The 112524-nt window shown below is 66.3% G+C and carries 118 protein-coding genes, 1 tRNA gene, 2 pseudogenes and 1 riboswitch (2 of these 122 only partly in view); of the genes and pseudogenes, 81 read left to right on the top strand and 40 right to left on the bottom strand.

The window, feature by feature from the left end:
* Nucleotides 1-16: the final stretch of a type I methionyl aminopeptidase gene (map, locus tag ASF79_RS13480; protein WP_055778076.1), read on the top strand. The gene continues 815 nt to the left of window position 1, outside the view; the window shows 16 of its 831 coding nt (coding positions 816-831); its start codon lies off the left edge, out of view; its stop codon occupies nt 14-16.
* A gap of 6 nt (nt 17-22) precedes the next feature.
* Here map and ASF79_RS13485 read toward each other — a convergent pair whose 3' ends face one another.
* On the bottom strand, nt 23-1933 hold the full coding sequence (locus tag ASF79_RS13485) for a BglG family transcription antiterminator (RefSeq protein ID WP_055855592.1): 1911 nt from the start codon (nt 1931-1933) through the stop codon (nt 23-25).
* A gap of 159 nt (nt 1934-2092) precedes the next feature.
* On the opposite strand from ASF79_RS13485, the gene ASF79_RS13490 reads away from it, so the two are divergent.
* The 6 genes from ASF79_RS13490 to ASF79_RS13515 all read left to right on the top strand — a co-directional run bounded on the left by ASF79_RS13490 (nt 2093) and on the right by ASF79_RS13515 (nt 7697).
* Complete coding sequence (locus ASF79_RS13490) at nt 2093-2416, top strand: PTS sugar transporter subunit IIB (RefSeq protein ID WP_055855595.1); 324 nt, start codon at nt 2093-2095, stop codon at nt 2414-2416.
* Nucleotides 2417-2451: 35 nt separating this feature from the next.
* Nucleotides 2452-2718 carry an HPr family phosphocarrier protein gene (locus ASF79_RS13495; RefSeq protein ID WP_055855598.1) on the top strand — a complete coding sequence of 89 codons (267 nt, stop codon included), beginning with the start codon at nt 2452-2454 and terminating at the stop codon, nt 2716-2718.
* Between the two features lie 5 nt (nt 2719-2723).
* Complete coding sequence (gene ptsP, locus ASF79_RS13500) at nt 2724-4376, top strand: phosphoenolpyruvate--protein phosphotransferase (protein WP_055856167.1); 1653 nt, start codon at nt 2724-2726, stop codon at nt 4374-4376.
* Between the two features lie 65 nt (nt 4377-4441).
* Entirely contained in the window at nt 4442-6010 is a 1569-nt protein-coding gene (locus ASF79_RS13505) for a PTS mannitol transporter subunit IICB (RefSeq protein WP_055855601.1), read from the top strand.
* A 104-nt stretch (nt 6011-6114) separates the two neighbouring features.
* Complete coding sequence (locus ASF79_RS13510; protein WP_055855604.1) at nt 6115-6552, top strand: PTS sugar transporter subunit IIA; 438 nt, start codon at nt 6115-6117, stop codon at nt 6550-6552.
* Nucleotides 6549-7697, top strand: a complete 1149-nt coding sequence (locus ASF79_RS13515; protein ID WP_055855607.1) for a mannitol-1-phosphate 5-dehydrogenase — start codon at nt 6549-6551, stop codon at nt 7695-7697. The genes ASF79_RS13510 and ASF79_RS13515 overlap by 4 nt, the downstream gene beginning before the upstream one ends.
* Before the next feature lie 5 nt (nt 7698-7702).
* On the opposite strand, the gene ASF79_RS13520 is transcribed toward ASF79_RS13515, so the two are convergent.
* On the bottom strand, nt 7703-8149 hold the full coding sequence (locus ASF79_RS13520; RefSeq protein ID WP_055778057.1) for an SRPBCC family protein: 447 nt from the start codon (nt 8147-8149) through the stop codon (nt 7703-7705).
* A gap of 24 nt (nt 8150-8173) precedes the next feature.
* Nucleotides 8174-8662 (bottom strand): hypothetical protein, encoded by a 489-nt coding sequence (locus ASF79_RS13525; RefSeq protein ID WP_055855610.1) that lies wholly within the window; start codon nt 8660-8662, stop codon nt 8174-8176.
* 12 nt (nt 8663-8674) lie between these two features.
* On the opposite strand from ASF79_RS13525, the gene ASF79_RS13530 reads away from it, so the two are divergent.
* The 5 genes from ASF79_RS13530 to ASF79_RS13550 are packed head-to-tail and all read left to right on the top strand — an operon-like array spanning nt 8675 to nt 13643.
* The gene (locus tag ASF79_RS13530) at nt 8675-9514 is read left to right on the top strand and encodes a hypothetical protein (RefSeq protein ID WP_156366259.1); all 840 of its coding nucleotides are present in this window, start codon (nt 8675-8677) and stop codon (nt 9512-9514) included.
* Entirely contained in the window at nt 9511-11943 is a 2433-nt protein-coding gene (locus ASF79_RS13535) for a PEP/pyruvate-binding domain-containing protein (protein WP_055855616.1), read from the top strand. Before ASF79_RS13530 ends, ASF79_RS13535 begins: the two co-directional genes overlap by 4 nt.
* Nucleotides 11930-12544, top strand: a complete 615-nt coding sequence (locus tag ASF79_RS13540) for a CDP-alcohol phosphatidyltransferase family protein (RefSeq protein WP_055855618.1) — start codon at nt 11930-11932, stop codon at nt 12542-12544. The genes ASF79_RS13535 and ASF79_RS13540 overlap by 14 nt, the downstream gene beginning before the upstream one ends.
* On the top strand, nt 12532-13038 hold the full coding sequence (locus ASF79_RS13545; protein ID WP_055855621.1) for a hypothetical protein: 507 nt from the start codon (nt 12532-12534) through the stop codon (nt 13036-13038). Before ASF79_RS13540 ends, ASF79_RS13545 begins: the two co-directional genes overlap by 13 nt.
* Nucleotides 13035-13643, top strand: a complete 609-nt coding sequence (locus ASF79_RS13550; RefSeq protein ID WP_055855624.1) for a hypothetical protein — start codon at nt 13035-13037, stop codon at nt 13641-13643. Before ASF79_RS13545 ends, ASF79_RS13550 begins: the two co-directional genes overlap by 4 nt.
* 29 nt (nt 13644-13672) lie before the next feature.
* On the opposite strand, the gene ASF79_RS13555 is transcribed toward ASF79_RS13550, so the two are convergent.
* A complete protein-coding gene (locus ASF79_RS13555; protein ID WP_055855627.1) occupies nt 13673-14236 on the bottom strand; it encodes a CDP-archaeol synthase in 564 nt (187 codons plus the stop codon).
* A 165-nt stretch (nt 14237-14401) separates the two neighbouring features.
* On the opposite strand from ASF79_RS13555, the gene infA reads away from it, so the two are divergent.
* From infA to ASF79_RS13610, 11 genes are all read left to right on the top strand, one after another.
* Nucleotides 14402-14623: a translation initiation factor IF-1 gene (gene infA / locus ASF79_RS13560; RefSeq protein ID WP_022883252.1), complete on the top strand. Its 222-nt coding sequence runs from the start codon at nt 14402-14404 to the stop codon at nt 14621-14623.
* Nucleotides 14624-14708: 85 nt separating this feature from the next.
* A complete protein-coding gene (gene rpmJ, locus ASF79_RS13565) occupies nt 14709-14825 on the top strand; it encodes a 50S ribosomal protein L36 (protein WP_044440044.1) in 117 nt (38 codons plus the stop codon).
* Between the two features lie 145 nt (nt 14826-14970).
* Entirely contained in the window at nt 14971-15345 is a 375-nt protein-coding gene (gene rpsM, locus ASF79_RS13570; protein WP_055778034.1) for a 30S ribosomal protein S13, read from the top strand.
* A gap of 51 nt (nt 15346-15396) precedes the next feature.
* Complete coding sequence (gene rpsK, locus ASF79_RS13575; RefSeq protein ID WP_044440047.1) at nt 15397-15795, top strand: 30S ribosomal protein S11; 399 nt, start codon at nt 15397-15399, stop codon at nt 15793-15795.
* A gap of 154 nt (nt 15796-15949) precedes the next feature.
* Nucleotides 15950-16939 (top strand): DNA-directed RNA polymerase subunit alpha, encoded by a 990-nt coding sequence (locus tag ASF79_RS13580; protein ID WP_044440049.1) that lies wholly within the window; start codon nt 15950-15952, stop codon nt 16937-16939.
* 57 nt (nt 16940-16996) lie between these two features.
* Nucleotides 16997-17545, top strand: a complete 549-nt coding sequence (gene rplQ, locus ASF79_RS13585) for a 50S ribosomal protein L17 (RefSeq protein ID WP_055855630.1) — start codon at nt 16997-16999, stop codon at nt 17543-17545.
* 92 nt (nt 17546-17637) lie between these two features.
* Nucleotides 17638-18483: a tRNA pseudouridine(38-40) synthase TruA gene (gene truA / locus ASF79_RS13590; RefSeq protein WP_055855633.1), complete on the top strand. Its 846-nt coding sequence runs from the start codon at nt 17638-17640 to the stop codon at nt 18481-18483.
* Nucleotides 18484-18690: 207 nt separating this feature from the next.
* Entirely contained in the window at nt 18691-19137 is a 447-nt protein-coding gene (gene rplM, locus ASF79_RS13595) for a 50S ribosomal protein L13 (protein WP_044440054.1), read from the top strand.
* Nucleotides 19138-19187: 50 nt separating this feature from the next.
* Nucleotides 19188-19688, top strand: a complete 501-nt coding sequence (rpsI, locus tag ASF79_RS13600) for a 30S ribosomal protein S9 (protein ID WP_044440056.1) — start codon at nt 19188-19190, stop codon at nt 19686-19688.
* Nucleotides 19689-19729: 41 nt separating this feature from the next.
* On the top strand, nt 19730-21094 hold the full coding sequence (gene glmM, locus ASF79_RS13605; protein WP_055778026.1) for a phosphoglucosamine mutase: 1365 nt from the start codon (nt 19730-19732) through the stop codon (nt 21092-21094).
* 26 nt (nt 21095-21120) lie between these two features.
* Entirely contained in the window at nt 21121-21987 is an 867-nt protein-coding gene (locus ASF79_RS13610; RefSeq protein ID WP_055855634.1) for an SDR family oxidoreductase, read from the top strand.
* A 12-nt stretch (nt 21988-21999) separates the two neighbouring features.
* On the opposite strand, the gene coaA is transcribed toward ASF79_RS13610, so the two are convergent.
* Nucleotides 22000-22956, bottom strand: coding sequence for a type I pantothenate kinase (gene coaA, locus ASF79_RS13615; protein WP_055855637.1), 957 nt, complete (start codon nt 22954-22956; stop codon nt 22000-22002).
* Between the two features lie 48 nt (nt 22957-23004).
* Between coaA and glmS the strand changes: the two genes are divergently transcribed.
* The 10 genes from glmS (at nt 23005) to ASF79_RS13665 (ending at nt 30825) form a co-directional block, all read left to right on the top strand.
* The gene (glmS, locus tag ASF79_RS13620) at nt 23005-24855 is read left to right on the top strand and encodes a glutamine--fructose-6-phosphate transaminase (isomerizing) (RefSeq protein ID WP_055778017.1); all 1851 of its coding nucleotides are present in this window, start codon (nt 23005-23007) and stop codon (nt 24853-24855) included.
* Between the two features lie 9 nt (nt 24856-24864).
* Entirely contained in the window at nt 24865-25242 is a 378-nt protein-coding gene (locus ASF79_RS13625; protein ID WP_055855640.1) for a holo-ACP synthase, read from the top strand.
* Nucleotides 25239-26351, top strand: coding sequence for an alanine racemase (gene alr / locus ASF79_RS13630; RefSeq protein ID WP_055855643.1), 1113 nt, complete (start codon nt 25239-25241; stop codon nt 26349-26351). The genes ASF79_RS13625 and alr overlap by 4 nt, the downstream gene beginning before the upstream one ends.
* Nucleotides 26348-27124, top strand: coding sequence for an alanine racemase C-terminal domain-containing protein (locus ASF79_RS13635; RefSeq protein ID WP_055855646.1), 777 nt, complete (start codon nt 26348-26350; stop codon nt 27122-27124). The genes alr and ASF79_RS13635 overlap by 4 nt, the downstream gene beginning before the upstream one ends.
* A complete protein-coding gene (gene tsaE / locus ASF79_RS13640; RefSeq protein ID WP_055855649.1) occupies nt 27121-27615 on the top strand; it encodes a tRNA (adenosine(37)-N6)-threonylcarbamoyltransferase complex ATPase subunit type 1 TsaE in 495 nt (164 codons plus the stop codon). The genes ASF79_RS13635 and tsaE overlap by 4 nt, the downstream gene beginning before the upstream one ends.
* Nucleotides 27616-27659: 44 nt before the next feature.
* Nucleotides 27660-28277 (top strand): tRNA (adenosine(37)-N6)-threonylcarbamoyltransferase complex dimerization subunit type 1 TsaB, encoded by a 618-nt coding sequence (tsaB, locus tag ASF79_RS13645; RefSeq protein WP_055778003.1) that lies wholly within the window; start codon nt 27660-27662, stop codon nt 28275-28277.
* Nucleotides 28274-28795, top strand: coding sequence for a ribosomal protein S18-alanine N-acetyltransferase (gene rimI / locus ASF79_RS13650; protein WP_055855654.1), 522 nt, complete (start codon nt 28274-28276; stop codon nt 28793-28795). Before tsaB ends, rimI begins: the two co-directional genes overlap by 4 nt.
* Complete coding sequence (gene tsaD / locus ASF79_RS13655; protein ID WP_055855658.1) at nt 28792-29883, top strand: tRNA (adenosine(37)-N6)-threonylcarbamoyltransferase complex transferase subunit TsaD; 1092 nt, start codon at nt 28792-28794, stop codon at nt 29881-29883. Before rimI ends, tsaD begins: the two co-directional genes overlap by 4 nt.
* Before the next feature lie 9 nt (nt 29884-29892).
* On the top strand, nt 29893-30222 hold the full coding sequence (locus tag ASF79_RS13660; protein WP_055855661.1) for a DUF4190 domain-containing protein: 330 nt from the start codon (nt 29893-29895) through the stop codon (nt 30220-30222).
* A 75-nt stretch (nt 30223-30297) separates the two neighbouring features.
* Nucleotides 30298-30825 (top strand): DUF4190 domain-containing protein, encoded by a 528-nt coding sequence (locus ASF79_RS13665; protein WP_055777993.1) that lies wholly within the window; start codon nt 30298-30300, stop codon nt 30823-30825.
* Nucleotides 30826-30882: 57 nt separating this feature from the next.
* Here the strand turns inward: ASF79_RS13665 and ASF79_RS13670 are convergent, their stop codons facing one another.
* A complete protein-coding gene (locus tag ASF79_RS13670; RefSeq protein ID WP_055856168.1) occupies nt 30883-32070 on the bottom strand; it encodes a THUMP-like domain-containing protein in 1188 nt (395 codons plus the stop codon).
* Nucleotides 32071-32235: 165 nt separating this feature from the next.
* On the opposite strand from ASF79_RS13670, the gene groES reads away from it, so the two are divergent.
* The 3 genes from groES to ASF79_RS13685 all read left to right on the top strand — a co-directional run bounded on the left by groES (nt 32236) and on the right by ASF79_RS13685 (nt 35000).
* The gene (gene groES, locus ASF79_RS13675; RefSeq protein WP_044440065.1) at nt 32236-32532 is read left to right on the top strand and encodes a co-chaperone GroES; all 297 of its coding nucleotides are present in this window, start codon (nt 32236-32238) and stop codon (nt 32530-32532) included.
* 99 nt (nt 32533-32631) lie between these two features.
* Nucleotides 32632-33588 carry an EamA family transporter RarD gene (gene rarD / locus ASF79_RS13680; protein ID WP_055855663.1) on the top strand — a complete coding sequence of 319 codons (957 nt, stop codon included), beginning with the start codon at nt 32632-32634 and terminating at the stop codon, nt 33586-33588.
* A gap of 140 nt (nt 33589-33728) precedes the next feature.
* The gene (locus ASF79_RS13685; RefSeq protein WP_055855664.1) at nt 33729-35000 is read left to right on the top strand and encodes an ABC transporter substrate-binding protein; all 1272 of its coding nucleotides are present in this window, start codon (nt 33729-33731) and stop codon (nt 34998-35000) included.
* A gap of 110 nt (nt 35001-35110) precedes the next feature.
* On the opposite strand, the gene ASF79_RS17405 is transcribed toward ASF79_RS13685, so the two are convergent.
* From ASF79_RS17405 to ASF79_RS13710, 6 genes are read right to left on the bottom strand one after another with little or no spacing between them, the layout of a single operon-like run.
* Complete coding sequence (locus tag ASF79_RS17405) at nt 35111-35248, bottom strand: hypothetical protein (RefSeq protein WP_156366260.1); 138 nt, start codon at nt 35246-35248, stop codon at nt 35111-35113.
* Nucleotides 35236-35844, bottom strand: coding sequence for a hypothetical protein (locus ASF79_RS13690; RefSeq protein WP_055855667.1), 609 nt, complete (start codon nt 35842-35844; stop codon nt 35236-35238). The genes ASF79_RS17405 and ASF79_RS13690 overlap by 13 nt, the downstream gene beginning before the upstream one ends.
* A gap of 11 nt (nt 35845-35855) precedes the next feature.
* On the bottom strand, nt 35856-36626 hold the full coding sequence (locus tag ASF79_RS13695; RefSeq protein WP_055777984.1) for an ABC transporter ATP-binding protein: 771 nt from the start codon (nt 36624-36626) through the stop codon (nt 35856-35858).
* A complete protein-coding gene (locus ASF79_RS13700; RefSeq protein ID WP_082495904.1) occupies nt 36623-37624 on the bottom strand; it encodes an ABC transporter ATP-binding protein in 1002 nt (333 codons plus the stop codon). The genes ASF79_RS13695 and ASF79_RS13700 overlap by 4 nt, the downstream gene beginning before the upstream one ends.
* Nucleotides 37617-38594 (bottom strand): branched-chain amino acid ABC transporter permease, encoded by a 978-nt coding sequence (locus ASF79_RS13705; RefSeq protein ID WP_055855670.1) that lies wholly within the window; start codon nt 38592-38594, stop codon nt 37617-37619. The genes ASF79_RS13700 and ASF79_RS13705 overlap by 8 nt, the downstream gene beginning before the upstream one ends.
* Nucleotides 38595-38605: 11 nt before the next feature.
* Nucleotides 38606-39982 (bottom strand): branched-chain amino acid ABC transporter permease, encoded by a 1377-nt coding sequence (locus ASF79_RS13710; RefSeq protein ID WP_082465970.1) that lies wholly within the window; start codon nt 39980-39982, stop codon nt 38606-38608.
* A 255-nt stretch (nt 39983-40237) separates the two neighbouring features.
* Between ASF79_RS13710 and guaB the strand changes: the two genes are divergently transcribed.
* From guaB to guaA, 8 genes are all read left to right on the top strand, one after another.
* Nucleotides 40238-41740, top strand: a complete 1503-nt coding sequence (guaB, locus tag ASF79_RS13715; RefSeq protein WP_055855674.1) for an IMP dehydrogenase — start codon at nt 40238-40240, stop codon at nt 41738-41740.
* A 34-nt stretch (nt 41741-41774) separates the two neighbouring features.
* Complete coding sequence (locus ASF79_RS13720) at nt 41775-42893, top strand: GuaB3 family IMP dehydrogenase-related protein (RefSeq protein WP_055855679.1); 1119 nt, start codon at nt 41775-41777, stop codon at nt 42891-42893.
* Nucleotides 42894-42949: 56 nt separating this feature from the next.
* The gene (locus ASF79_RS13725; protein WP_055777967.1) at nt 42950-44680 is read left to right on the top strand and encodes a glycerol-3-phosphate dehydrogenase/oxidase; all 1731 of its coding nucleotides are present in this window, start codon (nt 42950-42952) and stop codon (nt 44678-44680) included.
* 95 nt (nt 44681-44775) lie between these two features.
* The gene (locus tag ASF79_RS13730; protein ID WP_055855682.1) at nt 44776-45309 is read left to right on the top strand and encodes a cation:proton antiporter regulatory subunit; all 534 of its coding nucleotides are present in this window, start codon (nt 44776-44778) and stop codon (nt 45307-45309) included.
* Between the two features lie 3 nt (nt 45310-45312).
* Nucleotides 45313-46758 carry a cation:proton antiporter gene (locus ASF79_RS13735; protein WP_055855685.1) on the top strand — a complete coding sequence of 482 codons (1446 nt, stop codon included), beginning with the start codon at nt 45313-45315 and terminating at the stop codon, nt 46756-46758.
* Nucleotides 46755-47582 (top strand): SURF1 family cytochrome oxidase biogenesis protein, encoded by an 828-nt coding sequence (locus ASF79_RS13740; RefSeq protein ID WP_156366261.1) that lies wholly within the window; start codon nt 46755-46757, stop codon nt 47580-47582. Before ASF79_RS13735 ends, ASF79_RS13740 begins: the two co-directional genes overlap by 4 nt.
* A 4-nt stretch (nt 47583-47586) precedes the next feature.
* Nucleotides 47587-48039, top strand: a complete 453-nt coding sequence (locus tag ASF79_RS13745) for a DUF3817 domain-containing protein (RefSeq protein WP_055777955.1) — start codon at nt 47587-47589, stop codon at nt 48037-48039.
* Nucleotides 48035-49624 (top strand): glutamine-hydrolyzing GMP synthase, encoded by a 1590-nt coding sequence (gene guaA / locus ASF79_RS13750; protein WP_055777952.1) that lies wholly within the window; start codon nt 48035-48037, stop codon nt 49622-49624. Before ASF79_RS13745 ends, guaA begins: the two co-directional genes overlap by 5 nt.
* Here guaA and ASF79_RS13755 read toward each other — a convergent pair.
* Together ASF79_RS13755 and ASF79_RS13760 are read right to left on the bottom strand one after the other, a co-directional pair.
* Nucleotides 49608-50747, bottom strand: a complete 1140-nt coding sequence (locus ASF79_RS13755; RefSeq protein ID WP_055855691.1) for a DUF418 domain-containing protein — start codon at nt 50745-50747, stop codon at nt 49608-49610. The two genes, guaA and ASF79_RS13755, sit on opposite strands and share 17 nt — an antisense overlap.
* Before the next feature lie 13 nt (nt 50748-50760).
* The gene (locus ASF79_RS13760; RefSeq protein WP_055777946.1) at nt 50761-51546 is read right to left on the bottom strand and encodes a Bax inhibitor-1/YccA family protein; all 786 of its coding nucleotides are present in this window, start codon (nt 51544-51546) and stop codon (nt 50761-50763) included.
* A gap of 127 nt (nt 51547-51673) precedes the next feature.
* On the opposite strand from ASF79_RS13760, the gene ASF79_RS13765 reads away from it, so the two are divergent.
* From ASF79_RS13765 to ASF79_RS13775, 3 genes are all read left to right on the top strand, one after another.
* A complete protein-coding gene (locus tag ASF79_RS13765) occupies nt 51674-52732 on the top strand; it encodes a glycerophosphodiester phosphodiesterase family protein (RefSeq protein WP_055855696.1) in 1059 nt (352 codons plus the stop codon).
* Between the two features lie 12 nt (nt 52733-52744).
* Nucleotides 52745-55159 carry an ATP-dependent helicase gene (locus ASF79_RS13770; RefSeq protein WP_055855698.1) on the top strand — a complete coding sequence of 805 codons (2415 nt, stop codon included), beginning with the start codon at nt 52745-52747 and terminating at the stop codon, nt 55157-55159.
* A 144-nt stretch (nt 55160-55303) separates the two neighbouring features.
* On the top strand, nt 55304-56551 hold the full coding sequence (locus ASF79_RS13775; RefSeq protein ID WP_055855701.1) for a GDSL-type esterase/lipase family protein: 1248 nt from the start codon (nt 55304-55306) through the stop codon (nt 56549-56551).
* Here the strand turns inward: ASF79_RS13775 and ASF79_RS13780 are convergent.
* The gene (locus ASF79_RS13780) at nt 56517-57353 is read right to left on the bottom strand and encodes an oxygenase MpaB family protein (RefSeq protein WP_235500762.1); all 837 of its coding nucleotides are present in this window, start codon (nt 57351-57353) and stop codon (nt 56517-56519) included. The two genes, ASF79_RS13775 and ASF79_RS13780, sit on opposite strands and share 35 nt — an antisense overlap.
* A gap of 60 nt (nt 57354-57413) precedes the next feature.
* On the bottom strand, nt 57414-58970 hold the full coding sequence (locus tag ASF79_RS13785) for a hypothetical protein (RefSeq protein ID WP_156366262.1): 1557 nt from the start codon (nt 58968-58970) through the stop codon (nt 57414-57416).
* A gap of 257 nt (nt 58971-59227) precedes the next feature.
* Between ASF79_RS13785 and sucC the strand changes: the two genes are divergently transcribed.
* The 9 genes from sucC to ASF79_RS13830 all read left to right on the top strand — a co-directional run bounded on the left by sucC (nt 59228) and on the right by ASF79_RS13830 (nt 70449).
* On the top strand, nt 59228-60391 hold the full coding sequence (gene sucC / locus ASF79_RS13790) for an ADP-forming succinate--CoA ligase subunit beta (protein WP_055855709.1): 1164 nt from the start codon (nt 59228-59230) through the stop codon (nt 60389-60391).
* Nucleotides 60392-60425: 34 nt separating this feature from the next.
* Entirely contained in the window at nt 60426-61313 is an 888-nt protein-coding gene (gene sucD / locus ASF79_RS13795) for a succinate--CoA ligase subunit alpha (RefSeq protein WP_055855712.1), read from the top strand.
* 162 nt (nt 61314-61475) lie between these two features.
* Nucleotides 61476-61892 carry a hypothetical protein gene (locus ASF79_RS13800; protein ID WP_055855716.1) on the top strand — a complete coding sequence of 139 codons (417 nt, stop codon included), beginning with the start codon at nt 61476-61478 and terminating at the stop codon, nt 61890-61892.
* Nucleotides 61893-61944: 52 nt separating this feature from the next.
* Nucleotides 61945-63294, top strand: coding sequence for a cell division protein PerM (locus ASF79_RS13805; protein WP_055855720.1), 1350 nt, complete (start codon nt 61945-61947; stop codon nt 63292-63294).
* Between the two features lie 2 nt (nt 63295-63296).
* Nucleotides 63297-63890: a phosphoribosylglycinamide formyltransferase gene (gene purN, locus ASF79_RS13810; RefSeq protein ID WP_055779700.1), complete on the top strand. Its 594-nt coding sequence runs from the start codon at nt 63297-63299 to the stop codon at nt 63888-63890.
* Nucleotides 63887-65494, top strand: a complete 1608-nt coding sequence (gene purH / locus ASF79_RS13815; RefSeq protein ID WP_055855723.1) for a bifunctional phosphoribosylaminoimidazolecarboxamide formyltransferase/IMP cyclohydrolase — start codon at nt 63887-63889, stop codon at nt 65492-65494. Before purN ends, purH begins: the two co-directional genes overlap by 4 nt.
* Before the next feature lie 44 nt (nt 65495-65538).
* The gene (ddaH, locus tag ASF79_RS17840) at nt 65539-66747 is read left to right on the top strand and encodes a dimethylargininase (protein ID WP_055855727.1); all 1209 of its coding nucleotides are present in this window, start codon (nt 65539-65541) and stop codon (nt 66745-66747) included.
* Between the two features lie 166 nt (nt 66748-66913).
* Nucleotides 66914-68638: an ABC transporter ATP-binding protein gene (locus tag ASF79_RS13825; protein WP_082495906.1), complete on the top strand. Its 1725-nt coding sequence runs from the start codon at nt 66914-66916 to the stop codon at nt 68636-68638.
* Nucleotides 68635-70449, top strand: coding sequence for an ABC transporter ATP-binding protein (locus ASF79_RS13830; RefSeq protein WP_055777905.1), 1815 nt, complete (start codon nt 68635-68637; stop codon nt 70447-70449). Before ASF79_RS13825 ends, ASF79_RS13830 begins: the two co-directional genes overlap by 4 nt.
* A gap of 7 nt (nt 70450-70456) precedes the next feature.
* Here the strand turns inward: ASF79_RS13830 and ASF79_RS13835 are convergent, their stop codons facing one another.
* From ASF79_RS13835 to ASF79_RS13845, 3 genes are read right to left on the bottom strand one after another with little or no spacing between them, the layout of a single operon-like run.
* Nucleotides 70457-70861 (bottom strand): hypothetical protein, encoded by a 405-nt coding sequence (locus tag ASF79_RS13835; RefSeq protein WP_055777903.1) that lies wholly within the window; start codon nt 70859-70861, stop codon nt 70457-70459.
* Nucleotides 70858-71229: an MGMT family protein gene (locus ASF79_RS13840; protein WP_055855733.1), complete on the bottom strand. Its 372-nt coding sequence runs from the start codon at nt 71227-71229 to the stop codon at nt 70858-70860. The genes ASF79_RS13835 and ASF79_RS13840 overlap by 4 nt, the downstream gene beginning before the upstream one ends.
* 9 nt (nt 71230-71238) lie before the next feature.
* The gene (locus tag ASF79_RS13845) at nt 71239-71691 is read right to left on the bottom strand and encodes a GNAT family N-acetyltransferase (RefSeq protein ID WP_055777897.1); all 453 of its coding nucleotides are present in this window, start codon (nt 71689-71691) and stop codon (nt 71239-71241) included.
* A 132-nt stretch (nt 71692-71823) separates the two neighbouring features.
* Between ASF79_RS13845 and ASF79_RS13850 the strand changes: the two genes are divergently transcribed.
* On the top strand, nt 71824-73038 hold the full coding sequence (locus tag ASF79_RS13850) for an NADP-dependent isocitrate dehydrogenase (RefSeq protein WP_055777894.1): 1215 nt from the start codon (nt 71824-71826) through the stop codon (nt 73036-73038).
* 97 nt (nt 73039-73135) lie between these two features.
* On the opposite strand, the gene nagA is transcribed toward ASF79_RS13850, so the two are convergent.
* The 3 genes from nagA to purU are packed head-to-tail and all read right to left on the bottom strand — an operon-like array spanning nt 73136 to nt 75537.
* Complete coding sequence (gene nagA, locus ASF79_RS13855) at nt 73136-74284, bottom strand: N-acetylglucosamine-6-phosphate deacetylase (protein ID WP_055855737.1); 1149 nt, start codon at nt 74282-74284, stop codon at nt 73136-73138.
* Nucleotides 74284-74646, bottom strand: coding sequence for a YrdB family protein (locus ASF79_RS13860; protein ID WP_055855740.1), 363 nt, complete (start codon nt 74644-74646; stop codon nt 74284-74286). Before ASF79_RS13860 ends, nagA begins: the two co-directional genes overlap by 1 nt.
* A gap of 21 nt (nt 74647-74667) precedes the next feature.
* Entirely contained in the window at nt 74668-75537 is an 870-nt protein-coding gene (gene purU, locus ASF79_RS13865) for a formyltetrahydrofolate deformylase (protein WP_055777886.1), read from the bottom strand.
* A gap of 198 nt (nt 75538-75735) precedes the next feature.
* On the opposite strand from purU, the gene ASF79_RS13870 reads away from it, so the two are divergent.
* A complete protein-coding gene (locus tag ASF79_RS13870) occupies nt 75736-76980 on the top strand; it encodes an MFS transporter (RefSeq protein ID WP_235500763.1) in 1245 nt (414 codons plus the stop codon).
* On the opposite strand, the gene ASF79_RS13875 is transcribed toward ASF79_RS13870, so the two are convergent.
* Nucleotides 76973-78721: a sigma-70 family RNA polymerase sigma factor gene (locus tag ASF79_RS13875; protein ID WP_082495907.1), complete on the bottom strand. Its 1749-nt coding sequence runs from the start codon at nt 78719-78721 to the stop codon at nt 76973-76975. The two genes, ASF79_RS13870 and ASF79_RS13875, sit on opposite strands and share 8 nt — an antisense overlap.
* Before the next feature lie 141 nt (nt 78722-78862).
* Nucleotides 78863-78944, top strand: a riboswitch (ZMP/ZTP riboswitch).
* A 67-nt stretch (nt 78945-79011) separates the two neighbouring features.
* Between ASF79_RS13875 and glyA the strand changes: the two genes are divergently transcribed.
* The 6 genes from glyA (at nt 79012) to ASF79_RS13900 (ending at nt 83162) form a co-directional block, all read left to right on the top strand.
* Nucleotides 79012-80295, top strand: coding sequence for a serine hydroxymethyltransferase (glyA, locus tag ASF79_RS13880; RefSeq protein ID WP_055855747.1), 1284 nt, complete (start codon nt 79012-79014; stop codon nt 80293-80295).
* Nucleotides 80292-81176, top strand: a complete 885-nt coding sequence (locus ASF79_RS13885; protein ID WP_055855751.1) for a bifunctional methylenetetrahydrofolate dehydrogenase/methenyltetrahydrofolate cyclohydrolase — start codon at nt 80292-80294, stop codon at nt 81174-81176. Before glyA ends, ASF79_RS13885 begins: the two co-directional genes overlap by 4 nt.
* Before the next feature lie 42 nt (nt 81177-81218).
* Entirely contained in the window at nt 81219-81356 is a 138-nt protein-coding gene (locus tag ASF79_RS17415; RefSeq protein WP_156351685.1) for a hypothetical protein, read from the top strand.
* Nucleotides 81357-81420: 64 nt separating this feature from the next.
* On the top strand, nt 81421-82338 hold the full coding sequence (locus ASF79_RS13890) for an aldose 1-epimerase family protein (protein ID WP_055855755.1): 918 nt from the start codon (nt 81421-81423) through the stop codon (nt 82336-82338).
* A 103-nt stretch (nt 82339-82441) separates the two neighbouring features.
* Entirely contained in the window at nt 82442-82696 is a 255-nt protein-coding gene (locus ASF79_RS13895) for a hypothetical protein (RefSeq protein ID WP_055855757.1), read from the top strand.
* A 142-nt stretch (nt 82697-82838) separates the two neighbouring features.
* Nucleotides 82839-83162: a DUF7882 family protein gene (locus tag ASF79_RS13900; protein WP_055777872.1), complete on the top strand. Its 324-nt coding sequence runs from the start codon at nt 82839-82841 to the stop codon at nt 83160-83162.
* Here the strand turns inward: ASF79_RS13900 and ASF79_RS13905 are convergent.
* Nucleotides 83157-83945, bottom strand: a complete 789-nt coding sequence (locus ASF79_RS13905; protein WP_055855759.1) for an EI24 domain-containing protein — start codon at nt 83943-83945, stop codon at nt 83157-83159. The genes ASF79_RS13900 and ASF79_RS13905 overlap by 6 nt on opposite strands.
* Before the next feature lie 117 nt (nt 83946-84062).
* Here ASF79_RS13905 and ASF79_RS13910 point away from each other — a divergent pair, with 117 nt between their 5' ends.
* Complete coding sequence (locus ASF79_RS13910) at nt 84063-84392, top strand: hypothetical protein (RefSeq protein ID WP_156351684.1); 330 nt, start codon at nt 84063-84065, stop codon at nt 84390-84392.
* An 18-nt stretch (nt 84393-84410) separates the two neighbouring features.
* Here ASF79_RS13910 and ASF79_RS13915 read toward each other — a convergent pair whose 3' ends face one another.
* The 4 genes from ASF79_RS13915 to ASF79_RS13930 form a co-directional block, all read right to left on the bottom strand.
* Nucleotides 84411-85577 carry a MarP family serine protease gene (locus ASF79_RS13915; protein ID WP_055855762.1) on the bottom strand — a complete coding sequence of 389 codons (1167 nt, stop codon included), beginning with the start codon at nt 85575-85577 and terminating at the stop codon, nt 84411-84413.
* Complete coding sequence (locus tag ASF79_RS13920; RefSeq protein ID WP_055855767.1) at nt 85574-86293, bottom strand: DUF4241 domain-containing protein; 720 nt, start codon at nt 86291-86293, stop codon at nt 85574-85576. Before ASF79_RS13920 ends, ASF79_RS13915 begins: the two co-directional genes overlap by 4 nt.
* 30 nt (nt 86294-86323) lie before the next feature.
* Nucleotides 86324-87211, bottom strand: a complete 888-nt coding sequence (locus tag ASF79_RS13925; RefSeq protein WP_055855770.1) for an NAD-dependent epimerase/dehydratase family protein — start codon at nt 87209-87211, stop codon at nt 86324-86326.
* Between the two features lie 45 nt (nt 87212-87256).
* Nucleotides 87257-87329 (bottom strand) — tRNA-Lys (locus ASF79_RS13930).
* A 57-nt stretch (nt 87330-87386) separates the two neighbouring features.
* Here ASF79_RS13930 and ASF79_RS13935 point away from each other — a divergent pair.
* From ASF79_RS13935 to ASF79_RS13970, 8 genes are all read left to right on the top strand, one after another.
* Nucleotides 87387-88016 carry a hypothetical protein gene (locus tag ASF79_RS13935; RefSeq protein WP_055855773.1) on the top strand — a complete coding sequence of 210 codons (630 nt, stop codon included), beginning with the start codon at nt 87387-87389 and terminating at the stop codon, nt 88014-88016.
* A gap of 151 nt (nt 88017-88167) precedes the next feature.
* Complete coding sequence (locus ASF79_RS13940) at nt 88168-88572, top strand: hypothetical protein (RefSeq protein WP_055855776.1); 405 nt, start codon at nt 88168-88170, stop codon at nt 88570-88572.
* A gap of 128 nt (nt 88573-88700) precedes the next feature.
* Nucleotides 88701-89921, top strand: coding sequence for a glycosyltransferase family 1 protein (locus ASF79_RS13945; protein WP_235500764.1), 1221 nt, complete (start codon nt 88701-88703; stop codon nt 89919-89921).
* A complete protein-coding gene (locus ASF79_RS13950) occupies nt 89918-90994 on the top strand; it encodes a glycosyltransferase (RefSeq protein WP_055855780.1) in 1077 nt (358 codons plus the stop codon). Before ASF79_RS13945 ends, ASF79_RS13950 begins: the two co-directional genes overlap by 4 nt.
* On the top strand, nt 90991-92016 hold the full coding sequence (locus ASF79_RS13955; protein WP_055855782.1) for a glycosyltransferase: 1026 nt from the start codon (nt 90991-90993) through the stop codon (nt 92014-92016). The genes ASF79_RS13950 and ASF79_RS13955 overlap by 4 nt, the downstream gene beginning before the upstream one ends.
* A complete protein-coding gene (locus tag ASF79_RS13960; RefSeq protein WP_055855786.1) occupies nt 92013-92834 on the top strand; it encodes a glycosyltransferase family 2 protein in 822 nt (273 codons plus the stop codon). The genes ASF79_RS13955 and ASF79_RS13960 overlap by 4 nt, the downstream gene beginning before the upstream one ends.
* 84 nt (nt 92835-92918) lie before the next feature.
* Nucleotides 92919-93515, top strand: coding sequence for a sigma-70 family RNA polymerase sigma factor (locus ASF79_RS13965; RefSeq protein WP_055777840.1), 597 nt, complete (start codon nt 92919-92921; stop codon nt 93513-93515).
* On the top strand, nt 93515-94345 hold the full coding sequence (locus ASF79_RS13970) for an anti-sigma factor domain-containing protein (RefSeq protein ID WP_055855788.1): 831 nt from the start codon (nt 93515-93517) through the stop codon (nt 94343-94345). The genes ASF79_RS13965 and ASF79_RS13970 overlap by 1 nt, the downstream gene beginning before the upstream one ends.
* A 72-nt stretch (nt 94346-94417) precedes the next feature.
* Here ASF79_RS13970 and pstB read toward each other — a convergent pair whose 3' ends face one another.
* From pstB to ASF79_RS13990, 4 genes are read right to left on the bottom strand one after another with little or no spacing between them, the layout of a single operon-like run.
* Nucleotides 94418-95197: a phosphate ABC transporter ATP-binding protein PstB gene (gene pstB / locus ASF79_RS13975; RefSeq protein WP_055777836.1), complete on the bottom strand. Its 780-nt coding sequence runs from the start codon at nt 95195-95197 to the stop codon at nt 94418-94420.
* Nucleotides 95198-95251: 54 nt separating this feature from the next.
* Nucleotides 95252-96352 (bottom strand): phosphate ABC transporter permease PstA, encoded by a 1101-nt coding sequence (gene pstA, locus ASF79_RS13980; protein WP_055777832.1) that lies wholly within the window; start codon nt 96350-96352, stop codon nt 95252-95254.
* Entirely contained in the window at nt 96349-97521 is a 1173-nt protein-coding gene (gene pstC / locus ASF79_RS13985) for a phosphate ABC transporter permease subunit PstC (protein ID WP_082495909.1), read from the bottom strand. Before pstC ends, pstA begins: the two co-directional genes overlap by 4 nt.
* A 47-nt stretch (nt 97522-97568) precedes the next feature.
* Nucleotides 97569-98684, bottom strand: a complete 1116-nt coding sequence (locus ASF79_RS13990) for a phosphate ABC transporter substrate-binding protein PstS (RefSeq protein ID WP_055855791.1) — start codon at nt 98682-98684, stop codon at nt 97569-97571.
* A 188-nt stretch (nt 98685-98872) separates the two neighbouring features.
* Here ASF79_RS13990 and ASF79_RS17895 point away from each other — a divergent pair.
* Nucleotides 98873-98950, top strand: a pseudogene (locus tag ASF79_RS17895) (hypothetical protein); the annotation flags it as partial.
* Between the two features lie 206 nt (nt 98951-99156).
* Here the strand turns inward: ASF79_RS17895 and ASF79_RS13995 are convergent.
* From ASF79_RS13995 to ASF79_RS14010, 4 genes and pseudogenes are all read right to left on the bottom strand, one after another.
* Nucleotides 99157-99801: pseudogene (locus ASF79_RS13995) on the bottom strand (NUDIX hydrolase); the annotation flags it as partial.
* Nucleotides 99802-99823: 22 nt separating this feature from the next.
* Nucleotides 99824-102004 (bottom strand): RNA degradosome polyphosphate kinase, encoded by a 2181-nt coding sequence (locus ASF79_RS14000; protein WP_055855797.1) that lies wholly within the window; start codon nt 102002-102004, stop codon nt 99824-99826.
* Nucleotides 102005-102016: 12 nt separating this feature from the next.
* On the bottom strand, nt 102017-102910 hold the full coding sequence (gene mshD, locus ASF79_RS14005) for a mycothiol synthase (RefSeq protein WP_055855800.1): 894 nt from the start codon (nt 102908-102910) through the stop codon (nt 102017-102019).
* Nucleotides 102879-103571: a response regulator transcription factor gene (locus ASF79_RS14010; RefSeq protein WP_055777818.1), complete on the bottom strand. Its 693-nt coding sequence runs from the start codon at nt 103569-103571 to the stop codon at nt 102879-102881. Before ASF79_RS14010 ends, mshD begins: the two co-directional genes overlap by 32 nt.
* Before the next feature lie 63 nt (nt 103572-103634).
* On the opposite strand from ASF79_RS14010, the gene ASF79_RS14015 reads away from it, so the two are divergent.
* The 4 genes from ASF79_RS14015 (at nt 103635) to ASF79_RS14030 (ending at nt 106965) form a co-directional block, all read left to right on the top strand.
* On the top strand, nt 103635-103889 hold the full coding sequence (locus ASF79_RS14015) for a hypothetical protein (RefSeq protein WP_055777814.1): 255 nt from the start codon (nt 103635-103637) through the stop codon (nt 103887-103889).
* 161 nt (nt 103890-104050) lie between these two features.
* The gene (locus tag ASF79_RS14020) at nt 104051-104656 is read left to right on the top strand and encodes an FABP family protein (RefSeq protein ID WP_055777810.1); all 606 of its coding nucleotides are present in this window, start codon (nt 104051-104053) and stop codon (nt 104654-104656) included.
* Between the two features lie 5 nt (nt 104657-104661).
* Nucleotides 104662-105816: a CAF17-like 4Fe-4S cluster assembly/insertion protein YgfZ gene (gene ygfZ, locus ASF79_RS14025; RefSeq protein WP_055855804.1), complete on the top strand. Its 1155-nt coding sequence runs from the start codon at nt 104662-104664 to the stop codon at nt 105814-105816.
* 6 nt (nt 105817-105822) lie between these two features.
* Nucleotides 105823-106965 carry an FUSC family protein gene (locus ASF79_RS14030; RefSeq protein WP_235480525.1) on the top strand — a complete coding sequence of 381 codons (1143 nt, stop codon included), beginning with the start codon at nt 105823-105825 and terminating at the stop codon, nt 106963-106965.
* Between the two features lie 9 nt (nt 106966-106974).
* On the opposite strand, the gene ASF79_RS14035 is transcribed toward ASF79_RS14030, so the two are convergent.
* Nucleotides 106975-107784 (bottom strand): class I SAM-dependent methyltransferase, encoded by an 810-nt coding sequence (locus tag ASF79_RS14035; RefSeq protein ID WP_055855807.1) that lies wholly within the window; start codon nt 107782-107784, stop codon nt 106975-106977.
* A gap of 51 nt (nt 107785-107835) precedes the next feature.
* Here ASF79_RS14035 and ASF79_RS14040 point away from each other — a divergent pair, with 51 nt between their 5' ends.
* Nucleotides 107836-108585, top strand: a complete 750-nt coding sequence (locus ASF79_RS14040) for a phosphoglyceromutase (protein WP_055855810.1) — start codon at nt 107836-107838, stop codon at nt 108583-108585.
* 16 nt (nt 108586-108601) lie between these two features.
* Here ASF79_RS14040 and ASF79_RS14045 read toward each other — a convergent pair whose 3' ends face one another.
* Together ASF79_RS14045 and phoU are read right to left on the bottom strand one after the other, a co-directional pair.
* On the bottom strand, nt 108602-109309 hold the full coding sequence (locus ASF79_RS14045; protein WP_055855814.1) for a hypothetical protein: 708 nt from the start codon (nt 109307-109309) through the stop codon (nt 108602-108604).
* 122 nt (nt 109310-109431) lie between these two features.
* Nucleotides 109432-110085, bottom strand: coding sequence for a phosphate signaling complex protein PhoU (gene phoU, locus ASF79_RS14050; protein WP_055777791.1), 654 nt, complete (start codon nt 110083-110085; stop codon nt 109432-109434).
* A gap of 208 nt (nt 110086-110293) precedes the next feature.
* On the opposite strand from phoU, the gene ASF79_RS14055 reads away from it, so the two are divergent.
* Together ASF79_RS14055 and ASF79_RS14060 are read left to right on the top strand one after the other, a co-directional pair.
* Nucleotides 110294-111448, top strand: coding sequence for a sensor histidine kinase (locus ASF79_RS14055; protein WP_055855817.1), 1155 nt, complete (start codon nt 110294-110296; stop codon nt 111446-111448).
* Nucleotides 111445-112125: a response regulator transcription factor gene (locus ASF79_RS14060; protein WP_055777785.1), complete on the top strand. Its 681-nt coding sequence runs from the start codon at nt 111445-111447 to the stop codon at nt 112123-112125. The genes ASF79_RS14055 and ASF79_RS14060 overlap by 4 nt, the downstream gene beginning before the upstream one ends.
* Before the next feature lie 37 nt (nt 112126-112162).
* On the opposite strand, the gene ASF79_RS14065 is transcribed toward ASF79_RS14060, so the two are convergent.
* Nucleotides 112163-112524, bottom strand: the 3' portion of a protein-coding gene (locus ASF79_RS14065) for a hypothetical protein (RefSeq protein WP_156366265.1). 205 nt of this gene lie beyond the right edge of the window; only the last 362 of its 567 coding nucleotides appear in the window; its start codon lies beyond the right edge, outside the window — the gene reads right to left on this strand; its stop codon occupies nt 112163-112165.

Raw genomic sequence — 112524 nt, forward strand, 5'->3', positions numbered from 1 at the left:
CGTCCCCATCCCGTAGCTGCCGCTACTTGTCCATGATGTGCACGAGCTCGTCGATGAAGCTCGGGAAGTCGACGGCGCGCTTGATGATGCGCTGCACGTCCTCCCTGTCGGAGAAGACCTCGACGAACTGATCGAAGACCTCCTGGAACGAGGTCCGACCCGTGGCGGCGAAGGCGATGAACGCGATGACATTCACTCGGTTCTCGCCCCATGCCATCGCCGAGTCGTTGACGACGATGGCGATCGAGGTGCGGTTGGCCGTCATCGCCATGGCGTGGGGCACCGCGATGCTGTCGGTGAACGCGGTCGACGACATGAGTTCGCGTTCGATGGCCCCGTCGACGTAGGAGCGATCGATCACGCCGTGCTCCATCATGCGGCGGCCGAGCGTCTCGATCATCTCCACCTCGCCCGACACATGCAGTTCCCTGAAGAAGAGCGCCTCGTCGAAGTACAGCAGCAGGTCGTCTTTGATCTTGATGCGACGGGCATGGCGGCGCACGCGGCTGATGGCTCGGCGCACGTTCTCGACATCGCCGTCGGTCAAGAACGGCTGGATGACGACCTCGTTCTCGCGCGGAGTACGAGAGGCGATCGTGGAGAGCACGATATCGGCGTCGAGTTCCGCCCAATCGACATCGGTGCGGGTGATGACGATCGCGACGTCGAGCTCGTCGCCCAGCGCCCTCGTGACGCGCTCGGCCAACATCTCGTGCATGTCGTAGTAGTTGGGGCAGACCACCGCACAGCGCAGTCGGTCGCCCCGACGCTGCTTGCGTTCCAGGAAGGAACCGACGTGCAGCGCGATGAACGCGATCTCGTCGTCGTTGATGTGGATTCCCGCTCGACGCTGAAGCTGGCTCGCGATGAACACCGAGAGCTCGTAGGTCATCGGATAGGACGTCTTCATGGAGCGGGTCAAGGGATTCACCGAGTACGCGTTGTCGTTCGCCCGGGCGACGAGGTTGCGCACGTGCAGCGAGAGCCGCACCATGAACTCCTCATCGGCGAGGTCGATGAGGTACTCCTGGTGCACGAGCGCGACGATATCGCGCACCGTGGCGAGCACATCCGCGTCGACGTAGTTCTCGACCACCTGCTTCGTCGACTCGTCATGTCCGGGCGTCACGACCCTGGTGGTCAGGAGCACGGCGAGGTAGTCGAGATCGGGGGCACTGAGCGACACCGCGAAATGCTCTACGACGAGACCCGAGAGCGCCGAGGCGATCTCTGCTACGCGCGGGCCGGCCGCAACGAGTGGCAGGTCCGGCTGCTCGCGGTCCTGCCTCTCGAGAGCGATCATCAGGTGCAGAAGCACGTTGTTCACGCCGTATTCGTTGACGAAGTACCCGTGTGCGTCGAGCATCTCGATCAACTCGGTCTTGAAGCTGCCCAGGTCCTCGGACTCGAACTCGCGTTGCACTCGCTCGAGTTCGAGGAACCCCTGCGCGCTCTCCTCGCGGAACATGCGGCTGAGCAGCCGACGATGGTTCGCCTCCGAACCCACGATCGATACGAGATTGTCGCGCCTCACCAGTGACAGGTCATCTGCCTCGACGAGCAGCTTGACCTTGCGCAGGTCCTGCTCCAGAGTCGAGTCGCTGACGAAGAGACGAGCCGCCATGCTGCGGGCTTCGAGGCCCTCCGGCGCGTTGCCGAGAAGGCGCACGAGCTGGTAGATGCGATCGCGGGGCGTCTCGGGCTCGGCAGCCCGACCCTCTGCACGGAAGGCGCTCAGGGCGTCGCGGTCGACACGATACCCGAGCACGCCCGACTGGATCGTCTCGTGCGGGTGGGATGCGCTCTTCGCGGCCGTCACGTAACTGCGCACGCTTCGGCTCGTGACGCCGAGCTTGTCGGCCAGCTCCGCGGCGGTCACCCAGCCGTCGGCTTGGGACAGATAGTCCAAAAGCCGTTCGTACTTCTCATTCATGTGCTGGTCGCTCCCGACCTGAGTCAACCATCCCGGGCCCCTCCAGACTAATTGCCACGGGCTCGCTTCCTCCCCTGCGGAAACTTTTCTGCGGCGCAACCGGGCGCGAAGCCGCGACTTCTCCGAGAGTATTGAACGTAGATCGCAAGGAGGCGAGAGATGCACAGAGTTCTGGTTGTCTGCGGTGCCGGTGCATCGAGTACTTTTCTGGCCCATCGCATTCGGGCCGCCGCCCGCGGTCGTGACATCGATGTGACCGTGTCGGCATCCAGCACCATAGGGCTCTCGGAACGCCTCGATGACATCGACGTGCTGCTGGTGGGCCCCCACCTCGCGGCGCAGTTCGATGAACTCTCGATCCTCGCCGAAACGCAGGGCGCGGCAAGTGCCCTCCTGCCCGACACCGTCTTCGGCGCGGGCGGAGAAGACACGGCGCTCGACCTCGTGCTGAGCAGTCCTGCGCTTCGCACCCGCTCGTCGTGACCCACCACCGAACCACGAAATATCAAGGAGAAATCATGGCTGAACGCACTGTCACCATCGCCTCGACCCACGGGCTGCACGCGCGTCCGGCGTCGATCTTCACGCAGGCTGCGGCCAAGGCCGGAGTTCCCGTGCAGCTGACCAAGGGCGACAAGTCCGTGAACGCCGCCAGCATCCTCGGCGTGATCTCGCTCGGCATCGACCACAACGACGACGTTGTGCTGTCTGTCGAGGGCGACGACGCCGATGCGGTTCTCGACGAACTCGCCGCGCTGCTCACCACCGACCACGACGCCGCGTGAGCGCCATGACGTACCAGGGAGTCGGAATCGGCCGCGGCATGGCGATGGGAACGGTGCTGCAGATGCCGGCTCCGCTGCCCGAGCCGCAGGATGCGCCGTCGACGTTGAGCGTCGATGCCGAGAAGGAGCGCGCCGCGGTCGCGCTGGCCGCCACGGCCGCAGGCATCCGCGCTCGTGGAGAGCGTGCCGGCGGATCCGCCAAAGACGTGCTCGAGGCCCAGGCGTTCATGGCCGAGGACCCGACGCTCAGCGACGATGTCAAGGCCCGTATCGACTCGGGCAAGACCGCCGAGCGCGCGGTGTTCGAGGCCTTCGCGAGCTTCCGCGATCTGCTCGTGAGCATGGGCGGCTACATGGGCGAGCGCGCGACCGACCTCGACGACGTCTCTCAGCGCGTCGTCGCTCAGCTTCAAGGCGTCGAGGCGCCCGGCGTGCCGGACCCCGATCACCAGTTCGTTCTCGTCGCGCGCGACCTCGCTCCGGCCGATACCGCCCTTCTCAATCTCGACAAGGTGCTGGGTCTGATCACGAGCGACGGCGGCCCCACGTCGCACACGGCGATCCTCGCTCGTGAGAAGTCGATCGTCGCCGCGGTCGGTGTGGCAGGGGCTCTCGACATCGCCAACGGCACGACCGTCATCGTGGACGCGTCGACCGGAATCATCACGGTCGACCCGGACGAGGACGAGCGCTTCGCGGCAAAGATGGCCATTCAGGAGCGCGCCTCCCTGGCCAACGCGCCGGTGGGTCCCGGGCGCCTCGCCGACGACACCGAGATCCCTCTGCTGGCGAACCTCGGATCGGCGGGTGGAGCGGAAGAAGCCGTGGAGCTCGGCGCCGAGGGCGTCGGCCTGTTCCGCACCGAGTTCCTGTTCCTCGACTCGGCGCAGGCGCCGACCGTCGAGGAGCAGCAGTCTCAGTACTCCGCGCTCTTCGCCGCGTTCCCGGGCAAGAAGGTCGTGGTCCGCGCGCTGGACGCGGGAGCCGACAAGCCGCTCAGCTTCTTGAACGACGCTCCGGAAGAGAACCCGGCGCTCGGCCTTCGTGGTCTGCGAGCTCTGCGGGCGAATGAGCAGATCCTGCGCGACCAGCTCACCGCCATCCGCAATGCCGAAGCCGAGAACACCGCCGACGTCTGGGTGATGGCGCCGATGGTGTCGACCCTCGAGGAGACCCGGTACTTCACGAGCATCGCGCGAGAGATCGGTCTGCAGACGGCCGGTGTCATGATCGAGGTGCCCTCGTCTGCCCTGCTGGCCGATCGCATCCTCGTCGACGCCGACTTCGCGTCGATCGGAACCAACGACCTGACGCAATACACGCTGGCCGCCGACCGCCTCCTCGGGAGCGTCGCCTCGTTCCAGGACCCGTGGCACCCCGCTGTGCTGCGGCTCGTGGGCGAGGTCGGCAAGGCCGGAGCCGCGCTGGGCAAGCCCGTCGGGATCTGCGGTGAGGCCGCGGCCGACCCGCTCCTCGCGGTCGTCCTCGTCGGCCTCGGAGCCACGAGCCTCTCGATGTCGCCCGCCGCGCTCGCGGACGTGCGCGCCGAACTGCGTCTCTACACGATCGAGCAGGCGCAGCACTTCGCCGAACTCGCTCTCAAGGCGAACAGCGCGATGGAGGCCCGCGCCGCGGTGTTCGCCAGCGCGTCCTCCTGACGTAACACCCGCACCACACCCCACCTGATCACACTCCCTCAACACAGAAACAAGGAGAAACACTCATGACGACGACGTCAGCCCCCGCCGCTACCTCGGGAGGTGCCCGCGTCCGCGTTCAGCGGTTCGGCACATTCCTCTCGGGCATGATCATGCCCAACATTCCCGCTCTCATCGCGTGGGGCCTGCTGACGGCCCTCTTCATCGATGTCGGCTGGCTTCCGAACGAACAGCTCGCGACCATCGTCGGGCCGTTCATCCACTACCTCCTGCCGATCCTGATCGCCTACACGGGCGGCCACATGATCTACCAGGTTCGCGGTGGTGTCGTCGCCTCGATCGCGCTGATGGGTGTCATTGGCGGATCGGACTACCTGATCGCGCAGATCAACGCCGCCGCACTGGCTGAGAACCCGGATGCATCCGAGCTCGGACAGGTGCACATGTTCATCGGGGCGATGATCATGGCTCCGATCGCCGCGTACTCGATGAAGTGGCTCGACGGCCTGTGGGAAGGCAAGATCCGTCCCGGCTTCGAGATGCTGGTCAACATGTTCTCGGCCGGAATCTGGGGCTTCATCCTGCTGATCATCGGGTTCTACCCGGTGGCCTACGTCATCAACGGCATCATGTCGCTGCTGAGCGGCGCCGTCGGATGGCTCGTCGACACGAACCTGCTGCCGCTCACGAGCATCATCATCGAGCCGGCCAAGGTGTTCTTCCTGAACAACGCGATCAACCACGGGGTCCTGACCCCGCTCGGCATCGAACAGGCCGCCGGCGAGAGCCACAAGTCGATCCTGTTCCTGCTCGAGGCGAACCCCGGCCCCGGTGTCGGCCTGCTGCTCGCGTTCGTCGTCTTCGGAATCGGCGCGGCTCGCGCCTCCGCTCCCGGAGCCGCCATCATCCAGTTCTTCGGCGGCATCCACGAGATCTACTTCCCGTACGCCCTGATGAAGCCGACCCTGATCATCGCCCTCATCGCGGGTGGTATGACCGGCGTCACCACCAACATGCTGATGGACTCGGGACTCCGTGCTCCTGCGGCCCCGGGAAGCATCATCGCGATCTTCGCGCAGACCGCGTCGGACAGCTACCTCGGCGTCGCGCTGTCGGTCATCCTGTCGGCGGCGGTCACGTTCTTCGTCTCGATGATCATCCTCCGGGCGAGCCGCAAGAAGGACCTCGCAGCTGAGGCCGCAGGTGAGGACGCCCTGGGTGCAGCCCTCGCGGCGAACGCTGCGAACAAGGGCGGCGAGAGCCGCGTCGGATCCCTCCTGGGCTCGGACGCGAGCACCTCCGCGGCCACGGCCGGTGGAGTGGCGACTGCCGCGAAGCTGGAGAACATCGTGTTCGCCTGCGACGCGGGAATGGGATCGAGCGCCATGGGAGCCTCCGTTCTGCGGAACAAGCTCAAGAAGGCGGGCATCACCGACGTATCGGTCAAGAACCTCGCCATCGCGAACCTGACCGACGACGTCGACCTCGTGATCACGCAGAAGGAGCTCACCGACAGGGCCCGGCAGAAGACGCCGAACGCCCAGCACGTCTCGGTCGACAACTTCATGAACAGCCCGAAGTACGACGAGGTCGTGAACCAGGTCGCCGCCCAGCACCCGCAGGACCAGGCGTAGCCTGTTTCTTCACCCCGGGTCCTCGTCCGTCGGAGCCCAGCTCCGGCGGACGAGGACCCGGAACCACACAATCGAAGCGTTACGAAGCGAGCGAAGAGGACGTCATGAGCGACAAAGTACTGGATCCCGAATCAATCAGCGTCAACGGCACCGCCACCACGCAGGAGGAGGCGATCCGCGAAGCGGCATCCATTCTCGTTGCCGCCGGCGCCGTGACCGACGGCTACGTCGACTACATGCTCGAGCGCGAGAAGAGCGTCTCGACCTATATGGGCAACTTCCTGGCCATTCCCCACGGAACGAACGAGGGCAAGGACACGATCCTGAACTCAGGTCTCTCGTTCGTGCGCTACGCGACGCCGCTCGACTGGGAGGGCAACGAAGTGCGCTTCGTCGTCGGTATCGCCGGCAAGGACAACGGCCACCTCGACATCCTCTCGAAGATCGCCATCATCTTCTCCGACGACGACGAGGTTCAGAAGCTTCTGGATGCGCCTGACGGCCCCGCACTCTTCGCTCTGCTCTCCGAGGTCAACGAATGAAGGCGGTCCACTTCGGTGCCGGCAACATCGGCCGAGGATTCGTCGGACTCATCCTGCACAATGCCGGTTACGAGGTCGTCTTCGCCGATGTGAACGCCGAGCTCATCGACGCGCTCTCCGAGACGCCGAGTTATCGCGTGCACGAGGTGGGTGCGGCATCGAAGACCTGGACGGTCGACAACTACCGCGCACTCAACTCCGCGACGCACGAATCCGACGTCGTGTCCGAGATCGCGTCGGCCGACATCGTCACCACGGCCGTGGGCCCGAATATCCTGCGCTTCGTCGCCCCGCTGATCGCCCGTGCGATCAACGAGCGCGATGACGCCCTGAAGCCGCTGGCGGTGATGGCCTGCGAGAATGCCATCAACGCCACGGACCTGTTGAAGCAGGAGATCGTCGCGGGTCTCGACGACGAGGCTCTGACAGCACTCGATTCGCGGGCCGTTTTCGCCAACACGGCCGTCGATCGCATCGTTCCGGGACAGGCGGCCGACGCCGGTCTCGACGTCACCGTCGAGGACTTCTTCGAGTGGGCCATCGAGGCGACGCCGTTCGGCGACGACCTGCCCGAGATCCCCGAAGCCCACTTCGTGGACGACCTGGCGCCCTACATCGAGCGCAAGCTGTTCACCGTGAACACGGGCCACGCCACGACGGCGTACTTCGGGTTCCTCGAGGGCGCGTCCACTCTGGCCGACGCCATGCGCAGCCCGGAGGTATTCGCCCGGGTCGCCGCGGTGCTCGACGAGACCAAGACCCTGCTCATCGCCAAGTACGACTTCGATCCCGAGGCGCAGGAGGCGTATGTGCAGAAGAATCTCACACGCTTCGCGAACCCGTTCTTGCCGGACACCCCTGCCCGCGTCGGGCGGCAGCCCGTGCGCAAGCTCGGCCGGCACGAGCGCTTCATCGGCCCGGCGGCCGAGCTCGCCGAGCGCGGCCTCGTGCCGGAGGCCCTGCTGGGCGCGATCGGCGCCGCGCTACGCTTCGATCTGCCCGAAGACGCGCAGAGTGTGGAGCTGAAGGAGCTGCTCGCCACGTCGTCGGCCGAAGAGGCGACGTCACACCTGACCGGGCTCGACGCATCCCACCCCCTCTACGCCCACGTCGTGCGTGTCGTCGAGCGGGTGCAGAAGAGCTAGTCGCCTCAGTCGTCGCTCTCGAGGATCAGCTTGAGGTTGTCGAACATCTGCTCGATCGTGTTCTGGTTGATGCGGTCGAGCAGAGCGGCGTTCACCACCTTCTGCAACACGGTCGGCTCGATCTCGTAGAGGATCTCGGTGGTGATGCGCGTGGTGCCATCGCCGAGGTCCTCGAACGTGTAGTCCCACGTGGCGTTCACATCACCGGTGAGGCGCAGGGTGACCTTCTTGTCGACGTCGAACGCGATGCCCTCGGCCTTGCCTCGAAGATCAGCACCCGCCATGTTGAAGCGCCAGTCGAACGTCTGGTCGACGCCGGCCTTCTCGGGCGTGATGTTCGTGTTCTCGTTGAGATTCGGGATGAACGCCGGGCCGTTCTCTGCGCTCGCGGTGTACTCGAACACCTCGGAGACGGGCTTGCGGATGACGATGAGTGCTTTGGCGCTGGCCATTGCGGTTCCTTCCTTCGTTGCCGGTCAGCTTCGACCGAGGGAGTAGTTCTGAACAGTCTTGCGTAACACGTTGCGGAAGAGGGCGATCTTTTTGAGGCCGGTCTCGTTCGAGGCGCTTACGCGAACCGTGACCGCCTGGATGCGGGGCGCGACGGTGCGCACGATCAGAGTCGATCGCTCGCCCATCACGAAGGTGCGGTCGTCGACGACCAGACGTTTGACGCGCACCATCGTCGATGCCTTGATCACGGCCGCCAGCACCTGCTTGGTCGCGAGTCCGACCACCAGCCAGGGCCTCCAGATGCGGGCGACGACCAGCTGCGCGACGAGCAACAGCAGCACCGGCAGCGTTCCGATGCCGAGAAACGCCACGGCTACAATGGCCAAGGCTCCCAGCGCGTAGGCCTCCGCCCCGCGGAGGAGAACGGGTCGGCGCTTCGCCAGGGGGAGAATCACGAGGTGCGCCAGGATCGCCACAACGGCGCCGAACGCACATACGGAGACGATGACCATCGGCACAACACTATGAGGGGCGCGTGGATTTATCTACGCGAGCGTTTTCCTCTTGCCCTCGTCGCCCTGATGTCGGCCGCCTTCGCCGCGGCGGCCCTCGGCATGTTCGGCCGTTCAGCCGGCGCGTACGCCGACGACGTGTGGACGTCCGCGATCCTGCTCTTCGTGATGTACCTCGCGCTCCTGCTGCGCTATCGGGTGACCGACGAATGGAAGGACTTCGCGCACGACAGTGCCGTCTATCCCGACCGGCCAGTGCAGCGCGGCGTCATCTCGCCTCGCGCCCTCCTCGGCATCGGCATCGGCGCTTTCGTGGCCGAATTGCTCTGCGCGATGCTGCTCGGCGGTGCTGTCGGTTTTCTTCTCTATCTCGCGGTTCTCGCCTACTCGGCTCTCACCGTATTCGAGTTCTTCGCGGGCGCTTGGCTCGAGCGGCACTTCACCCTGTCGTTCCTCCTGCACGAGGCGATCTACCTGCCCGTGTTCGCCTGGGTCGCCGTCGTGCTCGGCGCGGCCGCAAACTGGCAGACGGTCGCCGGCATCCTCGCGTGCACCGCGCTGTTCGTCTCGGTCGAGCTTGCGCGTAAGTTCAGCCCGCGTTTCGACACCAGCGGGGCGGTGGTGCTCGACACGTATTCTGCCGTCTGGGGGAGGGGCCGTACGCTGGGGGCGATGGTCATGCTGGTTGTTCTGAGTGGAATCCTCGCGCTGGCAGCGGGTGCGGGTGTCGCCTCGCCCGTGGTCGCCGCCGTCTCCGCTGTCGCCCTGTTGGTGCGTCCTGGGTCGGATCGCTGGGTCACCGCCGTCGTCGCCATTCACCTCCCGCTCCAGGCGGCGGCGATGCTCTCGTGAGCGCGTCGACCATCGTGACAGACTCGGCCGCGGCGTCCGGCCCCTCGATCGGCAGCAAGGCCCTCGGCCTTGTCGAGCTCGACCGTCTCTACCCGGGTCTCGTGCCCCCGTTCATCGTGCTCCCTCTCGGCGACCTCGTCGGGAACTGGCCGGGATTGCGTGCCGCGGCGCACGCGCTCGTCGCCGAGTACTGCGCCGGTGGCGTCGACGACGCGACGTACGCCGAGCGATCGGCGCGACTCGTCGCATCCATCGCCCTCGTCGACGATGTCGTCGACGCAGGCCTCGCGTCGTGCGGAGGCTGGGGTTCGGTCAGCGTGCGCACCTCGGCGCTCGCGGAGGACGGGGCGGAACACTCGTTCGCGGGTCAGTACGAGACCTCGCTCGATGTGGCGGTGCAGCGGAATGCCATCGGCGATGCGATCGTCACGTCGGTCGCCAGCCTGTTCTCTGCGCGCGTTGCCGCCTACGCGCGGGCCCGGGGCATCGCATCTCTCGACATCGGCGGATCGATCGTCGTGCAGCAGATGTTCGTCGGGACGACCAGCGGAGTGCTCTTCAGCGAGAACGGCCGCGGCGAGCTCACGCTCGCCTGGACCCCGACCGCCCGCAACACCACCGTCGAGGGTGAGAACGCCCTCGAACTGCGCGCGTCCAAGGTCGCCGACTGGCCGTCCGGCCTTCCCGCACCCGTGCGGCTGCTCGACATCGCGATCGAGAGCGAGGCGCGCAACCGTCGACCGGTCGACATCGAGTGGGCCGCGCGCGGAAACCGACTCGCCCTGCTGCAGCTGCGCCCTCAGACCACGGTCGCGCTCGACTACGAGCTGGCGTGGGACTGCACGAACATCGCCGAGAACTATCCCGGCATCACGCTGCCGCTCACCTATTCGTTCATCCGAGGCCTCTACTCGCGCGTCTATCCCGCGTTCTTCCGCAAGCTCGGGGTGAACCAGAAGGTGTTGGATGCGAAGCAGCAGGTCTTCCGCAACACCCTCGGCTACCTCGGCGGGCACGTCTACTACCAGATCGACAACTGGTACGAGATGGTGCGACTGATTCCCGGGCCGAGCAGCAATCAGGCGTTCTTCTCCGCGATGCTGCAGCCTCAGCGCACTCCCGGCGACGCCCCGCGGCGTCGCCTGGGCCTGAGGGGTGCGATCACCATGGCCCCGCTCGTGGGCAGGCTCGGGTTCCTTCTCCTGCGGTCGAATTCGATGTCGCACGGATTCCGTCGCACCTTTCAGAAGCGTCTGAAGAGATTCGAGGCCGTCGACTGGAACACGCTGCAGGCCGACGCGATCCTCTCGACACTCGAGACGATGCGCAGTGAACTGCTCACCCTGTGGGCGACGCCCGTGTTCAACGACCTGCGCGTCATGATCTTCCACGGGCTGCTCAAGACCTACAGTTTCGGGCCGGAGCAGCACGCCGACTACCTCGGCTACCTGCACGGGCTCAGCGACAGGGCGTCGATCGCGCCCCTCACGGCGCTCGGCGTTCTCGGCAACCAGCTGCGCGAACGCCACGGCGACGCAGCGACGGCCGAGGGCATCCTGTCATCGCCCGACTGGACGGCGACGCGCGCGCTGGTCGACGACTATCTCGCGCGCTTCGGCGGGCGGGCGCCCGACGAGCTGCAGCTCGAGAACCCGCGCCTCGCCGACGACTACGGCTCGCTTCTCGCGCTGGCGCTCGGCACCGATCCCGCGGGGCGGCCGCCCGTGGATGCCTCGGCCCGGTCGATCAAGGGCCGGTTCGGCACGCGGTTCATCGGCCGCAATACCCGCCAGGCCATCGACTGGCGGGAACGGTTCCGGTTCAACAGGGCCCAGGTCTACGGTCTCGCACGCGCGGCGTATCTGGCGCTGGGGCAGCGGCTGGTCGACGCCGAGATGCTCGAGGCGGCCGACGATGTGTTCTGGCTCACCGAGCAGGAGCTCGACGAGGCCGTATTCGGCCACGCGTGGAACTCGGATCCCCGCGCGACGGTTGCCCGGCGCAGGGGGGAATTCGGGGCGTTCGAGCAGCGCTCGCTGGCGCGTCGGGTCGTGGGCTCTGGTCTCATCGCGCCTGCCGAGCTGCGCGACGACGAGCAGCGGTCGGCCTCGGGCATGGCAGCGGGCATGGGTGTGTCCCCCGGAATGCTCACCGCGGAAGTGATCGTCGTGCACGCGTTCGATCCGACCATCGACGTGCGCGGCAAGATCCTCGTGACGAGTCATATCGACCCGGGCTGGACACTTCTGTTCGTGCAGGCCGCCGGTGTCGTGACAGAGCGAGGCAACGCGCTGTCCCACGTCGCGATCATCGCCCGAGAACTGGGCATGCCCGCGGTCGTCGCTGCAATGGGCGCCGTCGACGCGCTGAGCACGGGGCAGGTCATCACGATCAACGGAACGACGGGGGACATCGATGCCGCGCTCTAGTTACTGGCTGAAAGCCATCGGGCCGGCGGGTGCCGTGTCTCTCGCCAGCCTCCTCGCGGCATGGGTGGCGATCGGCCTCGCCGTATCGGGCTCGCTCCGCGTGAGTGTTTTGTTCGCCCTGGGGGCATTCCTGCTCGACATGCTCGACGGCTTCGTCGCCCGCCGTCTCGGGGTCTCGAGCGAGTTCGGGCGACAGCTCGACAGCTTCATCGACGTCATCAACTACTCGCTCTACGCCGCCGTGCTCGTCGGCTTCCACATCATTCCGGGCGTGGCGGGCTGGGCTCTCGGCTTCGTGATCGTGGCCACCGGAATCCTGCGGCTCATCCGGTTCAACATCGAAGGATTCACCGACGACGAGCCCATCAAGTACTACCGGGGCATCGTGGTGTGCCATCTGTCGCTCTGCGCGATCGTCTTCCTCATTCTCACGGAGCTCTGGCCCGACGCCGGGTGGCTGCCGTGGGTGGCGGCGGCGGCGCTGATCGTGCTCTCGATCCTGCAGCTCTCGTTGATCCGCATCCGCAAGACCGGGCGGCAGATCTGGTGGGCGGCCCTCGTCGTGCCGTTGGCCGTCGGCTCGCTCCTGTGGTTGACGTAGCCACGTCGTTCGCGGCAGAGCGCCACGGTGCCCTCGCCGACGAGATCCGATCGATCGCCCGTGCGCATCCCGAGGTGTCGGAGCGGAGCGCCCGGCAGCTCCGTCGTGCGTTGCGCGGGCGACGCCTCGCCGTCGCGACGGATGACGGGCGCGTGGTGGGCTGGTTCCTCTCCGAGCCGGGCGCGGGGGGCGCGCACGAGCTCGGCTATCTCTTCGTCGAGAGCCGGTTGCGCAAGGGCGAGATCTTCGACCGGATGCTGGCGCAGCTTCTCGAGATCGACAGGCACGCCGTCGCCGTGACGTTCAGGCCCGGTTTCGCCGACTGGCTTCAGCGGTCATACGGGTTCGAGCGGGCGAGCATCGGGCGCGTGATCGCACTGTCGCACGGTACTTTTCTGCTTCGTCGACTCAGCCCCGTGCGACTCGCGGCTGTGGCTCGGCACACCAGCGAGGCCGCGCCCATCTATCTCACCTGGACGAGGCCCGGACTGTGAGCGGGCTGTCTGGCGCCCTGGTCTTCGGCGCGGCCACCGTGGGGCTCGCCGCGTCGTTCGTCGTGCTCGAGCGCCTCGTGCGAACCCGGAACGTTCCGACGGAGATCACTCGTCGCGTCGCCCACGTTCTCGCCTGTCTCTTCGCTCTCCTCGTGCACGTCGTCCTGCCGTTCTGGCTCTTCATCGTGTGCTCGGTCGTCTTCGCGGCGCTCATGTGGCTCTCGCGGCACTTCCATGTCTTCACCTCGATCCACAAGGTTCGTCGCAGGTCACTCGGTGACGTCTACCTGCCCCTGGGAATCGGGGTCGCCGCCCTCCTCGGCGGGAGCGACGCCGCGGTCTTCGTGGCGGCGGTGCTCATTCTGGGCCTGGCGGATGTCGCCGCCGGGCTGGTCGGCGACTACCTGCGCTCGAGTCGCAAGACGTGGTGGGGTTCCGGGGCCTTTCTCGGGGTGAGTGTCATCGCGCTCGCCCTCTGCGGGTTCGGCCTCGTTCCCGTGATCGTCGTCGCCCTCCTCGCCACGGCGACGGAGCGCTACTCGCCACTGGGCACCGACAACATCAGCATCCCGCTCGTCGCGGCGGCACTTCTCGCCGTTCTGTGACTCGCGCGGTGATCGAGGGTCGGCGCGGATCAGCGCGACTTGAGTCGCAGCCGGTGCATCGCGACGTCGGTGCCCGCGTGCACCGCGACACCGACCAATGCAGTGGCCGCGACGAGCAGGGGAGAGGAGCCCAGAGCGATGAGAAGCACCGACACCGCGACGATTCCATCGGCGAGGTCGGCCGCCCGCTGCACCGGTCGCCACCTCGACGTCGTCTCGGTGCTCGATGCGATGCCGACGCGTCTCTTGACGAAACTGTTCAGCAGTTCGCCGACGACATAGACAAGGCCGAGCAGGAATCCGATCGCGACGGATCGAGGCCCTCGCAAGACCGGCGCGACCCATTCGCCCAGGTCGGGATGGCCCAGGATTCCCGCAACGATCATCGCGCCACCGACGTAGATGACGACGCCGAGCCAGGTCTTCGTGGGGCCGAAGAGCGGGCGGCCGTCACGCCACATCGCGTCGGCATCGAGTGGAACGGCGAGCCGTCGCATCCACCCCTTCTTCAGCACGACGATGAGCATCACTCCGGGCACGAGGACGATGGCGAGCAGCGAGGCGAGTTGGGAGGCGAAGACGAGGGCGGGCATCCCCTGAATCGTACCGGGAGCGACTTGCCAGAAAGGCTCATATCACCTAAGCTCGATCTTTGGTGTTTGTACGCCCTTTTCGGCGTGCCGCGTTCGGGTCTTTCTCGGCGCGATCACCCATCCAAACGCACGACCAGCAATCAATAACTTTAGCGATAGTGAGTAATGGCCAAAAAAGACGGTGTCATCGAGATCGAAGGCGCAGTGGTCGAGGCTCTGCCCAACGCGATGTTTCGTGTTGAGCTGACCAACGGACACAAAGTACTCGCCCACATTTCGGGCAAGATGCGTCAGCACTACATCCGAATCCTCCCTGAGGACCGGGTGATCGTAGAGCTGAGCCCATACGACCTGACCCGCGGTCGGATCGTCTACCGCTACAAGTAACGCTCATTCGAGCGATGTTGATCGCTGGAAAGTAACGGCCCGGGGCATCCCCCGGGTACGAAGACAGCGAAAGCAAGGAATCACCATGAAGGTCAACCCCAGCGTCAAGCCGATGTGCGAGCACTGCCGGGTCATTCGTCGCAACGGCAACGTGATGGTCATCTGCAAGAGCAACCCGCGCCACAAGCAGCGCCAGGGCTAAGCAGCCAGCTCCACCCGTTTCACCCTCATAACACAACAGCAGAACCAGATCCGATCGGCCGAGAGGCTGATCGGGGACACCCGCGGTCGGAGGCCGCGGCACCGGTTCTGCTGCAGACCTCCACTCACCAACAGGAGCCACCACCATGGCACGTCTAGCAGGCGTAGACATTCCGCGCGACAAGCGCGTGGAAGTCGCACTCACCTACATCTACGGAGTCGGCCGCACCAGTGCGCTGAAGACTCTGGCCGACACCGACATCTCGGGCGACATCCGAGTCAAGGATCTCAGCGATGACCAGCTCATCGCGCTGCGCGACTACATCGAAGGCAACTTCAAGGTAGAAGGTGACCTTCGTCGCGAGGTCGCAGCAGACATCCGCCGCAAGGTCGAGATCGGAAGCTACCAGGGTGTCCGTCACCGTCGTGGCCTGCCCGTTCACGGACAGCGCACCAAGACCAACGCTCGCACCCGCAAGGGCCCGAAGCGCACCGTCGCCGGCAAGAAGAAGGCCCGATAGCGAGAGGCCCCAGAGCCTCACGCATCGCCATAAACGTTTTAGGAGAAAACAATGGCAGCACCAAAATCGGCCGCTCGTAAGCCGCGTCGTAAAGAGAAGAAGAACATCGCCGTGGGCCAGGCCCACATCAAGTCGACGTTCAACAACACCATCGTCACCATCACCGACCCCCAGGGTGCTGTGCTGAGCTGGGCTTCGTCGGGAACCGTCGGCTTCAAGGGATCGCGTAAGTCGACTCCCTTCGCCGCGCAGCTCTCCGCCGAGTCGGCCGCGCGCCAGGCTCAGGAGCACGGCGTCAAGAAGGTCGACGTCTTCGTCAAGGGACCGGGATCGGGTCGCGAGACCGCCATCCGCTCGCTGCAGGCCGCTGGCCTCGAGGTCGGATCGATCAACGACGTCACCCCGCAGGCGCACAACGGTTGCCGCCCGCCGAAGCGCCGTCGCGTCTAACTAAGCCAACCGCTGATCGGAGAACGAGGCTCGTGCCTCGTTCTCCGATCTCCGGGTTGTACGTGGTTTCATAACTCAATAACCAGCCGGGCCCGCCACCCGGTTGTCACTGCAAGGTGTCATATAGCGGACATCTGGCCGAAAGGAATCAATAGTGCTTATTGCACAGCGCCCCACGCTCACCGAAGAAAACATCTCCGAATTCCGCTCGCGGTTCGTCATCGAGCCCCTGGAACCCGGTTTCGGTTACACGCTCGGCAACTCGCTTCGTCGCACCCTGCTGTCGTCGATCCCCGGAGCCGCTGTCACCAGCATCCGTCTCGACGGCGTTCTGCACGAGTTCTCGACGATCCCCGGTGTGAAAGAAGACGTCACCGAGATCATCCTGAACATCAAGGGACTGGTCGTCTCGAGCGAGCACGACGAGCCGATCACCGCCTACCTGCGCAAGCACGCGTCGGGCCAGGTCACGGCTGCAGACATCTCGGCCCCGGCCGGTGTCGAGATCCACAACCCCGAGCTCGTCATCGCGACGCTCAACGAGAAGGCGAAGTTCGAGCTCGAGCTCATCATCGAGCGCGGTCGCGGCTACGTCTCCGCCACTCAGAACCGCAGCGAGTTCTCCGAAGCCGGCCAGATCCCGGTCGACTCGATCTACTCGCCCGTGCTCAAGGTGACCTACCGCGTCGAGGCGACTCGTGCCGGTGAGCGCACCGACTTCGACCGTCTGGTCGTCGACGTCGAGACGAAGAACGCCATCACGCCGCGCGACGCCATCGCATCGGCCGGCCGCACGCTGACCGAGCTCTTCGGCCTCGCCCGCGAGCTGAACACTGCCGCAGAGGGCATCGAGATCGGCCCCGCGCCGGTCGACGCCGTCCTCTCCAGCGAGCTCGCTGTTCCGATCGAAGACCTCGACCTGAGCGTGCGTTCGTACAACTGCCTCAAGCGTGAGGGAATCAACACGGTGAGCGAACTGGTCGCCCTGAGTGAGACCCAGCTCATGAACATCCGCAACTTCGGACAGAAGTCGGTGGATGAGGTCAAGGACAAGCTCGTTGAGCTTGGCCTGTCGCTGAAGGACACGGTTCCCGGTTTCGACGGAGCCCACTTCTACGGCGGCTACGACGACGAGAACATCTAGTCGCGCGCTGTACGTCGACACGAACCTACTTACCTGAACTGATTCTGGAGAAACACCATGCCTAAGCCCACCAAGGGACCCCGTCTCGGTGGCGGACCGGCGCACGAGCGCCTGCTGCTCGCCAACCTGGCTGCCGCCCTCTTCACCCACAAGAGCATCAAGACCACCGAGACCAAGGCCAAGCGCCTTCGTCCGGTCGCCGAGCGCCTGATCACGTTCGCCAAGCGCGGAGACCTGCACGCTCGTCGTCGCGTCCTCGGCGTCATCGGCGACAAGAGCGTCGTGCACGAGCTCTTCACCGAGATCGCTCCGCTCGTCGCCGAGCGCGAGGGTGGCTACACCCGCATCACGAAGCTCGGATTCCGCAAGGGCGACAACGCTTCGATGGTTCAGATCGAGCTCGTGCTCGAGCCCGTCGTGAAGACGCCGTCGAAGTCCAAGTCGAAGAAGGTTGCCGACGCTCCCGTCGCAGCCCCTGTCGAAGACGCACCGGTCGACGAGACCGAAACCGTCGAGCAGAGCGCACCGATCGAAGACGAGGTCGTCACCGACGCCGCCGCCGAGGTCGAGGCCGACGCCGCCGACAAGGCCGACGACACCAAGTAGTCAGCACCAGCTGAGAACGCCCCGCCATCCACTCGGATGACGGGGCGTTCTCGCGTTCTATGCTCGTAGACACGACCGACCGGAGAACCGTTATGACGCTCATCCCGAGTGCCGAAGAGCTCATTCGTGTTCGCCTGGGCATCTCCTACGACGGCACGGCATTCTCCGGTTGGGCGAAGCAGCCGACTCTGCGCACGGTGCAGGGTGTTCTCGAGGACGCTCTCGACACCATCTACCATCGCCACGGGCCCGCACCTTTGCTCGTGGTCGCCGGTCGAACGGATGCCGGGGTGCACGCCACGGGGCAGGTCGCCCACCTCGACCTGACGCCGGCCCAGGCCGGTCGGGTTGCGCCAGCGGCTCTGGCTCGTCGTATCAACGGCGTGCTCGGTTCGACATCGGATGTCGTGGTCACCTCGAGCGCGCCGGCCGACGAGCACTTCGACGCACGGTTCGCGGCGACGTGGCGTCGCTACGAGTACCGTCTCGCCGACGCGTCGACCGAGCGCAATCCGCTGGAGCGCACGTTCACCGCCGCGTACACGGGCTCCCTCGACGTGGATCTGATGCACGCTGCCGCGCAGAGCCTGCTCGGCCTGCGTGACTTCGCCTCGTTCTGCAAGCCGAGAGAGGGCGCGACGACGATCCGTTCCCTGCAGTCCTTCACCTGGCAGCGCGATGACGAGGGGGTACTGGTGTCGAGGCTGCAGGCCGACGCGTTCTGCCACAGCATGGTGCGGGCCCTGGTGGGGGCGTGTGTCGCAGTGGGGGAGCGGCGTTTCGACACGAGCGAGCTCGTCTCGCTGAGCGACGCCCTCGAGCGCACGAGTGCGTTCAAAGTCATGCCGGCGCGCGGCCTGATCCTGCGCGAAGTGGGCTACCCCGAGGCATCCGGTCTCGCAGACCGTGCCGTTCAGACTCGCGCCAGACGGGCGTGAACCGGGCCGAGGAGTCGCGGCGAGGGCACAAATAGGCTAGTGTCGATTCTTGGTGTCCACGCAGCTTCGTGTGGCGCCCGAACTTGAGCCCTCCACGGGCCGCGTTCCCGGGCTTCTTGCCCGTGGTCGACTTCAGTCGATTGAGGAACACGCCACCGGAGTGGGATTTCACGGACTCCTCATTTCGACAAAGAAAGCAGTAATACTGTGACGCGCACTTATTCCCCCAAGATCAGCGAGGTCACCCGTAACTGGGTCATCATCGACGCCGAAGACGTAGTCCTCGGCCGCCTCGCCAGCCACGCAGCGGTCATCCTCCGCGGCAAGAACAAGGCCACCTTCACCCCCCACATGGACATGGGTGACTTCGTCATCATCATCAACGCCGAGAAGGTCGCCCTCACGGGTAAGAAGCTCGCGCAGAAGTTGGCATACCGCCACTCGGGTTACCCGGGCGGACTGTCGTCGGTGACGTACGCCGAGCTCCTCGAGAAGAACCCGACTCGCGCAATCGAGAAGGCTGTTCGTGGAATGCTCCCGAAGAACTCGATCGGTCGCGCCCAGCTGACGAAGCTCAAGGTGTACACCGGCTCCGAGCACCCTCACGCTGCCCAGCAGCCGACGCCGTACACCCTCGACCAGGTCGCCCAGTAGCGACCGGCCCAGACACTTCTTCTAAGACAAGCTAAGGATTCGTAACCATCGTGGCGAAGATCGCAGACCAGATTGACGTTGCTCCCACCGAGGAGCAGCAGAGCTATTCCACCGAGACGCCCGCCGAGGCAGCCGCACAGGCCGCCCCGCGCCCCGCGCTCACCGTTTCGGGCGCGGCCGTCGGCCGCCGCAAGCAGGCCATCGCCCGCGTGCGCCTCGTTCCCGGTGCCGGCACCATCACGGTCAACAGCCGTGAGTTCGCCGACTTCTTCCCGAACAAGCTGCACCAGCAGCTGATCACCGACCCGTTCAAGGTGCTCGACCTCCTGGGCAGCTACGACGTCGTCGCGAAGATCTCCGGCGGTGGCCCCTCGGGCCAGGCCGGTGCTCTGCGCCTGGGCATCGCTCGTGCGCTGAACGAGATCGACGAAGAGAACAACCGCGCGACGCTGAAGAAGGCGGGCTTCCTCAGCCGCGATGCTCGCGTCAAGGAGCGCAAGAAGGCCGGTCTCAAGAAGGCCCGCAAGGCTCCTCAGTTCTCGAAGCGCTAATCGCAGTCGTCCGTCGACTGCTCTAAAAAGACAGCACCACAATGCCTCCCCGTCTGTTCGGCACAGACGGCGTTCGCGGACTCGCGAACGCCGATCTCACCGCCGACCTCGCACTCTCTCTCGCTCAAGCCACCGCGGTGGTCCTCGGCCAGGGGCGCAGTGCGGCCGCTCGCGCGGCGACGGGGAGGCGTCCTGTTGCGGTGGTCGCTCGCGACCCCCGCATCTCGGGCGAATTCATCTCCGCGGCGGTAGCGGCCGGTCTGGCGAGTTCCGGCGTCGATGTGCTCGACGCGGGGGTCATCCCGACGCCCGCGATCGCGTTCCTCATCGCTGACATCGATGCCGACTTCGGCTTCATGGTGTCGGCCTCGCACAATCCGGCTCCCGACAACGGCATCAAGATCTTCGCTCGCGGCGGCACCAAGCTGCCCGACGAGGTCGAAGACCGCATCGAGGCGGCGATGTCAGGCCCCAAGAAGGCTCCCACGGGCAAAGACGTTGGCCGCATCCGCCGATTCGCCGATGCCGAGGACCGCTACGTGGTCCACCTGCTTGCTAGCCTCCCGCATCGCCTCGACGGTCTGCACGTCGTTCTCGACTGCGCCAATGGCGCCGCGGCGGGCGTCTCGCCCCAGGTCTTCACGGATGCGGGTGCTCGCGTCACCGTGATCGGTGACGATCCAGACGGCCTCAACATCAACGACGGTGTGGGCTCGACCCACCTAGACAAGCTCGCCGAAGCGGTTCTTCTGCACGGCGCCGACGTGGGTATCGCTCACGATGGCGACGCAGACCGCTGCCTGGCGGTCGACCGTGACGGAAAGATCGTCGACGGCGACCAGATCATGGCGATCCTCGCGATCGGCATGAACGAACGGGGCGCGCTGCGCGACAGCACCCTCGTGGCCACGGTCATGAGCAATCTGGGCCTGCTGGTGGCCATGCGCCAGAACGGCATCGAGGTCATCCAGACCAGTGTCGGCGATCGCTACGTCCTCGAAGAGATGAACGCCCACAACTACTCGCTGGGTGGCGAGCAGTCCGGTCACGTGATCATGAGCGACTTCGGCACGACGGGCGACGGCATCCTCACCGGCCTCCATCTCGTCGCCGAGATGGCGTGGCGCGGCAAGACGCTCGCCGAACTGGCCGAGGTCATGACGGTGTTCCCGCAGATCATGGTCAACGTCAAGAATGTCGACCACCACGCCGTGCACACAGACGAGGTGCTCGCCGAGGCCGTGCGCAGCGCAGAAGCCGAACTCGGCGACACAGGTCGTGTGCTGCTTCGCAAGTCCGGCACGGAGCCGCTCGTGCGTGTGATGGTCGAGGCTGCCGATCAAGGCACGGCAGATCGCATCGCGCACTCACTGGCCGACGTCGTTCGCGACCGCCTCGGTCTCTGAACCTGCGCCCGGCGTAGCCTGGCGTGATGAACACGACCGTCGATCCGTCTTCTTTTCCGCTCGCAGGTCGCACGGCTTTGATCACCGGGGTGTCGCGTCACCGCGGCATCGGGCTCGGGGTGAGTCGGCGGCTCGCGGAGCTCGGCGCGAGTGTCTTCGTGCAGCACTACTCGGCCCACGATGCCGATCAGCCGTGGGGTGCAGATGACATCGACTCCGTCCGGGCGGCGATCCGTTCCGCCCTGACGCCGAGTGCGGACTTCGGTGACTGGGGCCTCGACCTCGCCGAGCCTACGGCGCCTCGGCGCCTGATCGAGGCCGCGGTCGATGCCTTCGGTCATCTCGATATCCTCATCTGCAATCACGCGCAGAGCGGTGGCGACGGCTCCATCTTCGACATGACGGCGGAGAGCCTCGACGCCCACTGGGCAGTCAACGCGCGCTCGACACTGCTGCTGACCCGGTACTTCGCCGAGCAGTTCGGCCCTATCCCGTCCGGGCATCACCTGACCGAACCGATCGACGAGCGATCCACGGGCCGGGTGATCTGGATGACGTCGGGTCAGCACGAAGGGCCGATGCCTGGCGAGGTGGCCTACGCCACGAGCAAGGCGGCTCTCGCGGGCATCACCCCCACGGTCGCCGCCGAGCTCCTTGCTCGAGGGATTCTGCTGAACACCGTGAATCCGGGCCCCGTGAACACCGGCTACCTCGACGAGGAACCGACCGACCGGCCGGCCGAGGTCAAGCAGGAGGTGCTGCGGTCGATGCCGTTGGGACGGTTCGGACTGCCGAGCGACCCCGCGCGCCTGATCGCGTGGCTCGTGTCAGACGAGGGCCGATGGATGGTCGGCCAGGTGCTCACGAGCGACGGCGGCTTCTCGCTGAGGTGACCGCGGTGACGCTCAGATCTTGCGCAGCAGCACGCGGTCGACGGCGTGCGTCGACGACTTGCGCAGCACCAGAGTGGCGCGGGACTTCGTGGGCTGGATGTTCTCCACCAGATTCGGCTCGTTGATCGAACGCCAGATCTCGGCGGCCGTCGAGCGCGCGTCGTCGTCGCTCAGATCGGCGTAACGGTGGAAGAACGAGTTCGGGTTGGCGAATGCCCCCCGCTTGAGAGCCAGGAATCTATCGACGTACCACGCGGCGATATCGCTGGTGCGGGCATCCACGTAGATGGAGAAGTCGAACAGGTCGCTCACCGCGAGGCCCTGGCCGGGCTGCGGCGGCTGCAGCACGTTCAGCCCCTCGACGATGAGGATGTCGGGCTGACGCACCACGATCTGGGCCTCGGGCACGATGTCGTACGCGAGGTGCGAGTAGAACGGTGCGCGTACCTCGGGCACTCCACTCTTGACGGCACTGATGAAGCGCAGCAGCGCGCGCCTGTCGTACGACTCGGGAAACCCCTTGCGGTGCATGATGCCGCGACGGTTCAGTTCGGCGTTCGGGTACAGGAATCCGTCGGTGGCGACCAGCTCGACCCGCGGTGTGTCCGACCACCGGGCCAGGAGTTCGCGCAGCAGGCGAGCGATCGTCGACTTGCCGACCGCCACCGAGCCGGCGACGCCGATGACGAACGGTGTGGCCGTCTGTCGCTCGCCGAGATAATCGCTGGTCGAGGCGTGCAGCCGCTTGGCTCCCGCCGCGTACAGGTTGAGCAGACGGCTGAGCGGCAGGTAGACCTCGGCGACCTCGGTCATGTCGAGCGGCTCTCCGAGTCCGCGCAACTGAACGATCTCCGTCTCGGAGAGCGGTTGGGGAGTCGAGGGCGCCAGATCAGCCCATTCGCTGCGGGCGATGTCGCGGAAGGGAGTCGGGTGGCCCGTGGATTGGGGGGAGTGCCCGGTGTCAGCCATAGATCACCTATTGTGCCCCACGCCTCATCCAGGCCGTAAACTCGAGGGATGTGTGGAATCGTAGGTTATGTCGGTAACAACTCCAGTCTCGATGTTCTGATGGGCGGGTTGGGTCGTCTCGAGTACCGCGGATACGACTCCGCCGGCGTCGCGATCATCACCGAGTCGGGCGAGCTCGTCACGCGCAAGCGAGCCGGCAAGCTGGCCGTCCTCGCGGCCGACCTCGAGGCATCCGCCCTGACCGACGGCAGCACCGGCATCGGTCACACGCGCTGGGCCACCCACGGTGGTCCCACCGACGTCAACGCGCACCCGCACCTGAGCGCGGACGGTCGCATTGCCCTCATCCACAACGGCATCATCGAGAACTTCGCGGGACTCCGCGACGAGCTGCTCGCCGACGGCTACACCTTCGAGAGCGAGACAGACACCGAGGTCGCCGCCAAGCTCCTCGGTCGCGAGTACCTCGAGGGCGAGGGAGGCCTCGCCGCCGCGCTCGGCCGCGTCGTGGCGCGCCTCGAGGGTGCCTTCACGCTTCTGGCGCTGCACCAGGACGAGCCCGGCGTCGTCGTCGGCGCGCGCCGCAACTCGCCGCTGGTCATCGGCCTGGGCGACGGCGAGAACTTCCTCGGATCAGACGTCGCCGCCTTCATCGAGCACACCCGCCGTGCCATGGAGATCGGACAGGATCAGATCGTCACGATCACGCCCGACTCGGTCTCGGTCACCGACTTCGCGGGCAACGGCGTCGAGGCGCACGAGTACGAGGTGTCGTGGGATGCCTCCGCCGTGGAGAAGGGCGGCTGGTCGAGCTTCATGGCGAAGGAGATCAGCGAGCAGCCCGAGGCTGTCTCCAACACGCTCCTCGGCCGCATCCACAACGACCACGTCGTTCTGGGCGAGCTCGAAGGCATCGACGAGCTGCTCACCTCGATCGACCGCATCGTGATCCTCGGCTGCGGCACCGCGGCGTACTCGGCGATGCTCGGCAAGTACGCCATCGAGAAGTGGGCCCGCATCCCCGTCGAGGTCGAGCTCTCGCACGAGTTCCGCTACCGCGACCCGGTGGTCAACGAGTCCACCCTGGTGATCTCCATCAGCCAGTCCGGTGAGACGATGGACACCCTCGTCGCCGTTCAAGAGGCGAAGGCCAAGGGTGCCCGCACGCTGTCGATCTGCAACACCCAGGGCGCGACGATTCCGCGAGAGTCCGACGCGGTCATCTACACCCACGCCGGCCCCGAGGTGGCCGTCGCGTCGACGAAGGCGTTCATCGCGCAGATCACGGCGCTCTACCTCTTCGGTCTGCATCTCGCCCGCGTGCGCGCCTCGCTCGATGAGGAGACGATCGCCACGTCCATCGTCGAACTCCAGGCCATTCCCGACAAGATCCGCTGGGTGCTCGAGCAGCACGGCGAGATCACCGAGCTGGCGAACTGGATGAGCGACTCCCGTGCCGTCCTCTTCCTCGGCCGCCACGTCGGGTTCCCCGTAGCCCTGGAGGGTGCGTTGAAGCTCAAGGAGCTGGCGTACATCCACGCCGAGGGCTTCGCGGCGGGCGAACTCAAGCATGGACCGATCGCGCTGATCGAGCCGGGCCAGCCCGTGTTCGTGGTCGTGCCGAGCCCGCGTCACCCCAACTCGCTGCACGCCAAGGTCGTGTCGAACATCCAGGAGATCAAGGCTCGCGGCGCGAAGGTCCTCGCGATCGCCGAAGAGGGCGACGTGGCCGTGCTCCCGTACGCATCAGACGTGTTCCGCATTCCGCTGGCCGGCCCGCTGTTCGAGCCGCTCCTCGCCGTCATTCCGTTGCAGATCTTCGCTATGGAGCTCGCGACGGCGAAGGGTCTCGACGTCGACCAGCCACGCAACCTGGCCAAGTCGGTCACCGTCGAATAGGACTCGTCCATGATCGTGGGCATCGGCGTCGACCTCGTCGACGTGCCTCGATTCGTGCGATCCATCGATCGCACCCCTGGACTCGTCGAGCGGTTGTTCGCTGAGGGCGAACGCGGTCGGCCGCCTCGGTCGCTCGCTGCCCGGTTCGCCGCCAAAGAGGCGCTGATCAAGGCGCTCGGCGACTCGTCCGGCTTTCGGTGGCACGACATGGAGGTGGTGACCGACTCGGACGGCAAGCCCTCGTTCCTGCTCGCCGGCCAGGTCGCGCAGACGGCGCGTGCCCGAGGAGTCGGGCACATTCACCTCTCGCTGAGTCACGACGGTGATTCGGCGTTCGCCTTCGTCGTCGCCGAGCGCGCCGAGGAGTCCGGGGGAATCGCACGATGAGCGCGTCCGACGCGGAATCGCGCGCGGAGCACGACTCGGTCGCTCTGATCGACCTCGTAGCTGTGCGCCAGAACGTCGCTCGATTCGTCTCTCTCGCCGACGGAGCTCGGGTGATGACGGTCGTCAAGGCGAACGGCTACGGTCACGGCGCCGTGCAGGTCGCGCGCGCCGCGCTCGAGGGCGGCGCCACGTGGCTGGGCGTGGCCGACCTTGCCGAAGCCTTGGAATTGCGGAACGCGGGGATCACGCAGCCCGTGCTGGCCTGGCTGCACGAGACCGACGAGAACTTCGTGGCAGCGCTCGAGGCCGGAATCGACATCGGCGTGAGCGACATCAGCCAGCTTGCCTCGTTGGCTCGGGCACAGCGTCTTGCCGGGGGTGCCCCCGCCTCGGTCCACCTGAAGCTCGATACCGGTCTGGGGCGCAACGGGGCAGGGGAGCCGAGCTGGGGTGCCCTCTTCGATGAGGCGCGACGACTCGAACTCGCGGGTCACCTGACGGTCAGAGGTGTCTTCAGTCACCTCTCCAACGCGAACGACGACGAGGATGCGCGTCAGCTCGAGCGCCTGCACCGCGGAATCGAGTCCGCGCGCCTGGCCGGGCTGCAGCCGCAGGTGCGCCACCTGGCCTCGACCGCCGCCGCACTCCGGCTGCCGGCCACGTGGCTCGATCTCCTGCGGGTCGGCATCGGCGCCTACGGGCTCTCGCCGCTCGACGACGTACCGTCCGTCGAACTCGGTCTTCGCCCGGCGATGACGTTGCGCAGCACCATCGTGGCCGTCGCACCCTCGTCCGATGCGGATTTCTCGGGCCGATCCGGCATCGTGCCCCTGGGCTACGGCGACGGCGTGCCTCTGCAGGCCGCAGGCCGCATCCATGTGACAGGCGACGGGGGTCGTCTTCTCGTGACGCGCATCGAATCGGACCATCTCGTCGTCGAGCCGGTCTCGGCCGGGGCCGATGCCGCACGCGGAGATGCCGTCACCCTCTTCGGAGATCCGGCGACTGGCGTCACCTCCGCCGACGAGTGGGCGCGAGCTGCAGACACGATCAATTACGAGATCGTCACTCGACTGGGTGCCCGGGTGCCCAGGGAGTACGCCTCATGAGCGCGCTCGATCCCGCCGCTGATCCGACGCCCACCGGGCGCGACGCGGCGATCGACCTCGGCGTCTTCCGCACCAACGTCTCCATCCTCGCCGCTCGGGCCGTCGGCGGCCCGCTGGTGATCGACATGACCGCGGATGCCTATGGCCACGGACTCGTTCCACTCGCCCGAGTCGCGGCGGAGTCGGGTGCAGACATCCTGAGCGTGCGCGATCGAAGCGATGTCGAGAGCATCGCCGATGCCGGCATCAGCATCGACGTGCGCTGCTGGCACACGTCGCGGTTCGCCATCCCCCCGGCCGGATCGGGGATCGCCGCGTTCGGATTCGGGTGGGAACTCACCGACGGTGCGCCGGCCGGAATCGTTCCCGTGATGACACTCTCCGCCCCTGTGCTCTCGGTGAAGAGGGTGCCGGAGGGGCACGGGGTCTCCTACGGACTCGTGTATCGAGCTGCACGGGAGACGTCTCTCGCCCTCGTGCCGCTCGGGTACGCCGATGGCATTCCCCGGGGTGCGACGGGCTCGGGCCGGATGGCGATCAACGGCCGGCAATACCCGATCGCCGGCCGCATCGCCATGGATCAGGTGGTGCTCGACGTGGGTGACGCGGCTGTCGAGCCGGGCGATCGCGCGGTCGCATTCGGGCCGGGTGTCGAGGCAGAGCCGACCGCGGCCGATTGGGCCGCGCACTCCGCGTCGACCGCGGGCGAGATCCTCGCGCGCATCGGCCGCCGCGTTCCCCGTCGCTACATCGATCGAGAGGTTTCCCGATGACCTCGCTGCACAGGGAGCTCGTCATCGCCGATCCCGAACAGATGGCGGCCCTCGCACACGAGGTCGCGGCGTCGCTCTCTGCCGGTGACGTCATTCTGCTCACGGGCGAGCTCGGCGCGGGAAAGACCACGTTCACGCGGGGCCTCGGCCAGGCGCTCGGGGTTCGCGGCGCGGTGACGAGCCCGACCTTCGTGCTCGCCCGAACGCATCCGCGTCTCGATGCAGCCCAGCCGCCGCTCGTGCACGTCGATGCGTACCGCTTGTCGAGCGCGGTGGAGCTCGACGACCTCGACATCGACTTCGACCGTTCCATCGTCGTCATCGAGTGGGGCGCGGGCCTCGTCGAGGATCTCACCGACTCGTGGCTCTCGATCACGATCGAGCGGCCGCGCGGCGCATCCGATGACCCGGATGCCGAGGGGCGCGACGACGAGGAGCCGATCGAACCGCGGCGGGTCACCATCGACGGGGTCGGTCCACGCTGGCAGTGAGCGCACGGGCGCCGGTGCGCGCGCGGGCGACTAACCTATAACTCGTGCTTCTGGCCATCGACACTTCCGCGGGTACCTCCGTCGCCATCGTCGACCCGTCGACAGGCTCGATCGTCGCCCTGCGATCGACGCCCGACACCATGAGGCACGCCGAGGTCATCGGCACGCTGCTCGCCGAAGCCCTCTCCGCCGCGGGTGTTCGGCCCTCGTCGCTCGACGGCGTGGTCGTGGGGATGGGCCCGGGTCCCTTCACCGGCCTCCGAGTCGGTATCGCCGCCGCCCGCACGTTCGCCCTCGGAGCCGGGCTTCCGCTTCACCCCATGGTCAGCGCCGATGCCGTCGCGCGCCAGGAGAAGGTGGCGGGAAGGTCCGACACGATCATCGTCGTCACCGATGCCCGCCGCAAGGAGGTCTTCTGGTCGCTGTACGACCTCTCGGGTGCCGAGCCGGTGCGCATCGATGGTCCTGGTCTGTCCAAGCCGGATGCGCTTCCGCACTCCGATGCCCGCAGGGTCGACGCCGCAGAGATCCCCGGCGCTCAGCTCGCGCTGGCGGCCGCGGCCCTCCTCGCCGCCGGGCTGCCGCTTGCATCCGACGAGGCGCTCTATCTCCGTTCGCCCGACGTGACGATGCCATCCGGGATCAAACGGGTGACCCAGTGAGCTGGCAGCTGCGGAGAGCCGGTATCGAGGATCTCGACGCGATCATGCAGATCGAGACGAGTGTGTTCACGACCGATGCCTGGACCTCCGACGCGATGCGCGCCGACCTGTCGAGCCCGCACTGCTACTACCTCGTCGCCCGTGCCGCCGACGATTCGCCGAGCACCGCTCGGATCGCGGGCTACGCGGGGCTGCTCGCGCCTCGCGGGGCGAAGGAGGGCGACATCCAGACGATCGCCGTGGCTCCCGAAGCCCGGCGCTCAGGCCTCGGTCGTGTGCTGATGACGAGTCTCATGAACGAAGCCCGGCGCCGGGGTGCTCGGGAGATCTTCCTCGAGGTGCGTGCCGACAACCCCGGTGCCGAGGCGCTGTACTCATCGCTCGGCTTCGAGCGGCTCGGGGTGCGCCCCGGCTATTACCAGCCCGACAACGTCGATGCCATCGTCATGCGTGCCGGAATCCCGGAGCCGCAGACGCGCTGGGCCGGTATCGACGAGGGTGAGGAGATCGAATCGTGAACATCGACAACCCTCTCGTTCTCGGCATCGAGACATCGTGCGACGAGACCGGCGTGGGAATCGTGCGAGGCACCACGCTGCTGAGCAACACCATCGCGTCATCGATGGATGAACACGCGCGCTACGGGGGAGTCGTGCCCGAGGTTGCGGCTCGGGCCCACCTCGAGGCCATGACGCCCGCGATCACCTCCGCGCTCGCCGATGCAGGGGTCACGCTCGACGAGATCGACGCCATCGCGGTCACGAGCGGGCCGGGCCTCGCCGGGGCGTTGATGGTCGGAGTCGGGGCAGCCAAGGCGCTCGCCCTGGCGATCGAGAAACCGATCTACGCCGTGAACCACCTGGTGGGGCACGTCGGCGCCGACGTGCTGCGCGTTCCGCAGAGCGCGACCGCTGGATCGAGTGAGATCGACGCCGGCGAGATCCAGTACCCGACGATCGCGCTGCTCGTCTCGGGCGGACATACGTCTCTTCTCCTGGTGCGCGATCTGGTGTCCGATGTCGAGCTCTTGGGCGAGACCATCGACGATGCGGCGGGGGAAGCGTTCGACAAGGTGGCGCGACTCCTCGGTCTGCCGTACCCGGGCGGGCCCGAGATCGACAGGGCGGCGGTGGGCGGCAATCCGAAAGCCATCCGTTTTCCGCGTGGCCTGAGCCTGCCGAAAGACCACGAGGCGCACCGCTACGACTTCTCGTTCTCCGGGCTCAAGACCGCGGTCGCACGCTGGGTCGAGAAGAAACAGGATGCGGCAGAAGAGGTGCCGCTCGCCGACGTGGCCGCCAGCTTCCGCGAGGCGGTCGTCGACGTTCTCATCTCGAAGGCGCTCGCGGCCTGCGCCGAATACGGCGTGCCCCGCCTTCTCCTCGGCGGCGGTGTCGTGGCCAATGCCCGTGTTCGCGAGGTCGCCGCAGCTCGGGCCGCCGGGGCCGGCGTCGCCCTGCGCATCCCGCCGCTCAGCCTCTGCACCGACAACGGCGCCATGATCGCGGCGCTGGGCGCTCAGCTGATCATGGCGGGTCATGCTCCGTCGGGTCTCGGGTTCGGTGCCGACTCGACGCTGCCGGTCACGGATATCCAGGTCGGCTAGGCTCGATCCATGTCGAGCCAGCCTGTCTACGCGCCGTATTCGCCCGACCCTTCATCGGCCGTTCCCGGGTCGCAGGCGGCGGCGCAGGCTCCTGCGCGCCGGACGCTCAACATGCCGGCCCTCTTCTCCCTGATCACCGGTGTGCTGCTCATCTCTCCGGTCGCCATCGTTCTGGGGCACATCGGCATCGTGCAGGTGAGACGTCGCCGACAGTCGGGCATAATCCTCGCGGTCGTCGGCCTCGTGCTGGGCTATCTGGGGTTCATCGCGACCGTCGCCGCCCTCGTCGCCCTGGTGCTGTTCGTGAATTCCGGACCCACGCCGCCGACGTCGTTCTGAGCCGCGAGGCCCGTCGCTCGGCGCAATCGGGGTGTCCCGTAGATGTGGGTGACCGCGCTTCAGTAGTGTTGACCCATGACTGATCCCAATACCCCGTCGACCGAGGGCACGCCGTCGGTCCCGCCGCTGCCTCCCACGGCCCCGTCCACCCCGTCTGCGCCCAGCTACGGCGCCCCGAGCACGCCCTCGGCTCCGCCCGCGTACACGCCTCCCGCCGAGCCGTCGACCCCGTCGTACGGAGCGCCCAGCTACCAGCAGGCCCCGCCGGCCAACCCGTACGCGCAGGCTCCGAATGCGAATCCCTACGGACAGCCGTATTCGCCGGTCGCCTCTGCCCCGAAGACCCTCAGCCTCATCGGCATGATCGCCGGTATCGCCGGCGTCGTCATCTCGCTGTTCAGTGGCGGGTTCGGTCTGATCTTCTCGATCGGCGCCGTCGTCCTCGGATTCCTCGGCAAGAAGCGCGAGCAGGCTGCCAAGGGTTTCTGGCTCACGGCCCTCATCACCGGTTTCGTCGGAATCGGCATCTCGCTGATCTGGGGTATCTTCTGGGTCGTCATCATCGTCGCCGGCATGAGCGCCGACAGCTACAGCAGCTACTAGAACTGAACGAAGAAACGCCCTCCGTCGCGCGACGGAGGGCGTTTTCTCTTGTGCGGCTCAGACGCGCTCGGCGAGGATCGCCGTGTGACGGCCGCCCACCCGCGTCATCACGAGGGTGGCCTCCGCGTCACCTGACAGAGACAATCGTCTGCGCAACACCGCGGGATCGATGTCGACGCCGCGCTTCTTGATCTCGAGGCGCCCGATGCCGCGCCGGCGCAGCTCTTTCTTGAGCTTCGACTCATCGCTCGGCAGCGTGTCGACGACACGGAAAGCGGAGACGAAGGGCGACGATACCAGGGTGTCGGAGGTGAGGTAGGCGATCTGCTCGCTCAGCATCCTCGCGTCGAGCTCCCGGGCGAGGTCGCCGATCAGTCGTGCGCGGATCACCGACCCGTCGGGTTCGTAGAGGTAGGTGCCGAGCTCGGCCACGTCGGCATCGACGCTGTCGCCTGCTGCCACCAACTCGGCACTGTGGCCCCCGCGCAGCACGAGGGCGCTTCGCTTGATGCCCACACGGGCGAGCGGGCCGAACCACAGGCTGTTCTCCACCAGCTGGCCGTCCACCGAGATCCACTGCGCCTCGGCCTCGTCGGGGATGAGCTCGCGATCGAATCCGGGTCCTAGCTTGATGCCCGTGGGCATCGTGCGCGCCACACCGAAAGCGAAGTCGAGCGAGGGGGAGTAGTCGCGTGGATCGGGCAGGCGGCGAGTGTCCGAGTGCCCCGAGGTGCGCCGAGCGGGGTCCATGTACACGGAGTCGACCCCGGCGAGATCGTGATCGACCGCGTCGCCGAGGCTGACGGCGACGTTCGTGAACGGTGCCAGGTTGTACGAGGCGACGGCCGCCGTGACCTCGTCGACGTCGACCGCCTGCACCTCGAGGTCGAGGGCGGCGAAGGCGAGGGCGTCTGCCCCGATGCCGCAACCCAGATCCGCGACGCTCCGGATGCCGGCCGCCTGGTAGCGCCCGGCGTGAAGCGCGGCCACCCGCAGGCGGGTGGCCTGCTCGAGTCCGGCTTCGGTGAACAGCATGCGCGAGGCGAACTCGCCGAACTTGCCCGTGGCCTTCGCCCGGAGCCGGGACTGCGTGAGCACCGCCGACACGAGATCGGCCGGGTGGCCGTCGCGCCTGAGCGCCGCGACGGTCTTGACGATATCGGTGGAGTCGGAGTATTCGGGCAGTGAATCGAGCAGCCGCAGGGCTGCCGACGTCATCACAAGGCCGAGCTCGTCTTTGTTCATTCGCTGCGCCTGTTCACCCCGCCAGCCTAGACGGCGGTCGGTTCTCATCGAGGTGCCACGACGGTTGGCACTCGGATTGACCGAGTGCCAGTCCACCCCCTAAACTCGTCTTAGCACTCTCGGTGTGAGTGTGCTAATCAGACGTGAAGAAAGAAGAGGTCAACCGTGTCGGTCTCCATCAAGCCGCTCGAGGATCGCATCGTCATCCGCCAGGTCGAGGCGGAGCAGACCACAGCCTCGGGCCTGGTCATTCCTGACACTGCCAAAGAGAAGCCCCAGGAGGGCGAGGTCGTGGCCGTGGGCCCCGGTCGCGTAGACGACAATGGCAACCGCGTTCCGATCGACGTCGCTGTGGGCGACAAGGTCATTTACTCCAAGTACGGCGGAACCGAGGTCAAGTACGGCGGAGAAGACCTTCTCGTGCTGTCGGCTCGCGACGTGCTCGCCGTCGTGGTTCGCTGAACCTAGATAAACAGACAAAGACCCGGGTGGCTCTGCCATCCGGGTCTTTTTTGTCGCCCGAGGCGATCGGGTCATCCGGGCCGGAGGTAGCATTCATCAGTGTCCCGACCCGCCGCCTCTCCCGCCGCATCCCCTGATTCCGGCGCCCAGCCGTCGCGCTCGGGCATCCTCTACGCCGTAGGCGCGTACACGATGTGGGGCTTTCTCCCCGCCTATTTTCTGCTGCTCCTGCCCTCTGGTCCGTTCGAGATCGTGGCCGTGCGGATCTTCTTCTCGCTCGCCTTCTGCGCGGTGATCATCACGGTGACCCGCGCCTGGCCCGCCCTCATCGCCATCGTGCGACAGCCTCGTCTGCTCTTCACGATGGGCCTCGCGGGTCTGCTGATCTACGTCAACTGGCAGACCTACGTCATCGGCGCGACGAGCGGCAACGTCGTCGAGACGGCTCTCGGATACTTCATCAATCCGATCGTCACGATCCTCCTCGGGGTCGTCCTTCTCGGCGAGCGACTGCGAGTGGTGCAGTGGATCGCGCTCGGCATCAGCGTGGTAGCCGTCGGCGTGCTCACGGTGGGCTTCGGATCCGTTCCGTGGATCGCTCTGATCCTCGCCTTCTCCTTCGGGCTCTACGGCTTCGTCAAGAAGCGCATCGGGCCCGTGGTCGACCCCGTGTCGGGCCTCACTCTCGAGACCCTCTGGCTGCTTCCCGTCGCCGCCGTGCAGGCCGTCATCGTGGCCGCCACCCCGCAGGGACTCGCCTTCGGCTCCTCGGGTACCGCGCACGTCGTGCTCATGGTGGGTGCGGGGGTCATCACCGCCGTTCCGCTGCTGCTGTTCGCGTCGGCTGCCAAGAGGCTCCCGCTCGTCTATATGGGATTCATCCAGTACATCGCACCCATCCTCCAGTTCCTTTTCGGAGTCTTCGTCATGCATGAGCCGATGCCCGTCGAACGATGGGTGGGATTCGGTCTGGTGTGGCTCGCATTGATCGCGCTCACAGTAGACATGGTCAGAACGAGCCGATCGGGCCGGATGCCTGTCGCTGAGCCGGTCTGACGGGGCAAAAGTAACGATTGGGTCGCGTTACAAGCCCGTAACAGGAATGTATTGTCGGTGCGACTTTGGGCCATTAGCTTTGCAGGACGGCCAACTTCGTTACGCCGTGCACCACAAAACAATCACATTCAAGGAGCATCATGGGCGTATTCGCCAAGACCGGTTCCCGGTCGCTGAAGACCACCCTCGGTGGCGCGGCCATTCTGGGAATCAGCGCGCTCGTTCTCGTCGGCTGCTCGAGCGGCTCGACCGACAGCGGCAGCAGCGACTCCGGTGACCTGTCCCTCAAGATCGGTACGATCCTTCCGCAGACCGGTACGCTCGCCGTGCTCGGCCCGCCCGAGATCGCGGGTGTCGACCTCGCCGCCAAAGACATCAACGATGCCAAAGCCGGCATCTCGATCGACGTGACGCAGAAGGACTCGGGCGACACCACGACCGACATCGCCTCGCAGTCGGCGACGTCGCTCATCGCCGACGGCGTCTCCGCCGTGATCGGTGCCGCCTCATCGGGCGTCTCGAAGACCTTCATCGACCAGGTCACGCAGGCCGGCGTCGTGCAGATCTCGCCCGCCAACACCTCGCCCGACTTCACGTCGTACGAAGACGACGGGTACTACTGGCGCACCGCGCCCTCCGATGTCCTCCAGGGCCGCATCCTCGGAAACAAGATCGTGAAAGACGGCAAGACCAACGTCTCGATCCTGTACATGAACGACGCCTACGGCACCGGTCTTGAGAAGAACGTCAAGGAGGCCCTCGAAGCCGGCGGCGCGTCCGTCGGAGCAGAAGAGACCTTCGAGCCGGCGTCGACCGACTTCAACTCGGCTCTCACGAGCGTTCTCGCCACCGACCCCGACGCGCTGGTCGTCATCTCGTTCGACGAGATCAAGACCATCGCCGAGCAGCTCGCGGCCAAGGGCTTCGACTTCTCGAAGCTCTACGGAGCCGATGGAAACTACGGCGTCATCACCGACAAGGACACCAACGTCGACATCGCCGGCGCGCAGTTCACCAACCCCGGCGTCGAGGCCAAGGCCGAGTTCCAGGAGAAGCTGCAGGCGCTCGTCAAAGAACAGGGCAGCGACCCTCTGACGGTCTTCAGCTACGCGGCCGAGTCCTACGACGCGACCACGCTGCTGGCGCTGGCCTCGCTTCAGGGCAAGGGCACCGACGGTGCGACCATCAAGGACAACCTGCAGTCGGTCTCCGAGGGTGGAACCAAGTGCGAGTCGTTCGCTGACTGTGCCAAGCTCATCGACGATGGCACGGACATCGACTACGACGGCATCTCCGGCCCGATCACGTTCGACAAGAACGGTGACCCGACCGAGGCCTACGTGTCGATCTACAAGTACTCGACGGGAAACAAGACCTCGTTCGAAGAGCAGGTCTTCGGCAAGCTCGACTAATTCTTCGATACTGAAGAGAGGGGCTCGGTCTTCGGACCGGGCCCCTTTGTCGTGCCGTCACGCGGTCACGCCGTCTCGACGTCGCGTGGTCATGCAGATCTGCGGGAGCGTCAGCTCCAGTTGCAGTTGTTCGGCAGGATGTCGAGCGTGACCACGGCGGGGCCGCTCGTCGCAGAGAACGTGGTGCCCACCGACCAGGCGTCGTTAGCGGGTGGCCTGATCAGAACCGTGCGTCCTATCGACTCCACCGTGACCGTCCCCCGCCATCCGAGGCGGTACGCGGCGTGATCGCGATGTCGAGCTGCGCGGTCGGAACCCCGGCGACGTCGACGACCCGCAGCGTGTCGGACGGCTCGATGTCGACGATCGCCAGCGTGGTCTCTTCCAGGCAGTCCTGAGCGTGCACGCGCGCGATGGCTCCGAACTCGTCGGCGGGCGTGACCGTGGCGGCCCCGCGTCGGCCGTCAGGCATCCGGAATTCGACCCGGACGAGTGTCGTGTCGACCAGCTGCGGGGCGCACAGGGTGTCGCCGAGCGTGACCTTGAGGTCGCGGGTCACTCCGCTCGGGATCTCCGAGCTGCGGCCGGTGGACGAGCCGCTGGCGAAGACGGAGCTCTCGAAGGTGGCACGGGTCACGGTGAGATCGGTGTCACCGTCATTGCTGACAGAGATCTCGAGGCGCCTGGGCCCGTAGTCGTCGCGGTTCTGGTGGATGCCGACGGCCACGCCCTCGGGAAGGTCCTCGAGCGGGGGTGCCGTCTGGCACGCGGAAAGGCCCAGCATCCCGGCCGCCACGATGCCGGTGAGGGCGATTCGCGGGGCTCGGGAGCTGGGCCTCGGCACGGTGCGGGTCGTCAGCCGCCCACCGTCGGCGTCGAGGTGGTGACCTCGTTCGTCGTGGCGAGGGTTCCGAGGTAGAGCTCGATCACCTTGGGGTCGTTCATCAGCTCGCGCCCTGGCCCCTCGTAGGCGTCTTTTCCCTGGTCGAGAACGTAGCCGCGGTCGCAGATCTGCAAGGCGCGTCGGGCGTTCTGCTCGACGATCATGATCGAGACGCCGGCGCGGTTGATGCGCTGCACGTTCACGAAGGTCTCGTCTTGACGCATCGGGGAGAGACCGGCGCTCGGCTCGTCGAGGAGGAGCATGCTCGGGTCCATCATCAGAGCCCGCGACATGGCGACCATCTGACGCTCTCCGCCGGAGAGCGATCCCGCGCGCTGCTTGAGCCGCTTCGACAACTCGGGGAACAGGTCCTCGACGAAGGCCAGTCGCGTCTTGAAGAGCTTGGGCTTCTGGTACATGCCCATCTCGAGGTTCTCCTCGATGGTGAGCGACGGGAAGACGTTGTTGTTCTGCGGCACGAAGCCCACGCCCTTGGAGACCAGCTTGTCTGCCTTCAGCCCGGTGATGTCCTCGCCATTGAGCTCGACGGAGCCGCTGCGGATGTTCACGAGGCCGAAGATGGCCTTGAGCAGCGTCGACTTGCCCGCGCCGTTGGGGCCGATGATGCCGACGAGCTCGCCCCGCTTCACATAGACGTTGGAGCCGTTGAGGATATTGACGCCCGGCACGTAGCCGGCGAAGAGCTCCTTGGTGACAAGGACGCGATCGGATTCGGTGCTCACTTCTTTTCCTCTCCATCGACCGGGGTCGATGCGGCATCGGTGGTCGTGGAGACCCCATGGCTCGGAACGGCGATGCCAGCGGCCTCGGCGTCCTGCTCGACCTCGGAGCGGATCAGGTCGGACTCCATGTCTTCGGCCACCTCGAGCTGCCCTTCGATCGTGCCGAGGTCGGTGGCGTGGTGCGCACCGAGGTAGGCGTCGATCACCGCGGGGTCGGACATGACCGTCGAGGGCGGACCCTCGGCCACGACCTTGCCCTCGGCCATGACGACCACCCAATCGGCGATCGTGTTGACCATGTGCATATCGTGCTCGACGAAGAGCACGGTCATGCCCTCGTCCTTCAGGTTCACGATGTGTCCGAGCAGCGACTGCGTCAGGGCCGGGTTGACCCCGGCCATCGGCTCGTCGAGCATGACGAGCTCGGGGCTCGACATCAGGGCACGAGCCATCTCGAGGAGCTTCTTCTGTCCTCCGGACAGGCTCGACGCGTAGTCGTCTTTCTTGGTGTCGAGCTTGAACTTGGCGAGCAGCTGCATGGCCCGCTCGGTGATCTCGTCTTCCTTGGCCTTCCATAGCGGCTTGAAGAGCGAGACGAAGATGTTCTCACCGCCCTGCTTCGTGGCTCCGAGGCGCATGTTCTCGAGCACGGTCATGCCACTGAGCGCCTTCGTGAGCTGGAACGTACGAACCATGCCCATGCGGGAGACCTTGAACGCGGGAACCCCGGCGAGGCTCTTGCCCTTGAACGTCCAGTTGCCCGTGTTCGGCTTGTCGAAACCCGTCAGCAGGTTGAAGAACGTGGTCTTACCGGCGCCGTTGGGGCCGATGAGAGCGGTGATCGAGCCGCGGGGGATCTCGAGGTGCGCCACATCGACGGCCGTCAGGCCGCCGAAGCGGCGACTCACGGCGTGAGCGACGACGATCGGGTCTTTCTTCTTGACGCCCGGAACGATCACATCGTCGGTGATGTCTGAGACGAGAGTTTTTTCAGGCAAAGTGCAGATCCTTCTTCTTGCCGAAGATTCCTTGCGGACGGAATATCACGAGGAGCATCAGGGCGACGCCGACCACGATGAAGCGGATCGGGCCGGTCTGGGTCGTCGTGAGCGGGAGGACTCCGGCCTCGATGCCGAGGCTGAGGAGTCCGTCGGTGAGCGACAGCGTGACCCAGAAGATGATGGAACCCACCACCGGGCCGAACACGGTCGCCGCTCCACCGAGCAGCATGATCGTATAGAGGAAGAACGTCAGCTGGGTTCCGTAGTTGTCGGGTTGCAGCGACCGCGGCAGGATGAACACCACTCCCGCCAGACCACCCAGCACGCCACCGAGGATCAGCGCCTGGATCTTGTACGAGAAGACGTTCTTGCCGAGCGAGCGCACCGCGTCTTCGTCTTCGCGGATTCCCATGATGACGCGGCCCCAGGGGCTGCGCATCAGGAGGAAGACGAGGAGACACGCGAGCGCCACCAGTCCCCAGCCGACGATGCGGATCCACCACTGGTCCTGGTTGTAGACCAGGGGAGTACCCATCAGGCCGAACCTGCCGTCGGGAAGCGGGTTCACGTCGTTGAACGCGCGGGCGGCACCGTTGATGCCTTCCGATCCACCGGTGACATCGGAGAACTCCGGCGTCTTCACGGAGAGTCGGATGATCTCCGCCGCCGCGATGGTCACGATGCTCAGATAGTCCGCCCTGAGTCTCAGCGTGGGTATACCGAGGATGAGTGCGAAGACGGTGGCCGCCGCGATGGCCGCGAGGAACGATCCCCAGAGCGGCCAGTCGTAGATGACCGAGGTGATGGCGAACGCGTAGCCTCCGACGGCCATGAAGCCCGCCTGCCCGAAGTTGAGCAGGCCGGTGAAGCCGAAGTGGATGACGAGGCCGATCGTGGCCAGCGCATAGGCCGCGACGGTGGGGTCGAATATCTGCCCGATTGCGAGCCAGATGAAATTGCCGTTCATAAGGACCTTCCCTAGCCGACGCGCTCTTTACGGCCCAGGATGCCCTGGGGCCGAACGAGCAGGATGATGATCATGAGCACGAGCGGGGCGACGAACTTGAGGTTCTCCGGGATCCACAGCGTCGACAGGTTCATGATGAGGCCGATGATCACGGCTCCCACGAGCGCTCCATAGGCTGAGCCGAGTCCACCGAGGGTGATGGCCGCGAAGATGAGCAGCAGGATCGACGCTCCGGTATCCCAGCGGAGCGACTGGTAGTAGCCCACGTAGACGCCGGCCAGAGCGGCGAGGGCGCCCGAGCCGACCCAGACGACGCGGATGACCCGCTCGACGTTGATGCCCGATGCCGAGGCCAGAGCCCGGTTGTCGGACACGGCGCGCATGGCCTTGCCGATCTTGGTCTTCGTGAGCACCAGGGCGACGCCGAGGATGACGACGATCGCGATGACCGCGCCGGCCACGTCGGTGAACTTCAGGCTGACGGAGCCGATCACGAGGAACGGCTTGGTGCTGTTGGGGAGCGTGAGGCGGTCGGGGCCGAAGAGGAGGACGAAGACGTAGCGAAGGGCGAGAGAGAGGCCGATGGTGACGATCATCATCGGAATCAGGCCGAGACCGCGCTTGCGGAGTGGCCTCCAGATGCCGGCGTCTTGCGCCCACCCGAACAATCCGCCGAGGATCATCGCCGCCGGAATGGCGATGATCGCAGGCAGCCCGATGATGCCGGAGAAGAGATAGGCCATCAGCGCACCGAAGGTCACCAACTCTCCGTGGGCGAAGTTGTTGAGCCCCGTCGTTCCATAGATAAGGGATGCGCCGATCGCGGCGAGCGCGATGAGCAGACCGAAGATGAGGCCCGTGACCAGCTGCGGCCAGAACCTCAGCCAGAACGTGTCGGCCGTGACCGGAGCGGTCGTCGTGCCGGTGCCCGCCTCGTCGCTCGCGCCGGGTGTGGGTGTCGTCGTCGACTCGTCGGTGGGAGCGGCGACCGCGCCCTTCGCGTTGTCGGGAGACAGGAAGAAGATGGCGGGCACCTCGGTGTTGCCGGCGAAGACCTCGACCTCGGCCGGGTTCGTCGACGGCCGCGGGTAGCCGGTCTCTGCCGGAAGCGCGTCTTCGTCGATCGTTACCGAATAGGTGCCTGGCTCGCTCACGGGGACGACGGCCTTGCCGTCTGCGCCGGTGACCCCCGTCTCTGTGCCGCCCTCGCCCTCGACGGTGACGGAGACGTTCGCCACACCGACTTTGTCTGCGTCGGTGCGAACCCAGACGAGGATCGATTGCTCGGTTGCAGTGGATGTGGAAGCGGTCGTCTCAGCAGCTGATGCGCCGAGGGCGGATCCTCCGAGGACGACGGATAGACAGAGAACGACCGACGCGATGAGCATCGCGATCAATCGAGCCGACTGCCCGGGTCTTATGCCAGCGAGCAAGGGTGCACCTCCTGTGGGAAGCCTCGGATGTAACCGGGCTCCGTTATCTATGGTCGAGCGACGTTGCTAGAACATAGCGCCCGTTTGTTGCCTCCATGTTTCGACAGAGAGGAAACCTCGGGGCGCGCAGGTACTTTCTTACACCGGAATATCGCGGTCGCCTAACCGTTACTCTTGACAAGAGAAATTTTCTACGAGGCGAGGTGTCATTTGGACCAGGCGGATCCCTTTGGTTTTATCGGATTGACGTATGACGACGTGATGCTCCTGCCGGGACACACCGACGTCATTCCGAGCGAAGCGGACACCTCTTCGAGGCTGACACGTCGCATCGACGTCGCCACTCCTCTTCTCAGCGCTGCAATGGATACGGTCACCGAGTCGCGCATGGCCGTCGCGATGGCCCGCCAGGGTGGTCTCGGAATTCTGCATCGCAACCTGTCGATCGCCGATCAGGCGAGTCAAGTCGACCTCGTCAAGCGCAGCGAGTCGGGCATGGTCACCGACCCCGTCACCACCACGGCCGACGCCACCGTTGCCGAGGTCGACGCGCTCTGCGGACACTTCCGCGTGTCGGGTCTGCCCGTCGTCGATCAAGCGGGTGTGCTGGTGGGCATCATCACCAACCGCGACATGCGCTTCGTGTCTCCCTTCGAGAAGGCCACCACGCTCGTGCGCGACGTGATGACGAAGGCTCCTCTCATCACCGGGCGACAGGGCATCGACCCCGACGACGCCATCGCCATCTTCGCTCAGCACAAGATCGAGAAGCTGCCGATCGTCGATGAGCAGGGCCGCCTCACGGGCCTCATCACGGTCAAGGACTTCGACAAGAGCGAGAAGTACCCGAACGCGACGAAAGATCCAGCCGGGCGCCTGCGCGTCGGTGCCGCCATCGGCTTCTTCGGTGACGCCTGGCAGCGCGCCACGAGCCTGCTCGAGGCCGGCGTCGACGTGATCGTGGTCGACACCGCCAACGGCGACAGTGCCGGAGTGCTCGACATCATCCGTCGCCTCAAGCGCGACAGCGCCTTCGAGGCCGTCGACATCATCGGCGGCAACGTGGCGACCCGCTCGGGCGCCCAGGCTCTGGTGGATGCCGGTGCCGACGCGATCAAGGTCGGCGTCGGTCCCGGATCGATCTGCACCACCCGCGTCGTGGCGGGTGTCGGCGTGCCCCAGGTGACAGCCGTCTACGAGGCGTCGCTGGCGGCCAAGCCGCACGGCATCCCCGTGATCGCCGATGGTGGCCTGCAGTACTCGGGCGACATCGCGAAGGCCCTGGTCGCCGGTGCCGACACCGTGATGCTCGGATCGCTCCTCGCCGGCTGCGACGAGAGCCCCGGCGATCTCGTCTTCGTCAACGGCAAGCAGTACAAGAACTACCGGGGCATGGGTTCGCTCGGAGCGCTGCAGACCCGCGGCGAGAAGACGTCGTACTCCAAAGACCGTTACTTCCAGTCGGATGTGCCGAGCGACGACAAGCTCATCGCCGAGGGCATCGAGGGCCAAGTGCCGTATCGCGGCCCGCTGGCCAGCGTCGCCTACCAACTCGCGGGAGGCCTGCGGCAGTCGATGTTCTACACGGGTGCGCGCACGATCGCGGAGCTCAAAGAGAAGGGCCGCTTCGTTCGCATCACCGCGGCCGGTCTCAAGGAGTCGCACCCCCACGACGTGCAGATGGTCGTCGAGGCGCCGAACTACCGCAGGTAGCCTCTCGCTCGACCGGTAGGGTTGTCGGGTGAGTATGGAAATCGAAATCGGCCGCAACAAGCGGGGCCGTCGGGTCTACGCGTTCGACGACATCGCGGTGGTGCCCTCGCGGCGCACCCGCGACCCGCAGGACGTGTCGATCAACTGGACCATCGATGCTTATCACTTCGATATGCCCGTTCTGGCGGCACCCATGGACTCCGTGGTCTCGCCGGCTACGGCGATCCGAATGGGGCAGCTCGGCGGTCTCGGAGTGCTCGACCTCGAGGGCGTGTGGACACGCTACGAGGATCCGGAGCCGATCCTCGAAGAGATCCGCTCACTCGACGCGGCTTCCGCGACGACGCGCATGCGTGAGATCTACGCGGAACCGATCAAGCCCGAGCTCGTCACGGCCCGCCTCGCCGAGATCCGCGCCGCCGGAGTCACCGTCGCCGCCGCCCTCTCGCCGCAGCGCACCCAGGAGCTCTACGAGACCGTGGTCGCCGCCGGCGTCGACCTCTTCGTCATCCGCGGTACGACCGTCTCGGCCGAACACGTCTCGAAGAGCACCGAACCCCTGAACCTCAAGAAGTTCATCTACGAACTCGACGTTCCGGTCATCGTGGGCGGCGCCGCCACCTACACGGCGGCACTGCACCTCATGCGCACCGGGGCTGCCGGTGTCCTCGTCGGATTCGGCGGGGGAGCCGCCTCGACCACTCGCGCCACCCTGGGCATCCACGCGCCGATGGCCACCGCCGTCGCCGACGTCGCCGGCGCTCGCCGCGACTACATGGACGAGTCGGGCGGCCGTTACGTGCACGTCATCGCAGACGGCGGTCTCGGCACCTCGGGCGACATCGTGAAGGCCATCTCGGTCGGAGCAGACGCCGTGATGTTGGGCACCGCTCTGGCCCGCGCCACAGACGCTCCCGGCGGTGGCTACCACTGGGGCAGCGAGGCTCACCACACCCAGCTTCCGCGTGGAAACCGCGTTCACGTCGGACAGGTCGCTCCGCTCGAAGAGATCCTCAACGGACCCTCGCCGGTCGCGGACGGCACGGCGAACCTCATGGGTGCGCTCCGCCGCTCGATGGCCACGACGGGGTACTCCGACCTCAAGGAGTTCCAGCGCATCGACGTCGTGGTCGCGCCGTATCTCGCCCACTAGCCACCCGCCGCGGGTAAACTGGCGCCACCGATTCTCTATGACGAGGAGGCCTGACGATGGCTGAAACGAACAACGTGTCCCGATCGGCCAAGCTGGGACCCGAAGAGCGCGAAGCAGCAATCGAGGCGCTCAAGACCAAAGAGCTCGACATCCTCGTCGTAGGCGGCGGCATCGTCGGCGCCGGTGCGGCGCTCGACGCGGCCACCCGTGGTCTGCGGGTCGGCATCGTGGAGGCTCGCGACTGGTCGAGCGGCACGAGTTCGCGGTCGTCGAAGCTGGTCCACGGCGGAGTGCGTTACCTCGAGCAGCTCAACTTCCGTCTCGTGCGCGAGGCTCTGATCGAACGCGGCTTGCTGCTGCAGCGCATCGCGCCGCACCTCGTGAAGCCCGTGCGCTTTCTCATTCCGCTCAAGCGCCGCTTCATCGACCGTTTCTACATCGGCGCGGGCATGGTGCTCTACGACCTCTTCTCGTACACGGGCGGGCGTCCGCCCGGAGTTCCGCACCACCGCCATCTGACCCGCGGTCAGGTCCAGCGGGCGATCCCGAGCATGGCGCACGATGCGCTCATCGGGGGAATCACGTACTACGACGCTCAGGTCGACGACGCACGCTATGGCGCCAGCGTCGTGCGCACGGCCTCGTTCTACGGGGCGCACGCGGCGAGCCGCGTTCGTGTCGAGGGATTCATCAAGGTGGGCCAGCGCGTCGTCGGCGTGCACGCCCACGACCTGCAGACCGGCGAGAAGTTCGAGATCCGTGCCAAGCAGGTCGTCAACGCCACGGGTGTGTGGACCGATGACACCCAGGCTCTGGTCGGCGAACGCGGACAGTTCAAGGTGCGGGCATCGAAGGGCATCCACCTCGTCGTGCCCCGTGATCGCTTCCAGTCGTCGATGGGTCTGCTGCTGCGCACCGAGAAGAGCGTGCTGTTCGTCATTCCGTGGGGCCGTCACTGGCTCGTCGGCACGACCGATACCGACTGGCACCTCGACAAGGCCCACCCCGCTGCGACGGCGGCAGACATCGACTACGTCCTCGAGCACGTCAACACGGTTCTGAACGTGCCGCTCACCCGCGACGACGTCGAAGGCGTCTACGCGGGGCTCCGGCCGCTTCTCGCCGGTGAGAGCGATCAGACGTCGAAGCTGTCTCGCGAGCACCTCGTCGCTCACTCTGTGCCCGGCCTCGTCGTGATCGCTGGTGGCAAATGGACGACCTACCGGGTCATGGCGAAAGACGCGATCGACGCCGCGGTGTCTGCCCTCGATGGCAAGATCGCGGGCAGCGTCACCGAAGACATCGCCCTCCTCGGCGCCGAGGGCTACCAGGCCGCGTGGAACAAGCGCAGCAAGATAGCCCGCAAGTTCGGCGTGCACACGGCGCGCATCGAGCACCTCCTGAACCGCTTCGGAACGCTGACCGACGAACTGCTCGATCTCATCTCGTCGAACCCCGAACTCGCCGAGCCCCTGCCGGGTGCCGACGACTACCTCGCGGCCGAGGTCGTGTACGCCGCGAGCCACGAGGGAGCTCTGCACCTCGAGGACGTGCTCGCTCGTCGAACCCGCATCTCGATCGAGGCATGGGATAGGGGAGTGTCAGCGGCGCCTGTGGCGGCCCGACTCATGGCCGGGGTGCTCGGCTGGGACGAGGCTCGGATCGAGCGCGAGATCGCCAACTACCTTCGCCGGGTCGCGGCGGAGCGTGCGAGCCAGGAGCAGCCCGACGACGAGTCGGCCGATCGCATCCGGCTCGAGGCCCCCGACATCGCAGCAGAGGTGTAGCCCCGACGAGGGGCTCGGGCAACGGACGACGTCATCCGAGCGCCGGTAGACTGAGGTCTTACGCCCGATCGTCAAGCTACCCGAGGAGTTCAGTCATGGTCGATGTCCGACGGGTCAAGCTGCCGGGCGTGGGAGTGCTGCACACCTTCGTGACGGCAGACGGCGGCAAGGTCGGCGTCATCGCGCACCGCTCGGGACACAGCGACCTGATCACGTTCTCCGACGAAGACAACACGTCCGACGCGGCCAAGGTCTCTCTCCGGCTCAGCGAAGACGAAGCGCGCACGCTCGCCGAGCTCCTGGGCGGCACGCAGATCACCGAGTCGCTGACGGCCCTCGACCAGATTCCAGGTCTCAGCATCGACTGGTTCACCGTCGACTACGAAGACCACATCGCGGGCCAGCCGCTGGGCAACACGGCCGAACGAGACATCGTCGGTCTGACCGTCGTCGCCGTCGTCCGCGGCGAATCGGCGAACCCCGCGCCCGCGCCCGACTTCAAGGTCTTCCCTGGCGACACGCTCGTCGTCGCGGGGTCTCCTGAGAAGGTCGCGAAGGCGTTCAACTTCTTCCGCACGGGTGAGATGCGCTCCAAGAGCGGCGCCGCCGACGGCTCTCCCGGGCGCTAGGCGATGCACTTCGGGCCCGACCTCCTCATTCTGGGCGCCCTCTTCGTCATCGCGTATGTGCTCGGCCGGCTCGGCAAGAGCATCGGTCTGCCCGCGATCCCGATCTACATGGCCGTCGGTCTTCTGGCGAGCCCCAACTTCCACCTCTTCCCGCTCGAATTCGTGCATACCGAGTACATCGAACTCATGGCCGTATTCGGTCTCGTGCTGCTGCTGTTCAACCTCGGTCTCGAGTTCGATCAGGACGAGTTCTTCTCGAACGCGGGCAAGCTCATCATCTCCGGCGGCTCGTACATCGCGCTCAATATGGGGGCCGGGTTCGCGTTCGGGTTCATGCTCGGCTGGGGAACGCGCGAAGCGCTCATCGTCGCCGGCATCACCGCGACGAGTTCGAGCGCCATCGTCACGAAGCTGCTGATCGAGCTCAAGCGTCTGGCCAATCCCGAGACCCCGATGATCCTCGGGGTCACCGTCGTCGAAGACATCTTCATCGCCATCTACCTCGCGATCGTGTCGGTCGTCTTGTCTGGAGAGACGGAGATCTGGCCTGTCGTCGGCAAGCTCGGCATCGCCTTCCTCTTCCTCATCGTGATGTTCACGGTGGCGCGATGGGGCGGCCGGTTCGTGTCGCGGCTGTTCCGCACGAAAGACGACGAGCTCTTCACGATCCTCTTCTTCGGTCTGGCGATCATGTTCGGCGGCATCGGCGAGATTCTCGGTGTCACGGATGCGATCGGCGCGTTCCTGATCGGTCTCGTATTGGGCGCGACCCGGTATCGCAACCGCATCGAACACATCGCGATCCCGTTGCGCGACGTGTTCGGGGCCTTCTTCTTCCTCAACTTCGGGCTCGGTCTCGATCCCACGAAGTTCGCTCCTGTGATCGTGCCCGTCCTCGGCGCGGTGCTGATGACCGTGGTCTTGAACGCGGGAGCGGGGCAGTTCGTCGCGTGGCTCAACAAGCTCGGTCCCCGCGCCGGAATCAACGCGAGCGTGATCCTGCAGAACAGAGGCGAGTTCGCCCTCATCCTCGCGACGCTGTCTCTGTCTGCGGGACTCGACGAACGTATCCAGCCGTTCGCGGGACTGTACGTGCTGATCATGGCCATCATGGGGCCGATCCTCGCCGCCAACTCCGAGAAGATCTCGTCGTTCATCCTTCGCCCCAGGTCGGCTTCGGCGAAGGCGAAAGTCAGGCAGAAGAGCCGCGACCCGATGCTCGACGAAGAGATCGCGCTCGTCGCCGCCGTCACAGCCGGACAAGACGTGTCGCTGCCCAGGGCCGACGACGAATCCGAGCCCACACTCGACACCACGCCGCTCGCTCAGGCGACTTCTCACGAGCCGGTGACGGGCGACGTCGATGCCCTGATCGAACAGGCCATGCGCCAGTCCGACGATCTGGGCTCCCGTGATCGCGAACCCCGCGAGAGAGACAGCGAATATTGACCCTGTTCAGCGTGATGCGGCGACCGCGATGGATCGCCGCCCTTGTACTCGCCCTCGCCATCGCGGCGATCTTCGCCGGGCTCGGCCAGTGGCAGCTCGAGCGTGCCGTCTCGAGCGGCCAAGTCGACGACCGGCCCACGGAGACCGTGAAGCCCCTGTCGGAGGTCGCCTCTCCACAGCAGCCGGTGCTCGCGGTGGAGGCCGCGCAGAGAGTGCAGACGCAGGGCATCTTCGAACCCGCCGACTACGGGATCCTCGCCGACAGGCTGAACGGAGAGCAATCGGGATACTGGGTCATCGCGCACCTCGCGGTCGATGAATCCGGCAGTCCTGCTCTCGCCGTGGCGCTCGGCTGGGCCCCCGACCGCGAGTCGGCCGTCGCCGTACGCGACCGTCTGGCCGCCCAGCCCCGCGCATCCACCCCGGTGGCGATCGAGGGTCGCTATGTCGACCCCGATGCGCCCACCGTCGACGACGCAGACTCTTCGCATGGCGGCTCGTACGACCTGACGACTATGAGCCCCGCCGCCCTGGTGAACATCTGGACGGCGCTGACCGATTCGACTGACGTCTACGGCGGGTACGTGATCTCGAGCACCGCTCCCGCCGGACTCGAACTCATCGCCGCCCCTGAGCCGGATCGGTCGGTCGAGCTCAACTGGCTCAACATCTTCTACGCGGCCGAATGGGTGATCTTCGCGGGCTTCGCCGTGTTCCTCTGGTACCGCCTCGCGCGCGACGCCTGGGAGCGCGAGCTGGAAGAGCTCGAGGAAGCCGAGAGCGACTCCGACGACCGGAGCCTCGTCGAGCACGGAATACACTAGAGACATGGCCCTCGAACCCAAACCCCGCGACTTTCCGCGCATTCGAAGCGCGGTCAAGCTGTACAAGGTCTCCTCGGTCATCACCGGTGTGATGCTTCTGCTTCTGTGCCTCGAAGTCGTGCTCAAGTACATCCCCGCGTTTGGTGTCGAACTCGAATTGGGCGGTCCGCAGGGCTTCCTCGCACTCGTGCCCGAGGGCACGGTCACGGCCGTCAACCTGTCGACCGGCATCCTCATCGCGCACGGCTGGTTCTACGTGCTCTACCTCTTCGCCGACTTCCAGCTCTGGAGCCGCATGCGCTGGCCCTTCTGGAAGTTCGTCCTCATCGCTCTCGGTGGCATCGTGCCGCTGCTCTCCTTCTTCCTCGAGGTCAGAATCGCCCGCGAAGTGAAGACGTACCTGGCCGGCCGCGAGGCCGAGCTGTCCGCATCCGCCCCCGTGGAGGTCACCCATTAGCACGCCCAGCCCCGACAGCCAGTCCCGGCCTGTCCTCGTCGTCGACTTCGGCGCCCAGTACGCCCAGCTCATCGCCCGTCGGGTACGCGAGGCCAGCGTCTATTCCGAGGTCGTCCCGTCATCGATCACCGCCGCGGAGGTCGCCGCCAAGTCTCCCGTCGGTATCGTGCTGTCGGGTGGCCCGTCGAGCGTCTACGAGCCCGGCTCGCCTGAGCTCGACCCGGCGATCTTCGACCTCGGAGTGCCGGTGTTCGGCATCTGCTACGGCTTCCAGGTCATGGCACGCGCCCTCGGCGGCGAGGTCGCCAACACGGGGCTCCGCGAGTACGGCTCGACCGACATGACGGTCACCGGTGAGGGCGGATCGCTCCTCGGCGGTCAGCCCGAGTCGCAGACCGTCTGGATGAGCCACGGCGATTCGGTCTCGAAGGCGCCCGAGGGCTTCGAGGTCCTGGCGAGCACGACGTCTACCCCCGTCGCCGCGTTCGGCTCCAAGGAGCGACGCATGTACGGGGTGCAATGGCACCCCGAGGTGAAGCACTCCGAGTTCGGGCAGCGCGTGCTCGAGAATTTCCTGCACGACACGGCAGGGATCCCCGCCGACTGGACGAGCAACAACGTCATCACCGATCAGGTCGCCCTGATCAGGGAGCAGGTCGGTGACGGCAAGGTCATCTGCGCCCTCTCCGGCGGCGTCGACTCGTCGGTGGCCGGCGCGATCGTGCACCAGGCCGTCGGCGACCAGCTCACGTGCGTCTTCGTCGACCACGGTCTGCTGCGCCAGGGCGAGCGCGAGCAGGTCGAGATCGACTATGTCGCCTCGACCGGTGTGCGGCTCATCACCATCGATGCCCGCGAGCAGTTCATGGATGCCCTTGCGGGCGTCACCGACCCCGAGCAGAAGCGCAAGATCATCGGTCGGGAGTTCATCCGCAGCTTCGAGGCCGCGGCTGAAGCGCTCGTGCTCGAAGCGGCCGCGACCGACGGTGAGCCCGTGAAGTTCCTCGTACAGGGAACTCTGTACCCCGACGTCGTCGAATCCGGCGGAGGAACCGGCACGGCGAACATCAAGAGCCATCACAACGTCGGGGGACTCCCCGAGGACCTCCAATTCGAACTGGTCGAGCCGCTCCGAGCTCTCTTCAAAGACGAGGTGCGCGCCATCGGGCGCGAGCTCGGTCTTCCTGAGGCGATCGTGGGGCGCCAGCCGTTCCCCGGACCCGGCCTCGGCATCCGGATCGTCGGAGAGGTCACCTGGGAGCGGCTGGAGCTGCTTCGTCAGGCCGACGCCATCGTGCGCGCGGAACTGACCGCAGCCGGTCTCGACGACGAGATCTGGCAGTGCCCGGTCGTGCTCCTGGCCGACGTGCGCTCTGTCGGTGTTCAGGGCGACGGACGCACCTACGGTCACCCGATCGTGCTGCGACCCGTCTCGAGCGAAGACGCGATGACCGCCGACTGGACTCGCCTGCCCTACGACCTCCTGGCGCGGATCTCGAACCGCATCACCAACGAGGTCGCCGGCGTCAACCGCGTCGTACTCGACGTCACCAGCAAGCCCCCGGGAACTATCGAGTGGGAGTAGTGCTCGGACTCACCTGATCCGAGCCCGCTGCGCCCCGTGGAACTCTCCACGGTCGGCGCAGCGTCAGGCGTGCGAAGAGCCACTCGAGTGGCCCCTGCATGAAACGCAACCGCCAGACCACGGCGAACACGAGCGAGCCGATGGCGAGCCCGAGGAACAGCGCCCACGAGAATGCGTCGTCGTGTGCGTCAGGGAAGAGCGCTCCGACGATCGCGATGGCGACGACCTGCGCTGTGTAGATGGTGAGCGGCATCGCTCCCGCCGCGGTCAGCGGGCGAATGAGCCTGCGCCCTGCCGCCCCGCGCACACGCCCGACAGCCGCGACGAGCAGGCCTATCACGGCTATGGCAAGCGCTCCCGACGAAATCGCCTCCATCGTCGTGTCGGTGTGCGCCACGACGGGATCGCCGAACGCGTTCGACAGGCCATACCCGAGGGCGGACACCGCGAAGCCTCCGACGATCATCACGAGTTGCACTCGAGCCCGGGCGACACCGAATCGGGCGAGCGCGAGGCCGGCGAGAACATAGGCCAGCCAGACAGGCGCGGGATAGTACGAGTCGAGCCAGGAGAGCGGAATGGACAGCGGGTTCTCGGCGGAGACAGGCAGGGGCCCGTCCCACGAGGTTGCCGCGCCGATCGCGTCGATCACGGCAGGGCCGATTACGGCGCAGACGAGGGCCCCGGCGGCCAGTGCCCAGCGGTTTGTGAAGAGCAGCGGCACGCAGACGAGGAACAGAAAGCCGTAGGAGTCGAGGATGATCGCGATATTCGTCTCGAGCAGCCACAGGCCGAGACCGAGGGCGATGAGGAGAAGGGCCCGGATGGCGATGGAGAGTCGGGCTCGGCGTCGCAATGCCCCACCGGCCGCCGCGCGGGCGATCGGATGCTCGCCGCCCGTCATCAGACCGAGCGAGATGCCCGCGAGCGTGGCGAACAGGATCGAGCTGCGCCCGTCGTAGAAGGCATCTCCGTCGCCGGGAAGGGTGTGTGCCGCCAGCATGCCCAGGATGGCGAGCCCTCGTGCGGCGTCCAGCCCGGGGATGCGCGTGACGCCGTCTGGGGTCACGACGACGGCGGGGCCGCCCCGAAGGACGGCCCCGCCGTTGTCGTGTGTCGACACGCTTCGCGTGAAGCTAGTTGCGGAAGATGGCGATCAGGCGGAGCAGCTCGACGTAGAGCCACACCAACGTGACGGTGAGGCCGAAGGCCGCGGACCATCCGTACTTGCGGGGAGCGCCCGCCTTGACGCCGCGCTGAACGAAGTCGAAGTCGAGCACGAGCGAGTAGGCCGCCATGATCACGGCGAGAACGCCGATGATGATTCCGAAGATTCCGGAACGCGCGCCGAACATGTTGTCTGCCGGGAAGACCCCGGCGATCATGAGCACGAAGTTCAGGAGCGAGAACACCGCGTAGCCGATCATCGCGATGAGGAAGATCTTGGTCGCGCGCTTGGACGCGCGGATCTTACCGTTGGCGAAGAGCGCGAGTGTGGTTCCGAACACCGCAAGGGTGGCGAGCACGGCCTGAACGACGATGCCCTCGAAGCGCTGCTCGAAGAACTGGGAGATGCCACCGATGAAGAGGCCCTGCGCTGCGGCATAGAGCAGGATCAGCGGCGCAGACGGCTCGCGCTTGAACGAGTTGACCAGTCCGAGAACCAGTCCGACGATCGCACCGGCGATCCAGACGCCCGGCACCACCCATCCGACGACAGCGGTCGCGAGAAGCACGACGAACATCAACGCCGTCTTGACGATGGTGTCGTCATAGGTCATGCGCGAGGTGTCGGCCGGGGTGGCGGACGGGCGCTCGTAGAGATCTTGCAGCTGAGTGCTCGACATCGTGGGCGCAGCGTCAGCCGCACCCTTTCCGTTGAAGACAGGGTTGCGTGTGAACGCGGGGTTCGCCGACGGCATGAGTTCCTCTTGTACGTAGGTGGACGGAGTTCAAATCTACCGGTTATGGGTGGAACCGTGCCCGTGAATGCGGTCGTTTCGCAGGGTTTTCGCGCAGGGCGGAGTCGATTCCGGCTACCGTGGTGGCGTGACCGCACCCCGCCTTGCTCTCGTCATCGGACATCGGGGCGCGCCGGGGTACCGTCCCGAACACACCCGCTCGTCGTACGAATTGGCCATCGCGCTCGGTGCCGATGCCGTCGAACCCGACATCGTCGCATCCAGAGACGGAGTTCTCGTGCTGAGGCACGAGAACGAGATCTCGGGAACCACCGACGTGGGCTCCCGCGCCGAGTTCGTGTCGCGCCGCACGACAAAGACCATCGACGGCATTCGGCATACCGGGTGGTTCACCGAGGATTTCACCTGGGCCGAACTGTCGACGCTGCGCGCTCGGGAGCGTCTGCCGAAGATCCGACACTCCAGCGCGTCGTTCGATCTGCAGTCGCCCATCATGCGTCTGTCGGAGCTGCTCGACCTGCTCGACGACACCCGCGACGAGTCCGGTCGGTCGATCGGCCTGGTCGCCGAGATCAAGCACGCCGCCTACTTCGAGTCCATCGGCCTCGCCCTCGACGAACTGGTTGCGGAGGAGCTGACGAATGCCGGGTGGAATTCGGGTGACGGCCGGCTGACGGTCGAATCGTTCGAGAAGACGGTGCTCGACCAGCTGAGGAGTCGGGGCATCCGCTCGAAGAACGTCTTTCTGCTCGAAGCGGCGGGTTCGCCGCCCGACCTGGTCGCCCGGTTCGGCACGATGGCCGACAGCTACGCGTCATTCCTCACCGGCGACGGTCTTCGGATGCTGCGGCGCGACCTCGAGGGCATCAGCGTCGACAGGCAGATGATCCTGCCTCGAACCGACCCGGACTCGGGCAGGGTGTCGTCGGCGCTGGTCGAGGCCGCGCACGACGCGGGACTCGAGATCTACTGCTGGACCCTGCGGCCCGAGAACAGGTTTCTCGACCGTGCCTTCCGGGGAGCAGGAGGCTCCTCGGGCTTCGGCGATTGGCAGAGCGACTTCGGGCTGATTCTCGCCACCGGTGTTGACGGGGTGTTCGCCGATCATGCAGACCTTGCGGTCGCCGCCCGAGACGCCGTCGCGGCATCCTCGCGGGCGCGGGGAACTGTCGGAGGTTCGGCTTAAACTGGAGCCGACATGACAAGCCTCTTCGACCTTCCCTCGACCGATTCCGGCACCGCGAGCCTGAAGCCCGTCATCCTCGACGGCCAGGGGCCGGAAGCCACGCAGAGCGATCTGCTCGACGGCCTCAACCCCGAGCAGCGAGAGGCGGTCGAATACCGTGGCCCCGCGCTGCTCATCGTCGCGGGTGCGGGGTCGGGCAAGACCCGCGTCCTCACCCACCGAGTGGCGAGCCTGATCGAGAGCCGCGAGGCGTGGCCGAGCCAGATCCTGGCGATCACCTTCACGAACAAGGCCGCAGCCGAGATGCGCGAGCGCGTCGAACAGCTGCTGGGGCAGGCGTCCCAGGGCATGTGGATCTCGACCTTCCACTCTGCGTGCGTGCGAATCCTGCGCCGCGAGGCCGAGAACTTCGGTTTCACCAAGAGCTTCACCATCTACGACTCGGCCGACAGCCGTGTGCTGATCAAGCGCATTATCAAAGAGCTCCAGGCCGATACCTTCGGCTTCACCGTCGGCTCCGTCTCGGCCAAGATCTCGAAGCTCAAGAACGAGCTCGCTGACGTCGAGAGCTATGCACGCACGGCGAACTTCGCCGACCCCCAAGAAGCTCTCTTCGTCGAGATCTTCCGGCAGTACACACGAAGCCTCCAGGCGGCCAACGCCTTCGACTTCGACGACCTCATCAGCCAGACCGTCTTCCTGTTCCGCGCCTTCCCGCGTGTAGCGGAGCAGTATCGACGCCGTTTCCGTCACATCCTCGTCGACGAGTACCAAGACACGAACCACGCGCAGTACTCGCTGATCCACGAGCTCACCCTGTCGCCCGGGTCGGTCGACCCCGGCCAGCCGCCCGTCGAGGGCGCGTCGCTCACCGTGGTCGGTGACTCCGACCAGTCGATCTATGCGTTCCGCGGAGCCGATATCCGCAACATCGTCGAGTTCGAGCGCGACTATCCGGGTGCAAAGGTCGTTCTGCTCGAACAGAACTACCGTTCTACGCAGAACATCCTCTCTGCAGCCAACGCCGTGATCTCGAACAACTTTGATCGCAAAGACAAGAAGCTGTGGACCGCGATCGGCGACGGCGACAGGATTCTCGGCTATACGGGATATTCGGGCCACGACGAGGCGCAATTCGTCGCAGACGAGATCGCCAAACTGCACGACGCGGGAACGGCCTACAAAGACATCGCCGTCTTCTATCGCACGAACGCGCAGACGCGTGCCCTAGAAGAGATCTTCATCAGATCGGCCTTGCCGTATCGGGTGCTCGGCGGTACGAAGTTCTACGAGCGCGCAGAGATCAAAGACGTGATGGCGTATCTGATCTCCGTCGCCAACCCCCAAGACGCGCTGGCTCTCCGGCGCATCCTCAACAGCCCCAAGCGCGGCATCGGCCCGGCCACCGAAACTCAGCTCGCGAGCTTCGCCGAAGCCAACGAGATCACCTACCGCGAGGCCATGCGTCGCGCAGCTTCGCTCGGACTGGGGCCCAAGGTCACATCCGCGATCCTCCAATTGGCGGGCCTGCTCGACGAAGCCTCCGAACTCATCGACCCCGAGCGCGAACAGGGCCCGGCCCCTGTCTTCGACGTCCTCGCCCTCCTGCTCGAGAAGAGCGGTTATCTCACCGCACTCCGAGCCAAGCGCGACCCGCAAGACGAGGCGCGTGCCGAGAACGTCGAGGAGCTCCTCGCGGTCACCAAAGAATTCGGCAAGAACAACCCCGACGGCGGGCTCGTCGACTTCCTCACCGAGGTGTCTCTGGTCGCGGCCGTCGACGACCTCGACGACTCCAGCGGAACGGTGTCGTTGATGACCCTGCACACCGCCAAGGGTCTCGAGTTCGAGGCGGTGTTCCTCACCGGCATCGAAGAAGACTTGTTGCCGCACCGCATGTCCGCCAACGAGCCGGGCGGACCGGCAGAAGAGCGCCGCCTCTTCTACGTGGGCATCACCCGTGCTCGCAAGCGTCTTTATCTGTCTCTCGCCATGACTCGCGCTCAATACGGCGAAACCGCCGTCGCGATGCCCAGCAGGTATCTGCAGGAGATCCCCGCCGAACTGATCGAATGGGTGCAGTCTCCTGGCATGGCCACCTCGCGCGGCGGAACTCAGCCACGCGCCCTCAACGCGAATCGCTCGTCGCGGCAGGGGTGGGGGTCGACGGGCTCGCAGTCGACCAGCGACTTCCCCCCGCTTCCGCCGCGTCCGAAAGCAGAGTGGGCCAACACGATCACCAACAAGGTGCGCGACAACGGCGACCTCGAGCTCGCGGCCGGCGACCGCATCCGGCACAGCGATTTCGGCGAGGGTCGAGTGAGTCAGGTCACCGGCGAGGGCACGAAGCGTGTGGCGCACGTGATGTTCGAGAGCGCCGGAGCCAAGAAGCTGCTGATCAAGATCGCGCCCATCGAGAAGATCTAGGCCCACTACGTCGTCGTTTCGATACGGCCTTGTCGAGGCAATGAATATTAGCCGCCATCAGCTGTTCTGCTCGGAGGCGCTGCGGCTTAGAGTCTCGGTAACGGACGTGGCGAGTGTGCTGCCCCGTGACATCGGGGGCACAACATGGAACAGCTTGGTTCGTCTTTTTCTCGTCGCACCTTTCTAGCCGGAAGTGGTGCGGCCGCGATCGGTGTCGGCCTTGCCGCCTTCGCTCCGGCGCAGCGAGCGCTCGCCGCGCAGACGGTGCTGCCGACGTTCACCTACGGGCCAGAAGACAAGCTCGCGCCGTTCTATGCGCAACGGAATCGTGCGGTGTCAGAGAAAGCCACCATCCTCATGCTGGGCGATTCCCTCACGGAGGGGTATGGAGCCGGTGATCTGCAGGATGGCTACCCTGCGCAGGTGCGAGAGATGCTTCGCGCGCAGTTCTCACCCAAATCGGGCACGGGGCGCGACTACGTTGCCGCCCGGCATCAGCTCTTCCGTGAGGGGGCGCGGCCATGGAGGGAGACGCTCTTCACCTTCACCGGGCCTGTCGTCCTCGCGAGCCTCTATGGCGTCGGACGCCGGAGTGTCAGGCTCGATCCGGATTCAGTAGCAACGCTTGCGGGCCAGAACTACTCGTCGCTGATGCTGGCGTGGCGTGCGCCTTCGACGAAGAGCTCGATTGAGGTGAAGGTCGGTGAGGGGGGCTGGCTCCCGGTTGAGCGAGAAAGAGTGGGAGAAAACACATTTCGAGTAGACGGGTCGTCCGCGGGGGCCCAGACCTTCCAGGTCAGACCGGTGGCGAATAGCGATGCCAGCTACAAGGACCCCGACTACCCGCAGATAGAGGGCGTCTGGCTCTTCAACGGCGATGAGAATCGCAATATTCACGTCGTCGAGGGCGGCCAGTCGGGTTCCGCGATGTGGCAGTTCTCCGCCGGTTCGAAAGGGCCGCTGCCAGGTCAAACGGGTGTGAGTTCATGGGCGGATGCTATCGACAGGTATTCGCCGTCGCTCGTGACAATGGCGTGGGGCACCAACGATGTCAAGCAGAAGAGCAAAGCCGACATCATGAGCGACACGTCGAGGGTCATCAGCCTGATTCGGACGCACACTGCCGCTCCGATCCTTCTTATCGTGCCGTTTCAACCGCTGTCGGAAACGAACGCGGTCTGCTCCTGGGCCGATCTTCGGGCCGGGCTGAAGACTGTCGCAGATGCGACCCGGACCGTCGACTACTTCGACGTCGGCCAGTACATGTCGTTCACATCGGCCAGTGATCCCAACGGTTGGAAGTCTCCGTACGATTCGATCCACCTCAGTTCGGCGGGGTACAAGGAGATGGCTCGCGTCATCTCGGCGAAGCTGAGCGCCGTTCCCGCCTAGTCTCATTGCGGCCAGGCCGCAGCGCCAGGTTGCGGGGCAGGTGGCGAAGCGCGCGCGGCAGTCGTGGATAGACGACGCGGACGACCCGCATCAGTGCCTGGAAGCGGCGTTGGCGCGCTGCGGACCAGGGCAGACCGAAGTCCTCTCTGATCCCCGGTGGGAGGAGCCCCGCTGTCACCAACCGGGCGAGTGGCATTGCCGCTCGGAGCCAGCGCGGCGCAGCGACGGGATGGAGGAGCGCGGACGCGACGCGCCTCGTCGTCTCGTCTGTATGCAGCGTCGCGAGTTCGTGCGTGAAGTAGGCGCGGAATGCAGCCCGATCCGCGGGCCACATCTGCGGCGGAACCTGGAGCGCTGTTCCCAGCACCGCGTAGTCCTGGTAGATCCGCTCCGCGGATGCATCATCGAGTGGTCCGTATACGCGTTCGTGCATGTCGATCGCCGAGTCGTAGAGTGTGGCCGCAACCCACAGCTGCAGCCGCGGGTCGAACGCAGAGTACGACGGGGCTGTGCCGTCCTCCACCCCGCGCACCGGCCCGTGCGCCCGAGAGACCGCCCGAACGACCGCGTCGACCTGCTCGGGCGTGCCGTAGACGACGGTGTAGACGTAGTCGAGCGTGCGCACGAGCCGATCGAGGGGACGTGCCGCGAAGTCGCTGTGCTCGGCCACCCCGCGTCCCACCGCCGGGTTCGCGAGCTGCAGCAGGATGGCTCGACCCCCGGCGCCCACGAGCACCGACTCCGCGGCGATGTCTCGGATACCCAGCGTGCCCGACTGCGGGGATGACGCGGAAGAAGCCACGGGGTTCCCCTCTCTCGGGCGCCGAACCCGACGCGGGGATCGGAGAGGAACCCCGTCGGCTCAGGTGGTCGTCGTCGGTGCGAGGTGATTCGTCAGCCGACGACGCCACAGTACCCCGACGCCGAGGAGACTTCCCAGCGTGAGCGCTGTGGCCGACACGAGGAGGAGGAAGCCGGTGTCGGCGCTGCCCGTGTCGGCGAGAACGGGCGCCGCTGCAGGAGCAGCGGGAGCCGGCGGGAGCTCTGGCGCGGGCGGAGGGGCGACGAAGGTGACCTCGCTCGCCGTGCCGAAGGGCGACTGCCATGGCAGGATGCGGCTGCCGCCCTGCTCGACCGGGGTTCGATCGGGGCTGATGCGCTCGACCCAGACGAAGTAACCGCTGCCGGGAAGGACGCATTCGGGAGTCCGATAGTTTCCGGGACCGGTCTCGATGCGCACCTCGACGGAGCACACGACCGGAGCACCCGCCGGCGGCTCAGCCGCGGGCTCGATGGGATCGCTGAACGGGCCGAGGAGGGAACTCTCGACCACCACAGGAATGGGCAGCATGCCGTTCTCGTCGACGGCCGGAACCGACCCGGCGGGTGGGGGAGTCGCAGGCCGGTAGACGCCCCAGCCCGGGAGGAGGTCGTCGCGGCTCTCGTCGACCAGCGCCGACACGGTGAGTTCGTCGCTGATCGCCTCGCCCGCGGCGGCCGTGGCTTTGCTGGTCTTCGTGTTCACGACAGGCTGGAACGGCTTGGTCGACGGCACCGTGGAGAGGATCGTGGCGCTGCCTGAGGCGGACCCGGGGCGAGCGACGAGCACCTGCTGAACATCATCTCCTGCGTGGCCGGCCGTGAAGGCGGAGCCGTAGGGGAGGTCGTTGTAGCGCACCATGGCGGCGACCGTCGACGCCGGGTCGGTTCCTGTCGTCGTGATGGACACGGTCTCGCCGTTCGATACCGTGCGTTCTGCTCGGCCATCGTCGAAAACAGCACCCGACAGGCTCATCGTGCCCGAATGGACACCCGGAGCCAGGGCAGTCGGCCCGCTCGCGAGGAAGTCGACCGTCAAGCCGCTGGTGACCGTCATGCGGTTGTCGTCGTCGGCCGGTGTCAGTGTGACCGACCCCATGACACCCCGCGATGCGCCCGAGGGAGCGTCGGCGGCCGCGAGGAGCTGGCTGCTCCGATCGAGCACGGCCTGGGCGGAGGCGCCCGCCCGCGCGGCGTAGTACTCCGGGCTCCGGCCGTCGAGACCCGCGATCCTCCAGGTCGCGAGTTGGCCGGCCGCAGCCTCGGTCGGGTCGGCTGAGGGCGCGGCGGTGCGTGAGATGTATGCCAGGCGAGCAAGGTCGTCAGGGGTGAAGCGGCCGAGAGCGGCCGAGTCGACGAACTGATAGTCGTGACCGGTCGGCGCTTTCTTGCCGACTTCGAGGCAGAAGATGAGCGAGCCGTCGTCGAGCCGGTACGAGCCGATCCATGAAACGCCGTTCTCGGCGAGGTGGCCGACCCCATGCCCGGTCGACACAGCGGCGGTCGCCGGAGGTGCGCCGGAGAGAAGGAGTCCGATGGTCGTCGCGACCGTGGTGAGTGCGGTGAGTATGGCGGCGAAGCGCCGGCGTGGTTGTGTCATGCCGATCACCTTCTCGGACCGGGCACGCGTAGCGGGGAGCGCGTCGGTCCTCCGTGGAATGCGGTCTCGATCGCCGGGTTGTGGAGGACGAGGCGTCTCCGTTGCTCGCATGTGGGGCTCTTGTTCGGGCGGTAAGGTGGCAGACGGCGAAAGTCTGCGGCGGAGCAGCAAATCTGTCGGCCGCGACTCGCAGGAGTACTCTTCGAGCCGAGCACCAACCCCCGTGCCCGGCTGAGACCTAAGCGGATTGGATGAGCGTGGATCTGTTCGAATACCAGGCACGAGACCTGTTTGAAAGCTATGGGGTTCCGGTTCTTCCGGGAATCGTGGCGGACACCCCGGAAGAGGTGCGTGCCGCGGCTGAGAAGCTCGGCGGCGTGACCGTCGTCAAGGCTCAGGTCAAGGTCGGAGGCCGCGGCAAAGCCGGTGGAGTCAAGGTCGCGAAGGATCCGCAGGCCGCCTTCGAGGCCGCCCAGTCGATCCTCGGCCTCGACATCAAGGGTCACGAGGTGAAGCGGGTCATGGTCGCCGGAGGCGCGCGCATCGCCGAGGAGTTCTACTTCTCCGTGCTCCTCGACCGTGCCAACCGTTCGTACCTCTCGCTCACCAGCTACGAGGGCGGCATGGAGATCGAGCAGCTCGCCGTCGAGCGCCCCGAGGCCCTCGCCCGTATCGAGGTCGACCCGATCGCGGGCATCGACCTCGACACCGCCAAGTCGATCGCGGTCTCGGCGAAGTTCCCGGCGGAACTCGTCGACAAGGTCGCTCCCGTCTTCGTGAAGCTGTGGGAGGTCTACACGGGTGAGGACGCCACGCTCGTCGAGGTCAACCCACTCGTCCTCACCGAAGAGGGCGACATCATCGCGCTCGATGGCAAGGTGACGCTCGATGAGAACGCAGGATTCCGGCACCCCAACCACGAGGCGCTCGAAGACAAGGATGCGGCGGACCCGCTCGAGGCCAAGGCCAAGGCTGCCGACCTCAACTACGTGAAGCTCGACGGCGAGGTGGGAGTCATCGGCAACGGTGCGGGCCTCGTGATGTCGACCCTCGATGTCGTCTCCTACGCGGGAGAGAAGTACAACGGCGTGAAGCCGGCCAACTTCCTCGACATCGGCGGCGGAGCGTCTGCGGCCGTGATGGCGGCGGGCCTCGACGTCATCCTCGGCGACGCCCAGGTCAAGAGCGTCTTCGTGAACGTCTTCGGCGGAATCACCGCGTGCGACGCGGTGGCCAACGGAATCATCGGTGCACTCGAGGTGCTGGGCGACTCCGCCACGAAGCCCCTCGTCGTTCGACTCGATGGCAACAAGGTCGATGAGGGCCGTGCGATCCTCGCCGCAGCCAACCACCCGCTCGTCACTCTGGCGACCACCATGGACGAGGGCGCCGACAAGGCCGCCGAACTCGCCTCCCTCTGACGATTCCTCGCGAGAAGTAAGGACCATACAAAGAATGTCGATTTTCCTCAATAAGGATTCCAAGGTCATCGTGCAGGGCATCACGGGCGGCGAGGGCACCAAGCACACCGCTCTGATGCTGGCCGCAGGCACCCAGATCGTGGGCGGTGTGAACGCTCGCAAGGCGGGCACCACCGTGACCCACGGCGACGTGGAGCTGCCGGTCTTCGGCACCGTCTCCGAGGCCATCTCCACGACCGGAGCCGACGTCTCGATCGCCTTCGTTCCGCCCGCCTTCGCGAAAGACGCGATCATCGAGGCGATCGATGCAGAGATTCCGCTGCTCGTCGTCATCACCGAGGGCATCCCCGTGCAAGACGCGGCGGAGGCCTGGGCGTACGCCAAGCAGAAGGGCAACACGACGCGCATCATCGGCCCGAACTGCCCCGGCATCATCACGCCCGGCGAGTCGCTCGTGGGCATCACCCCGGCGAACATCACGGGCAAGGGCCCGATCGGACTCGTCTCCAAGTCGGGCACGCTGACCTACCAGATGATGTTCGAGCTGCGCGACCTCGGCTTCTCGACGGCCATCGGAATCGGCGGAGACCCGATCATCGGCACCACGCACATCGACGCGCTCGCGGCATTCGAGGCCGATCCCGAGACGAAGGCAATCGTGATGATCGGCGAGATCGGTGGAGACGCAGAAGAGCGCGCTGCCGACTTCATCAAGGCCCACGTGACGAAGCCGGTCGTCGGCTACGTCGCAGGCTTCACCGCACCCGAGGGCAAGACGATGGGCCACGCAGGCGCCATCGTGTCCGGCAGCGCGGGAACCGCGCAGGCCAAGAAAGAGGCCCTCGAGGCCGCCGGCGTGCGCGTCGGCAAGACGCCGAGCGAGACGGCCGCGTTGCTGCGCGAGGTCTACGCGGCGCTCTGATCCCCAGCACGACCTGCGATGCCGATGAACATGGCGACACCGCCCAACCGTGGTGTCGGCCGGGTGTGCACGTCTCGTTCGCGGATCTTCGGATAGAGGCAGCGCGTCCGGCACGCCCTGGTCACACCCGAGCTGATCTACGGCACCATCGTCAGTTCCGCCGTGATCGCCGTCGCCGATGATGACGACGACGACTTCGATGTCTTCGTGGTCACGATCGTGACGATGCTGGTCTTCTGGGCCGCGCACGTCTTCGCGACCGCCGTGGCGAATCACGGCATGCGTGGGGGCAGGATCATCGGCATCGGTCAGGCGTTCCGCGAAGGCGTGCATCACTCGAAGGGCCTGCTGTACGCCTCGGTCGTGCCGCTCGTGTTCCTCGTCCTCGGAGCGACGGGCGTGCTCGACGAAGACACGGCGTACTTCGTGGCGCTCATCGTGGGCATGGTGGTGCTGGGCGTTCTCGGCTGGATGGCGTTCGCCGACAGAGGCAGTCCGTGGCCCGTGAGGTTGCTCGGCGGCGTCGGAACGGCTCTCTTCGGACTGGTCATCATCGTGTTCAAGGCAGTCCTCCACTAGAGCGGCGGGGTGAGGTGTCGACTCAGCCGACAGGGGGTACGCTCGGCACGGCATGAATCGACCATTTACCGCATTCCTCGCGTTTCTCGACGCGCTCCTCGTCGGGGTACTCGGCGTCGGAATCCTCTTGATTCCGTTGACGATCCTCTGGCTGACGCAGTTCGAGCTCGCCGTCGACTTCGGCGCGTTCTGGCGGGTCGCGGCCAACTTCTGGCTGCTCGGCAATGGCGTCGATCTGCTCGTCACGATCGATCCGACGCTCGCGCTGCAACTCGCCCTGCAGGGGGCGGGGGTGCCCTTCGAGATCGGCTTCGCGCCCCTGGGTATGGCCGTGCTCACGGTGCTCCTCGGATGGCGATCGGGCCGGCGTCTCGCCGATTCGGAGCACCGCCTCCTCGGCGCCGCCGTGGGCGTACTCACCGTCGTCGCGATCGGATGGCTGGTCGCCAGCGGGGCCGGCTCCGACAGTGCGCGACCGTCGATCGTGCAGGCCTTGTTCTTCCCCGCAGCCGTCTATGCCATCGGCATGGCGACGAGCCTGTTCTCCCGCGCCGATTTCTCGGCCGCCGCGGATCCGGCCGATCCCGCTGGCCAAGCCGTCGACATCCTCACCCGGAGCCTGCGCGAGATCGTCGATCGCGTGCCGGCGCCCGTCGCGACGGTGGTGTCTCTCGCGGCCCGAGGCGGCGCGATGGCGGTCGCCGGGCTCACGGCGGTCGCCGGCATTCTGGTGTTCGTCCTGATCCTGGGGCACTACGGGCAGATCATCTCGCTGTACGAATCCCTGCAGTCGCAACTCGTGGGCGGTATCGCCCTGACCATGGGCCAGCTCTCGATCGTGCCCAACATGGTCGTCTGGGCCACCTCGTGGCTGCTCGGGCCGGGTTTCGCCCTCGGCTCGGGCAGCGTGGTGTCGCCGCTGGGAACACAGGTGGGCCTGCTCCCAGGGCTGCCGATCCTCGGCGCCCTGCCACAGGGGGCGCCCGCGATCGGTTACGCGGTTGTCGTGGTTCCCGTCGTCGTCGGCTTCGTCGTGGGCGTCGTTCTCAAGCCTCGATTGACGGCGGCGGGTGCGGGGTCGTCGCCGCTGGTCCTGGTGCTGTCGGGTATCGGAGTCGGAGTCGTCGGCGCCAGCGTGCTCGGGCTGCTCGCCATCTGGTCCGGGGGAGCCGCCGGACCCGGAAGGCTCGTCGACGTCGGTCCGGATCCGGCCGCCGTGTGGATCTGGTCGGCGCTCGAGCTCGGCCCCAGCGCCGTGCTCGGGCTCACAGTGGGGCTCACGCGACGGTTCTTCTCGCGGATGTCCGACGGCACCGGGGCCGAAGCGGACTCCGATGGCGGCCTCGACGGTCTCGGCGGACTCGACCGCGCGGGCGCCGATGCGGATACCAATAAACTGTGACGGTGCTGTCGCTGGTCGTACTCATCTCCGGCGGAGGATCGAACCTCCGCGCCCTTCTCGACGCGCAGTCAGACGCAGAGTTTCCCGCGAGGATCGTCGCCGTCGGAGCCGACAACGACGCCGCGGGCCTGGCCCACGCCGAGGAGTTCGGCGTGCCCACCTTCACCGTGCCACCGACGTCGTTCGAGTCGCGCGCCGCATGGGGAGACGAGCTTCTCGAGCAGATCCGAGTGTGGAATCCCGATCTGGTCGTCTGCGCCGGCTTCATGCGCATCCTGCCCCCTCGGGTCGTCTCGGCCCTGAGCCCGTTCCTCATCAACACTCATCCGGCTCTCTTGCCCGCGTTTCCAGGCGCCCACGCCGTGCGCGACGCCCTCGCCGCCGGGGCGGCGCAGACGGGCGTCACCGTGCACATCGTCGACGAGGGTGTCGACACCGGTCCGGTGATCGTCCAGGAGGTCGTGGCGATCGAGGCCGATGACACGGAGCCGGAACTTCACGAACGAATCAAGACGGTCGAGCGTCGCCTGCTCACTCAGGCGGTACTCGACATCGCGAACAGCAGAGTCAACCTCAGGGAGCTAGCCACAGCATGAGCGGTCCAATTCACGATCCGAACCTCTACGCCCACCGCGACGTCGTGCGCATCGAGCGCGCACTGATCTCGGTGAGCGACAAGACCGGGCTCCTCGAGCTCGCCGCGGCCCTCGCCGATGCCGGGGTCGAGATCGTGTCGACGGGTTCGACGGCGAAGACCATCGCCGACGCGGGATTCGCGGTCACGGAGGTCAGCCAGGTCACGGGCTTTCCCGAGTCTCTCGACGGCCGTGTGAAGACGCTGCACCCCGCCGTCCACGCCGGCATCCTCGCCGATCTCCGGCTCGAGTCGCACAAGTCCCAGCTCGACGAGCTCGGCATCCGCGCATTCCAGCTCGTCGTGGTGAACCTGTATCCGTTCCGCGAGACCGTGGCCTCGGGTGCCGAGAGCTCGGCCGTGATCGAACAGATCGACATCGGAGGCCCGGCGCTCGTGCGCGCCTCGGCCAAGAACCACGCCAACGTCGCGATCGCGGTGTCGCCCTCGAGCTACGCCGGCATCATCGAATCGCTGCCTGCCGGAACCACGCTCGAGAGTCGTCGCGCGCTCGCCGCCGAGGCTTTCGCCCACACGGCCGCCTACGATGCGGCGGTCGCCGCGTGGTTCGCGGGCGAGACGACGGATGGCGCCGGCCTCGACACGGCCGGTCTCGGAGACGCCGTCACGATCGAGGGCACCCGGTCGGCGACCCTCCGCTACGGCGAGAACTCGCATCAGCCTGCCGCACTGTACGTGCGCGAGAACGGGGCGGGGATCGCCCAGGCGACCCAGCTCCACGGCAAGGAGATGTCGTACAACAATTACGTCGACGCCGATGCGGCCGTTCGCGCCGCGTTCGACTTCGCCGAGCCCGCCGTGGCGATCATCAAGCACGCCAACCCGTGCGGCATCGCCGTCGCGCAGCCGGCCGACGCCGATGCGATCGCGGGTGCCCACGCTCGAGCGCACGCCTGCGACCCCGTCTCCGCGTTCGGAGGCGTGATCGCCGCCAACCGCACCGTGACACGGGCGATGGCCGAAGGCGTGGCCGAGATCTTCACCGAGGTCCTCGTCGCCCCCGACTTCGAGCCGGAGGCCCTCGAGATCCTGCAGATCAAGAAGAACCTCCGACTGCTGAAGCTGCCCGCGGGCTTCCGCCGCGACGAGACGGAGATCCGCCAGATCAGCGGCGGCTTCCTCGCGCAGAAGCCCGACGGGTTCGACGGCTTCAGCTCGGTGAAGTGGCAACGGGTCGCCGGCAAGCACGTCGACGACGCCACCCTGGCCGATCTGGAGTTCGCTTGGAAGGCGTGCCGCTCCGTGAAGTCCAACGCCATCCTGCTCGCGTCCGACGGGGCGTCGGTCGGCGTCGGCATGGGTCAGGTCAACCGTGTCGATTCCTGCCATCTGGCCGTGACGCGAGCGGGCGAGCGCGCCGCCGGATCGGTCGCCGCATCCGACGCCTTCTTCCCCTTCGCGGACGGGTTGCAGGTGCTCATCGACGCGGGCGTGAAAGCGGTCGTGCAGCCGGGCGGCTCGGTCCGCGATGCAGAGGTGATCGAGGCGGCTCAGGCCGCAGGCGTCACGATGTACTTCACAGGGGAACGCCACTTCTTCCACTAGAACCCCTCGACGTGCGTACAGAAACCCGAAGTAAGGTCGCACCCATGCATTTCCTCCGACCGAGACCGGTCATCGCGTCCGCCGTGGCAGCGCTGCTCATCGCCGCGATCACGCACCTCGCCACGATGCTGTCGTTCTTCGTCGGCAGCGATCCCCAGGCGATCGTGCTGCTGCAGATCAACAACTTCTTCGTGCCGGCGACGCTCGTGCTGCTCGTGCTGGTCTTCGTGTTCGCCATGATCGCCCGGCTGACGCGCTGGTACACGGCCGCCATCGCCGGGGTGGTCTCGGGCGTCATCGCGGCCGTCGTCGGTACGGGAATCCAAACCCTGCTGCAGGGCAATGCACTCGACGGTCGGGTGATCGCGTACGTTCTCAGCACTCTCGGCAACATCAATCTCATCTTCGTGCTCACCGCCACGGTGGCGACGGCCACGCTGGGCCGCCGGGTGTACTCGGCGCTCAGCCACTCCGAGATGCCGCCACGCACCGTCTCGGGAACCGTTCTGGTGCGACGCCCGTCCGACAATCTGGCCGAGGGGATCGTGACCCACCTCGAGCGCACCGAGGTCGACACAGAACTCGCCGACGAGCAGTGGGAGTCGTACGTCGCCGCCCTGATCGGGGCGGGGTGGAAGCCGGTGGAGGTCGAGCGTGCCGACGGGCTGGCCGACTCGGTCTTCGTCGAAGACTCCGTCGTGATGTTCGGTCGCCTCGCCGTGCTCGCGAGCCCTGCGGTGCCCAGCCGCGTCGCAGAGATCGACGAGGTGGAGAAGAGCGTGCGATCGCTGGGCCTCGATGTCACGCGCATCGTGCAGCCCGGCACCCTCGACGGGGGAGACGTGCTGAAGATCGAGAAGCGCGTCTACGTGGGGCGCGGTGGCCGAACGAACGCCGAGGGAATCAGGCAGCTACGGCACATCCTGAGCCCTCTCGGCTATACCGTCATCGCCGTGCCGATCTCGAAGGTCCTGCATCTCAAGAGCGCCGTCACGGCTCTGCCCGACGGCACGGTCATCGGATATCCGCCGGTCGTCGACGATCCCAAGATCTTCGACCGCTTCCTCGCCGTGCCGGAGGAGGCGGGGGCGCACGTGGTCATCCTCTCCGACGACACGGTGCTCATGTCGTCGGCGGCGCCCGAGTCTGCTCAGCTGATCGAGAGTCTGGGTTACAGGGTCATCGCCGTCGACATCTCGGAGTTCGAGAAGCTCGAGGCCTGCGTGACGTGCCTGTCGGTGCGCGTGCGCTGATTCGCGCGACGCGCGTTGCGCTCGAGTACGACTCGAGAGTAGCCTGAAAGGCTGCCCGCATTCGGGCGGAATCCCACCCTTCTTTCGAGGTTTCTCCGTGTCAACGCCCCCGCCCCCGTCCACCCTGGCCTCCCTCGGACGGCTGTACCGGTACGCGAAGCCGGCGATGCCGCGCATCTACGTGGCGATCGTGGCGTCTCTTCTCGCGAGCCTCGTGGCGCTGGCGATCCCGCAGGTGCTGCAGTGGCTGATCGACGGGCCCCTGACCGGCACAGATGTATCGCTCGTGTGGTTCTCGGTGGGCCTGGTGCTCGCGTTGGGTGTCGCCGAGGCCGCCCTGATCGCCCTGCGCCGCTGGCTCGTCCTTACTCCGGGAACCCACGTCGAGGCGCACATGCGCAACAGCCTCTATCGGCAGTTGCAGCGCCTTCCCGTGGCCTTCCACGACAGATGGCCGAGCGGACAGCTGCTGTCGCGTGCGATCGGCGATCTCAACCTGATCCGCCGGTGGATGGCGTTCGGCTTCGTCATTCTGATCGTGAACTCGCTGACCCTGGTGATCGGGTTCGTCATCCTCGTCTCGCTCAATTGGATCCTCGGGCTCATCTTCGTGGCCGCATCGATCCCCGTGCTCATCTACGGCTACGCGTTCGAGAAGCGCTATTCGCTGGCGGCTCGCCGTGGTCAAGACCAGCAGGGCGATCTGGCGACGGCCGTCGAAGAGAGCGTTCACGGCATCCGGGTTCTCAAGGCATTCGGGCGCGGCTCGCACGCGCTCAAGCGGTTCGAAACGCAGGCCGAAGAGCTGCAGGGCACAGAGCTCGAGAAGGCGCGGGCCGTGGCCGGCATCTGGCTCTGGCTCCTGCTCGTTCCCGATGTCGCCTTCGCCGTGGCACTGGTCGTAGGCGTATGGCTGGCGCAGTCGGGTCAGTCGAGTGTGGGGGAGCTGGTCGCCTTCTTCGCGACCGGCACGGTGCTCCTGTTCCCCATCCAGTCGATGGGCTACTTCCTGGCCATGACGATCGACGCGAAGACCGCGACCAATCGCTTTTTCGAGGTCATGGATGAGGTCAACACCATTGTCGACCCTGTCTCGCCGAAGACGATCGACAGGCCCGAGGGGCGACTGGTCTTCGCCGACGCACACTTCCGCTACCAGGATTCGCCGAGTCGCTTTCCTGATCTGCTCGACGGAATCGACCTCGTCATCGAGCCGGGAGAGACGATGGCGCTCGTCGGTCTCACCGGATCGGGCAAGACCACGCTCACGGCGCTGCCGACGCGCCTCTACGACGTCACGGGGGGCTCGGTGACCCTCGACGGCGTCGACGTTCGTGACCTCTCTCTCGACGAGCTGCGAACCCACATCGCGATGGCGTTCGAAGATGCGACGCTGTTCTCGGCGACGGTTCGCGAGAACGTGCTGCTGGGCAGACCGGATGCGACGGAGGCCGATCTCGAGGAGGCGCTCGATATCGCGCAGGCCCGCTTCGTCTTCGATCTGCCAGACGGGCTCGACACTCGCGTCGGCGAGGAGGGGCTGAGCCTGTCAGGTGGCCAGCGTCAGCGCCTCGCCTTGGCTCGCGCGGTTGCTGCTCGTCCAGCGGTGCTCGTGCTCGACGACCCGCTGTCTGCCCTCGATGTTACGACCGAGCAGCTGGTCGAGGCGGCCCTCAGGCGCGTGCTCGCGTCGACCACCGCGCTGATCGTCGCGCACCGCCCCTCGACGGTGTCGCTCGCAGACAGGGTGGCGCTGATGCAAGACGGGCGCATCACGGCCGTGGGCACGCACAGCGAGCTCATCGCGAGCAACGAGCACTATCGCTTCGTGATCTCGAGCCTCGACAACCAGACACAGGCAGAGCCTGCACACACGGAGAACCTCTCATGAGCCAGACCAGCGTCACCGGAACCAGCGGCGAGGAGCGCGACGACTTCACGCGCGCCGAGAGCCGACAGATCCGCAGCCGCAGCATGCGTCTCCTCGGGTCGTTGCTCGAGCCTCTCCGCGCCCGGCTGATCCTCGGCATCGTCGTGATCATCGTGTCGACGGCCGCGCAGGTGGCCGGCCCCGCCCTCATCGCATTCGGCATCGACAGCGGTCTGCCGGCCCTCATGAAGAACGACTGGATGCCGCTCGCGCTCGCCGGAGCGGCCTACCTCGCCACCGGGGTGATCGGCGCCGCTCTGGTCGCCTGGTTCACGGTCCTCTCCGCTCGCATCAGTCAGGCCGTGCTGCTCGATCTGCGACGCCGGGTCTTCCTTCAGACCCAGCGGCTCAGCCTCGAGTTCCACGAGAGCTACACCTCTGGGCGCATCATCTCGCGCCAGACGAGCGACCTCGACTCGATCCGCGAACTCCTCGACTCGGGAATCAACAACCTGGTGCAGGGCGTGCTCTACATGGTCTTCGTCGGCGTGGCGTTGCTCCTCGTCGACCCGCTCAGCGCCGGCGTGCTTCTCGTGTCGCTCGTTCCTCTGGCGATCCTCACCCGGTGGTTCCAGCTGCGGTCGCAGCGGGTCTTCCGGCAGACGCGCACGGCATCGGCCAACGTCATCGTCAAGTTCGTCGAGACGATGACGGGCATTCGGGCGGTCAAGGCATTCCGTACCGAGTCTCGAAACGAGCACGTCTTCGGTGAGCTGGTCGAGGACTACCGCCAGGTCAACGCCAAGGTCATCCGCCTGTTCGGCATCTACAACCCGGGACTCGTTCTCATTGGCAACGTCACGGTCGCGGTCGTGCTGCTCGTGGGCGGGCTGCGTGTCTTCGACGGTCAGCTGGCCGTCGGCGCGCTGCTGGCCGTGGTGCTCTACACCCGCCGCTTCTTCGACCCGATGGAGGACATGGCGATGTTCTACAACTCCTATCAGTCGGCGGCCGCGGCTCTCGAGAAGATCTCCGGCGTTCTCGAGGAGCAGCCGAGCGTCCCCGATCCCACGGCTCCCGTCGATCTCTGGACGTCGAAGGGCCACGTGCGTTTCTCCGACGTGGAGTTCGCCTATTCCGGCGATCGTGTCATCCTGCCGACGTTCGACCTCGATATCCCGGCAGGACAGACGATCGCCCTCGTCGGGTCCACCGGCGCCGGCAAGTCGACGCTGGCGAAACTGGTGTCGCGGTTCTACGACCCGACGACCGGCGAGGTCTCTCTCGACGGCATCGACCTGCGGTCGCTCCACCCGAAAGATCTGCGCAGGGCCATCGTGATGGTGACCCAGGAGGCGTACCTCTTCTCGGGTACGGTCGCCGACAACATCGCGATCGGCAAGCCCGAGGCGTCGTTCGACGAGATCAAGGCGGCCGCGAGAGCCGTCGGCGCCGACGCCTTCATCGAGGGCCTGCCTAACGGCTATGAAACAGATGTGAACAAGCGGGGAGGGCGTGTCTCAGCCGGTCAACGGCAGTTGATCTCGTTCGCGCGGGCCTTCCTGGCCGACCCGGCGGTGCTGATCCTCGACGAGGCGACGGCGTCGCTCGACATCCCGAGCGAACGGCTCGTGCAGGATGCCCTGCAGACGCTCCTGGCGGATCGTACGGCGATCATCATCGCGCACCGACTCTCGACCGTGGCGATCGCGGATCGCGTTCTCGTCATGGAGCACGGTCGGATCGTCGAAGACGGAACCCCGGCCGACCTCATCGCCGGAACGGGTCGCTTCGCGGCGCTTCACGCCTCCTGGCGCGAATCGCTGGCGTGATCGGGGCCTACGGAGTCCAGGCGAAGATGGTCTGTCCGGCGACGTAGATGTGCCACGCGCCCGAGCAGGTGATGGCGGCGTCGGTCGGAATGGACTCGGCCCACCAGGTGTCGTCGAGAGCGGGTGTGCTGGGGCTCGAGCACTCGGAGCCGATCGGGGCCGCGAGCGGAGCCGGGATGCTGTAGCCGAGGATCTTGGTGTTGTCCGCGGTGTCGGTCTTGATGCGGATCGTGGTGGCATCGGCCTGCACGAAGTCGGGTAGCGCGACGCTGCCGGTGGCCCCGGCCGCCTCGGGCTGGGTCGCGTAGATGGCGCTCTCGATGGGCGGGTTGATCGCATTCGCCAGCGTGCATCCGGACAGGAGTGCGGTCATGGCGAGGATGGGGGCGGCAACAAGCAGACGACGCTTCACTGCTGCTCCTTTTCTCGTGGGCTTACGGCTTCGGTCGGGGGCTCCGTCGGAATCCACCGTGCTACAGCGTAGTCGACGCGATAGCCGCAGCCTGTCGCCGTGCGCACGAGCGGGGTCTCTTCGGCGATGTAGTGCTCGTAGGCGCGCGCTTCATGCCCCACCGGCGGATGTCCTCCGGATCGAAGGACTCGCCACCACGCATGACCCGACCCCGACTGCCGTAAGACCGTGCCGACCGCTCGTGATGCGCGGGAGCCGAGCATCGCGGCGAGATCGCCGTAGCTGAGCACGCGACCCACCGGTATCGAGTCGACGAGGTCGAGCACGTCGAGGGCGAACTCGTGACCGGCCGCGGCTGGCGACGCCACGGCAGCGGGTCAGAGTGAGAGTGCGGCGATGGTCTCGCCGTACTGCGTCTCTCCGATGCTGGAGAATCCGAGGCGGTAGAAGAAGGCCTCCGGCCCATCTTCACCCGGCTCGAACATGACAGTGATGCGGTCGTAGCCGCGCGATCGTGCCTCGTCGGCGAGGGAGAGTACGGCGAAGCGGCCCACGCCTCGGCCTTGGGCTGCTGCCGCCACGTTGATGCTCCAGATGCAACCTTTGAATTCTTCGTGGTCGCTCTCGGGATCGAAGTTGCCCTGAATGAAGCCGACGACCTCGTCGTCGTCGAGAACGACGCGTGGCCACGCGGTGACCGGGTTCACGTAGGCCTCGGCGATGGAGTGCGAAACAGGGGCCACGTACTGCTCCTGGCCGGGCTTGAGCGTGAGCGAATTCGCCGCCACGATGTTGCTCGCCGACAACTCAACCAGTCTCAGTTCACCCATGGGGCAAGGCTAGCCCGCCTCGAACCCGCCCGCCACTTTCATCTGTACAAACGGATATATATCTCGACGTAGAGATATATCGGTGAGCGGCTAAGCTGTGGAACAGTCCGAAAACACGCGAAGGAGTGGCCGTTGTCCAAGATCAAGGTTGAAGGAACCGTCGTCGAACTCGACGGAGACGAGATGACACGAATCATCTGGCAGGCGATCAAAGACACGCTGATCCATCCCTACCTCGACATCAATCTCGAGTACTACGACCTCGGCATCGAGCATCGCGACGCGACCGACGACCAGGTCACGATCGACGCAGCCCATGCCATTCAGAAGCACGGTGTCGGCGTGAAGTGCGCCACGATCACGCCCGACGAGGCGCGGGTCGAGGAATTCGGCCTCAAGAAGATGTGGAAGTCGCCGAACGGCACGATCCGCAACATCCTCGGCGGCGTCATCTTCCGCGAGCCCATCATCATCTCGAACATTCCGCGCCTCGTGCCCGGGTGGAACAAGCCGATCATCATCGGCCGTCACGCCTTCGGCGACCAGTACCGGGCCACGGACTTCGTGTTCAAGGGCAAGGGCAAGCTCACGGTCGAGTTCACGCCGGAAGACGGCTCCGAGCCGATGAAGTTCGAGGTCTACGACGCACCCGACGACGGCATCGCACAGGTGCAGTACAACCAGGACGCGTCGATCCGCGACTTCGCGCGCTCAAGCCTCAACTACGGTCTGACCCGCAACTACCCGGTCTACCTGTCGACGAAGAACACCATCCTCAAGGCCTACGACGGTCGCTTCAAGGACATCTTCGAGGAGATCTTCGAGACCGAGTTCAAGGAGAAGTTCGAGGCTGCCGGTCTCACCTACGAGCACCGCCTCATCGACGACATGGTCGCCTCGGCCATGAAGTGGGAGGGCGGCTACGTCTGGGCGTGCAAGAACTACGACGGAGACGTGCAGAGCGACACCGTCGCCCAGGGTTTCGGCTCGCTGGGCCTGATGACGAGCGTGCTCAGCGTGCCCGACGGATCGGTCGTCGAGGCCGAGGCAGCGCACGGAACGGTCACGCGGCACTACCGCATGCACCAGCAGGGCAAGCCGACGTCGACCAACCCCATCGCCTCGATCTACGCCTGGACCCGCGGTCTGTCGCACCGCGCCAAGCTCGATGGCAATCCGGCCCTCGCCGAGTTCGCCGAGACTCTCGAAGACGTCGTCATCAAGAGCGTCGAGGCCGGGCACATGACGAAGGACCTGGCTCTTCTCGTCGGCCCCGAGCAGAAGTGGGAGACCACCGAGGAGTTCCTCGACACGCTCGACAAGAACCTCGCGGCCCGTCTGGCCTAGTCGAAACCTGCTGACCACCCGGCGCCGTGTCCTCCTTCGGGGGCGCGGCGCCGAGTGTTTTGTCGCAGGGCAGACGCGTGCAGGCGACGAGCGCGGCTCACACCAGCCGCAGGCCGTTCGCGAACACCGTCGTGGAGCGCCACCGCTCGTCGAGCAGCACGGCGTCCGCAGCGTATCCGGGGCGCAGATAGCCGAAACGCGTATCGAGCCCTAGAGCTCGGGCCGGGCTCGCCGTGACCGCCCGAACGGCGAGCACCGGATCGATCTGCGCGAGTTCGATCGCGTTGGCCAGTGAGGCGTCCTGGGTCAGGGTCGATCCGGCCAGGGTCTCGGTACCGCTCAGCATCGCCTCGCCGTGTGCCACGGTCACGTCGAGGGACCCGAGCCGATAGCGACCGTCGGGCGCCCCCGCCGCCGCCATGGCATCGGTGACGAGGACGATGCGCTGAGGCGCAGCCAGAAAGGCGAGTCGCACGACCTCGGGGTGGACATGCACACCGTCGAGGATGAGCTCGAGGGCGACCCGGGAGTCTTCGAACGCGGCGATGACCGGTCCGGGAGCTCGGTGGTGGATGGCTCGCATGGCGTTGAACGCGTGAGTCAATATCGAGGCGCCTCGATCGAAGGCCTCTGCGGTGACCTCGAGCCCGGCATCGGTGTGGCCCACCGCCACCACGACTCCCGCGTTCACGAAACGGTCGATGGCGTCGAGGGCTCCCGGCAGCTCGGGCGCGATCGTGACCTGTCGCAGGGTGCCGGCGGATGCCTGCAGCAGCTCTTCGACGTTCGCCGGGTCGGGCTCGATCAGATACTGCGGCTCGTGGGCGCCGCGGTGCAGCGGAGAGAGAAAGGGCCCCTCGAGATGCGAGCCGAGGATGAGCGGATCGCCCGAGGCCAGATCGGCGATGCCCCGCAGATTCTCGGCGAGACGATCCAGGGGGTTCGTGACGAGGCTCAAGACAGACCGCGTCGTGCCGTGCGCGCGGTGCACCGCCAGGGCCGTGCCGATGGCGTCGATGCCGTCGTCGAACGAGGCGCCTCCTCCTCCGTGCGCGTGGAGATCGATGAAGCCGGGGGTGAGCCAGCGGCCGCGCGCATCGAACCGAGCACTGTCGGCGACCGACGGAGCCAGGGCCTGCCAGCTGTCTCCGGTGCCCGTGGTGGAGATCGTGTCGCCGACGAGCAGCATCCAGAAGTCGTCGACGATCCCGTCGGCGTCGAGCTTACGAGCGCCGTGCAGCAGCATCAGCTGAGTTCTCTACGGCCTGAGATCACGCCGCTGATAGTCGCTGCGACGCCGAAGACCACCGCGACGATCGGCTGCCCGAGGGTCAGCCAGGCGAGCGCCGCCGACCCCATGATGAGGATCTCGATGAGCGCCTTGCCGAACGCGTCGAGCTTCACGACGGCCCGGGGAGAGCGGAACAGCGCCCACAACAGGATGGCGAACAGGGGTGTGGCGATGCAGAGGACGATGTTCAGCCACGGACCCGGCCACGCGAGGAACCCCCAGATTCCGAGGCTGACGAACGCGAACAGTTCGAGCACGAACCGGATCACGTCGGCGATGCCGATTCTGCCGGCGGCGGTCTCTGTCTCTCGATTCACGGTTCAAGCGTACCGACCGCGTCAGCGGAAGATGATCGTGCGGGCGCCGTCCTGCAGCACCCGATGCTCGGAGAACCACTTCACGGCTTGTGTCAGCGTGCGGCTCTCCTCGTCTTGGCCGATCGAGACGAGCTCAGACGCGGTACGCGAGTGGTCGACCCTCACGACGTTCTGCTCGATGATCGGACCCTCATCGAGGTCGCTCGTCACGAAGTGCGCCGTCGCGCCGATGAGCTTCACGCCCCGGGCATGGGCCTGCTTGTAGGGATTCGCGCCCTTGAACCCGGGGAGGAAAGAGTGGTGGATGTTGATGGCGCGGCCGGCGAGCGCGGCGCACAGCTCGGGCGAGAGGATCTGCATGTAGCGGGCGAGCACGACGAGTTCGATGTCGTGCTGCTCGACCACGTCGAGAACCCGACGTTCGAAGGCGGCCTTGCTCTCGGCATCCGTCACCGGCATCGATTCGAAGGCGACACCGTAGAACCCGGCGAGCTCCGCCAGAACCGAGTGATTGCTCAGGACGAGCGGAATGTCGACGGCGAGCTGGCCCGCGCGCTGACGGAAGAGCAGATCGTTGAGGCAGTGCGCCGCCGTCGAGCCGAGAACGAGAGTACGCAAGGGGCGGCCGACCACGTCGAGCTGCCAGTCCATGTCGTAGCGTTCGATCACCGGCGCGAGCGCCGATTCGAAGACGGCCCGATCGGATTCGGACTCGACCTGCAGCCGCATGAAGAATCGGCCCGTATCGGCGCTGGAGAACTGCTGGCTCTCGGTGATGTTGCCGCCCGATTGCACGACCGCGCCGCTCACCGCGTGCACGATACCCGGGAGGTCGGCGCAGACGAAGGTCAACACCCAATGGGAACTCGTCAACGCTCTCGCCTCTTCCATCCGATTCTGCCTCCCGATACACTAGCGGGTGGCCGACGGATCTCGTTCGGCCCCGGGCATGCACGACGTCGTCATCGGTTCCTGAGGTCGAGTGCCCGTCGTGCGGTGTCGTCCGATCCTTCCGATGCCGCCCTCGTCAGGCTGGCGTGACGCCGCCTCTGTTCGCCTTCTTTCGTTAGTTTGGTTCGTTCTACCGCAGTGACTCAGCCGTTCACCTCTCCCATCGCCGTCGTCCCGACCGGGGCTCCCGGCCGACCGTTTCCCTGGGGCGGGCTCCTCGTGCTCGCCTCCGCCGTCTTCCTCTCGGTGACCGCCGAGATGCTCCCCACCGGTCTTCTGCCCGAGATGAGCACAGAGCTCCGGGTGGGCGAATCGCAGATCGGCCTGCTCGTCTCCGTCTTCGCGTTCGCAGTGGTGCTCACGAGCATCCCGCTGTCGCGGCTGACCCGCAGGGTGTCGCGTCACCGCCTCATCGTTCTCGTCCTGATCGTGGTCTCGCTCTCGAGTGCTGTCACCGCCATCGCGCCCACCTTCGAGATCCTCGTGGGGGCCCGGATCGTCGGAGGCATGGCGCACGGCTTGTTCTGGGCTGTCATGGGCGCCTACTCGGGGTACCTGGTTCCCAAGGAGCAGCTCGGTCGCGCTGTGGCGATCACCACGGGCGGCGGCACTCTCGCGTTCGTGCTCGGCGTGCCACTCGGCACCGTGCTGGGCCAGGCGATCGGCTGGCGCAGCGCCTTCGGAGCGATCGCCGTTCTCTGCATCATCGGCGCCGCGCTCATGCTGTGGCTGCTGCCCCGAGTGGAGCGTCCCGCCAAGTCCGACGCGCTGCCCGAGCGGCATCCGTCTGGCCGGCGAAAGCTGGATGCGACGGTTCCCGCCGTCGCCCTCCTATGCCTGCTGGCCGCGGTCATCATGATCGGCCACTACTCGTTCTACACCTTCATCGCTCCTTATCTCACGGGTGAACTCGGCGTCGATTCGAGCCACGTCGGCCTGCTGCTCGCGATCTTCGGTCTGGCGGGGGCGGGCGGACTTCTGCTCGCCGGCACGGTGTTCGGTCGCCGTCCCACGCTCGGCGTCGTGATCGGGGTCGCCGTCACCGCCGTGTCCGTGACCGTCATGGCGGTGTTCGCGGCCAACCCCTTCATCGCGATTCCCGCCTTCGTGCTGTGGGGTCTCGTCTTCGGAACGCTGCCTCCGCTGCTCGGCGCTCGACTGCTGCACGTCGCCTCGGTCGATATCCGCGACACCGCCAGCGCGTTCTATTCGACGTCGTTCAACATCGGCATCGGCGGGGGAGCGCTCGTCGGCGCGGCCCTGCTCGACGGGTTCGGCTTGACGTCATTGCCTGTCGCGTACCTCATCACCCTCGTCGTGGCCGGCGCGCTCTTGGTCGCTGCGGAACTCACTTCCCGCCGGAAGGCCGCACGCCTCAGCTGATCGTGTAAGAGACGAGGCGAGTGAGTCCGTAGCGGCCTGACTCGGGGTCGACGTAACGCATTCCCAGTGCGATCGGGCCGGGGCCGGCCGAACTATAGATCTGCGACCATCGGCCCGCCGCATCCAGATTGTGGACATCGGCTCGCACCTCGCCGTTGACGATCCGCTGGATGCTGGCGCCGGGCACGCCGAGGACGGTGACCTCATAGTCGTCGGTGAAGGCGATCGCCGACCCCTCAGGAGGATTCTGGATGACGGGTGCCTCGAGTACCACGAGGTGCTCGGGGGCGCTCGCGCGTGAGGGGACGCCGGCCACCACCTGCCTTACGGTGACCTCGCGCCCGTTCGGGTCGCCCGTGATGCTGGATCCGAAATCCGTGATCGACCAGGAACCGGCCTCGTCGGCGGTCGTCGACACGAGTACGGCTCCGTCTGAGTTGAGAATCTGCACCGATGCCATCGGCTCGGCGACGCCGCTGAAGAGGGGAAACGTGAGCCGATCCGGGGTCTGCGCGACAGTGACCGTCGGGGGAACCGGAACCGGAACCGGAACCGGCACAGGCTCGACCGGTGGCGTCGTCGACACCACGACCGGGGCAACGGCCGGCGTAGAGGGCGGTGGCGAGGTCGCAGGCGGGGCGACAGGCTCGGGCGGGTCGACGGGACCCGGTTCCTCCGTCGGGGTCGGCGGATTGCTCGGCTGCGGTTCGGCGGTGGGCACCGCAGTGACGGCAGGGATGTCGATCGTCGAGTCGTCGCCCTGGGCTGAGAGGTCACTCGAGTCGGTGGGGGTGGCGGAGGATGGCGCATGCCACAGGCCGGGTCCGAGGACCACGGCAGCGACGACGGTGGCGGCGACGGCGACCGCGCCGACGGCAGCAGCGACCACGCCGACCACGCCGACTCCCGCGCCGCTGGCCGAAGCGGACGATGCTGAGCCGCGACCCGCCTGAACCCAGGACAGGAATCCGGCGGCACCGGACACGCCGGCCGCCAGAGGGAGAAGAACGAGGGCGAGACGCGACCCTACCTGGCGAGCCTCGTCGGCGACGATCGAGCACGATGCGCAGTCGTCGAGGTGCTCGCGAACACGCTTCGACTCTCGGGGGCCGAGAGTGCCACGGGTGAACGACCCGAGACGTTCGATCGCGGCCGAGCACTCCGGATCGGCCGTGCGCCGAAGATGGGCTTGAATCCATGCTTGCCGGAGACCTTCGCGTGCCCGGTAGGTCAGAGCAGAGACCGCATTGGCCTTCATTCCGAGAAGAGGGGCGACCTCAGCCGGCGAGAGCTGTTCGACCTCGCTGTACCAGAGCGCCTCCTGCCACCGGGTGGGCAGGCTGCGGAACGCGCTCACGGTGAGGCTCCTGTCGAGCGCGGCGAGAGAGGCGTCCTCCTCGGTCGACGGATCGGCGATGAGGTCGAGTTCCTCGCTCGCGTGGGCGCTCTTCGCCCGAGCCCACTGCATCGACACGTTGCGGATCGTGGTGAAGAGGTAAGGGCGGAAAGCGGCGGTCGGTCCGCCCCCCGAGGTGATGGCGTGGAGCACACGAGCGAATGCCTCGGAGAGCAAGTCGTCTGCATCGAAGCGGTGGCTCCTGGCCACGGCACGGCCCGCAGGGGAGTGGCGGATCCACAACTCGCCGAATGCGGCAGAGTCGCCTTCTCTCGTGTACTCGACCAGCTCCATGTCTGAAGCGTCGACGAAAGGTCGGGAGGGCGGATCGAGGCGAGCAGCCATCAGGCGCACACTCCTTCTATCAAGAGGAATCGGGACGGTACTGCAGGGGTCCCCATTCCCCCCTCACGATCAGAGACACGCGAGGGTGGCGTCTATGACGCCACTTGTACCAGAGATCTTACGGGATGCCTGTTGTAGGCTTCTTGCTGTCGCAACTGGCGTTCAGATGGTCACCATCGGGAAGCGACTGACACGAATTCGGCCGCGCGCCTGGGTCGATCCGGATACTGCTTCACCCCGTCGTTCGCGCGGCGGCACCTTTTCCGTTTCTGTCACTTTAGGAGCCAGCCTTGTCTGATCACACGTCTTCCTCGTTCAACGAGCCCCTCGAATCGGTCGATCCCGAGATCTACGCCGTTCTCGAGAAGGAACTCGGTCGCCAGCGCGACACGCTCGAGATGATCGCCAGCGAGAACTTCGTTCCGCGTGCCGTGCTGCAGTCGCAGGGATCGGTTCTCACGAACAAGTACGCCGAGGGCTATCCCGGCCGCCGCTACTACGGCGGCTGCGAGTTCGTCGACGTCGCGGAAGAGCTGGCCATCGCTCGGGCCAAGAGCCTTTTCGGTGCCGAGTACGCCAACGTGCAGCCGCACTCCGGCGCCACGGCGAACGCGGCCGTTCTCTCGGCGATCGCCACCCCCGGAGACACCATCCTCGGACTCGAGCTGAGCCACGGCGGCCACCTCACCCACGGAATGAAGCTGAACTTCTCGGGCAAGCTCTACAACGCCGTCTCATACGGGGTCGACCCCGAGACGTTCCTCGTCGACATGAACGTGGTGCGCGACAAGGCGCTCGAGCACCGCCCGCAGGTCATCATCGCCGGATGGTCGGCGTACCCGCGGCACCTCGACTTCGCTGCCTTCCGCGCCATCGCCGACGAGGTCGGCGCCAAGCTGTGGGTCGACATGGCCCACTTCGCCGGGCTCGTCGCCGCAGGCCTCCACCCGTCGCCGGTTCCCTTCGCCGACGTCGTCTCGTCGACCGTGCACAAGACCATCGGCGGTCCGCGCTCCGGCTTCATCATCAGCCGCGACACCGAACTCGCCAAGAAGCTCAACTCGAACGTCTTCCCCGGCCAGCAGGGCGGTCCGCTCATGCACGTCATCGCCGCGAAGGCGACGGCGTTCAAGCTCGCCGCCGAGCCGGAGTTCCGCGATCGCCAGCAGCGCACCATCGATGGTGCTCGCATCGTCGCCGAGCGCCTGACCGCGGAAGACTCACGCGCCGGTGGCGTCGACGTGCTCACGGGCGGAACCGAGGTGCACCTCGTGCTCGCGGATCTGCGCAATTCGCCCCTCGACGGACAGCAGGCCGAAGACGTCCTTCACGAGGTGGGCATCACGGTCAACCGCAACTCCGTGCCCTTCGATCCCCGCCCCCCGATGGTCACCTCCGGGCTGCGCATCGGAACGCCCGCGCTCGCAACCCGCGGTTTCGGAGACGTCGAGTTCACCGAGGTCGCCGACATCATCGCAGAGGCGCTCAAGCCGGGTGCCGACACGGCTGCCCTGCGCACTCGCGTCTCGGCCCTGACCGGAGCGTTCCCCCTCTACCCGGGCCTCGTCCAGTGACGGCCGTCGTCCTCGACGGTGTCGCCACAGCCTCGGCCATCAAGTCCGAGCTCGCGCAGCGCGTCCTCGAGCTGAAGAAGCAGGGCATCCACCCCGGCCTCGGCACGCTCCTGGTCGGCGACGACCCGGCATCCCGTTCGTACGTGGCGGGCAAGCACCGAGACTGCGCCGAGGTCGGCATCGAGTCGATCAGGGTCGACCTGCCGGCCACGGCGAGCGAGCAAGACGTGCGCGACGCCATCGCTGCGCTGAATGCCGATCCGCTTGTGACGGGCTATATCGTGCAGCTTCCGTTGCCGAACGGCATCGACGAGAACGCCATGCTCGAGCTCATCGATCCGGCTAAGGACGCCGACGGGCTGCACCCGACCAATCTGGGGCGTCTCGTGCTCACGGTCGACCCCGCGTCGAGCGCCGGTCGGCCCGCTCCGCTTCCGTGCACCCCCGCCGGAATCGTGGAGATCCTGCGTCGATACGACATTCCGCTGAGCGGTCAGCACGTGGTGATCGTGGGTCGCGGGCTCACGGTCGGTCGCCCATTGGGTCTTCTGCTCACGCGCAAGGGCATCGACGCAACCGTCACGCTCACCCACTCCCGCACGCGTGACCTCGAGGCCGAGGTGCGTCGTGCCGACATAGTCATCGCGGCCGTCGGCGTGCCCGGGCTCATCAAGGCCGAATGGATCAAGCCCGGCGCGGCGGTACTCGATGTGGGCATCAGCCGGGTCGTCGATGCCGAGACCGGCAAGGCGAAGCTGCGAGGCGACGTCGATCCTGGCGTCGCAGACGTGGCCGGGTTCCTGTCACCGGTTCCCGGCGGAGTGGGTCCGATGACTCGGGCTCTGCTCGTACAGAACGTGGTCGATGCCGCGACGCCGTAGTCGCGGTACGAGAGCACGATCCCACCACAGAAGGAGGAACGTATGACGAACGAACATCCCATCCCTCGCGATCCGGGCAAGAAGACGGCCGGCGAGAAAGAGGACACTGTCCTCGAGGAGATCGAGGAGTCTCTGCCGACAGACGCCGAGCCGACCGACGGGCCGGCGCCCGCCGCCTGACCCGCGCGTCGCCCGGCTCCGGTATCCGGATGCCCGGGGCCGGGCGACACCGTAGGCTTGTCCCGTGAGAGCAGCGACAGGCACCCAGTATTCCGTCGAGTTCGGCGATTCCCGAGCGACGATCACCGAGCTGGCGGCGGGTCTTCGTGGCCTCGTGCTGAACGGTGTCGAGGTGGTTCGTGAGTACCCCGAGCAGTCGCTGCCGCCCATGGGCCAGGGCATCGTGCTCGTTCCCTGGCCGAATCGCATCGCACACGGAGCCTGGGTGCTCGACGGGGTCAAGCAGCAACTCGACATCACCGAGCCCTCCACCGGCAATGCCACGCACGGCCTCCTGCGCAATACGGCGTACACGGTTGCCGAGCAGGGGGAGGGCTTTCTGACGTTGAACGCCCGCGTGTTCCCGCAGCACGGCTACCCGTTCCTGCTCGACACCTCGGTGAGCTACGAGCTCAGCGAAGCCGGTCTCACCGTCACTCACGCAATCACGAACGAGTCGGATGCTCCAGCGCCGGTAGCCGTCGGGGCACACCCGTACTTCGTCATCGGCTCCGTCCCGACCGAGGATCTGACCCTCACCCTCGCGGCCGACACGGTCTTCGAGTACGACGACGCGTTCATACCGACCGCCGAGGTCTCGGTCGAGGATGCCGGACTCGATCTACGGGCCGGTCGCCTTCTGTCTGACCTCGACCTCAACCACGCGTTCGGTTCGTTGACCGGAACGGGGGGACAGAACATCCATTCGCTCGTCTCGCCCGACGGGCAGCGGGTCGAATTGTGGACCGACCTCAACTTCGCGTACGTACAGGCGTACAACCCCCGGGAGTTCCCCTTCGAGACCGGAACAGGGATGGCTGTCGCTCTCGAACCCATGACAGCCCCGGCGAACGCCTTCAACACGGGGGAGGGCCTTCGCTGGATCGAACCGGGAGCATCATGGATGCTCAGCTGGGGTGTCCGCTATCGTGCCGCGTCCTGACGGGCGCCCGTAGCGGGTGACGGGGGTGCCGTAAACCCCTTGTTGGGGGGTGGTGTCCACACCTAGCCTGAAGGCATCAAGCAACTCTGAAAGGAGTGGATTAATGTCTCTCGTTATCGACAGCATGCCGTCGGCGCCGACGGCACCCGGCTCCGTCACAGATAGTGCCCCGACCCACCTCCGCTGGCAGCTCGTCTTCGACGGGGTGTGGCTCGCCCGCCGCGACGGACGATTCGCCGGGATGGTGCAGGGTCTGCCCGGACATCCGGCGAAGTTGACGGATGCCTATGGCAACGTGTGTGGTTTGTACAAGACCGCAGACGACGCGAAGAGCGCGCTCTACGCACTCTCGCGCTAGTCGCACATCTGGATCGCTTCGCACAAGTGGTTCCCTATTGGCAACCCTGAAAACGGAGCATTTTGAGCGACTACCTTGGTGAGGGAGCTCACGTGGAATCGGATCCGCGTGGGCCCTTTGTCAGGAACGGACGTTTTTTCATATGGGCAGACTGATCTACGGCACCGGAGATACAGACGTCGAGTTCGAGGATCGGCTGCTTGCTCACCTCAAAGTCGTGATCTCGACGAAGCTGCGTCGCAACGAGGCCTTTATGCTCTCGTGGGAGCACGGAACAGAAGAAGGCAGCGGCCGCAGCACCATCTGGGTGCACCCGTCGATTCCGCTTCACTTCCGTTTCTACGGAAACAAGTCTCCGGCGCTCAACCGGGTATGGATCGAAGACCTCATGCTCGCTGCGAACAGCACGGGCGGTCTCAGGCCGGTGCCGGAGCCCGACGAGCACGGCGAATCCAGCGGCTCATAGCGCGCCCGCGCTGCCAGCGTCGTCGGCGAGGGCCTGCCGAGAGAGCAGCGCACCACCGGCCACCGCGGCGGGCATAACGAACACTGCCCCGAACGGAATGAGGAACACGAGGTAACTCGCGACCCCGAAGCCGAGCGCGGTGGGCCTCATGGCCGCAAGCGCCCGTCTCCTCTGCCGCAGCGTTCGACCCCGGGCTTCGAACGCCTTGCCCGTGAGCTCGAGGGCGAGGAACCAGCCGGCCACCGCTGCGCCGAGCACTGGAACGACCGTCTGGCCGAGCACGGGGATGAATCCCAGCGCGAACAGGCAGATGCCGATGAGCGCCGTCGCAAACAGGATGCGCAGTGCATCGAGGATTCCGCGCAGAACAGATGGCCAGAATGCCGTCTCTACCTCGTCGGGGATCCCGCCGAGACGGTTCTCCACGCTTCGCCAGATCTTCTCGTAGAACGGATCGCCGACCGCGAGTGTGATCGCGGTGTACGTGTACACCACGAGGAGGGCGCCGAGGGCGAGGAATGCGATCACGGCGGTCACGCGCAGGGTGGTTCGCCAGCCCTCGTCCCATTCGTCGGCGAAGGGCGTCGCCCACTCGGCCAGCGTCGGGGCGTTGACGAAGAGCACGACGAGCACGGCGAGATAGACCGCGGCGACGATGAGCGCCGGCAGAGCGCCAAAGAGCATCAGGCGAGGGTCGCTACCCCACATCTTCAGCCCGCGCCCGAGATAGGCGACCCCGTCGAAGAATTGGCGGACGGCGCTTCGAGCGGGAGCGGGCGACATGGGACTTCATCGTACGGGGGACGTGCCGCCGAAGGGTAGTCCTGCACTCTGTTACCTCAGTAAGGTGTCGATCACAATGCCCGGGTCCGAGCGGCCGGAATGCGCGACCCTGAAGAGATGAAGAAGATGAGTTACGCCGGTGGGACGTTCGTCACGAGTGACGAGGTGGCCGATGCGCTCGTGCACTTCGCGGCTACCGTTCCGCGCAACCGGCGCAATCAGGTTCTGGTGGTTCCCGGCTTCGACGCCGACGGCGCGCCGACCCCGGTGTCGCTCGTACTGGGCCCGACCAGCCAGATCATGAGCCAGCACGAGACCGTGTCGTACGCCGAGCCCGAGACCCAGGGTGTCGCGGAGCGCGTGCGTGAGCAGGCGCAGTCGCACGAGAACACGGCGCGTATCGACAGCGGCAACGGCAAGGCGAGCCTCGACTACGACGTCTTCTGACGGCGGAGGCCACCAGGGTCAGGCGGAGCACGCCCCGGTGCTGACAGGCGCTGTGAGACCCGGCGCCTGCGCTGCCACGGGAGAGAGCTCCTGCATCGTGAGGGCGTAACCGACATTGCTCACCGTGCTGGCCCGAGCGAAGACCACGCCGGCAACGCGACCATCGACCGTGAGAAGCGGGCCCCCCGAGTTGCCAGGCTCGATATCGGCCGCCAGCGTGTAGGCATCCCGCGTGGCCCCGGCCGTGCCGTCTGCGATCAGCTGCAGGGGACCGGCCGCCAAGACCTCGGCCCCGGCGATGGAGAAGGGTCCGCCGAAGGGGTAGCCGGCGACGACCGCGGGGCTCGTCGGCGGAAGCGTCTCGGTCAACTCAAGCGCGTCCGCCGGCAGGCCGTCGACCGCGATCACCGCCAGATCCGCAGCCGGGTCGAAGTAGACGATGCGCCCCGATCGCGGAGATTGTCCCGGGACCTCGACCACGGGCTCGGAGATCCCCGCAACCACGTGGGCGTTCGTGACGACCCGATCGGGCGCGATCGCGAAACCGCTTCCCGACATCGTGACGCCGCACTCGTATGCAGTGCCCGTGATGCGAACGATCGATCGGGCCGCAGCAGTGAGCGCAGGGCTGTCGGTGCTGATCGTCGGAATGGACGGAGCCGTGGTCGGCGCACCCAGAGCGTCGATGACCCACGGGGCTCCGTCTGTGACCGCGGCCGTGCGCAACTGGGCCAGGAAAGTCGTCACCTGGGGCGGAACGAGGCCGTCGATGGTTCGCAGAATCGACGATGATGCCACGGCCTGAGTGAGCGGGGCGACGCCGAGAGTCGAGACCCCTGACGCGACGGTCACCACGACGAGGGCTGCAGCGATGCCGCTGCCGATGAACCCCAGACCGCGATCGACGAAGCGGAGTTTCGCCTTCGCCACGCCCCGCCCGATCAGTCGTCCGATCGTGGCGCCGAGCAGGTACCCCACGGTGACCAGGATGAAAGCCGTTCCGATGACGCCGGCGATCCGCCATTCCGGCTCGGAGATCCAGGCGACCACGGGCGGGATCGCGAAGTACGCACCCACTCCTCCCGCGATCACACCGGCGAGTCCGAGCAGCGATCTCACGAGGCCCAGACGGTAGCCCGTCACGGCGCCGGCGATGAGCACGATGACGACGATGACGTCGATCACCTGAGGAAGCCTTTCACGCGGGAGACCCAGCTCGTTTGTGGCGACGAAGGCTCCGGGTCGGGTGCCGAGCCGACCACCTGCAGATCGATATGCACGCCTGTGAGGCGGCCGTCGGCATCCCGGGTCTGAACGACGGGATAGAACCCGTCGCCCCAGCCCGAGTGCGCGAGGATGACGTTCTCACCGGCGCGAGCGAGCGGCATCTCGATGTTCGCGGTGCCCGCCCTGAGCGGCGTCTCAGAGTCCATGGTGTCGAACCACGACCCTGGCTCGCCCGTATCGAACACCTCGTCGTACCAGTCGTCGGCTTCGCCCGGCATCGACGACTCGACGGCGGCGGCGTCGAAGAACGCGACCGTGCCGGCATCGACGGCGACTCCGAAGAACGAGCCGTGTTCGGGGGGACCGTCGGGGCCGGGCACGGGTTCGACGGAGGCTGTTACTGCGTCGGAGACGATCAACGACAGATACGCCTCACGCAGGTGCGAGCCGTCTTGTTCGGTCGACACATCCGCGATCGTGACCGAGACACGGTAGTCGCCCGGCGGAATCGGCACCGTGATGGGCATGTCGAGGGCGACGAAAGGATCGGCCGCCCCGAGAGAGCCCGAGGGAACACGCAGGGTGCCGAGATCGTGCACCGACAGTTCACCCCGAGAGCCCGTCACGAGCGGGGCCGGACCGGAGGTGAGGGCGAAGAAGTCGGAGAGCTGCACCCGACAATGATGCCAGCACGGGGTGTGGATCTACCTGGCGATGAGGAGATCGCTGAACCCGAAACCTCCGCGCGGAGGCAGTGCTCTGCGGATCTGTTCCGCCGAGAAATCGAGCCGCGGTTGCAGCTCGACCGGCAGCTCCGGCGTCGGGGGAGCCGCGATCGACACACCCTCGGCCAGCATCGTCGCCTGGGCCTTCGCGATCAGGGGCACTTTCATCGTCCACTCCGTGAGTTGCGCGATCGCGCGAATCGCCCACACCGGCGACGGAACGACCGCCACGCGACGGCCGACAATGCGCGATACGCGTCGCACGGCCTCGCTCAGCAACAGTTCTTCGTGCCCTGTCACCGCGAAGGTCGCGTTAGGCAGGCGCCCCTCGACGGACGCCACGAGCACGTCGACCATCTCGCTCACCGGAATCGGCCGGATGCTCTTCTCGCGCAGTCCGACTGTCGCGAAGAGGGGCAGAGTCTGAACGGAGTGGCTGAGGTGATCGACGAGGTGATCGCCGTGACCGTAGATCATTCCCGCCTTCAGCACGGTGAACTCGAGGCCGCTCGAACGGACCAGCTCTTCGGCGGCCCATTTCGACTCGTGATACGCCGACCCGCACTCCGGCCTGGCTCGCAGGAAGCTGAGCATCACGATGCGGGAGACACCGGCACGCTTGGCTGCCTCGATCACCGAGCGGGTGCCTTCGATGTGCACCTTCTCATAGCTCTGGTCGCCGATCTCTCGGTTGATACCCGCGCAGTGCGCCACAGCGCCGCAGCCGGCGAATGAGGCGGCCAGAGCATCGACATCGGTGATGTCGGTGCCGGTCCGGCGAGAGACGAGCACGACGTCGTCTGGCGCGAATCTCTCGGCGAGGTGGCGGCCCACGAAACCGGCGCCGCCGGTGATGGCGATCTTCATAGGGCTCCTCGTCGCGCAATCGATGCGGAAAAGCCGTGAATACGGTGGGCCCCGCCGGGCTCGAACCGGCGACCCGCGGATTAAAAGTCCGATGCTCTACCAACTGAGCTAGAGGCCCGCAGCGACTAATCTAGCGTGTCTTTGCGCTCTCATCTAACCGAGGCAGGATGGATGCATGACAAGCGAGCATCGCAAACCCGCACTCTTCGGCGGATCGGAGTTCGAGGCGTTCAAGGGAGGCGAGGATCCCGCCCAGATCTCGCGTCTCGCGCATGACACCGCCAGCGCGCTGCTGGGCCGGGTCCGCGCAGATCCAGACCCCGGCGTCATCGACAGACTCATCGAGTACACCGACCTGCACGGCATCGATGCGATAGCCGAACTCTGGTCTCGGGCGTCGTCTCACAGCCTTCCCGGTGCGCTCTGGCGCATCTACCTGCTTCGCGCCCTGATCCGACAAGATCCCGAGCAGTCGAGTTTCCTGTTCCAGAAGGGCAGCGAACTGAGCATCACCATCGACCCGGTTGTCGCCGGTGCGACCTCGCCGACCGGGCCGAAGGAGATCACCGATCTCGCCGACCAGATTCTGCGTGGCATCTTCGACGGCGACTTCGCCGTGGCTCTCGAAAGGGCTGCCGCCTTCTGCCGGATCATGTCTCTCGGCGCAGCCGCGGAGGCCGACGACACAGAATCGGATTCGGCCGAGCGGGCGTCGGAATTCACGGTACGCGCCAATCGCTTCGCGGAGACAGCGTCGGAGTTCGCTATCTGCGCAAAATTGTGGAGAACGGACAGTCTCGACTGAAGTCGGGTAAAGTCGTATCTCGCCGGGCCGTGGTAACCCCGGGCTCCAATTTCCGCCGTTACGAACGGCCTTCCGCCGAGAGGCGTTCCGCGGCCTGGCACTACTTCTGACCGAAAGCCTCGAGACCGAGTGACCAGGCAGGCTGATCGTCATGGCATTTCGCGCCGCCGCCGTCATCTGGACCGCTCTCGCCCTCGCGGTGAACGCGGTGGTGCATTTCTGGCTCGCTCCCCAATTCGATCTCGTGCAGACGCGGCTCGAGAACGGCTTCGTCGCCTCCCTCGGTCAGTTCTTTCGAGTCGCTGCGGCAGCGAACGTGATCCTCGCCATCCTCATCCTCGTTCGGCCCCGCCGGTGGTCTGCGTTCGTCGCGACCGCCGCGTCGGTGGTGGGACTCGCCCTGACGGTGTCGAGCACCGTCGCACCCATCGAGCTTCCGTTCGGGCTCCCGACGATTCCGGCCGGTCCCTGGTTGCAGCTGCGCATCGTCGCGGCGGCGGCTGAAGCTCTTGCTGTCGTCGGCTCGATCGTGATCGCGAGCAGACGGCGACTCTGATCGAAAACGTGTAGGGCAGCGTCGACCGTTTGGCAAGGGTCAATTTGCGCCTCGCAATCGAGTGACATGCTGAAGGGCGCCCAGGTGACCACTTCAGCGGCGCACCAACCCATGGAACGGAGGCGCATATGACGAGCCTTCTTTCGCAGTCGGGCCGAGACGGCTCCGCCTCCGAGAAGTTGCCCCATCGCGCTTCTCTTGCCGCTGCCGAGCCTCAGTCGGTGCGTGTGGCATCGGTACCGGCATCCCACGTCTACGTGCGTCACATCTCACCGATCGACGGCGACGTCGCCCAGCCGGGCGGGCCCGCGGCAGCGTCCCGAGACGGCGGCGTGCGCGTCACCCGGCTCGCCGACCCCGATCCCGACGATCCCTCCCGGTCGGCTCTGCAGCGATGGTGGCCGCCCGTCATGCTCGACGCCGAGTGGGTCCGCGGTCACGCCGACGAGTTCGATGTCTTCCATCTGCAGTTCGGCTTCGATGCGCGAACGCCCGAGCAGCTGCGCGACCTCGTCGACGAGCTGCGGCGTGCCGGCAAGCCCCTCGTCTACACGGTGCACGACCTGCGCAACCCGCATCACGAGAACCGAGCCGAGCACGATGCTCAGCTCGACGTCCTCGTTCCTGCGGCCGATGCGATCATCACGCTGACCGACGGGGCCGCGTACGAGATCAAGCGCCGCTGGGCTCGTCGCGCGATCGTGCTGCCGCATCCGCACGTCGTCGACTTCGAGACGATGCACCACATACAGCGCGCTCGAATCGACATCCAGCACGACCGAGACCATGCCGAATATCGCATCGGACTGCACCTCAAGAGCCTGCGCGCCAACATGAATCCGATTCCGGTCATCGGTGCGCTGCTCGACGCGATCAACGGTCTTCCGAACGCTGTCCTGCAGATCGACGGTCATCGCGATCTTCTCGAGCCCACCGGTCCGCGTTACGACGCCGGCCTTGCCGACCTTCTCCGCGAGGAGGCGGCGGCGGGCCGCATCGATCTGCGCATCCACGACTATTTCGATGACGCGCACCTGTGGCAGTACCTCGCGTCACTCGATCTCTCGGTGTTGCCTTACCGCTTCGGCACCCATTCGGGCTGGCTGGAGGCCTGCCGTGACCTGGGTACTGCCGTGCTCGCGCCCACGTGCGGCTATTACCGCGATCAGGCCCCGGTGATGCTCTACCTGCACGACGACGACGGCCTCGACGCCGACTCGCTCGGGTGCGCGGTCGCCCGGGCCTACTACGATCGACCGTCCTTCTCCATCACGGTCGACGAGCGTCGACGCCAGCGTGAGGCGGTATCAGACGCGCACGCTGCGCTCTACCGCGATCTGCTTCGATGACGGGGCCTCTCCGCATCTGCCTGATCGCCTCGAGCCGGTTCCCCGTAGCGGAACCCTTCGCGGGCGGGCTCGAAGCACACACGCACAGCTTGGCGAGCGAGCTGATCAGGCGGGGCCACGAGGTGACCCTCTTCGCGGCTCCGGGCTCCGATCCGGCTCTCGGAGTCACCGAACTCGGCGTCGAGCCATTCAGCAGCAGTCCGGCCGCCCGCGCCGACGTGGGCGCCCGACCCGAGCAGTGGATGCGCGAACATCACGCGTACCTCAAGCTGATGCTGGATCTGAACCGAGACCCGGGCCGTTACGACATCGTGCACAACAACAGCCTCCACCACCTGCCCGTCGCCATGGCAGAGGCGACAGGGCTCCCTTTCGTGACGACTCTGCACACTCCTCCTGTGCCATGGCTCGAATCGGCGGCCAAGTTGGCGGCTCCGAGCCTCGCCTATGCCTCCGTGAGCATGCACACGTCGACAGCGTGGCGTCACGTGGTCGAGAGCACGGTCATCCGCAACGGTGTCGACACCGCGCGGTGGATGCCCGGGCCCGGCGGCGACGCGGCGATCTGGTTCGGGCGTCTCGTTCCCGAGAAGGCGCCGCACCTGGCGATCCACGCGGCGCGGGAGGTGGGGATGAGTCTCGATCTCGCGGGCCCGAGTCTCGACCAGAGCTACTTCGACGCAGAGATCGCCCCTCTGCTCGACAACAGGACCCGCTACCTGGGGCATCTGCGACACGACGAGCTGATGCGAGCCGTCGGCAGGGCTCGTGTCTCGGTGGTGACGCCGAACTGGGATGAGCCATACGGCCTCGTCGCGGCGGAATCGTTGGCCTGCGGAACCCCCGTCGCCGCATTCGCACGCGGCGGGGTGCCTGAGATCCTCGACGAGCTCTCCGGACGTCTGGCCCCGCCCGGAGACGTGGTTGCACTCGGCGAGGCGATGGTGGGGGCCTCGCAACTCTCACGCAGCGATGCCCGGCATCGAGCGGTCACGTCGTGTTCGCTCGAGCGCATGGTCGACGACTACGAGCGTCTCTACGACTCCATGATCGATGTGGACATCGCCGCATGATCGGCTACTACATCCACCATCAGGGCCGCGGCCACCTCAACCGGGCGCTCGCGATCGCCGCCGAGCTGCGTGAGCCTGTTGTAGGTCTGTCGTCGCAGCCGCGCCCGGAGGGGTGGAGAGGTGACTGGCTCGACCTGCCTCGCGACGACGAGTCGATCGAGCCTCGAGACGTCGACGCGCAAGGCCGGCTGCACTGGGTTCCCCTGCACGATTCCGGGCTTCGGGGTCGGATGGCCGTGCTCTCGCAGTGGATCGCGGAGACGAAGCCGCAGCTCATCGTCGTGGATGTCTCGGTGGAGGTCGCCCTTCTCGCCAGGCTTTTCGGGGTGCCGGTCATCTCGGTGGCACTTCCGGGGATTCGGGCAGATGACGCGCATCAGCTCGGCTACGACATCTCGGCGGCGATCATCGCCGCCTGGCCGAAGGAGGCGGAGGGCATGATCTCGGGTCTCAGCGCGCCCGCCCGACGTCGTCTGCACTGTGTGGGCGCGATCTCGCGCTTCGGTTCGCGAGGCGACGAGGGTCATCCGGCGCTCGGAGCAGAGGGGCAGCGCCGCGTCCTCCTTCTCGGCGGTGCCGGAGGCAGCACCCTCGACGCGTCGACGATCTCCGCGGCGCGCACGTCGACCCCCGACTGGCACTGGACGGTCCTGGGGAGCCGCGGTGGTCGATGGGTCGACGATCCGTGGCCCGAGATCTGCTCGGCCGATGTCGTGGTCACTCACGCGGGCCAGAACGCGCTCGCGGACGTCGCCGCCGCGCGTCGCCCCGCGATCGTGATTCCGGAGGCGCGACCGCACGAGGAGCAGGTCACCACTGCCTCGGTTCTGGCCGGCAGCAGCAGATGGCCCGCGATCGTGCGGTGGGACTTTCCCGAGACGGGGTGGCAGGCGCTTCTCGACGAGGCGGCTGCGCTCGATGGTGATCGGTGGTCCACCTGGAACGACGGGCGTGGAGCCAGGACGGCCGCGGCCGTCATCGACTCCGAGCTCACCCTTGCCGTCGATTCCGAGGTCGCATGACCCGCGTGGCCGTCGTCACCGTCGTACACGGTCGTCATGCACACCTGGCGCTGCAGATGCAGGCTGTGGCCCGCAGCGTCCGACCGCCCGACGACTACGTGGTGGTTGCTGTCGACGATGAACTCGTAGCCCAGGCTGCTGAAAGCCGTGCGCGCGTCATACAGATCGCCGCGCACCGGCTCGGTCTCCCTATCGCTGCGGCGAGGAATGCCGGCGCGGAGGCCGCGTTGGCCAGTGGCGCCGATGTGATCGTCTTCCTCGACGTCGACTGCGTGCCCGGTCCCGAGTTGATCGGCGCCTACGAGGCCGCCGCCGTCTCCACCGAGCTGAGCGGAGACATCCTGTGCGGACCCGTGGCCTATCTCCCGCCAGCATCGGAGGGCGGCTACGACCTCGCAGACATCGACACGCTCGCCGCGCCGCACGCGGCTCGCCCTGCCCCCGAACCCGGCGCGGTCATTCGTGGGGGAGACCACGACCTCTTCTGGTCTCTGTCGTTCGCCGTCACGGCGGCGACGTGGAGAACGATGGGTGGCTTCGACGAGGCCTACATCGGGTACGGAGGGGAAGACACGGACTTCTCCGCCTGTGCCGCCCAGAAGAACATCGAGCTCGCGTGGATCGGTTCGGCCCGCGCCTATCACCAGCACCATGCCGTCGAGTCGCCTCCCGTGTCGCATCTCGACGACATCCTGCGCAACGCTGCCCTGTTCCACCGCCGGTGGGGCAGGTGGCCGATGATCGGTTGGCTCGAGGCGTTCGAAGAAGCCGGGCTCATCGCTCGCCGTGAGAATCGCGACGGATACGAGAAGGTCTGATACCCACCAAACCGGCATGGCCTCCGCGCCGAATCATTGGTGTGAACGGACCACGAACAACATGCCTCAGGCGGGAAACCTGTCATGCTTAAGCTCGTGACCTCTGATAGCGACCATAACGGCACTCCTGTGGAGGCGCTCGACTCGGTCGAGAGCCTGCTTTTGCGGGTCGCCGACGGCGATCAGAGATCATTCGCCGAACTGTATGACCGGGTCGCGCCGAGGGTTCTCGGCCTCATCAAAAGACTGCTCATCGACCATGCGCAGTCCGAGGAAGTCGCCCAAGAAGTGTTTCTCGAGATCTGGCGCACGGCCACGCGCTTCGATCCGCAACGCGGCGCGGCTCTTTCCTGGGTTCTCACGATGGCTCACCGCAGGGCAGTCGACCGCGTGCGCGCGTCGCAGTCCTCTCACGACCGGGATATCAAGATCGGTATCCGGGATGTGGACCGTGAATACGATCAAGTGGCCGAATCGGTCGAGATCAGAATCGAACATGAAAGGGTGAAGAGAGCAATGACTCAGCTGACTGAACTGCAGCGCGAAGCCATCTCTCTGGCGTACTACGGGGGATACAGCCATAGCGAGGTCGCGAAGATCCTGGCGATACCGATCGGTACCGTCAAGACGCGGCTCCGAGACGGCATGATCCGCCTTCGAGACGAAATGGGAGTCGCCTGATGGCCATAAATGACGACTCTCGAATGAACACCGGGGCGTTCGCCCTCGGTGCATTGAGCCCTGAAGAACTCGAGCGTTTTCTCGTGGCGGCCGAGTCCGACCCCGAGCTTGCCGCCGAGGCAGACGGCCTCAGCGCCACTGCGGTGCTCCTCGGTCTGGCATCCACTCCAGTCGAGCCCTCCGCGAAGCTCAAAGTCGACCTGATGGCTGCCATCGCCTCGACTCCGCAGTTGCCCCGCGATACAGCCGGCCCGACGGTCGACGCGGATATCGCCGCGCCGTCGGCATCCAGCATGATCGAGGATGCTCGATCCCAGCCGGCCGAGGCAGGCGCGGCCGAGCAGAAGGCTCGTACACGCTGGTTCGCACGCCCCGCCACCATCCTCGTTTCGGCCGCAGCCGCCATCGGCCTGTTCGTCGGCGGAGGCTTCGTGGGCTCGGCGGTGACGGGCGATACGCCCGTGGTCGTCGATCAGCAGGCTGCGGGCCTCGCTCAGATCTATGCTGCATCCGACGTGCAGTCGGTGCGCAGCGAGGTCGACGGCGGCGGTGTCGCGACGCTCGTCTGGTCAGGTGAGCTCGGACGCTCCGCGGTGGTCGTCGACGGTCTCGCACCGTTGCCCAACGGCAGCGTGTACGAGGCCTGGTACATCAACGACGCGGGCGCTGCTCCCGCAGGCACCTTCGATGCCACCGGCGCCCACAAGACGTCGTGGCACCTGCTCGACGGAACCATGTCGGCCGGAGACACGGTCGGCGTCACGGTCGAGCCTGCCGGCGGATCCAAGACGCCGACGACGACGCCGATCGTGGCGATCGCCAGCGCGTAGCCGCTCAGCGCGAACGACGAAGGCCCCCTCGAGATCGAGGGGGCTTTCGTCGTTCGTGCTGCAGATCTCTCGCTATCCGAAGCGACCCGAAACGTAGTCTTCGGTGTCCTTGACGGTCGGGTTCGAGAAGATGGTCGTGGTGTCGTCGTACTCGATCAGCTTGCCGGGCTTGCCCGTGCCGGCGATGTTGAAGAAGGCCGTGCGGTCGGACACGCGGCTGGCCTGCTGCATGTTGTGCGTGACGATGACGACCGTGTACTCCTCTTTCAACTCTTTGATGAGGTCCTCGATGGCGAGCGTCGAGATCGGATCGAGGGCCGAGCAGGGCTCGTCCATGAGGAGAACGTCGGGGGAGACCGTGATCGCGCGCGCGATGCACAGGCGCTGCTGCTGGCCACCGGAGAGTCCGCCGCCCGGGAGGTTCAGACGGTCCTTGACCTCGTTCCAGAGGTTGGCGCCGCGCAGGCCCTTCTCGACCATGTCGTCGCCCTCGCTCTTCGACAGGCGCTTGTTGTTCAGCTTGAGCCCGGCGAGCACGTTGTCGCGGATCGACATCGTGGGGAACGGGTTCGCCCGTTGGAAGACCATGCCGACCTGGCGACGGACCATGACGGGGTCGACGCCGGGGGCGTAGAGGTCGTTGCCATCGATGATGACCTCGCCCTTCACGTGGGCGCCCGGGATGACCTCGTGCATGCGGTTCAGGGTGCGCAGGAAGGTCGACTTGCCGCAGCCGCTGGGACCGATGAAGGCGGTGACCGTGCGGGGTTCGATGGTGATCGACACGCCCTCGACGGCAAGAAAGTCGCTGTAGTAGACGTTGAGGTCTTTGACCTCGATGCGCTTGGACAATTCGATTCCTTCGGATTCTGTGGTGCGAAAGGGGGAGAGGTCTGGGGTGGAGGGCTAGCGGGAGCCCTTGGGGGCGAACACCTTCGCGACGACGCGTGCGATGAGGTTGAGGATGACGACCAGGATCACCAGCAGCAAGGCGGCACCCCAGGCGGAGTTGTTCGACGCGGCGATGTCGGTTCCGGGGAACGCGAAGCCCGTGTACGCCATGACGGGCAGCGTCTGCATCGGCCCTTCGAAGGGGTTCGAGTTGAAGTTGTCGGTGAAGCTCGCAGCCATGAAGATCGGGGCCGTCTCACCGATGACGCGGGCGATGGCCAGCATGATGCCCGTGACGATGCCCGCGATGGCCGTCGGCAGCACGATGCGCACGATGGTCGCGAACTTCGACACGCCGAGCGCGTACGAGGCCTCGCGCAGGTCGTGCGGCACGAGACGCAGCATCTCCTCGCACGCCCGGACGACCGTGGGAATCATGAGGACGGAGAGGGCGACCGAGGCGGAGAATCCGCTGAACGCCTTCGGGCCGAGAATGATGGTGAACAGCGAGAAGGCGAACAGACCCGCGACGATCGACGGTATGCCGGTCATCACGTCGACGAGGAACGTCACTGTGCGAGACAGCCACTGGCCGGGGCGGCCGTACTCCACGAGGTAGATCGAGGTGAACAGGCCGATGGGAACCGAGATCAGTGCGGCTATGCCGGTGATGATCAACGTGCCGACGATGGCCTGGAGGGCGCCGGGCGTGTTCGTGACCTCGAGCGTGTCGGGGTTGAACGAGGAGCCGCCGGTCTGCGTGATGAACTGGTAAGACAGGGCACCGATGCCCTTGGAGACGACCGTGAAGAGGGTCGATACGAGCGGGATGATCGCCAGCAGGAAGGCGACGGTGACCAGTCCGCGCACGAGGCGGTCGATGGCCTTGCGTCGGTTCTCGACGAGGCTCGAGAGGATGCCGAGGAGCACGAGATAGACGACGGCGCTCAGAACGAGCCAGCCGATGACGTCGAAGCCGATGAGCATCAGCAGCACGCCGGAGACGACGGCCGATGCTCCGAAGATGTAGAGCTCGGCGAAGCGGGGAAGCTGCCCCGTTGTCAGCGAATTGGGAACGGGACCCTTTTCGACGGTTCGAGGACTCAGCGCGGTCATGCGGATGCTCCTTCAGGGCCGGCGGCGGTGTTCTTGTCGGCGACGAGGTCGCGGGTGAGGGTGGAGGTGGCGTCACCGGTGGGAACCACGAGCGGCCTCGGTCGCCGCTTCTTCTTGCCGCCGGTTTTCGACGAGCCGCGGGTCACGATGTAGCGGGCGATCATGTTGACCGCGAGCGAGACGACGAACAGCAGCAGGCCGGTGCCGATGAGGGCCTGGCGCTGCAGTGTGGAGGCGATGGGGAAGTTCAGCGCGATGTTGGCCGCGATGGTCTGCGAGTTCTGGCCCTCTGTGACCACGAGGAACGAGACGATGACGGCGGGGGAGATGATCATGGCGATGGCCATCGTCTCTCCGAGTGCACGACCGAGGCCGAGCAGCGTCGCGCTGACGATTCCCGACTTGGCGTAGGGGAAGACCGCGAGGCGCACCATCTCCCAGCGCGTGGCGCCGAGGGCCAGCGCGGCCTCTTCGTGCAGGCGGGGCGTCTGCAGGAAGATCTCTCGCGAGATGGAGGTGATGATCGGCAGGATCATGACGGCGAGCACCACTGCTCCCGCGAGGATGGTCGAGCCGGTCGTGGTGACCTGGCCGCCGAAGATGGGGATCCAGCCGAGGTAGGTGTTGAGCCAGTCCGACAGCGGCAGGAGGAAGGGGCGGATGACGATGATGCCCCAGAGGCCGAAGACGACCGACGGAACGGCGGCCAGCAGGTCGACGACGTAGCCGAGGAGGCCGGCCAGACGGCGGGGCGCGTAGTGCGAGATGAAGAGGGCGATACCGATACCGATCGGCGCGCCCAGAACAAGGGCGATGGCAGCCGACCAGAGCGTTCCGAAGAGCAGCGGGCCCACGTAGGCCCAGAAGCTGTCGAACGCCGAGGTGAAGCCGTCGTTCAGTTCGGGGTTGCTCTGCCAGTTGGCCACGATGGCCGGCATGCCCTGAACGATGAGGAACAGGGCGACGCCGGCGAGGATGACCATGATGAAGATCGCGCTGCCGGTGCTCAGCCCGCGGAAGATTGCATCCGCGGGCCGAACCCGACTGCTGCGCGCGGGGGAGGGAGCCTGCAAAGGCTCCTTCCCCCCACGCGGGGTGGTGCTGTCAGACGTCGTGTTCTGCCGAGGCTGCGTCGAGGAAACAGATTCAACTGAGGTTCGGTCGCTCATGGCGGTCTTTCTCGAGAAGGTCGGGAGAACGGTCTGGTCTGGCTGTGTTACTTGACGAGGGCCAGGCTGGCCGCGATCTCGGTGAGGAGCTTCTCCGGGATCTGAGCCGCGCCGGCGTTCTTCGCGGCGACCTGCTGGCCGATGTCGCTACCGATCCAGCCGAGGTAGGCGGTAGCCAGTTCCTTCTGCTTGGCGTCCTTGAACGTGGTGCAGAGGATTCCGTAGGAGACCAGCGGGATCGGGTAGGCCTCGGTGCCGGAGATGGCGGTGAAGTCGACCGTCTGGGCCAGGTCGCCCTCGATGCCGGTGTCGGTGGTCGACGCGGCTGCGTCGAACGCCGCGGTGACGGCCTCGGGGCTGAATGCCACGAAGTCCTCGCCCTTGACGCTGACGGAGGCGGCCTTGAGCTCACCGATGGCGCTGTGGTCGGCGTAACCGATGGTTCCGTCACCGGCTCCGACGGCCTGCACGATGCCGGAGGTGCCCTTCTGGGCGCTGGTGCCGGCGATCGGCCACGCGCTGTCGGCCGGGTAGGTCCAGACATCCTTGGCCGTCTGGCTCAGGAAGTTCGTGAATGTCTTGGTGGTTCCCGATCCGTCTGAACGCGTGACGGTCGTGATGGCCGTTGCGGGCAGCTCGGCGTCGGGGTTCTCTGCCGCGATGGCCGGGTCGTTCCAGGTGGTGATCGACAGCGAGAAGATCTTGGCGAGGGTCTCGGCCGAGAGGTTCAGCTTGTCGACGCCGGCGAGGTTGTAGACGATGGCGACGCCATCGAGGTAGATCGGCAGGTTGATCGCGCCGTTGGGGCCACACAGGGTGGCCGCGGTCTGCTGCTCTTCGCTCAGGGGCGAGTCGCTGCCGGCGAAGTCGTAGCTGCCAGCGGTCCAGTTGGTGACGCCGCCGCCGGAGCCCTGCGACTTGTCGTAGTTGATGGTGACGCCCTTGGCCTGGGCGGTGAATGCGGTGGTCCATGCGGCCTGGGCGTTCGCCTGGGCGCTGGAGCCACCGGCGGTGATCGTGCCCGAGAGAGCGCTGTAGTCAACCGCAGCGGCCGAAGGCGTGGCCGAGGTGGTGGACTCGGGGGTGCTGCTGGCGCAGCCAGAAAGTGCGATAGCCGACGCGACCAGGATGGCCCCCGCCGTAGCAACATTCTTGAACTTCACTGTGTGTGGTCCCTTCGAAATGGGTAGTGCCAGGTGACGTCTGAGACCACATGCCGATCAAGATCGTTGACTGTAGCTGGATATCAGAGATGCACGCTGGCGGGCCGGTGCTGGCCCTCAGAAAACGTAGCCGTGCATCGTGGCCAGAGTGGCGCATTTCGGTAAACGGGAGGTGAACAGCGAGGAGTCCTCAGTGCGGGACGTGCGTCTCCACGGCGATGATGCCGGAACCCGGGCGCTCTCTCGAGAGATGGATGACCGTGTAGCCGGCCACCGGAAGGTCGCCGGCACGCGCGATGGATGCGGGCTTCGTGGTGCCGGTGGCGAGCGCGACCTCTCGCATGATCTCGGGCAGCACGGGCCCGTGGCTGCAGAGGATCGCCGTCGCGCGGCGACGCACGCGCTTTCCGACGATGCTCCGGATGTCGCTGGTGCCGTTCTCGAAAGCGTCCTGGCTGATCGAATCGGTCTTCTTGACGTCGAGGCCGAGTGCGGCGGCGGTCGGCGCGATCGTCTGCTGACAACGCAGAGCCGTCGAGGAGCGGAGCACGGTGGGGCCGAAGGCGCTGAGGCCCGCGACGATGGACTGCGCCTCGAGCAGACCGCGCTGAGTGAGCGGGCGTGCGGAGTCTCTGCCGTCGAAGTCGAAGGCGGGGATCGCTTTCGCATGCCGCAGGGCGATGATCGCGAAGGTGCTGACGAGCCCGTCGTCGACGAAGGCCTGGAAGCGCTTCAGGATCTCGGCGTCGCGCTTGTAGCTGATCGATGTGAGCGCCCGACTCACCGGCATCCATTCGAGTGCGGCCACTTCGCTGTTCGGAACGAAGGTCGAGGCGAGCACTGCCTCTTCGGTGACTTCGGCCGCCCAGTAGTGCACGACCTTCTCGCGATGATTCGGCATGACGTAGTTCGTGACGCCGAGCGGAAGGCCGAGATTGACCTTGAGCCCCGTCTCCTCGGCGATCTCGCGGACGGCGGTCTGAGGCAGAACCTCGCCGGGGTCGACTTTTCCCTTGGGAAGCGAGACGTCTTTATGGCGCGTCCGATGGATCAGGAGCACAAGGATCTTGCCGTCGACGACGCGCCAGCAGACCGCTCCTGCGGCGAAGACGGTCACAGCGACCGTTCCCGCGCCCGGATCATCGGCTGATGCCCGTTCGCTTGCGGCGCTTGGTGATCTGCTTCATCACGACGTCTTGCAGATCGACGAGTGGGTTGCCCTCGGAATCGATACTGCGCCGGACCCAGTCGCCGTCCGGACCGAGCGTCCACGACATGGTGTTCTCGTCCATGGCGAGGTCGAACAGCTCGCTGATCTCCCGCAGGTGATCGGTACTCGTGAGCCGCACCAGCGCCTCGACGCGACGGTCGAGGTTGCGGTGCATCATGTCGGCACTTCCGATCCAGGTCTCCGGCTCGCCCGCGTTCACGAACGAGAAGATGCGCGAGTGCTCGAGGTAGCGGCCCACGATCGAGCGCACCGTGATGTTCTCGCTGAGACCCGGCACGCCTGGCTTGATCGCACAGATTCCACGCACCCAGATCTCCACGGGAACGCCCGCCTGGCTGGCGCGGTAGAGCGCATCGATAATGGCTTCGTCGACGATCGAGTTGACCTTGATGCGGATGCCCGCGGGCAGCCCCTGCTCAAAATTGCTCGCCTCCTGGGCGATGCGCTTGAGTAGGCCCTTGCGCAGGTGCAGGGGTGCGACGAGCAGGCGCTTGAACTTCTTCTCGATCGCATACCCCGAGAGCTCGTTGAAGAGCCGAGTCAGGTCTTTGCCTACCTGGTCGTCGGCGGTCAGGAGCCCGAAGTCCTCGTAGATACGGCTCGTCTTCGGGTTGTAGTTACCCGTTCCGATGTGGCTGTAGTGACGCAGCACGCCCTTCTCGCGGCGGATCACCAGTGCGAGCTTGCAGTGGGTCTTGAGTCCGACGAGACCGTACACGACGTGCACGCCGGCCTTCTCGAGCTTGCGCGCCCACGAGATGTTGGCCTGCTCGTCGAATCGGGCCTTGATCTCGACGAGGGCGAGAACCTGCTTGCCCGCTTCTGCTGCGTCGATGAGTGCCTCGACGATGGGGCTGTCGCCCGACGTGCGGTATAGCGTCTGCTTGATGGCGAGCACGTGCGGGTCGGCCGCGGCCTGCTCGAGGAAGGCCTGCACACTCGTGGCGAAGGACTCGTAGGGGTGGTGCAGCAGCACGTCCTGACGGGCGATCGCATTGAAGATGTCGGGCTTCGCGTTGGGCTCCGACGGCTGCAGTGCGACCGAGGTCGTGGGAACGCGCTTCGGGTAGTGCAGCTCGGGGCGGTCGATCTTGGCGAGATCGAACAGGCCGGAGAGGTCGAGGGGCGCGGGAAGTCGGTAGACCTCTTGCTCGGTGACGTCGAGTTCGCGCACGATCAGCTCGAGCGTGCGGTCGTCCATGTCCTCCGTGACCTCGAGACGGATGGGCGGACCGAAGCGCCGACGCAGAAGCTCCTTCTCGAGTGCCTGGATGAGGTTCTCGGTCTCGTCTTCATCGACCTCGACGTCTTCGTTGCGGGTGACTCGGAACACGTGGTGATCGAGCACCTCCATGCCGGGGAACAGGTGGCCGAGGTGGTTCGCGATGAGGTCTTCGAGCGCGATGAGTCGAACGTTCGTCTCGTCTTCGGTCTCGTCGACGCGAATGAAGCGCGGAATGACCTGCGGAACTTTGAGGCGGGCGAACTCCTCTTTGTCGATCTTGGTGTTGCGCACGCGGATCGAGAGGTTGAGTGAGAGGCCAGAGATGTACGGGAAGGGGTGGGCGGGGTCGACGGCGAGCGGCATGAGCACAGGGAAGATCTGCGTCGAGAAGTAGTCGCTGAGACGCGATCGGTCGTCTTCGTCGAGGCTGTCCCACGTGACGATGTGCACGCCGGCCTCGTCGAGCGCCGGCTTCACCAGTTCTTGGTAGGCGCGAGCGTGCCGCAGCTGCAGCTCGTGGGCGGCGCGCGAGATGTCGCCGAGAACGTCGACCGGCTTGCGGCCGATGTTGGTCGGAACCGCGAGGCCCGTCGCTATGCGACGCTTCAGGCCGGCGACGCGCACCATGAAGAACTCGTCGAGGTTCGACGAGAAGATCGCCAAGAAGTTCGTGCGCTCGAGCACGGGCAGCGTCGGGTCTTCGGCGAGCTCGAGCACGCGCGTGTTGAACGCCAGCCAGCTCAGCTCACGGTCGAGGTAGCGGCCTTCGGGCAGAGACGGGTCGTCGAGGATCTCGATGATCTCGTCGTCGTCATCGAAGTCGGAGCCGAAGTTCGAATCAAGAAGGATGTTGTCGCCACTCATGGAAACATCATGTCACCCGGCGAGAGGGCGCCGATACTGAACATCGACCGTATGGTCTGTGAATCCCAGTGATCGGTACAGGTGCACCGCTCCGACGTTGTCGGCATCGACGTAGAGCGCCGCGGTCGAGACGCCACGCTCGCGCAAGCGATCGAACGCGCGCTGCATGAGCATGCGCCCGAGGCCCTGTCCCGCGTAGCGTTCGTCGACGCCGACCACGTAGATCTCGCCCGGTTCGTCGGGCCCCTCGACCTTGAGCCAGTTGTAGGCGACGAGCCTGTCTCCGTCTCGCGCGATCAGAAAGTCGCCCGCGTCGAACCAGGCGTCGGCCATGCGCGCGTGCAGATCGTCGACGGTGATGGAGCCCTGTTCCGGGTGGTCGGCGAAGACGCGGGCGTTGAGCTCGACCCACGCGTCGTCGTCGACACCCGGCCGGAACGCTTCGACGACGATCCCCTCGTTCGCCGAACCTTGCCCCTCGTTCACCGAGTCCGTCGACGGGGAGGCGGGCACGGGCATCCGAAGCTGGTAGAGGGTGCGTACCGGCTCGAAGCCGGTTCGCTCAGCCAGGATGCGACTGGCCGGGTGATCGCCGTGCGCCCAGCCGGCGATCCCGGGCTCGGCTCCGTCGAGGATGCGCTCGAGCAGAATGCCGCCGAGGCCGTTGCGGCGGAACTCGGGATCGACGACGAACTCGAACTCGCCTTGGCCGATGAGCACCGCGCCCGCGATCACGTCGCCGTGCTCGGCGACGATCAGGGTTCGCGCGCCGGATGCCGCGTCGACGAGTGCCTGGTCGTTGAACGGGGGCTGGCCGTCGACCATCGACGAGCGCGAGATCAGCCGGGTGAAGGCCGCCCCGAGATCGGAGGGACTACTTGCTCTGAGTTGCAGCGATGCGCTCATTGTCGTCTTCGAAGAAGTTGAATCGGTAGCCCACGTTGCGCACGGTGCCGATGAGCGACTCGAGGTCGCCGAGCTTCGCACGCAGGCGCCTGACGTGCACGTCGACCGTGCGCGTGCCGCCGAAGTAGTCATAGCCCCACACCTCGGAGAGGAGCTGCTCCCGCGTGAACACCCGCGATGGATGCATCGCGAAGAACCTCAGCAGCTCGAACTCTTTGAAAGTGAGGTCAAGGGGCCGGCCGTGCACCCTGGCCGAGTAGCTGGCCTCGTCGATGACGACACCCGACGCCTGGATCTTCGACGTCGACTGGTCTTGCACCTGTCGACCGATGGCGAGACGGATGCGGGTGTCGACCTCTGCAGGACCGGCCGTCTCGAGCACGACGTCTGCCGCACCCCAGTCAGCGCTGACCGCGGTGAGGCCACCCTCGGTGATGATCAAGAGGATCGGAACCCCGATACCCGTGGTCGTGAGGATCTTGCAGAGCGAACGCGCAGACGCGAGATCCGTTCGGGCATCGACGAAGATGAGGTCGCAATTGGGAGTGTTCACGAGCTGGGCGGGTTCGGCGGGAATCTGCCGAGCGCGGTGACTCAGGAGAGACAACGCGGGCAGAACCTCGCGGTCGACCGCAGAGGTCAGTATCAACAGCTGCGCCACGTATGGTCCTCCAAGAAAGCCTGCCGTCATACTATCGGGCAGAATAGGAGGGTGAGTCTCCTGATGAAGAGCGTAGCGCCGGTCTGGCTGGTGGCCGTGCTCGGCGCCGTCTCGGTCGCAGTGCTCGCCGAGCCCGAGAACTATCTCGTCTTTCTTCCCGTGGTGCTGGGGGTGACCACCCTCCTGACATTCGGCATCCAACTGGGCATTCGGCGAAAAGAGGGCTACGTCAATCGAGTGACGGCCAGTGTCACGGGCGCGGTCGTCATCCTGGTCTTGGCCACCATCGTGCTCGCCCCCCTCTCGTTCGCCGCCTGATTTCAGAGCTCCCCGGCGAGGGAGTCGGGTTAGGATCGATGCATGGAATCGTATGTCGCGCTCGAACTGTTCTTCGTGGGACTGCTCGGTCTCGCGAGCCTGGCCATCGCCTGGATCTCGGGCATGGTCATCTTCAAGCTCTTCCGCGGCCAGCGCTGACCGTGATCGAGCTGCCTATCGGGCTCAATGCCGAACTGGTTCCTCTCTCGTGGCTCATCGGCGTCTGGGAAGGCACGGGCGTCATCGACTACACGGTCGGTGACGAGAAGATCACGCGCGAGTTCGGCCAGCGGGTGAGCTTCAGCCAAGACGGCCTGCCTCACCTGAACTACAACTCCTATGCGTGGCTGATCGGCGAGGGCGACGACGAACCCACGCCTCTCGCCACGGAGACCGGATACTGGCGGCTCAGCCGTCCCCTGGTCGAGGCCGACCCTGGCCCGGGGATGCTGCCCGGTGCCGAGCAGAAGCCCTTCACCACAGCCGATGAGGTCGAGACTCTGCGCAACGCCACCAACGGCTTCGACGTCGAGGTCGCCCTCGTGCACCCCGGCGGGGTGATGGAGCTCTACATCGGCCAGGTCGCGGGCGCCCGCATCGACCTCTCGACCGATGCGGTGGTGCGCTCGCACGGCGCCAAGGAGTACACGGCCGCCACACGAATCTACGGACTCGTCGACTCCCATCTCCTCTGGGCCTGGGACATCGCCGCCCTCGGTCAGAACCTCCGCACCCACGCATCCGCTCGACTCGCCAAAACAGATTGACCTCGATGACCTCCGCAGGCTCCCCGTTCCTCGCCCTCCCCGGAGCAGTCGATTCGGCGGCGGCCGACCAGGGCGTGCCCGCTCACTACGGCAATCCCGTCGCCGAGCAGCGTGCGCTGCTGGCGGGGGCGGTCGTCGACCTCTCGCACCGCGGCGTCATCTCCGTCAGCGGCGCCGATCGGCTCTCCTGGCTCAACTCGCTCACGAGCCAGAGCCTCACCGGCCTGGCGCCGGGGGAGTCGACGGAGTCCCTGCTGCTCGGAGTCTCCGGCCGTGTCGAATTCGACATGCGGGTCGTCGACGACGGCGAGACGGCTTGGCTGCTCGTCGACTCCGATGAACTGTCGGCCCTGCTCGCCTGGCTGCTCAAGATGCGCTTCACGCTGCGCGTCGTCATCGCCGACCGAACCGAGGAGTTCGCGACCGTCGGCTCGATCGGTGCCTCCAACGAGATCCTGGATGCGGCGGCTGCGTCGCCCAACGGCGTCGCGCTGATCTGGCACGACCCCTGGTCCGCGGTGTCGGCGGGCGGGCACCAGTACGCTCAGGTCGCCGATCACCCGGGGGCCGAGTGGCTGTGGCGCGAGACGCTCGTCAGCCGCGATGACCTGGGGGCCCTTGCCGAGCGTGTCCGCGCCGGCGAGATCTCCGCAGCGGGCGTTCTGGCCGCCGAGGCCCTGCGTATCGCCGCGTGGCGGCCGCGTCGCGCCACGGAGGGCGACGAGAAGACGATCCCGCACGAACTCGACTGGATGCGGTCCGCCGTGCATCTCTCCAAGGGGTGCTACCGGGGTCAAGAGACGGTGGCGAAGGTGCACAACCTCGGCCATCCGCCGCGCCGCCTGGTCTTCCTGCATCTCGACGGAACAGACAACGTCCTTCCGAAGCCCGGCGACGACGTGGTGCTTCCGGTTCAGAACGATGACCGCGACCACGACCCCGACGTGGTCGGTCAGATCACGTCGAGCGCGATCCACTACGAGCTCGGGCCTATCGCGCTCGCCGTGGTGCGGCGCTCGACGCCGGTCGATCCAGACCTCGGTGTTCTGAGTGACGGCATCGTCGTCGCAGCGGGCCAGGAGGTCATCGTGCCGCCCGAGGCCGGAAGTGTCGTCGGTCGCATCAGGCGCATGCCTCGACTCGGCGTGATGCGGCGCTAACGCGCCGTGCCGAGACGAGTGAGGCCGGGCGCGGCAGTACGCAGTCTGCGGCGAGCCGTCGCATCTACCGGCCTGCCCGGAACCGTCTACGCGCCCGGAGCGTCGATCGACCGGCTCACGACGAGCATCCCCGCGATCGTGCAGATCGTCATCGCGGTCGTCATCTCGTTCTCGATCTCCCGCTATCTGCTGGGGCATCCGGCGCCTGTCACCGCGGTGACAGTCACCATCTCGAGCCTGGGCTTCATGCGGGATGCCCGTCCGCTCCGCGTGGTCGAGACGGCGTTGGGCGTGACGCTGGGTATCGCGCTGAGCGAGGCGATCGTTCTCGGTTTCGGTCAGGGGGTGTGGCAACTCGCTCTCGCCCTCGGCGTGACGCTCACCATCGCGCGGCTCTTGTCGCCCGCCGCATCGTTCGCGATCGTGGCCGGCGTGCAGTCGGTGCTCGTCGCCGTTCTCCCGGTGCAGGCCGGCGGACCGTTCACACGCACGATCGACGGCGTGATCGGCGGAACGATCGCGCTTCTGTGCACCGCGCTGATCCCTCGCGATCCGCGACGCGGCGCCCTGCGCGACGCGAGACGTTTTCTCTCTGCCTTCACTGACGTCGTCGCGTCGTTGGTGGCCGTGCTGCGCGTCGGCAGCGAGACCGAGACCGACCGGGTGCTCGAGCAGGCCCGACGAACGCAGCCCCTCGTCGACTCCTGGCGTGCCTCGCTCGACTCGGCTGTGGCCGTCGCGCGCATCTCGCCTTTCCTTCGCAGACACCTCGCCGAGTTGCAACGGCAGCACGTGATGCAGCAGAACATGGATCTCGCCATGCGCAACCTTCGCGTGGTCACCCGGCGGCTCTCGGTGCTCGACCGAGACGGGCGGCCCCGGCCCGAGATCGCCGAGATTCTCTCGGGCGTGGTGAGCAGCGTCAACCTGCTGTCGCAGAGCCTCACCGAACCCGAGCTCGTGCCGTTGGTTCGGCAGAACCTCATCCTCATCGCGGTCAGGCTGCACCCCGCACAACTTCTTCCTGGGCAGCCCCTCGCCGAGACGTCGGTCGTGTTCGCCATGAGACCACTCGTGATGGACCTGCTGATGGCCTCGGGGCTCACCGTCGACGAGGCGCGGGCGGCCATGCCCGACATGTCGAGCTGACAGCCTTTCTCAGACGGGTGCGACCTGCGCCCACGGAACGGTCAATTCGCCGAGCCGTCTACGCGAGCGGGCGCCGAGGATCGACCAGCCGCCGGCATCCAGTGCCTCGACCGAGGCGAGCCACCTCTGGGTCGCGCCATACACGCCGACGCCGGCGTTGTGCTGCCACGCCCTGTCGAGATCGCTGAGCAGCGCATGGATCGGCTGACCGGGCACGTTGTGATGGATGAGGGCCTTCGGTAGTCGCTCGGCGACGATCGACGGTTTCTCGATCTCAGACAGCCTCAGGGAGATCGTGAAGGTCTGTGGCCCAGCAGACGTGACGGACACCCAACTCGCAACCCGCCCGATCTCGTTGCAGGTTCCCTCGACGAGCACGCCGCCGGGCTGCAGCCTCGCGACCATGCGGGTCCAGGCGTCGGCAACCTCTGATTCGTCGTACTGGCGCAGCACGTTGAAGGCACGGATGACGGCGGCTCGTCGGCCGTGGGGGAGCGGGGTCTCGAAACCCCCGAGGGCGAACGAGACGCGAGCGTCGGGAGCGAACGAGGTGGAGCCGGCACGCACGGCCTCGAGCTGCTGGGTGGCGGTGCGCACCCTGTCGGGAGAGATCTCGAATCCGACGACCTCGACGTCGGAGCGGAACCGCGCGAGCCTCTGCTGCAGCTCGAAAGCCGTCACGCCACTCGCCCCGTATCCCAGATCGACGACGAGCGGGTCGGCAGAGAGGCGCAGCGCGGGCACCGTGCTGATGAAACGGTCGACCCGGCGAAGACGATTCGTGTTCGTCGTCCCCCGAGTGATTTCACCGATCGGCATGCATCAAGTTCACCACGAAAGCGAGAGGCCGCCGCCCCTAGACTTGTGAGCATGTCTACGCCTTATACCTTGATATTGCTGCGCCACGGCAACAGCGACTGGAACCAGAAGAACCTGTTCACGGGCTGGGTCGATGTGCACCTCAGCGAGCAGGGAATCGCCGAAGCGAAGCGCGCCGGCGAGCTGCTCGCGTCGTCGGGCGTTCTGCCCGACATCCTGTACACGTCTGTGCTGTCGCGTGCCATCGAGACCGCCAACCTGGCGCTCGCGGAGGCCGACCGGCAGTGGATCGACGTCAAGCGCAGCTGGCGCCTCAACGAGCGCCACTACGGTGCCCTGCAGGGCAAAGACAAGGCGCAGACCCTCGAGGAGTACGGCCCCGAGAAGTTCCAGACCTGGCGTCGTTCGTTCGACGTGCCGCCGCCCCCCATCGACGACGACGCCGAGTACTCGCAGGTCGGCGACCCCCGTTACGCGAACATCGACGGCGAGGTGCCCCGCACGGAGTGCCTCAAAGACGTGATCGACCGCATGCTGCCCTACTGGCACTCCGACATCACGGAAGACCTCGTGGCCGGCAAGGTCGTGCTGGTCACGGCGCACGGCAACTCTCTGCGCGCCCTCATCAAGCACCTCGACGGCATCTCAGACGACGACATCGCCGAGCTGAACGTTCCTACCGGCATCCCGCTGGTTTACAAGCTCGACGAGAACTTCGTTCCGATCGAGCCCGCGGCCTACCTCGACCCCGAGGCGGCTGCGGCGGGCGCTGCGGCTGTCGCCAACCAGGGCAAGAAGTAACCTCTTTTCGAGATGGTCAGATGACCGGTCCGCGCTCTGCGGGCCGGTCATTCTGCTGTGTGTGGGGCGGCTGCTGGTGAGGCGGTTGCGCCGCGGCGGAGTACAGGGACGGAGCAGCACCGCGGCCTGACATCCGTGATGCGAGGACCCCGCCCCAGCCGATCGCTGCTACGACGACGGCACTCAGAATGAGCATCATGATCTGCGTCGTGGCCGACTCGATTCCGCCCATGAGAAGCCCCCAGTGCGCGAGCGACAAGACGACGACGAGCGCGAGAGAGACGAACGACAGCCCGGGGCGTGAACGCACGATGAGCCAGGCCAGCCCCAAGCCTAGAGTCATCATCACGAAGACGTCGGCGACGGTGAAGCTCAGGAGAAAACCGCCCCTGCCGAGGCGGGCCGTCAGGCGAACCGCCTGAAAGAGGGCGACGAGCAGCACGGCGGCGACGGCGATTCCAGCGGCGATAGACCGCCGCGCCACCGTCGCCGGAGCGAAGAAGAAACCGAGCACCGTCACCGCGACGGCGAAGAGCAGCTGCAGAACAAGCAGGGCCCCGACCGACGCGTCTAACCGCGCGTTGAGGAAGAGCTGGATGAACTGCCCGCTGAGGCTCTGCACGACGAGGTAGCCGCCGAGCGAGACCGTGACGAGTGCGAGAAGCCACCGGGTCGCGAGCGTCTGCGACGGCGGGGATGTCTGGGGACGCGGGGCGTAGCTCATACGCCCAGCATGGGGGAGCGTGCTCCGCAGAGGCAAGCTTCCGTTCTCTGACGACCTGTGCCGGGCAAAGAAAAGACCGACCGCCAGGAGGCGGTCGGTCTCTTCAGAAGTCGGTCGTCGTGCTACTCGGCTGCTCCGGCCCAGTCGCCGGTCGCGAGGTACTGCACCTTCTTGGCGATGGCGACAGCGTGGTCGCCGAAGCGCTCGTGGTAGCGGCTGGCGAGCGTCACGTCGACGGTGTCGACCGCTCCGCCCTTCCACGTCTCTCCGAGCACAGCGTCGAAGACGCTCACGTGCAGCTCGTCGAGCGAGTCGTCGTCTTCGCGGATGACCTCGACGAGCGCGAGGTCTTCGTTGGTGAGCAGAACCGTGAGGTTCTTGGCCATCGCCACGTCGAGGCGGCCCATCTCGGTGAAGGTTCCACGCAGGCTCTTCTTCACGACCTTGTCGGGGTAGCGGTAGCGAGCCAGCTGGGCGATGTGCTCGGCGAGGTCGCCCATGCGCTCGAGCGATGCAGAGATGCGCAGCGCGCTCACGACGATGCGCAGGTCGCGGGCGACTGGCTGCTGAAGGGCGAGGATGTTGATCGCGAGCTCGTCGAGGCTCACCGCCAGCGCGTCGATCTTGTGGTCTTCGGCGATCACGGACTCGGCGAGCGAGACATTCGACTCATTGAACGCGGTCGTGGCGTTGGTGATCGCCACGGTGACGAGAGACGAGATCTCGACCAGGCGGTCCTGTACCTCCCGCAGCTCCTGTTGGAATACTTCGCGCATGCGTAAGGTCCTTTCACGGATTCGTCTCGACACTCGATCTGAGCGAGTTTTGTGCAGCGTCGAGGGGAGAGGCGTCGACTGACGCCCGGATCATTCTGGCGAGAACAGGTTAACGGATGGTGCCGAAGACCTGAACAATCGGGAAAATGGCCCCCGATCATCTTCCCTCGTGAATTGTCCCATGAGCCGAGTCGTTAGTGTGGGGACTATGGATTCAGGCTGGCTGGTGCTGCTTTCCGTGGCATTCGGCCTGGTCGTTGGGGGCGGATTCATGGCGCTCTTCCACGTAGCTGAACGACGGGGAAACTCGGCCGTCGACGTCGTCAATCCGGCCGTGCCGGACGGCGTCAGTCAGGTCATCGACGCACTGGAGTCTGCGGGCGTCGTTCTAGATCCGTCGAACAACGTCGTCAAGGCATCGCCCGGTGCTCTGGCGACAGGACTCGTCTCGCAGCAGGTGCTGGTGCACTCCGAGCTCATCGACCTGGTCAATACCGTGCGTTCGACCGGCGAACCGATCGTTCAGCCTGTTCAACTCGCCCGCGGACCGTTCGGTGATGCGAGCATGCACTTCCTCGTGCGCGTCGCGCGGCTGGGGTCGAGGTACATCCTGCTTCTCGCCGAAGACCACTCCGAGACCTTCCGCCTCGACGAGGTGCGTCGCGACTTCATCGCGAATATCAGTCACGAGCTCAAGACCCCGATCGGTGCCATCGCCCTGCTCTCCGAAGCGCTCGATCCCGCTGCCGACGACCCCGAGCAGGTTCGTCGGTTCGCGAAGCGACTGCACACCGAGGCGGCCAGGCTTACGCGAATCACCCAGGAGATCATCGAACTCTCTCGACTTCAGGCCGCAGACACCCTGCTCTCGGCAGAGCTGCTCGACGTCGACCATCTCATCGCCTCGGCCATCGACCAGAACCACGTGCAGGCCGAGCTTCGAGGAACGACCCTGGTCAAGGGCGGCGCCAAACACGTGCACGTGTTCGGCGACGAGGCGCTGCTGATCATGGCGCTGCACAACCTCGTGGGTAACGCCATCCAGTACTCGCTCGACAACTCGCGCGTCGGCATCGGTGTGCGCGTCGAGGACGGCGTCGTCGAGATCGCCGTCACCGATCAAGGTCTCGGCATCGCGAGCGAAGATCTCGACCGGGTGTTCGAGCGCTTCTTCCGCGTCGACCAGGCGCGCTCCCGTAACACCGGGGGCACCGGGCTCGGACTCAGTATCGTCAAGCACGTGGTCGAGAACCACGGCGGCGATGTGAGGGTCTGGTCGCAGCTCGGCCGAGGTTCTACTTTCACGATCCGGCTTCCCGAGGCGTCAACCGTCGCCATTGCAGCACAAGGAGATTCACGATGACCCACATTCTTCTCGTCGAAGACGAAGACGCCCTGAGCGAGCCCCTCGCCTACCTTCTCCGTCGCGAGGGCTACACGGTGACCGTGGCGGCAGACGGCCCGGCCGCGATCGCCGAGTTCGACCGCGGCGGCGTCGAGCTCGTGCTGCTCGATCTCATGATCCCCGGTATCCCGGGTACCGAGGTGTGTCGGGAGATCCGCACCCGCAGCTCCGTGCCAATCATCATGCTTACGGCGAAGGACTCCGAGATCGACATCGTCGTCGGGCTCGAGCTGGGCGCCGACGACTACGTGACGAAGCCGTACTCGACACGCGAACTGCTGGCACGCATCCGGGCCATCATGCGTCGACAGACCGAGCCGAGCGACCTCGCCGAGCCGGTGCTCGAGAGCGGACCCGTGCAGATGGACATCGAGCGGCACACCGTGCGGGTCAACGGCGTCGACACGGCGATGCCGCTCAAGGAGTTCGAGCTCCTGGAGCTGTTGCTGCGCAACGCCGGTCGCGTGCTCACGCGCGGTCAACTCATCGACCGCGTCTGGGGGTCCGACTACTTCGGAGACACCAAGACCCTCGACGTGCACATCAAGCGCATCCGCTCGAAGATCGAGCAGGTTCCGTCGGAGCCCACTCTGCTGGTCACCGTGAGAGGTCTCGGCTACCGCTTCGAGGCGTGACCGAGGGGCGCCTCCGCCCTGAGGTCGAACCGAGCCGTTACGGCGCGGGCGTCGCCTCGGGCGTGGGCGTCGCATCGCCGTCGGCGGGCGGCGGGGTCGTCGACGGAACGGGCGTCGGCGTGACGGTGGGCAGGGGAGTGGGGGCGAGGCCCGTGTACTCCTCGAACTCGGTCGTCAGGATGGGCACCAGCAGCTGCTTGCCTTCGGCGTCGCCGTACTGGAAGTAGATCGGGAAGAGCGAGCCTGCCTTCGCATCGATACCGCGCAGCACGACCTGCGATTCGGCGTCTGCACCGAAGCTCGTGTTGCCGTTGCCGGCGACCGGAATGGTCATCTCCGACTTCGTACCGTCGGCCTCGTACTGAAGGGTGAGGGCACGGCTCTCTCGGGCGCTGTTGC

The sequence above is a fragment of the Agreia sp. Leaf335 genome (genome assembly GCF_001423605.1).
Taxonomy (GTDB): domain Bacteria; phylum Actinomycetota; class Actinomycetes; order Actinomycetales; family Microbacteriaceae; genus Agreia.

Excerpts from the sequence above, each read along its gene's own strand:
- pstA (WP_055777832.1), bottom strand. The coding sequence starts at position 96,352 with ATGACCGCGCTGAGTCCTCGAACCGTCGAAAAGGGTCCCGTTCCCAAT.
- ASF79_RS13965 (WP_055777840.1), top strand. The coding sequence starts at position 92,919 with ATGCTTAAGCTCGTGACCTCTGATAGCGACCATAACGGCACTCCTGTG.
- ASF79_RS13910 (WP_156351684.1), top strand. The coding sequence starts at position 84,063 with ATGAAGAAGATGAGTTACGCCGGTGGGACGTTCGTCACGAGTGACGAG.
- alr (WP_055855643.1), top strand. The coding sequence starts at position 25,239 with ATGAGCGCGTCCGACGCGGAATCGCGCGCGGAGCACGACTCGGTCGCT.
- ygfZ (WP_055855804.1), top strand. The coding sequence starts at position 104,662 with ATGACCTCCGCAGGCTCCCCGTTCCTCGCCCTCCCCGGAGCAGTCGAT.
- ASF79_RS13940 (WP_055855776.1), top strand. The coding sequence starts at position 88,168 with ATGGCATTTCGCGCCGCCGCCGTCATCTGGACCGCTCTCGCCCTCGCG.
- ASF79_RS13725 (WP_055777967.1), top strand. The coding sequence starts at position 42,950 with ATGGCTGAAACGAACAACGTGTCCCGATCGGCCAAGCTGGGACCCGAA.
- ASF79_RS14040 (WP_055855810.1), top strand. The coding sequence starts at position 107,836 with ATGTCTACGCCTTATACCTTGATATTGCTGCGCCACGGCAACAGCGAC.
- ASF79_RS13660 (WP_055855661.1), top strand. The coding sequence starts at position 29,893 with ATGTCGAGCCAGCCTGTCTACGCGCCGTATTCGCCCGACCCTTCATCG.
- ASF79_RS13515 (WP_055855607.1), top strand. The coding sequence starts at position 6,549 with ATGAAGGCGGTCCACTTCGGTGCCGGCAACATCGGCCGAGGATTCGTC.
- ASF79_RS17415 (WP_156351685.1), top strand. The coding sequence starts at position 81,219 with ATGACGAACGAACATCCCATCCCTCGCGATCCGGGCAAGAAGACGGCC.
- ptsP (WP_055856167.1), top strand. The coding sequence starts at position 2,724 with ATGACGTACCAGGGAGTCGGAATCGGCCGCGGCATGGCGATGGGAACG.
- ASF79_RS14045 (WP_055855814.1), bottom strand. The coding sequence starts at position 109,309 with ATGAGCTACGCCCCGCGTCCCCAGACATCCCCGCCGTCGCAGACGCTC.
- coaA (WP_055855637.1), bottom strand. The coding sequence starts at position 22,956 with ATGGCTGACACCGGGCACTCCCCCCAATCCACGGGCCACCCGACTCCC.
- ASF79_RS13960 (WP_055855786.1), top strand. The coding sequence starts at position 92,013 with ATGACCCGCGTGGCCGTCGTCACCGTCGTACACGGTCGTCATGCACAC.
- ASF79_RS13610 (WP_055855634.1), top strand. The coding sequence starts at position 21,121 with ATGAACACGACCGTCGATCCGTCTTCTTTTCCGCTCGCAGGTCGCACG.
- ASF79_RS13950 (WP_055855780.1), top strand. The coding sequence starts at position 89,918 with ATGACGGGGCCTCTCCGCATCTGCCTGATCGCCTCGAGCCGGTTCCCC.
- ASF79_RS13735 (WP_055855685.1), top strand. The coding sequence starts at position 45,313 with ATGCACTTCGGGCCCGACCTCCTCATTCTGGGCGCCCTCTTCGTCATC.
- ASF79_RS13825 (WP_082495906.1), top strand. The coding sequence starts at position 66,914 with ATGCCGCGCATCTACGTGGCGATCGTGGCGTCTCTTCTCGCGAGCCTC.
- ASF79_RS13895 (WP_055855757.1), top strand. The coding sequence starts at position 82,442 with ATGTCTCTCGTTATCGACAGCATGCCGTCGGCGCCGACGGCACCCGGC.
- ASF79_RS13635 (WP_055855646.1), top strand. The coding sequence starts at position 26,348 with ATGAGCGCGCTCGATCCCGCCGCTGATCCGACGCCCACCGGGCGCGAC.
- ASF79_RS13775 (WP_055855701.1), top strand. The coding sequence starts at position 55,304 with ATGGAACAGCTTGGTTCGTCTTTTTCTCGTCGCACCTTTCTAGCCGGA.
- ASF79_RS13905 (WP_055855759.1), bottom strand. The coding sequence starts at position 83,945 with ATGTCGCCCGCTCCCGCTCGAAGCGCCGTCCGCCAATTCTTCGACGGG.
- ASF79_RS13730 (WP_055855682.1), top strand. The coding sequence starts at position 44,776 with ATGGTCGATGTCCGACGGGTCAAGCTGCCGGGCGTGGGAGTGCTGCAC.
- ASF79_RS13530 (WP_156366259.1), top strand. The coding sequence starts at position 8,675 with ATGAGGGGCGCGTGGATTTATCTACGCGAGCGTTTTCCTCTTGCCCTC.
- ASF79_RS13625 (WP_055855640.1), top strand. The coding sequence starts at position 24,865 with ATGATCGTGGGCATCGGCGTCGACCTCGTCGACGTGCCTCGATTCGTG.
- infA (WP_022883252.1), top strand. The coding sequence starts at position 14,402 with ATGGCCAAAAAAGACGGTGTCATCGAGATCGAAGGCGCAGTGGTCGAG.
- ASF79_RS13875 (WP_082495907.1), bottom strand. The coding sequence starts at position 78,721 with ATGGCTGCTCGCCTCGATCCGCCCTCCCGACCTTTCGTCGACGCTTCA.
- ASF79_RS13540 (WP_055855618.1), top strand. The coding sequence starts at position 11,930 with ATGCCGCGCTCTAGTTACTGGCTGAAAGCCATCGGGCCGGCGGGTGCC.
- ASF79_RS13490 (WP_055855595.1), top strand. The coding sequence starts at position 2,093 with ATGCACAGAGTTCTGGTTGTCTGCGGTGCCGGTGCATCGAGTACTTTT.
- ASF79_RS13785 (WP_156366262.1), bottom strand. The coding sequence starts at position 58,970 with ATGACACAACCACGCCGGCGCTTCGCCGCCATACTCACCGCACTCACC.
- ASF79_RS13805 (WP_055855720.1), top strand. The coding sequence starts at position 61,945 with ATGAATCGACCATTTACCGCATTCCTCGCGTTTCTCGACGCGCTCCTC.
- ddaH (WP_055855727.1), top strand. The coding sequence starts at position 65,539 with ATGCATTTCCTCCGACCGAGACCGGTCATCGCGTCCGCCGTGGCAGCG.
- ASF79_RS13970 (WP_055855788.1), top strand. The coding sequence starts at position 93,515 with ATGGCCATAAATGACGACTCTCGAATGAACACCGGGGCGTTCGCCCTC.
- ASF79_RS13925 (WP_055855770.1), bottom strand. The coding sequence starts at position 87,211 with ATGAAGATCGCCATCACCGGCGGCGCCGGTTTCGTGGGCCGCCACCTC.
- ASF79_RS13760 (WP_055777946.1), bottom strand. The coding sequence starts at position 51,546 with ATGCCGTCGGCGAACCCCGCGTTCACACGCAACCCTGTCTTCAACGGA.
- ASF79_RS13485 (WP_055855592.1), bottom strand. The coding sequence starts at position 1,933 with ATGAATGAGAAGTACGAACGGCTTTTGGACTATCTGTCCCAAGCCGAC.
- nagA (WP_055855737.1), bottom strand. The coding sequence starts at position 74,284 with ATGCTGCTGCACGGCGCTCGTAAGCTCGACGCCGACGGGATCGTCGAC.
- ASF79_RS13685 (WP_055855664.1), top strand. The coding sequence starts at position 33,729 with ATGGGCGTATTCGCCAAGACCGGTTCCCGGTCGCTGAAGACCACCCTC.
- glmS (WP_055778017.1), top strand. The coding sequence starts at position 23,005 with ATGTGTGGAATCGTAGGTTATGTCGGTAACAACTCCAGTCTCGATGTT.
- rplQ (WP_055855630.1), top strand. The coding sequence starts at position 16,997 with ATGCCTAAGCCCACCAAGGGACCCCGTCTCGGTGGCGGACCGGCGCAC.
- purH (WP_055855723.1), top strand. The coding sequence starts at position 63,887 with ATGAGCGGTCCAATTCACGATCCGAACCTCTACGCCCACCGCGACGTC.
- ASF79_RS13845 (WP_055777897.1), bottom strand. The coding sequence starts at position 71,691 with ATGGGTGAACTGAGACTGGTTGAGTTGTCGGCGAGCAACATCGTGGCG.
- rpsK (WP_044440047.1), top strand. The coding sequence starts at position 15,397 with ATGGCAGCACCAAAATCGGCCGCTCGTAAGCCGCGTCGTAAAGAGAAG.
- ASF79_RS13555 (WP_055855627.1), bottom strand. The coding sequence starts at position 14,236 with ATGCCCGCCCTCGTCTTCGCCTCCCAACTCGCCTCGCTGCTCGCCATC.
- glmM (WP_055778026.1), top strand. The coding sequence starts at position 19,730 with ATGCCTCCCCGTCTGTTCGGCACAGACGGCGTTCGCGGACTCGCGAAC.
- ASF79_RS13520 (WP_055778057.1), bottom strand. The coding sequence starts at position 8,149 with ATGGCCAGCGCCAAAGCACTCATCGTCATCCGCAAGCCCGTCTCCGAG.
- ASF79_RS14035 (WP_055855807.1), bottom strand. The coding sequence starts at position 107,784 with ATGCCGATCGGTGAAATCACTCGGGGGACGACGAACACGAATCGTCTT.
- ASF79_RS13705 (WP_055855670.1), bottom strand. The coding sequence starts at position 38,594 with ATGAACGGCAATTTCATCTGGCTCGCAATCGGGCAGATATTCGACCCC.
- ASF79_RS13830 (WP_055777905.1), top strand. The coding sequence starts at position 68,635 with ATGAGCCAGACCAGCGTCACCGGAACCAGCGGCGAGGAGCGCGACGAC.
- ASF79_RS13745 (WP_055777955.1), top strand. The coding sequence starts at position 47,587 with ATGGCCCTCGAACCCAAACCCCGCGACTTTCCGCGCATTCGAAGCGCG.
- ASF79_RS13665 (WP_055777993.1), top strand. The coding sequence starts at position 30,298 with ATGACTGATCCCAATACCCCGTCGACCGAGGGCACGCCGTCGGTCCCG.
- ASF79_RS13770 (WP_055855698.1), top strand. The coding sequence starts at position 52,745 with ATGACAAGCCTCTTCGACCTTCCCTCGACCGATTCCGGCACCGCGAGC.
- truA (WP_055855633.1), top strand. The coding sequence starts at position 17,638 with ATGACGCTCATCCCGAGTGCCGAAGAGCTCATTCGTGTTCGCCTGGGC.
- purU (WP_055777886.1), bottom strand. The coding sequence starts at position 75,537 with ATGGAAGAGGCGAGAGCGTTGACGAGTTCCCATTGGGTGTTGACCTTC.
- ASF79_RS13495 (WP_055855598.1), top strand. The coding sequence starts at position 2,452 with ATGGCTGAACGCACTGTCACCATCGCCTCGACCCACGGGCTGCACGCG.
- rpmJ (WP_044440044.1), top strand. The coding sequence starts at position 14,709 with ATGAAGGTCAACCCCAGCGTCAAGCCGATGTGCGAGCACTGCCGGGTC.
- mshD (WP_055855800.1), bottom strand. The coding sequence starts at position 102,910 with ATGAGCGCATCGCTGCAACTCAGAGCAAGTAGTCCCTCCGATCTCGGG.
- pstC (WP_082495909.1), bottom strand. The coding sequence starts at position 97,521 with ATGAGCGACCGAACCTCAGTTGAATCTGTTTCCTCGACGCAGCCTCGG.
- phoU (WP_055777791.1), bottom strand. The coding sequence starts at position 110,085 with ATGCGCGAAGTATTCCAACAGGAGCTGCGGGAGGTACAGGACCGCCTG.
- ASF79_RS13900 (WP_055777872.1), top strand. The coding sequence starts at position 82,839 with ATGGGCAGACTGATCTACGGCACCGGAGATACAGACGTCGAGTTCGAG.
- rpsM (WP_055778034.1), top strand. The coding sequence starts at position 14,971 with ATGGCACGTCTAGCAGGCGTAGACATTCCGCGCGACAAGCGCGTGGAA.
- ASF79_RS14060 (WP_055777785.1), top strand. The coding sequence starts at position 111,445 with ATGACCCACATTCTTCTCGTCGAAGACGAAGACGCCCTGAGCGAGCCC.
- ASF79_RS13935 (WP_055855773.1), top strand. The coding sequence starts at position 87,387 with ATGACAAGCGAGCATCGCAAACCCGCACTCTTCGGCGGATCGGAGTTC.
- ASF79_RS13510 (WP_055855604.1), top strand. The coding sequence starts at position 6,115 with ATGAGCGACAAAGTACTGGATCCCGAATCAATCAGCGTCAACGGCACC.
- ASF79_RS13670 (WP_055856168.1), bottom strand. The coding sequence starts at position 32,070 with ATGAACAAAGACGAGCTCGGCCTTGTGATGACGTCGGCAGCCCTGCGG.
- ASF79_RS14055 (WP_055855817.1), top strand. The coding sequence starts at position 110,294 with ATGGATTCAGGCTGGCTGGTGCTGCTTTCCGTGGCATTCGGCCTGGTC.
- tsaE (WP_055855649.1), top strand. The coding sequence starts at position 27,121 with ATGACCTCGCTGCACAGGGAGCTCGTCATCGCCGATCCCGAACAGATG.
- ASF79_RS14015 (WP_055777814.1), top strand. The coding sequence starts at position 103,635 with ATGAAGAGCGTAGCGCCGGTCTGGCTGGTGGCCGTGCTCGGCGCCGTC.
- ASF79_RS13945 (WP_235500764.1), top strand. The coding sequence starts at position 88,701 with ATGACGAGCCTTCTTTCGCAGTCGGGCCGAGACGGCTCCGCCTCCGAG.
- ASF79_RS13505 (WP_055855601.1), top strand. The coding sequence starts at position 4,442 with ATGACGACGACGTCAGCCCCCGCCGCTACCTCGGGAGGTGCCCGCGTC.
- ASF79_RS13955 (WP_055855782.1), top strand. The coding sequence starts at position 90,991 with ATGATCGGCTACTACATCCACCATCAGGGCCGCGGCCACCTCAACCGG.
- ASF79_RS13720 (WP_055855679.1), top strand. The coding sequence starts at position 41,775 with ATGGAAATCGAAATCGGCCGCAACAAGCGGGGCCGTCGGGTCTACGCG.
- ASF79_RS14000 (WP_055855797.1), bottom strand. The coding sequence starts at position 102,004 with ATGAGTGGCGACAACATCCTTCTTGATTCGAACTTCGGCTCCGACTTC.
- ASF79_RS13710 (WP_082465970.1), bottom strand. The coding sequence starts at position 39,982 with ATGCTCATCGCGTCGGTCGTTCTCTGTCTATCCGTCGTCCTCGGAGGA.
- sucD (WP_055855712.1), top strand. The coding sequence starts at position 60,426 with ATGTCGATTTTCCTCAATAAGGATTCCAAGGTCATCGTGCAGGGCATC.
- ASF79_RS13525 (WP_055855610.1), bottom strand. The coding sequence starts at position 8,662 with ATGGTCATCGTCTCCGTATGTGCGTTCGGCGCCGTTGTGGCGATCCTG.